Annotated in this window: 134 protein-coding genes (2 of these 134 running past the window's edge); 87 read left to right on the top strand and 47 right to left on the bottom strand. The window is 60.4% G+C overall.

All coding sequences use genetic code 11. From position 1 onward, the window contains the following. The 10 genes from U1E20_RS08950 to U1E20_RS08905 form a co-directional block, all read left to right on the top strand. Window positions 1-1,267 carry the 3' portion of a sigma-54-dependent transcriptional regulator gene (locus tag U1E20_RS08950; RefSeq protein ID WP_409980246.1) on the top strand. 176 nt of this gene lie to the left of the window's left edge, so the window shows 1,267 of its 1,443 coding nt (coding positions 177-1,443); its start codon lies off the left edge, out of view; its stop codon occupies window positions 1,265-1,267. Beyond that, complete coding sequence (locus U1E20_RS08945; protein ID WP_409980245.1) at window positions 1,254-2,636, top strand: sensor histidine kinase; 1,383 nt, start codon at window positions 1,254-1,256, stop codon at window positions 2,634-2,636. Before U1E20_RS08950 ends, U1E20_RS08945 begins: the two co-directional genes overlap by 14 nt. Beyond that, window positions 2,633-3,640, top strand: a complete 1,008-nt coding sequence (locus tag U1E20_RS08940) for a HupU protein (protein WP_409980244.1) — start codon at window positions 2,633-2,635, stop codon at window positions 3,638-3,640. The genes U1E20_RS08945 and U1E20_RS08940 overlap by 4 nt, the downstream gene beginning before the upstream one ends. Beyond that, window positions 3,637-5,088 carry a nickel-dependent hydrogenase large subunit gene (locus tag U1E20_RS08935; RefSeq protein ID WP_409980243.1) on the top strand — a complete coding sequence of 484 codons (1,452 nt, stop codon included), beginning with the start codon at window positions 3,637-3,639 and terminating at the stop codon, window positions 5,086-5,088. The genes U1E20_RS08940 and U1E20_RS08935 overlap by 4 nt, the downstream gene beginning before the upstream one ends. Before the next feature lie 215 nt (window positions 5,089-5,303). After that, on the top strand, window positions 5,304-6,383 hold the full coding sequence (locus U1E20_RS08930) for a hydrogenase small subunit (RefSeq protein WP_409980242.1): 1,080 nt from the start codon (window positions 5,304-5,306) through the stop codon (window positions 6,381-6,383). A 42-nt stretch (window positions 6,384-6,425) separates the two neighbouring features. Then, on the top strand, window positions 6,426-8,282 hold the full coding sequence (locus tag U1E20_RS08925) for a nickel-dependent hydrogenase large subunit (protein WP_409980241.1): 1,857 nt from the start codon (window positions 6,426-6,428) through the stop codon (window positions 8,280-8,282). Between the two features lie 11 nt (window positions 8,283-8,293). Beyond that, a complete protein-coding gene (gene cybH / locus U1E20_RS08920) occupies window positions 8,294-9,013 on the top strand; it encodes a Ni/Fe-hydrogenase, b-type cytochrome subunit (RefSeq protein WP_409980240.1) in 720 nt (239 codons plus the stop codon). A gap of 3 nt (window positions 9,014-9,016) precedes the next feature. Continuing rightward, a complete protein-coding gene (locus U1E20_RS08915; protein ID WP_409980239.1) occupies window positions 9,017-9,607 on the top strand; it encodes a HyaD/HybD family hydrogenase maturation endopeptidase in 591 nt (196 codons plus the stop codon). A 1-nt stretch (window position 9,608) separates the two neighbouring features. After that, entirely contained in the window at window positions 9,609-9,836 is a 228-nt protein-coding gene (locus U1E20_RS08910; protein ID WP_409980238.1) for a hypothetical protein, read from the top strand. A 22-nt stretch (window positions 9,837-9,858) separates the two neighbouring features. Next, complete coding sequence (locus tag U1E20_RS08905; RefSeq protein ID WP_409980237.1) at window positions 9,859-10,185, top strand: HypC/HybG/HupF family hydrogenase formation chaperone; 327 nt, start codon at window positions 9,859-9,861, stop codon at window positions 10,183-10,185. A gap of 237 nt (window positions 10,186-10,422) precedes the next feature. Here U1E20_RS08905 and U1E20_RS08900 read toward each other — a convergent pair whose 3' ends face one another. Genes U1E20_RS08900 through U1E20_RS08890 form a run of 3 tightly spaced genes read right to left on the bottom strand, consistent with a single transcriptional unit; the run spans window position 10,423 to window position 11,310 of the window. Further along, the gene (locus U1E20_RS08900) at window positions 10,423-10,722 is read right to left on the bottom strand and encodes a DUF6156 family protein (RefSeq protein ID WP_409980236.1); all 300 of its coding nucleotides are present in this window, start codon (window positions 10,720-10,722) and stop codon (window positions 10,423-10,425) included. Window positions 10,723-10,779: 57 nt separating this feature from the next. Next, window positions 10,780-11,088 carry a hypothetical protein gene (locus U1E20_RS08895; RefSeq protein WP_409980235.1) on the bottom strand — a complete coding sequence of 103 codons (309 nt, stop codon included), beginning with the start codon at window positions 11,086-11,088 and terminating at the stop codon, window positions 10,780-10,782. 21 nt (window positions 11,089-11,109) lie between these two features. Further along, window positions 11,110-11,310 carry a hypothetical protein gene (locus U1E20_RS08890; protein ID WP_409980234.1) on the bottom strand — a complete coding sequence of 67 codons (201 nt, stop codon included), beginning with the start codon at window positions 11,308-11,310 and terminating at the stop codon, window positions 11,110-11,112. Between the two features lie 24 nt (window positions 11,311-11,334). On the opposite strand from U1E20_RS08890, the gene U1E20_RS08885 reads away from it, so the two are divergent. The 18 genes from U1E20_RS08885 to fdxB all read left to right on the top strand — a co-directional run bounded on the left by U1E20_RS08885 (window position 11,335) and on the right by fdxB (window position 28,326). Beyond that, window positions 11,335-12,156 carry an aldo/keto reductase family protein gene (locus U1E20_RS08885; protein WP_409980233.1) on the top strand — a complete coding sequence of 274 codons (822 nt, stop codon included), beginning with the start codon at window positions 11,335-11,337 and terminating at the stop codon, window positions 12,154-12,156. An 84-nt stretch (window positions 12,157-12,240) separates the two neighbouring features. Next, window positions 12,241-12,720: a hypothetical protein gene (locus U1E20_RS08880; RefSeq protein ID WP_409980232.1), complete on the top strand. Its 480-nt coding sequence runs from the start codon at window positions 12,241-12,243 to the stop codon at window positions 12,718-12,720. Window positions 12,721-12,953: 233 nt separating this feature from the next. Next, window positions 12,954-14,759: a nif-specific transcriptional activator NifA gene (nifA, locus tag U1E20_RS08875; protein ID WP_409980231.1), complete on the top strand. Its 1,806-nt coding sequence runs from the start codon at window positions 12,954-12,956 to the stop codon at window positions 14,757-14,759. A 194-nt stretch (window positions 14,760-14,953) separates the two neighbouring features. After that, the gene (locus U1E20_RS08870; protein WP_409980230.1) at window positions 14,954-15,151 is read left to right on the top strand and encodes a 4Fe-4S binding protein; all 198 of its coding nucleotides are present in this window, start codon (window positions 14,954-14,956) and stop codon (window positions 15,149-15,151) included. 690 nt (window positions 15,152-15,841) lie between these two features. Then, window positions 15,842-17,341 carry a nitrogenase cofactor biosynthesis protein NifB gene (gene nifB, locus U1E20_RS08865; RefSeq protein WP_409980229.1) on the top strand — a complete coding sequence of 500 codons (1,500 nt, stop codon included), beginning with the start codon at window positions 15,842-15,844 and terminating at the stop codon, window positions 17,339-17,341. A gap of 62 nt (window positions 17,342-17,403) precedes the next feature. After that, window positions 17,404-17,628 carry a 4Fe-4S binding protein gene (locus U1E20_RS08860; protein ID WP_409980228.1) on the top strand — a complete coding sequence of 75 codons (225 nt, stop codon included), beginning with the start codon at window positions 17,404-17,406 and terminating at the stop codon, window positions 17,626-17,628. Between the two features lie 10 nt (window positions 17,629-17,638). Then, the gene (locus U1E20_RS08855) at window positions 17,639-17,980 is read left to right on the top strand and encodes a HesB/IscA family protein (RefSeq protein WP_409980227.1); all 342 of its coding nucleotides are present in this window, start codon (window positions 17,639-17,641) and stop codon (window positions 17,978-17,980) included. Between the two features lie 20 nt (window positions 17,981-18,000). Next, window positions 18,001-18,531, top strand: a complete 531-nt coding sequence (locus U1E20_RS08850; protein ID WP_409980226.1) for a hypothetical protein — start codon at window positions 18,001-18,003, stop codon at window positions 18,529-18,531. Next, window positions 18,521-19,276: a 4Fe4S-binding leucine-rich repeat protein gene (locus U1E20_RS08845; RefSeq protein WP_409980225.1), complete on the top strand. Its 756-nt coding sequence runs from the start codon at window positions 18,521-18,523 to the stop codon at window positions 19,274-19,276. The genes U1E20_RS08850 and U1E20_RS08845 overlap by 11 nt, the downstream gene beginning before the upstream one ends. Before the next feature lie 413 nt (window positions 19,277-19,689). Next, window positions 19,690-20,574 carry a nitrogenase iron protein gene (gene nifH / locus U1E20_RS08840; RefSeq protein ID WP_409980163.1) on the top strand — a complete coding sequence of 295 codons (885 nt, stop codon included), beginning with the start codon at window positions 19,690-19,692 and terminating at the stop codon, window positions 20,572-20,574. Window positions 20,575-20,634: 60 nt separating this feature from the next. Continuing rightward, entirely contained in the window at window positions 20,635-22,137 is a 1,503-nt protein-coding gene (gene nifD / locus U1E20_RS08835) for a nitrogenase molybdenum-iron protein alpha chain (protein WP_409980224.1), read from the top strand. Between the two features lie 78 nt (window positions 22,138-22,215). Continuing rightward, the gene (gene nifK / locus U1E20_RS08830; protein WP_409980223.1) at window positions 22,216-23,775 is read left to right on the top strand and encodes a nitrogenase molybdenum-iron protein subunit beta; all 1,560 of its coding nucleotides are present in this window, start codon (window positions 22,216-22,218) and stop codon (window positions 23,773-23,775) included. An 87-nt stretch (window positions 23,776-23,862) separates the two neighbouring features. Further along, window positions 23,863-25,533 carry a nitrogenase iron-molybdenum cofactor biosynthesis protein NifE gene (gene nifE, locus U1E20_RS08825; protein WP_409980222.1) on the top strand — a complete coding sequence of 557 codons (1,671 nt, stop codon included), beginning with the start codon at window positions 23,863-23,865 and terminating at the stop codon, window positions 25,531-25,533. Between the two features lie 3 nt (window positions 25,534-25,536). Continuing rightward, complete coding sequence (gene nifN, locus U1E20_RS08820) at window positions 25,537-26,910, top strand: nitrogenase iron-molybdenum cofactor biosynthesis protein NifN (protein ID WP_409980221.1); 1,374 nt, start codon at window positions 25,537-25,539, stop codon at window positions 26,908-26,910. 18 nt (window positions 26,911-26,928) lie between these two features. Then, a complete protein-coding gene (gene nifX, locus U1E20_RS08815) occupies window positions 26,929-27,324 on the top strand; it encodes a nitrogen fixation protein NifX (protein WP_409980220.1) in 396 nt (131 codons plus the stop codon). A 9-nt stretch (window positions 27,325-27,333) separates the two neighbouring features. Then, window positions 27,334-27,804, top strand: coding sequence for a NifX-associated nitrogen fixation protein (locus tag U1E20_RS08810; RefSeq protein ID WP_409980219.1), 471 nt, complete (start codon window positions 27,334-27,336; stop codon window positions 27,802-27,804). Window positions 27,805-27,813: 9 nt separating this feature from the next. Beyond that, window positions 27,814-28,014: a CCE_0567 family metalloprotein gene (locus U1E20_RS08805; RefSeq protein ID WP_409980218.1), complete on the top strand. Its 201-nt coding sequence runs from the start codon at window positions 27,814-27,816 to the stop codon at window positions 28,012-28,014. An 18-nt stretch (window positions 28,015-28,032) separates the two neighbouring features. Then, entirely contained in the window at window positions 28,033-28,326 is a 294-nt protein-coding gene (gene fdxB / locus U1E20_RS08800) for a ferredoxin III, nif-specific (RefSeq protein WP_409980217.1), read from the top strand. Window positions 28,327-28,357: 31 nt separating this feature from the next. Here the strand turns inward: fdxB and U1E20_RS08795 are convergent, their stop codons facing one another. The 4 genes from U1E20_RS08795 to U1E20_RS08780 form a co-directional block, all read right to left on the bottom strand. Then, on the bottom strand, window positions 28,358-28,672 hold the full coding sequence (locus U1E20_RS08795) for a hypothetical protein (protein ID WP_409980216.1): 315 nt from the start codon (window positions 28,670-28,672) through the stop codon (window positions 28,358-28,360). Beyond that, on the bottom strand, window positions 28,669-28,938 hold the full coding sequence (locus tag U1E20_RS08790; protein ID WP_409980215.1) for a hypothetical protein: 270 nt from the start codon (window positions 28,936-28,938) through the stop codon (window positions 28,669-28,671). The genes U1E20_RS08795 and U1E20_RS08790 overlap by 4 nt, the downstream gene beginning before the upstream one ends. Before the next feature lie 16 nt (window positions 28,939-28,954). Further along, on the bottom strand, window positions 28,955-29,812 hold the full coding sequence (locus tag U1E20_RS08785; RefSeq protein WP_409980214.1) for a sulfurtransferase: 858 nt from the start codon (window positions 29,810-29,812) through the stop codon (window positions 28,955-28,957). 75 nt (window positions 29,813-29,887) lie between these two features. Continuing rightward, window positions 29,888-30,343, bottom strand: a complete 456-nt coding sequence (locus U1E20_RS08780) for a hypothetical protein (protein ID WP_409980213.1) — start codon at window positions 30,341-30,343, stop codon at window positions 29,888-29,890. Between the two features lie 136 nt (window positions 30,344-30,479). Here U1E20_RS08780 and U1E20_RS08775 point away from each other — a divergent pair, with 136 nt between their 5' ends. Next, window positions 30,480-32,096 (top strand): flavin monoamine oxidase family protein, encoded by a 1,617-nt coding sequence (locus U1E20_RS08775; protein ID WP_409980212.1) that lies wholly within the window; start codon window positions 30,480-30,482, stop codon window positions 32,094-32,096. Continuing rightward, the gene (locus U1E20_RS08770) at window positions 32,089-32,535 is read left to right on the top strand and encodes a Rieske (2Fe-2S) protein (RefSeq protein WP_409980211.1); all 447 of its coding nucleotides are present in this window, start codon (window positions 32,089-32,091) and stop codon (window positions 32,533-32,535) included. Before U1E20_RS08775 ends, U1E20_RS08770 begins: the two co-directional genes overlap by 8 nt. 109 nt (window positions 32,536-32,644) lie before the next feature. Here the strand turns inward: U1E20_RS08770 and U1E20_RS08765 are convergent, their stop codons facing one another. Next, entirely contained in the window at window positions 32,645-33,235 is a 591-nt protein-coding gene (locus U1E20_RS08765; RefSeq protein ID WP_409980210.1) for a hypothetical protein, read from the bottom strand. Window positions 33,236-33,483: 248 nt separating this feature from the next. Between U1E20_RS08765 and U1E20_RS08760 the strand changes: the two genes are divergently transcribed. From U1E20_RS08760 to U1E20_RS08700, 13 genes are all read left to right on the top strand, one after another. Beyond that, the gene (locus U1E20_RS08760; protein WP_409980209.1) at window positions 33,484-33,804 is read left to right on the top strand and encodes an iron-sulfur cluster assembly accessory protein; all 321 of its coding nucleotides are present in this window, start codon (window positions 33,484-33,486) and stop codon (window positions 33,802-33,804) included. A 54-nt stretch (window positions 33,805-33,858) separates the two neighbouring features. Continuing rightward, window positions 33,859-34,140, top strand: a complete 282-nt coding sequence (locus U1E20_RS08755) for a NifU family protein (protein WP_409980208.1) — start codon at window positions 33,859-33,861, stop codon at window positions 34,138-34,140. 11 nt (window positions 34,141-34,151) lie between these two features. Further along, window positions 34,152-35,333 (top strand): cysteine desulfurase NifS, encoded by a 1,182-nt coding sequence (gene nifS, locus U1E20_RS08750; protein WP_409980207.1) that lies wholly within the window; start codon window positions 34,152-34,154, stop codon window positions 35,331-35,333. Between the two features lie 40 nt (window positions 35,334-35,373). After that, window positions 35,374-35,589 (top strand): putative nitrogen fixation protein NifT, encoded by a 216-nt coding sequence (gene nifT, locus U1E20_RS08745; RefSeq protein ID WP_138168697.1) that lies wholly within the window; start codon window positions 35,374-35,376, stop codon window positions 35,587-35,589. A gap of 4 nt (window positions 35,590-35,593) precedes the next feature. Beyond that, a complete protein-coding gene (locus U1E20_RS08740) occupies window positions 35,594-36,457 on the top strand; it encodes an SIR2 family NAD-dependent protein deacylase (protein WP_409980206.1) in 864 nt (287 codons plus the stop codon). A gap of 380 nt (window positions 36,458-36,837) precedes the next feature. Continuing rightward, window positions 36,838-38,400 carry a nitrogenase cofactor biosynthesis protein NifB gene (gene nifB / locus U1E20_RS08735; RefSeq protein WP_409980205.1) on the top strand — a complete coding sequence of 521 codons (1,563 nt, stop codon included), beginning with the start codon at window positions 36,838-36,840 and terminating at the stop codon, window positions 38,398-38,400. Window positions 38,401-38,463: 63 nt separating this feature from the next. After that, entirely contained in the window at window positions 38,464-38,784 is a 321-nt protein-coding gene (locus U1E20_RS08730; protein WP_409980204.1) for a nitrogen fixation protein NifZ, read from the top strand. Beyond that, window positions 38,781-39,020, top strand: a complete 240-nt coding sequence (locus U1E20_RS08725; RefSeq protein WP_409980203.1) for a nitrogen fixation protein NifZ — start codon at window positions 38,781-38,783, stop codon at window positions 39,018-39,020. Before U1E20_RS08730 ends, U1E20_RS08725 begins: the two co-directional genes overlap by 4 nt. Window positions 39,021-39,035: 15 nt before the next feature. Then, entirely contained in the window at window positions 39,036-39,395 is a 360-nt protein-coding gene (locus tag U1E20_RS08720; RefSeq protein WP_409980202.1) for a hypothetical protein, read from the top strand. Between the two features lie 23 nt (window positions 39,396-39,418). Then, a complete protein-coding gene (locus U1E20_RS08715) occupies window positions 39,419-39,682 on the top strand; it encodes a DUF6129 family protein (RefSeq protein ID WP_409980201.1) in 264 nt (87 codons plus the stop codon). Then, window positions 39,679-40,875: a DegT/DnrJ/EryC1/StrS family aminotransferase gene (locus U1E20_RS08710; RefSeq protein WP_409980200.1), complete on the top strand. Its 1,197-nt coding sequence runs from the start codon at window positions 39,679-39,681 to the stop codon at window positions 40,873-40,875. The genes U1E20_RS08715 and U1E20_RS08710 overlap by 4 nt, the downstream gene beginning before the upstream one ends. A gap of 31 nt (window positions 40,876-40,906) precedes the next feature. Further along, complete coding sequence (locus tag U1E20_RS08705) at window positions 40,907-41,218, top strand: ferredoxin (RefSeq protein WP_409980199.1); 312 nt, start codon at window positions 40,907-40,909, stop codon at window positions 41,216-41,218. A 14-nt stretch (window positions 41,219-41,232) separates the two neighbouring features. After that, window positions 41,233-41,454 (top strand): hypothetical protein, encoded by a 222-nt coding sequence (locus tag U1E20_RS08700; protein WP_409980198.1) that lies wholly within the window; start codon window positions 41,233-41,235, stop codon window positions 41,452-41,454. 52 nt (window positions 41,455-41,506) lie between these two features. Here U1E20_RS08700 and U1E20_RS08695 read toward each other — a convergent pair whose 3' ends face one another. Next, complete coding sequence (locus tag U1E20_RS08695) at window positions 41,507-41,791, bottom strand: aldehyde dehydrogenase (RefSeq protein ID WP_409980197.1); 285 nt, start codon at window positions 41,789-41,791, stop codon at window positions 41,507-41,509. A gap of 215 nt (window positions 41,792-42,006) precedes the next feature. Between U1E20_RS08695 and U1E20_RS08690 the strand changes: the two genes are divergently transcribed. Beyond that, window positions 42,007-42,450 carry a Rieske (2Fe-2S) protein gene (locus tag U1E20_RS08690; protein ID WP_409980196.1) on the top strand — a complete coding sequence of 148 codons (444 nt, stop codon included), beginning with the start codon at window positions 42,007-42,009 and terminating at the stop codon, window positions 42,448-42,450. 44 nt (window positions 42,451-42,494) lie between these two features. Then, window positions 42,495-42,662 (top strand): hypothetical protein, encoded by a 168-nt coding sequence (locus tag U1E20_RS08685; protein ID WP_409980195.1) that lies wholly within the window; start codon window positions 42,495-42,497, stop codon window positions 42,660-42,662. A 49-nt stretch (window positions 42,663-42,711) separates the two neighbouring features. Here U1E20_RS08685 and U1E20_RS08680 read toward each other — a convergent pair whose 3' ends face one another. After that, window positions 42,712-42,972 (bottom strand): hypothetical protein, encoded by a 261-nt coding sequence (locus U1E20_RS08680; RefSeq protein ID WP_409980194.1) that lies wholly within the window; start codon window positions 42,970-42,972, stop codon window positions 42,712-42,714. A gap of 32 nt (window positions 42,973-43,004) precedes the next feature. Then, window positions 43,005-43,247: a hypothetical protein gene (locus tag U1E20_RS08675; protein ID WP_409980193.1), complete on the bottom strand. Its 243-nt coding sequence runs from the start codon at window positions 43,245-43,247 to the stop codon at window positions 43,005-43,007. A 200-nt stretch (window positions 43,248-43,447) separates the two neighbouring features. Here U1E20_RS08675 and U1E20_RS08670 point away from each other — a divergent pair, with 200 nt between their 5' ends. Continuing rightward, the gene (locus U1E20_RS08670; RefSeq protein ID WP_409980192.1) at window positions 43,448-43,891 is read left to right on the top strand and encodes a hypothetical protein; all 444 of its coding nucleotides are present in this window, start codon (window positions 43,448-43,450) and stop codon (window positions 43,889-43,891) included. A 60-nt stretch (window positions 43,892-43,951) separates the two neighbouring features. Here U1E20_RS08670 and U1E20_RS08665 read toward each other — a convergent pair whose 3' ends face one another. Next, window positions 43,952-44,275: a hypothetical protein gene (locus tag U1E20_RS08665; protein WP_409980191.1), complete on the bottom strand. Its 324-nt coding sequence runs from the start codon at window positions 44,273-44,275 to the stop codon at window positions 43,952-43,954. Window positions 44,276-44,439: 164 nt separating this feature from the next. On the opposite strand from U1E20_RS08665, the gene U1E20_RS08660 reads away from it, so the two are divergent. The 6 genes from U1E20_RS08660 to U1E20_RS08635 all read left to right on the top strand — a co-directional run bounded on the left by U1E20_RS08660 (window position 44,440) and on the right by U1E20_RS08635 (window position 50,795). After that, on the top strand, window positions 44,440-44,862 hold the full coding sequence (locus U1E20_RS08660) for a Rieske (2Fe-2S) protein (RefSeq protein ID WP_409980190.1): 423 nt from the start codon (window positions 44,440-44,442) through the stop codon (window positions 44,860-44,862). Between the two features lie 105 nt (window positions 44,863-44,967). After that, on the top strand, window positions 44,968-45,720 hold the full coding sequence (locus tag U1E20_RS08655; protein ID WP_409980189.1) for a hypothetical protein: 753 nt from the start codon (window positions 44,968-44,970) through the stop codon (window positions 45,718-45,720). Window positions 45,721-46,039: 319 nt separating this feature from the next. Further along, window positions 46,040-47,509, top strand: a complete 1,470-nt coding sequence (gene sufB / locus U1E20_RS08650) for a Fe-S cluster assembly protein SufB (protein WP_409980188.1) — start codon at window positions 46,040-46,042, stop codon at window positions 47,507-47,509. Window positions 47,510-47,514: 5 nt separating this feature from the next. Continuing rightward, window positions 47,515-48,267 carry a Fe-S cluster assembly ATPase SufC gene (gene sufC / locus U1E20_RS08645; RefSeq protein WP_409980374.1) on the top strand — a complete coding sequence of 251 codons (753 nt, stop codon included), beginning with the start codon at window positions 47,515-47,517 and terminating at the stop codon, window positions 48,265-48,267. 3 nt (window positions 48,268-48,270) lie between these two features. Next, a complete protein-coding gene (gene sufD, locus U1E20_RS08640) occupies window positions 48,271-49,557 on the top strand; it encodes a Fe-S cluster assembly protein SufD (RefSeq protein ID WP_409980187.1) in 1,287 nt (428 codons plus the stop codon). Beyond that, the gene (locus U1E20_RS08635) at window positions 49,557-50,795 is read left to right on the top strand and encodes a cysteine desulfurase (protein WP_409980186.1); all 1,239 of its coding nucleotides are present in this window, start codon (window positions 49,557-49,559) and stop codon (window positions 50,793-50,795) included. Before sufD ends, U1E20_RS08635 begins: the two co-directional genes overlap by 1 nt. Window positions 50,796-50,835: 40 nt before the next feature. Here the strand turns inward: U1E20_RS08635 and U1E20_RS08630 are convergent, their stop codons facing one another. After that, window positions 50,836-51,456 (bottom strand): hypothetical protein, encoded by a 621-nt coding sequence (locus tag U1E20_RS08630; protein WP_409980185.1) that lies wholly within the window; start codon window positions 51,454-51,456, stop codon window positions 50,836-50,838. Window positions 51,457-51,611: 155 nt separating this feature from the next. Between U1E20_RS08630 and U1E20_RS08625 the strand changes: the two genes are divergently transcribed. From U1E20_RS08625 to U1E20_RS08615, 3 genes are all read left to right on the top strand, one after another. Beyond that, window positions 51,612-52,082 carry a J domain-containing protein gene (locus U1E20_RS08625; RefSeq protein ID WP_409980184.1) on the top strand — a complete coding sequence of 157 codons (471 nt, stop codon included), beginning with the start codon at window positions 51,612-51,614 and terminating at the stop codon, window positions 52,080-52,082. A gap of 108 nt (window positions 52,083-52,190) precedes the next feature. Further along, a complete protein-coding gene (locus tag U1E20_RS08620) occupies window positions 52,191-53,156 on the top strand; it encodes a PDR/VanB family oxidoreductase (RefSeq protein WP_409980183.1) in 966 nt (321 codons plus the stop codon). 10 nt (window positions 53,157-53,166) lie between these two features. Then, window positions 53,167-53,385 carry a hypothetical protein gene (locus U1E20_RS08615; RefSeq protein WP_409980182.1) on the top strand — a complete coding sequence of 73 codons (219 nt, stop codon included), beginning with the start codon at window positions 53,167-53,169 and terminating at the stop codon, window positions 53,383-53,385. Window positions 53,386-53,516: 131 nt separating this feature from the next. Here U1E20_RS08615 and U1E20_RS08610 read toward each other — a convergent pair whose 3' ends face one another. After that, complete coding sequence (locus U1E20_RS08610) at window positions 53,517-53,795, bottom strand: hypothetical protein (protein WP_409980181.1); 279 nt, start codon at window positions 53,793-53,795, stop codon at window positions 53,517-53,519. A gap of 189 nt (window positions 53,796-53,984) precedes the next feature. Between U1E20_RS08610 and U1E20_RS08605 the strand changes: the two genes are divergently transcribed. Then, a complete protein-coding gene (locus tag U1E20_RS08605) occupies window positions 53,985-55,643 on the top strand; it encodes a SagB/ThcOx family dehydrogenase (protein WP_409980180.1) in 1,659 nt (552 codons plus the stop codon). Between the two features lie 60 nt (window positions 55,644-55,703). Here the strand turns inward: U1E20_RS08605 and U1E20_RS08600 are convergent, their stop codons facing one another. From U1E20_RS08600 to U1E20_RS08590, 3 genes are read right to left on the bottom strand one after another with little or no spacing between them, the layout of a single operon-like run. Then, window positions 55,704-56,156 (bottom strand): hypothetical protein, encoded by a 453-nt coding sequence (locus U1E20_RS08600; protein WP_409980179.1) that lies wholly within the window; start codon window positions 56,154-56,156, stop codon window positions 55,704-55,706. After that, window positions 56,156-56,371, bottom strand: coding sequence for a type II toxin-antitoxin system HicB family antitoxin (locus tag U1E20_RS08595; protein ID WP_409980178.1), 216 nt, complete (start codon window positions 56,369-56,371; stop codon window positions 56,156-56,158). Before U1E20_RS08595 ends, U1E20_RS08600 begins: the two co-directional genes overlap by 1 nt. Further along, window positions 56,368-56,610 (bottom strand): hypothetical protein, encoded by a 243-nt coding sequence (locus U1E20_RS08590; RefSeq protein WP_409980177.1) that lies wholly within the window; start codon window positions 56,608-56,610, stop codon window positions 56,368-56,370. The genes U1E20_RS08595 and U1E20_RS08590 overlap by 4 nt, the downstream gene beginning before the upstream one ends. A gap of 21 nt (window positions 56,611-56,631) precedes the next feature. On the opposite strand from U1E20_RS08590, the gene U1E20_RS08585 reads away from it, so the two are divergent. The 4 genes from U1E20_RS08585 (at window position 56,632) to U1E20_RS08570 (ending at window position 58,823) form a co-directional block, all read left to right on the top strand. Beyond that, window positions 56,632-57,045, top strand: a complete 414-nt coding sequence (locus tag U1E20_RS08585) for a Rieske 2Fe-2S domain-containing protein (protein WP_409980176.1) — start codon at window positions 56,632-56,634, stop codon at window positions 57,043-57,045. 107 nt (window positions 57,046-57,152) lie between these two features. Next, window positions 57,153-57,467: a hypothetical protein gene (locus tag U1E20_RS08580; protein ID WP_409980175.1), complete on the top strand. Its 315-nt coding sequence runs from the start codon at window positions 57,153-57,155 to the stop codon at window positions 57,465-57,467. Between the two features lie 42 nt (window positions 57,468-57,509). Further along, entirely contained in the window at window positions 57,510-58,376 is an 867-nt protein-coding gene (locus tag U1E20_RS08575; RefSeq protein WP_409980174.1) for a xanthine dehydrogenase, read from the top strand. Window positions 58,377-58,409: 33 nt separating this feature from the next. Further along, the gene (locus tag U1E20_RS08570; RefSeq protein ID WP_409980173.1) at window positions 58,410-58,823 is read left to right on the top strand and encodes a group II truncated hemoglobin; all 414 of its coding nucleotides are present in this window, start codon (window positions 58,410-58,412) and stop codon (window positions 58,821-58,823) included. 73 nt (window positions 58,824-58,896) lie between these two features. Here U1E20_RS08570 and U1E20_RS08565 read toward each other — a convergent pair whose 3' ends face one another. The 11 genes from U1E20_RS08565 to nifH (U1E20_RS08515) all read right to left on the bottom strand — a co-directional run bounded on the left by U1E20_RS08565 (window position 58,897) and on the right by nifH (U1E20_RS08515) (window position 67,707). After that, a complete protein-coding gene (locus U1E20_RS08565; protein ID WP_409980172.1) occupies window positions 58,897-59,514 on the bottom strand; it encodes a glutathione S-transferase family protein in 618 nt (205 codons plus the stop codon). 11 nt (window positions 59,515-59,525) lie between these two features. Next, entirely contained in the window at window positions 59,526-59,819 is a 294-nt protein-coding gene (locus U1E20_RS08560; RefSeq protein WP_409980171.1) for a ferredoxin family protein, read from the bottom strand. Between the two features lie 31 nt (window positions 59,820-59,850). Then, the gene (locus tag U1E20_RS08555; RefSeq protein ID WP_409980170.1) at window positions 59,851-61,158 is read right to left on the bottom strand and encodes an FAD-dependent oxidoreductase; all 1,308 of its coding nucleotides are present in this window, start codon (window positions 61,156-61,158) and stop codon (window positions 59,851-59,853) included. Window positions 61,159-61,169: 11 nt separating this feature from the next. Continuing rightward, the gene (locus U1E20_RS08550) at window positions 61,170-62,273 is read right to left on the bottom strand and encodes an electron transfer flavoprotein subunit alpha/FixB family protein (RefSeq protein ID WP_409980169.1); all 1,104 of its coding nucleotides are present in this window, start codon (window positions 62,271-62,273) and stop codon (window positions 61,170-61,172) included. A gap of 21 nt (window positions 62,274-62,294) precedes the next feature. Next, window positions 62,295-63,137, bottom strand: a complete 843-nt coding sequence (locus U1E20_RS08545; RefSeq protein ID WP_409980168.1) for an electron transfer flavoprotein subunit beta/FixA family protein — start codon at window positions 63,135-63,137, stop codon at window positions 62,295-62,297. A gap of 24 nt (window positions 63,138-63,161) precedes the next feature. After that, window positions 63,162-63,491, bottom strand: coding sequence for a nitrogenase stabilizing/protective protein NifW (gene nifW, locus U1E20_RS08540; RefSeq protein ID WP_409980167.1), 330 nt, complete (start codon window positions 63,489-63,491; stop codon window positions 63,162-63,164). A gap of 12 nt (window positions 63,492-63,503) precedes the next feature. Then, window positions 63,504-64,292 (bottom strand): serine O-acetyltransferase, encoded by a 789-nt coding sequence (cysE, locus tag U1E20_RS08535; protein WP_409980166.1) that lies wholly within the window; start codon window positions 64,290-64,292, stop codon window positions 63,504-63,506. An 8-nt stretch (window positions 64,293-64,300) separates the two neighbouring features. Beyond that, the gene (nifV, locus tag U1E20_RS08530) at window positions 64,301-65,470 is read right to left on the bottom strand and encodes a homocitrate synthase (protein WP_409980373.1); all 1,170 of its coding nucleotides are present in this window, start codon (window positions 65,468-65,470) and stop codon (window positions 64,301-64,303) included. 115 nt (window positions 65,471-65,585) lie between these two features. Then, entirely contained in the window at window positions 65,586-65,906 is a 321-nt protein-coding gene (locus tag U1E20_RS08525; protein WP_409980165.1) for a HesB/IscA family protein, read from the bottom strand. A gap of 169 nt (window positions 65,907-66,075) precedes the next feature. Further along, window positions 66,076-66,756 (bottom strand): nitrogen fixation protein NifQ, encoded by a 681-nt coding sequence (locus U1E20_RS08520; RefSeq protein ID WP_409980164.1) that lies wholly within the window; start codon window positions 66,754-66,756, stop codon window positions 66,076-66,078. A 66-nt stretch (window positions 66,757-66,822) separates the two neighbouring features. Continuing rightward, complete coding sequence (nifH, locus tag U1E20_RS08515; RefSeq protein ID WP_409980163.1) at window positions 66,823-67,707, bottom strand: nitrogenase iron protein; 885 nt, start codon at window positions 67,705-67,707, stop codon at window positions 66,823-66,825. 406 nt (window positions 67,708-68,113) lie between these two features. On the opposite strand from nifH (U1E20_RS08515), the gene U1E20_RS08510 reads away from it, so the two are divergent. From U1E20_RS08510 to U1E20_RS08500, 3 genes are read left to right on the top strand one after another with little or no spacing between them, the layout of a single operon-like run. Beyond that, window positions 68,114-68,545 carry a response regulator gene (locus tag U1E20_RS08510; RefSeq protein ID WP_409980162.1) on the top strand — a complete coding sequence of 144 codons (432 nt, stop codon included), beginning with the start codon at window positions 68,114-68,116 and terminating at the stop codon, window positions 68,543-68,545. A gap of 30 nt (window positions 68,546-68,575) precedes the next feature. Continuing rightward, window positions 68,576-68,980, top strand: coding sequence for an ankyrin repeat domain-containing protein (locus tag U1E20_RS08505; protein ID WP_409980161.1), 405 nt, complete (start codon window positions 68,576-68,578; stop codon window positions 68,978-68,980). A gap of 17 nt (window positions 68,981-68,997) precedes the next feature. Then, a complete protein-coding gene (locus U1E20_RS08500; protein ID WP_409980160.1) occupies window positions 68,998-69,435 on the top strand; it encodes a SufE family protein in 438 nt (145 codons plus the stop codon). A 20-nt stretch (window positions 69,436-69,455) separates the two neighbouring features. Here the strand turns inward: U1E20_RS08500 and U1E20_RS08495 are convergent, their stop codons facing one another. Further along, entirely contained in the window at window positions 69,456-69,806 is a 351-nt protein-coding gene (locus tag U1E20_RS08495; protein WP_409980159.1) for a (2Fe-2S) ferredoxin domain-containing protein, read from the bottom strand. Between the two features lie 247 nt (window positions 69,807-70,053). Here U1E20_RS08495 and U1E20_RS08490 point away from each other — a divergent pair, with 247 nt between their 5' ends. The 3 genes from U1E20_RS08490 to U1E20_RS08480 all read left to right on the top strand — a co-directional run bounded on the left by U1E20_RS08490 (window position 70,054) and on the right by U1E20_RS08480 (window position 72,198). Beyond that, entirely contained in the window at window positions 70,054-70,434 is a 381-nt protein-coding gene (locus U1E20_RS08490) for an SUF system Fe-S cluster assembly protein (RefSeq protein WP_409980158.1), read from the top strand. Window positions 70,435-70,561: 127 nt separating this feature from the next. Then, the gene (locus U1E20_RS08485; RefSeq protein ID WP_409980157.1) at window positions 70,562-71,314 is read left to right on the top strand and encodes a dienelactone hydrolase family protein; all 753 of its coding nucleotides are present in this window, start codon (window positions 70,562-70,564) and stop codon (window positions 71,312-71,314) included. Between the two features lie 53 nt (window positions 71,315-71,367). Continuing rightward, window positions 71,368-72,198 carry a YgfZ/GcvT domain-containing protein gene (locus U1E20_RS08480; RefSeq protein ID WP_409980156.1) on the top strand — a complete coding sequence of 277 codons (831 nt, stop codon included), beginning with the start codon at window positions 71,368-71,370 and terminating at the stop codon, window positions 72,196-72,198. A 93-nt stretch (window positions 72,199-72,291) separates the two neighbouring features. Here the strand turns inward: U1E20_RS08480 and grxD are convergent, their stop codons facing one another. Together grxD and U1E20_RS08470 are read right to left on the bottom strand one after the other, a co-directional pair. Beyond that, window positions 72,292-72,633, bottom strand: coding sequence for a Grx4 family monothiol glutaredoxin (gene grxD, locus U1E20_RS08475; RefSeq protein WP_409980155.1), 342 nt, complete (start codon window positions 72,631-72,633; stop codon window positions 72,292-72,294). Between the two features lie 34 nt (window positions 72,634-72,667). Further along, entirely contained in the window at window positions 72,668-72,898 is a 231-nt protein-coding gene (locus tag U1E20_RS08470) for a BolA family protein (RefSeq protein WP_409980154.1), read from the bottom strand. A 216-nt stretch (window positions 72,899-73,114) separates the two neighbouring features. Here U1E20_RS08470 and U1E20_RS08465 point away from each other — a divergent pair, with 216 nt between their 5' ends. After that, window positions 73,115-73,423 (top strand): hypothetical protein, encoded by a 309-nt coding sequence (locus U1E20_RS08465; RefSeq protein ID WP_409980153.1) that lies wholly within the window; start codon window positions 73,115-73,117, stop codon window positions 73,421-73,423. 300 nt (window positions 73,424-73,723) lie between these two features. Here U1E20_RS08465 and U1E20_RS08460 read toward each other — a convergent pair whose 3' ends face one another. The 4 genes from U1E20_RS08460 to U1E20_RS08445 form a co-directional block, all read right to left on the bottom strand. Beyond that, a complete protein-coding gene (locus tag U1E20_RS08460) occupies window positions 73,724-75,340 on the bottom strand; it encodes an efflux transporter outer membrane subunit (protein ID WP_409980152.1) in 1,617 nt (538 codons plus the stop codon). A 128-nt stretch (window positions 75,341-75,468) separates the two neighbouring features. Continuing rightward, a complete protein-coding gene (locus U1E20_RS08455) occupies window positions 75,469-76,677 on the bottom strand; it encodes an efflux RND transporter periplasmic adaptor subunit (RefSeq protein WP_409980151.1) in 1,209 nt (402 codons plus the stop codon). Then, on the bottom strand, window positions 76,677-80,006 hold the full coding sequence (locus U1E20_RS08450; RefSeq protein WP_409980150.1) for an efflux RND transporter permease subunit: 3,330 nt from the start codon (window positions 80,004-80,006) through the stop codon (window positions 76,677-76,679). The genes U1E20_RS08455 and U1E20_RS08450 overlap by 1 nt, the downstream gene beginning before the upstream one ends. 515 nt (window positions 80,007-80,521) lie before the next feature. Further along, entirely contained in the window at window positions 80,522-80,710 is a 189-nt protein-coding gene (locus U1E20_RS08445; RefSeq protein WP_409980149.1) for a hypothetical protein, read from the bottom strand. 422 nt (window positions 80,711-81,132) lie between these two features. Here U1E20_RS08445 and U1E20_RS08440 point away from each other — a divergent pair, with 422 nt between their 5' ends. The 4 genes from U1E20_RS08440 (at window position 81,133) to U1E20_RS08425 (ending at window position 84,308) form a co-directional block, all read left to right on the top strand. Beyond that, window positions 81,133-82,152: a hypothetical protein gene (locus U1E20_RS08440; RefSeq protein WP_409980148.1), complete on the top strand. Its 1,020-nt coding sequence runs from the start codon at window positions 81,133-81,135 to the stop codon at window positions 82,150-82,152. A gap of 204 nt (window positions 82,153-82,356) precedes the next feature. Beyond that, entirely contained in the window at window positions 82,357-83,106 is a 750-nt protein-coding gene (locus U1E20_RS08435) for a L,D-transpeptidase (RefSeq protein WP_409980147.1), read from the top strand. Window positions 83,107-83,515: 409 nt separating this feature from the next. Beyond that, on the top strand, window positions 83,516-83,785 hold the full coding sequence (locus tag U1E20_RS08430; protein WP_409980146.1) for an usg protein: 270 nt from the start codon (window positions 83,516-83,518) through the stop codon (window positions 83,783-83,785). A 67-nt stretch (window positions 83,786-83,852) separates the two neighbouring features. Continuing rightward, on the top strand, window positions 83,853-84,308 hold the full coding sequence (locus U1E20_RS08425; protein WP_409980145.1) for a hypothetical protein: 456 nt from the start codon (window positions 83,853-83,855) through the stop codon (window positions 84,306-84,308). 79 nt (window positions 84,309-84,387) lie between these two features. On the opposite strand, the gene U1E20_RS08420 is transcribed toward U1E20_RS08425, so the two are convergent. The 4 genes from U1E20_RS08420 to U1E20_RS08405 all read right to left on the bottom strand — a co-directional run bounded on the left by U1E20_RS08420 (window position 84,388) and on the right by U1E20_RS08405 (window position 86,501). Beyond that, entirely contained in the window at window positions 84,388-84,864 is a 477-nt protein-coding gene (locus U1E20_RS08420) for a ferritin-like domain-containing protein (protein ID WP_409980144.1), read from the bottom strand. A 192-nt stretch (window positions 84,865-85,056) separates the two neighbouring features. After that, the gene (locus tag U1E20_RS08415) at window positions 85,057-85,485 is read right to left on the bottom strand and encodes a group III truncated hemoglobin (protein ID WP_409980143.1); all 429 of its coding nucleotides are present in this window, start codon (window positions 85,483-85,485) and stop codon (window positions 85,057-85,059) included. Between the two features lie 150 nt (window positions 85,486-85,635). Beyond that, complete coding sequence (locus tag U1E20_RS08410) at window positions 85,636-86,073, bottom strand: response regulator (RefSeq protein WP_409980142.1); 438 nt, start codon at window positions 86,071-86,073, stop codon at window positions 85,636-85,638. Further along, window positions 86,070-86,501 (bottom strand): hypothetical protein, encoded by a 432-nt coding sequence (locus U1E20_RS08405; protein WP_409980141.1) that lies wholly within the window; start codon window positions 86,499-86,501, stop codon window positions 86,070-86,072. Before U1E20_RS08405 ends, U1E20_RS08410 begins: the two co-directional genes overlap by 4 nt. 26 nt (window positions 86,502-86,527) lie before the next feature. Here U1E20_RS08405 and U1E20_RS08400 point away from each other — a divergent pair, with 26 nt between their 5' ends. The 7 genes from U1E20_RS08400 (at window position 86,528) to U1E20_RS08370 (ending at window position 92,940) form a co-directional block, all read left to right on the top strand. After that, window positions 86,528-89,089, top strand: a complete 2,562-nt coding sequence (locus U1E20_RS08400) for a TonB-dependent receptor (RefSeq protein ID WP_409980140.1) — start codon at window positions 86,528-86,530, stop codon at window positions 89,087-89,089. Window positions 89,090-89,100: 11 nt separating this feature from the next. After that, on the top strand, window positions 89,101-89,784 hold the full coding sequence (locus U1E20_RS08395; RefSeq protein ID WP_409980139.1) for a Fe2+-dependent dioxygenase: 684 nt from the start codon (window positions 89,101-89,103) through the stop codon (window positions 89,782-89,784). A gap of 5 nt (window positions 89,785-89,789) precedes the next feature. Continuing rightward, entirely contained in the window at window positions 89,790-90,473 is a 684-nt protein-coding gene (locus U1E20_RS08390) for a Fe2+-dependent dioxygenase (protein ID WP_409980138.1), read from the top strand. Then, the gene (gene exbB / locus U1E20_RS08385) at window positions 90,470-91,285 is read left to right on the top strand and encodes a tonB-system energizer ExbB (RefSeq protein ID WP_409980137.1); all 816 of its coding nucleotides are present in this window, start codon (window positions 90,470-90,472) and stop codon (window positions 91,283-91,285) included. Before U1E20_RS08390 ends, exbB begins: the two co-directional genes overlap by 4 nt. Before the next feature lie 3 nt (window positions 91,286-91,288). Continuing rightward, the gene (exbD, locus tag U1E20_RS08380) at window positions 91,289-91,714 is read left to right on the top strand and encodes a TonB system transport protein ExbD (protein WP_409980136.1); all 426 of its coding nucleotides are present in this window, start codon (window positions 91,289-91,291) and stop codon (window positions 91,712-91,714) included. Beyond that, window positions 91,711-92,499 (top strand): energy transducer TonB, encoded by a 789-nt coding sequence (locus U1E20_RS08375; protein WP_409980135.1) that lies wholly within the window; start codon window positions 91,711-91,713, stop codon window positions 92,497-92,499. Before exbD ends, U1E20_RS08375 begins: the two co-directional genes overlap by 4 nt. A 219-nt stretch (window positions 92,500-92,718) precedes the next feature. After that, window positions 92,719-92,940, top strand: coding sequence for a NepR family anti-sigma factor (locus U1E20_RS08370; RefSeq protein ID WP_409980134.1), 222 nt, complete (start codon window positions 92,719-92,721; stop codon window positions 92,938-92,940). On the opposite strand, the gene U1E20_RS08365 is transcribed toward U1E20_RS08370, so the two are convergent. From U1E20_RS08365 to U1E20_RS08345, 5 genes are all read right to left on the bottom strand, one after another. Beyond that, window positions 92,937-93,128, bottom strand: a complete 192-nt coding sequence (locus tag U1E20_RS08365; protein ID WP_409980133.1) for a hypothetical protein — start codon at window positions 93,126-93,128, stop codon at window positions 92,937-92,939. The genes U1E20_RS08370 and U1E20_RS08365 overlap by 4 nt on opposite strands. 449 nt (window positions 93,129-93,577) lie before the next feature. Beyond that, complete coding sequence (locus U1E20_RS08360; RefSeq protein WP_409980132.1) at window positions 93,578-93,775, bottom strand: CsbD family protein; 198 nt, start codon at window positions 93,773-93,775, stop codon at window positions 93,578-93,580. Between the two features lie 307 nt (window positions 93,776-94,082). Beyond that, window positions 94,083-95,318, bottom strand: a complete 1,236-nt coding sequence (locus U1E20_RS08355) for an MFS transporter (RefSeq protein ID WP_409980131.1) — start codon at window positions 95,316-95,318, stop codon at window positions 94,083-94,085. A 154-nt stretch (window positions 95,319-95,472) separates the two neighbouring features. Continuing rightward, window positions 95,473-95,775, bottom strand: coding sequence for a hypothetical protein (locus U1E20_RS08350; protein WP_409980130.1), 303 nt, complete (start codon window positions 95,773-95,775; stop codon window positions 95,473-95,475). A gap of 202 nt (window positions 95,776-95,977) precedes the next feature. After that, complete coding sequence (locus U1E20_RS08345; protein ID WP_409980129.1) at window positions 95,978-97,117, bottom strand: hypothetical protein; 1,140 nt, start codon at window positions 97,115-97,117, stop codon at window positions 95,978-95,980. 198 nt (window positions 97,118-97,315) lie between these two features. On the opposite strand from U1E20_RS08345, the gene U1E20_RS08340 reads away from it, so the two are divergent. Then, window positions 97,316-97,444 carry a hypothetical protein gene (locus U1E20_RS08340; RefSeq protein WP_409980128.1) on the top strand — a complete coding sequence of 43 codons (129 nt, stop codon included), beginning with the start codon at window positions 97,316-97,318 and terminating at the stop codon, window positions 97,442-97,444. A gap of 133 nt (window positions 97,445-97,577) precedes the next feature. On the opposite strand, the gene U1E20_RS08335 is transcribed toward U1E20_RS08340, so the two are convergent. Then, the gene (locus U1E20_RS08335) at window positions 97,578-97,835 is read right to left on the bottom strand and encodes a GCG_CRPN prefix-to-repeats domain-containing protein (protein WP_409980127.1); all 258 of its coding nucleotides are present in this window, start codon (window positions 97,833-97,835) and stop codon (window positions 97,578-97,580) included. Between the two features lie 212 nt (window positions 97,836-98,047). Here U1E20_RS08335 and U1E20_RS08330 point away from each other — a divergent pair, with 212 nt between their 5' ends. Together U1E20_RS08330 and U1E20_RS08325 are read left to right on the top strand one after the other, a co-directional pair. After that, window positions 98,048-99,586: a YifB family Mg chelatase-like AAA ATPase gene (locus U1E20_RS08330; protein ID WP_409980126.1), complete on the top strand. Its 1,539-nt coding sequence runs from the start codon at window positions 98,048-98,050 to the stop codon at window positions 99,584-99,586. 10 nt (window positions 99,587-99,596) lie between these two features. After that, on the top strand, window positions 99,597-101,291 hold the full coding sequence (locus U1E20_RS08325; protein ID WP_409980125.1) for an ATP-binding protein: 1,695 nt from the start codon (window positions 99,597-99,599) through the stop codon (window positions 101,289-101,291). Window positions 101,292-101,306: 15 nt separating this feature from the next. Here the strand turns inward: U1E20_RS08325 and U1E20_RS08320 are convergent, their stop codons facing one another. Next, window positions 101,307-102,185, bottom strand: coding sequence for a pirin family protein (locus U1E20_RS08320; RefSeq protein ID WP_409980124.1), 879 nt, complete (start codon window positions 102,183-102,185; stop codon window positions 101,307-101,309). 156 nt (window positions 102,186-102,341) lie between these two features. On the opposite strand from U1E20_RS08320, the gene U1E20_RS08315 reads away from it, so the two are divergent. Further along, window positions 102,342-102,668, top strand: coding sequence for a DMT family transporter (locus tag U1E20_RS08315; protein ID WP_409980123.1), 327 nt, complete (start codon window positions 102,342-102,344; stop codon window positions 102,666-102,668). Between the two features lie 164 nt (window positions 102,669-102,832). On the opposite strand, the gene U1E20_RS08310 is transcribed toward U1E20_RS08315, so the two are convergent. Further along, window positions 102,833-103,945, bottom strand: coding sequence for an amidinotransferase (locus tag U1E20_RS08310; RefSeq protein WP_409980122.1), 1,113 nt, complete (start codon window positions 103,943-103,945; stop codon window positions 102,833-102,835). Between the two features lie 360 nt (window positions 103,946-104,305). Here U1E20_RS08310 and rpmI point away from each other — a divergent pair, with 360 nt between their 5' ends. From rpmI to lpdA, 5 genes are all read left to right on the top strand, one after another. Beyond that, a complete protein-coding gene (rpmI, locus tag U1E20_RS08305) occupies window positions 104,306-104,506 on the top strand; it encodes a 50S ribosomal protein L35 (RefSeq protein WP_018264712.1) in 201 nt (66 codons plus the stop codon). Between the two features lie 37 nt (window positions 104,507-104,543). After that, window positions 104,544-104,909, top strand: a complete 366-nt coding sequence (gene rplT, locus U1E20_RS08300) for a 50S ribosomal protein L20 (RefSeq protein WP_409980121.1) — start codon at window positions 104,544-104,546, stop codon at window positions 104,907-104,909. A 110-nt stretch (window positions 104,910-105,019) separates the two neighbouring features. Then, window positions 105,020-105,661 carry an alpha/beta hydrolase gene (locus U1E20_RS08295; RefSeq protein ID WP_409980120.1) on the top strand — a complete coding sequence of 214 codons (642 nt, stop codon included), beginning with the start codon at window positions 105,020-105,022 and terminating at the stop codon, window positions 105,659-105,661. A 54-nt stretch (window positions 105,662-105,715) separates the two neighbouring features. Then, window positions 105,716-105,952, top strand: coding sequence for a hypothetical protein (locus U1E20_RS08290; protein ID WP_409980119.1), 237 nt, complete (start codon window positions 105,716-105,718; stop codon window positions 105,950-105,952). Continuing rightward, window positions 105,949-106,301, top strand: the 5' portion of a protein-coding gene (gene lpdA, locus U1E20_RS08285; protein ID WP_409980118.1) for a dihydrolipoyl dehydrogenase. The gene runs 1,087 nt beyond the window's last position; the window shows 353 of its 1,440 coding nt (coding positions 1-353); it begins with the start codon at window positions 105,949-105,951; its stop codon lies off the right edge, out of view. Before U1E20_RS08290 ends, lpdA begins: the two co-directional genes overlap by 4 nt.

The following is a 106,301-nucleotide window of genomic DNA, read 5'->3' as shown; positions in this document are numbered from 1 at the left end:
CGAAAGCGGCGTCGACTTCCTCAAGCGCGCGCGCATTTCCTGGCCTGATCCGATTCGCATCATCATCTCCGGCTATACCGAGTCTGAAGACATCATCGCCGGCGTCAATGAAGCGGGCATCTATCAATATATCACCAAGCCGTGGGAGCCGGAGAAGCTGATCGCCAGCGTGCGCGACGCGGCGCAGCTCTATCGCTATCAAAAGGAGGTCGGCGCAGGTCTCGACACCAAACCCGCAGCAAAAGTGCTCAACGAGCAGATCGCGACGCGCCGCCGCAAAGAGCAGCGGCTCTTTGAATTTGGCCGCATCATTCACCACCCGGAAAGTCCCGTTGCGCCGGTCGTCGCACTGGCGCGCAAGGCGGTCGAATATGACATTTCGGTGCTGATCACCGGCGCGTCCGGAACCGGCAAAGAGCTTCTGGCGCGCGCGATCCACTATGGCTCCGACCGCGCCGACAAGCCTTTCGTCGTGCAGAATTGCGGCGCGCTGCCGGACGAGCTGCTGGAGAGCGAACTCTTCGGCTGCAAGAAGGGCGCTTATACCGGCGCCTATCAGGATCGCGTCGGCCTCTTCGAACTCGCCGACGGCGGCTCGATTTTTCTCGACGAAATTGGCGAAACCTCGGCCGCTTTTCAGGTGCGCCTCCTGCGGGTGCTGCAAGACGGTGAGATACGCCCGCTCGGCGCGCAGCGACAGCGCAAAGTCAATGTGCGTCTGATCGCGGCGACCAACCGAAGTCTTGAAGACGAGGTTGCAGCGGGACGGTTCCGGCGCGATCTCTATTATCGCGTCGCCGCCTTTCCGATTCATCTGCCGCCGCTCTGCGAACGTCCGCAGGACATCGAGCTGATCGCCATGCGCATTCTCGCTGACGTTAACCGCAGCTTCAAACGTGGGGTGAAAGGCTTCGCGCCTGAGACGTTGGCGCGGCTTGCAAGCTATGACTGGCCGGGAAATGTGCGCGAATTGCACAATGAAATTCAGCGTATGATGACGCTCTCCGAAAATGACAGGTTGCTGCCGGCAAGCTTGTTGTCGCCGCGCATTCTCGCTCCGCGACCGGCCAATGGTTACGCTAGCGCGGCCCGTATGCTCAAGACCCGCGTCGAGGCGCTCGAACGCGAAATGATCGAGGACGCGCTGCGACGTTTCGATGGCAATATCAGCCGCGCGTCGGAGGAGCTTGGCCTGTCCCGCGTCGGATTGCGCAACAAGATCGAACGCTATGGCGTCGAGCGGGATCTGCGCGATGACGACGAGTAAAATTTCTCGTCCCAGCAATATGATCGATCTCCTCTCGGAGAGCGCCGGTCTGCCCGACGACGCGCACACGGAGAATATGTGGCTCGAGGTCATTCACAAGGTCGACGAAGTTTATTCCGATCTTATTCGCTATGAGTCGGACCTCGAAATCAAGAACGCCGAGCTTGAGGAAGCGCAGCAGTTCATTTCGAGCGTTATCGCTTCGGTTTCCGATATCCTTGTCGTATGCGACGAGAAGGGCCGCATCCTTCAGGTCAATCCCGCCTTTCAGCGCATCACCGGATTGGGCGAAGACAATCTGCTCGGCGCGAGTCTGGCGGATTTCCTGATCGAGGAGGACCGCGCGAGCGCGTTGCAGAAGATCGCGGAAGGCGTCGCCGGCACGGTCACCGAATGCGAGTTGCGTTTTCTCGCGGCGGATCGCGCCTCCGATCTCATGGCGATCAATTGTTCGGCGCGTTTCGATCATACGGGGCGGCGGGTCGGCGCCGTGCTTACCGGCCGTCCAATCGGCGAGTTGAAACGCGCTTATGAGGCGCTGCACCGCGCCCATCTCGAACTGCAGCAGGCGCAGCGCAAGCTCGTCGAGCAGGAAAAGATGGCGAGCCTCGGGCGTCTCGTCGCCGGCGTCGCGCATGAGCTCAACAATCCCATCAGCTTCATTTACGGCAATATCCACACGCTCGACAAATATCGCGGGGCGCTTACCGAATTTCTCGCAAAGTCCAATGCGCGCGGGCGGGAAGACGAGTTGAGGCGCCGCTACAAAATCGACGCCATTCTTGCCGATTTGCCGTCGCTCATCGAAGGCATGATGGACGGCGCCGTTCGCATCAGCGATATTGTACGGAATTTGCGGCGGCTTTCCTTCAGCCGGCCGGCGGAAACGCAGCGCGTCGATCTTGAGCGCATCGCGCGCACCGCCGCGAATTGGGCGACGCGCAGCAAGAAGACGCGGGCGGAAATCTGCTTCGATTGCGATGCGGGCGTCGTCGTCGAGGCGCATGAGGGGCAGATTCACCAAGTGCTCGTCAATCTCATCGACAACGCCTTCGATGCGACGAAGGACGTCGCGACGCCGCGCATCCGCGTCGCGATCCGCAAAACGCGCGCGCGCGCGGAAATCGTCGTGGAGGACAATGGGCGCGGCTTGTCGGATGTCGTGCTCGACAAAGTGTTCGAGCCTTTTTTCACCACAAAGGTGGTTGGGGAGGGGACGGGCCTTGGCCTTTGGATCAGCTATTCGATCGTCAAGGAACATGGCGGCTCCATCGTCGCGGCCAATCGGCCGGACGGCGGCGCGATTTTCACGGTGCAGCTGCCAATGAACGGCGCGCCGCCGCAGCTAAGGGCGGACGAAGGCGGATGAGCGCGGGCGCCTTCAACATATTGTGGCTTCAGGCCGGAAGTTGCGGCGGCTGCACCATGTCCATGCTCGAACATAGTTCGGGCGGCTTGTTTCACGAACTTGGAACGCTCGGCGTCAACCTCCTCTGGCATCCAAGCGTGAGCGAAGAGACCGGAACGGAAGCGCGCATCGTTCTGGAGCGCGTCGAAAAGGGCGAAACGCCGCTCCACGCGCTTTGCATCGAAGGCGCGATTCTTTGCGGACCGGACGGCACGGGTTTCTTCAATCGTCTCGCTGGCACGGAGCGCGCCATGCTCGACTGGGCGCGTTCTCTCGCCGCCAAGGCGGATTATTGCGTCGCCATCGGCTCCTGCGCGACCTTTGGCGGCATTCCTGCCGCTGATCCCGATCCTACGGACGCCGTGGGGCTGCAATATCGCAAACAGGCGCCGGGCGGCGCGCTTGGCGCCGATTATCGCTCGCGGCGCGGCCTGCCCGTGATTAATGTCGCCGGCTGCGCGCCGCATCCTGGCTGGATCATGGAGACGCTCGCGGCGCTGGCGCTGGGCGTCCTGACGGCGGACGATCTCGATGCGTTGGGGCGACCCAAATTCTATGTCGATCATCTCGCGCATCACGGCTGCAGCCGCAATGAGTTCTATGAATTCAAGGCGAGCGCGGAGACTTTGTCGCAGCGCGGCTGCCTGATGGAGCATCTCGGCTGCAAGGCGACGCAGGCGGCTGGCGATTGCAATCAGCGCGGTTGGAACGGCGCCGGCTCTTGCACCAAAGGCGGTTTCGCCTGCATCGCCTGCACCTCGCCCGGCTTCGAGGATATTCGCGACTATCACCGCACGCCGAAAATTGGCGGCGTGCCGATCGGCCTGCCGCTCGACATGCCGAAAGCGTGGTTCATGGCGCTCGCCGCTTTGTCGAAATCGGCGACCCCGCAGCGCGTGCGAAAGAACGCCACCGCCGATCATGTCGTCGTCCCGCCGCGCGGCGCGAGAAAGCCGAAGGAATGACCCGTCTTCTTGTCGGCCCGTTCAATCGCGTCGAGGGCGATCTCGAAGTCGCGCTCGACATCGCGGACGACGCCGTCGCTTCGGCGCGCGTGACGACGCCACTCTATCGGGGGTTCGAACAAATCCTCGTCGGCCGTCCGATGGCGGATGCGCTCGCCATCGCGCCTCGAATCTGCGGCATTTGCTCGGTCTCGCAATCCATGGCGGCGGCGGCGGCGTTGCGCGCGCTCTATGGCGTCGCCCCCGCGCCGAATGGGGTCGGCGCGGCCAATCTCGCGCATGCCGCCGAGAATATGGCCGACCATCTGACGCATTTTTATATTTTCTTCATGCCGGATTTCGCGCGCGCCCAATATGCGGGGCGAAGTTGGCACGAGGCGGCGAAGCGCCGCTTTAAGGCGATCGAGGGCGGAGCGGCGAATGAGGTTCTTCAGGCGCGCCGGCGGCTTCTCGAAATCATGGGGATACTCGCCGGCAAATGGCCGCACAGCCTCGCTTTCCAGCCGGGCGGAACGACAAGCGCCATCGGCCTCGGACAGAAGGCGCAACTCGTCGCGATCGCGCGCGACTTTCGCCGATTCCTAGAGTCGACGGTCTTCGCCGCGCCGCTTGAGCGCGCCCTCGGCCTCAAGACGCCCGACGAATTGGAGCGCTTTTGCGAAGGGGAGGGCGCCGAGGGCGATTTCGCCGCCTTTTGCCGCATCGCGCGCGCGCTCGATCTCGAACATCTCGGCCGCGCCGCCAATCCTTTGCTGAGCTATGGCGCCTATCACGGCGCCGCGGGCGCATTATTGAACGCGGGCCTGTTCGATCCTGTCGCGGGCGCGCTGTCGCCGCTCGACGCCGCCGCGATCCGCGAGGATGTCTCGCACGCCTATATGCGCGATGGACCGGGAGAACCGTCGCTCGCGCGCAGCGAGCCCTATCTCGCCAGGCCCGGAGCTTACTCCTTCGCGAAGGCGCCGCGCCTCCATGGGCGCCCGGCGGAGGTCGGCGCGCTCGCGCGGCTCGCCGTCCATGGCCATCCGCTGGCGCGCGCTCTTCTTAAGCGTTCGCGCGGCTCTAATGTTTTTGCGCGCGTCGTCGCGCGTCTCATCGAACTTGCGATGGTGGCGCAGGCGGCGGAAGGCTGGGCGAAGGCGCTGGCGTTGAACGAGCCTTTCTGCGTTGCGACGCCGCATGATGGGGAGGGCGAAGGCGTCGGCCTGGTCGAAGCCGCTCGCGGTTCGCTCGGCCATTGGCTTGGCGCACAGAAGGGAAAGATCCGCGCCTATCAGATCATTGCGCCGACGACATGGAATTTCTCGCCGCGCGACGCTACCGGCGCGGCCGGTCCTGTCGAACAGGCGCTTGTCGGCGCGCCGCTCGAAGGCCATGGCGCACGCGCCGCTTCGGTGCAGCATGTGATCCGCTCCTTCGATCCCTGCATGGTCTGCACGGCGCATTGACGAGGCTGGCAAGCGCCTTTCCGCCGACTGAAAATCGACTAGCCGCCATCGCGCGAAACTTCCCGTCGGGGCGTCGGTCGATCGCGCTTAGCACCTTGGAATTAAATCAATTTCAATTAGCAGCGACGCTTGGCCCGGACCTTGCTCAACCTTTGAAAACAACGCGCGACGCAAGATCGCGACGAAGGGACGAAACGCTGTCAGGAGGAGCGGGAATGGCCGTAATCGAGACTTTTTACGACGTCATCCGCCGCCAGGGGGTGACGCGCAGAAGCTTCACGAAATTTTGCAGCCTGACCGCCGCCAGTCTTGGAATGGGTCCGATCGGCGCCGCGAAGATCGCTAACGCGCTCGAAACCAAGGAGCGCACACCGGTCATCTGGATGCATGGGCTCGAATGCACCTGCTGTTCGGAGAGCTTCATCCGCTCGGCGCATCCGCTGGTGAAAGACGTCGTCCTGTCGATGATCTCGCTTGATTACGACGATACGATCATGGCCGCCGCCGGCCATCAGGCCGAAGCGATTCTCGAAGAGACGAAGCAGAAATATAAGGGCAAATATATCCTCGCCGTCGAAGGCAATCCGCCGCTCAACGAAGGCGGCATGTTCTGCATCGACGGCGGCAAGCCTTTCGTCGAAAAACTGAAATGGATGGCGGATGACGCCATGGCGGTCATCGCCTGGGGCGCCTGCGCCTCATGGGGATGCGTGCAGGCGGCGAAGCCCAATCCCACACAGGCGACGCCGATCGACAAGGTCATCCATGACAAGCCGATCATCAAAGTGCCGGGATGTCCGCCGATCGCCGAAGTCATGACCGGCGTCGTCACCTATATTACGACCTTCGGCAGACTGCCCGAACTCGACCGGCAAGGCCGGCCGAGCATGTTCTACTCGCAACGCATCCACGACAAATGCTACCGCCGTCCGCATTTCGACGCCGGCCAGTTCGTCGAGCAATGGGACGACGAAAGCGCGCGCAAGGGCTACTGCCTCTACAAAATGGGCTGCAAGGGGCCGACGACCTATAACGCCTGTTCGACGGTGCGCTGGAACAACGGCGTGTCCTTCCCCATCCAGTCGGGCCATGGCTGCATCGGCTGTTCGGAAGAAGGGTTCTGGGACAAGGGCCCCTTCTATGAGCGTCTGACTAATATCCATCAGTTCGGCGTCGAGAAGAACGCGGACGAAATTGGCCTCGCTGCGGCGGGCGTCGTCGGCGTCGCCGTCGTCGCGCATGCCGCGGCGACCGCCGTCAAGCGCGTCGTCTCGAAGAACAACGATCACCAATAATGATCATTCGGCCTGACGCCGCTCTCCTCCAGGACAACAGCCATGACGCAGCAGCGCATTTCACAAGTTCACGCGGCGACCGCCGCTCCAGCCGCCGCGGCGGCCTCGGCCGGCGTCGCCACGCCCAACGGCTTCACGCTCGACAATAGCGGCAAACGCGTCGTCGTCGATCCGGTCACGCGCATCGAAGGCCATCTGCGCGTCGAGGTGAATGTCGACTCCAACAATGTCATCCGCAACGCCGTCTCGACCGGAACGATGTGGCGGGGGATCGAAGTCATCCTCAAGAACCGCGACCCGCGCGACGCCTGGGCTTTCACTGAACGGATTTGTGGCGTCTGCACCGGCACCCATGCGCTCACCTCGGTGCGCGCCGTCGAAGACGCGCTCGGCATCACCATTCCCGAGAACGCCAATTCGATCCGCAATCTCATGCAGCTCGCGCTGCAGGTGCATGATCACATCGTGCATTTCTATCATCTTCATGCGCTCGACTGGGTCGATGTGGTTTCGGCGCTGAGCGCCGATCCCAAGGCGACCTCCGCATTGGCGCAGTCGATTTCGAGCTGGCCGCTGTCCTCCCCCGGCTATTACAAGGACTTGCAAACGCGCTTAAAAAAGTTTGTCGAGTCCGGCCAGCTCGGTCCCTTCAAGAACGGCTATTGGGGCAGCAAGGCCTATCGGCTGCCGCCCGAAGCCAATCTGATGGCGGTCGCGCATTATCTCGAGGCGCTCGACTTCCAAAAGGAGATCGTGAAAATCCACACGATTTTCGGCGGCAAGAATCCGCACCCCAATTGGCTCGTCGGTGGCGTTCCCTGCGCAATCAATATCGACGGGACCGGCGCGGTCGGCGCGATCAATATGGAGCGCCTGAATCTCGTCGACGGCATCATCGACCAACTGATCGAATTCAACGACAAGGTCTATATCCCCGACATCATGGCCATCGGTTCCTTCTATAAGGACTGGCTCCATGGCGGCGGATTGTCCGGCAAATCGGTGCTTGCTTATGGCGATGTGCCGGAGCGCGCCAATGACTATACGGACAAGAATCTGCTGTTGCCGCGCGGCGCGATCATCAATGGCAAGCTCGACGAGATTCATCCCGTCGATCATCGCGATCCGGAGGAGATTCAGGAGTTCGTGACGCACTCCTGGTATAAATACGGCGACGAAACCAAGGGGCTGCATCCCTGGGACGGCGTCACCGAGCCGCATTACGAACTCGGACCCAACGCTAAGGGCACGAAGACCAATATCATCGAGCTCGACGAGAGCGGCAAATACTCCTGGATCAAGGCGCCGCGCTGGCGCGGCCACGCGATGGAAGTCGGCCCGCTGGCGCGCTGGGTGATCGGCTATGCGCAAGGCAAGCCGGAGTTCAAGGAGCCGGTCGAGAAAGTGCTGCACGATCTCGACCTGCCGACCGCCGCGCTGTTCTCGACGCTTGGCCGCACCGCGGCGCGCGCGCTCGAAGGGCAGTGGGCCGGCTATCAGATGCGGCGCTTCTTCGACAAGCTGATCGCCAATATCAAGGCCGGCGATCTTGCGACCGCCAATGTCGAGAAATGGGAGCCCAAAAGCTGGCCCAAGGAGACGAAGGGCGTCGGCTTCACCGAGGCGCCGCGCGGCGCGCTGGCGCATTGGATCAAGATCAAGGACGGCAAGATCGACAATTACCAATGCGTCGTGCCGACGACATGGAACGGCTCGCCGCGCGATCCAGCGGGCAACATCGGCGCCTTCGAGGCGTCGCTGATGAATACGCCGATGGTCGATCCCTCGCAGCCCGTCGAAATCCTGCGCACGATCCACTCCTTCGACCCCTGTCTGGCCTGTTCGACGCATGTGATGAGCGAGGACGGGCAAGAGATGGCGACGGTGAAGGTGCGCTAAAGGAGAGGCTGATGACCGACATTTCGCGAATCGACGTCGCCGACTCTCACGGCGAAAGGGCCATCGCGCGGCCGACCGTCTATGTCTATGAGGCGCCGGTGCGGCTCTGGCATTGGGTCAACGCCCTCGCCATCCTCGTCCTGATCGTCACCGGCTATCTGATCGGCTCTCCACCGCCCACTGTCGCCGGCGAGGCGTCGCAGCATTTCGTGATGGGCTATATTCGCTTTGCCCATTTCACCGCCGGCCAGATTTTGGCCGTCGGCTTCTTGTTGCGCGGCTATTGGGTTTTCGTCGGTAACGAACATTCGCGGCAAATCTATTACGTGCCGATCTGGCGCGCCTCCTATTGGAAGGAGCTGGCGCATGAAATCCGCTGGTATGCCTTTCTGGAGAAGGCGCCGATGAAATATGTCGGCCATAATCCTTTGGCGCAGACGGCGATGTTCGTCATGTATACGCTGACGGCGGCCTTCATGATCGTCACCGGCTTCGCGCTCTATTCGGAAGGCGAAGGCGCCGACAGCTGGGAGGCGAAGCTCTTCGGCTGGGTCTTCTATATCTGGCCGAACAGCCAGGAGGTGCATACCTGGCATCATCTCGGCATGTATGTGATCGTCACGTTCATCATCATCCATATCTATGCGGCCGTGCGCGAAGACATCATGTCGCGCCAGAGCATCATCTCCTCGATGATCTCGGGCGAGCGTCATTTCAAGGATGGAGCCTGATCCGTGGCCCGGCGCGTTCTCGTCCTCGGCATCGGCAACATCCTCTGGGGAGATGAAGGCTTCGGCGTGCGCGCGGTGGAGGCGTTTCACCGTCGCTACGCTCTCCCGGATCACGTCACCGTGCTCGATGGCGGAACCCAGGGGCTTTATCTCGTGCAATTTGTGCGCGAGGCGGACGACCTTCTGGTTTTCGACGCCATCGATTACGGCCTTCCGCCTGGAACGCTGAAAATCGTGTGCGACGGCGAGGTGCCGAAATTCACCGGCTCGAAAAAGATGAGCCTGCATCAGACCGGCTTTCAGGAGGTGCTGAGCGCCGCTGATCTCCTTGGCGATTATCCTTCGCGCCTCGCGCTTGTCGGTTGTCAGCCGCTCGATCTTGAAAACTGGGGCGGTCCGCTCACTGATCCGGTGCGTGACGCGATCGATGTCGCCGTCGAGACGGCTCGCGATCTCCTCATGAGTTGGGGAGTCGACTGCGTCCCGCGCGCCGAGCCGCTGTCGCCGGAACAGGCGCTGCTTGGCCATGACATCGATCATCCAAATTACGAAGGCCATAAAGGCGCGGCCGCCGCCGGCGAATGGAGGAATTGAAATGATCTTCTTGCGAATGATCGTCGTCGCGGCGGCGCTCGCGCCTGTCGCGGCGAAGGCGCATCCGGGCGCGCATCCGTATGGGCTTGCTGAAAGCCTCGCGCATATCGCCACCCAGTCGGATCATCTTCTCGCGCTGGCGGTCGCCTTCGGCTGGATTTCCATCGTCGCGATCAGCGCCATCGGCGTCGCCTATGCGAGCCGCGAGGTTTTGCGCGCGGACGACTGAAGCATCGGACGGACGGATTCCCATGTGCCTTGGCGTTCCGATGCGCGTGATCGAGGGCGACGACATGTCGGCGGTTTGTGAAGGCGCCGGCCGCGCCGAACGCGTCTCCATGCTGCTGATCGGCGCGCAGCCTATGGGCGCGCATGTGCTCGTGCATCTCGGCACGGCGATGCGCGTGCTCGAAGAAGAGGAAGCCGGTTTGATCTCCGCCGCGCTCGCCGGTCTCGACGCAGCGCTCGCCGGCCAGGCCTTTGAATCGCATTTTGCCGATCTCGTCGCCCGCGAACCGCAATTGCCCGCCCATCTGAGGCGTGACGAAGAAGTCGGGCGCGATATTCCTGAGCGATAAGTTCAATCGCCCCGAACTGAGCGGCTGCGATTAATGCGCAAGGCGCATGCGAAGCGACGCGATCGGCAAATCATAAGGATTCCGGTTTATCCGTTCGCTGGGGCCGTGTCATTCCCGGCAGGCCGAAGGCCTGACCGGGAATCCAGAGCCAATCCAAGAACGCTGGGCTTGCTCTGGATTCCCGATCGCGCTTCGCGCGTCGGGAATGACATCCGAGCAGATCAAACGGATGTCGTATTATTCGGACAGCAACTGGCCCTCGGCGTCGAAGCGCATTTCGGTTTCGTCGCCGCCCATTTCGATCAGCGCGCGGCTGAGCGCGCCATTGGCGTGATATTCATAGTCGTGCCGCAGCTCGACTTCGCCATAAACGATCTTCTCGCAGCGCAGCAGCCTTTCTTCGGCGTCATAGCTTGCGCGAATATAAGTGTTGCGATGGCCGAGCGCCCCGGCCTCGATCGGCGAGACGAGTTTCAGCGGCAGTTTGACCCCGGAATAAGAGAGAAAATAGCGATAGTTTGAAGCGTCGTCGGTCATGGCGTTCCCCGTTTCCCATTCATCGCCATACCGCGTCGGTTCGAGAAGCTTTCTCCATTACGGCGTTTCCCGGTCCTTTAGAATTCGAGCCGCGGCTTCGGCGATGAGTTTTGTTATTTCGATAGCGGCTTCCCGGTCCTTTACATGAAACAGTTCGTCATACAGCAGGCGATCGTCGAGCCAATCACGAAATTCCTTTTCGCTCTCCGCCGTGAATGTCCCATCCTCGACCACAAATCCGCTCAACGGACCTTCGACCACATAATCAGAGGCGTAAGGAGAGGATTTCGCGCATTGCGCCCAGACACGGCCGTCCAGATCGACAAAAGCCAGCACCCCATGTTCGCGTTCGTCGAGTTTCATCATCGCCTCCTGCGCCGAGAAGCGTCAAAGGATTGACTGATCGAAGAACTGGAACGATCGTTGTCCCGCCCCCGAGAATTCGGTACGGTCATTGCTGGCCGCCCTTCTCGACGCGGAGGTAATGTCGTCCGCGCCCGCCAATGAGACAATCGAAAAGTTGTCCCCACCCTTGCCGACGCGATGGTCGCGCTGAACCCGAAACAGGAAACAACTGACGAGCGCCATATCGTCTCCGCCTTTGGGGTGGCGATGCCTCGTCTCCTCTATGGCTCCGCCTGGAAGAAGGAGCGCACCGCGGCGCTGGTGGAATTGGCGCTGCGTTCGGGGTTTCGGGGCGTCGACACCGCCTGTCAGCCGCGGCATTACCATGAGCCGGGCGTGGGCGAGGCGCTCGCCGCGGTTTTCAGCAGCGGGCTGGCGGCGCGTTCGGAGATTTATCTTCAAACGAAATTTACGCCCTTCGCCGGGCAGGATCCAAACAATGTTCCCTATGACCCCCACGCAAGCCTGACGCAGCAGGTTCGGCAGTCATTCGTGGCGTCGCTCGTCAATCTTCGCGTCGCTCTGGTCGACGGGCTTGTGCTTCATTCCCCCTATCCGGACGACAGGGATACGCTCGAAGTTTGGCGGGCGATGGAGAGCCTCTATGACCAGGGCTTGGTCCGACAATTGGGGGTGAGCAATTGCTATGAGCTGACGCGGCTCGACGCCCTGTGCCAAAAGGCCCGGATCAGGCCCGCGACGATTCAGAACCGCTTTCACGCAAAATCGCATTACGACCAGGAGATTCGGGCCTTCTGCGACCAAAGCGGGATCGTCTATCAAAGCTTCTGGACCCTCACCGCCAATGTCGAAATCCTTAAGTCGCCCGAGGTAGCCGATCTCGCCGCAAAGCATGAGCGAAGCGCGGCCCAGATATTTTTCCGCTATCTGACGCAGCGCGACATCGTGTGTCTGACCGGCACGTCCTCGAAGACCCATATGGCGGAGGATTTATCGATCTTCGAATTTCGTTTGAGCGCGGCGGAATGCGAGATTTTGGACGCCCTCCTTCTCCGATCCGCCCCATAGGTTCGGCGCACGGCGTCGAACCGTGGTTCAAGAAACTTGCGCACAGCCGGCATTTGTTGGCCCGGGAGTTGCTTGGCGCGGCGAATGGACATAGCCCTCGCTGACGGTGAACGGATAAATTTCGGCGCGGTGGCGCCGGAGATCGATGATCTTTTGCAGCAGGGGGTCGCGGCCTATCGGCGCGACCGGGCGGCCGCCGACCGGCTTTTCAGGCAGGCGCTGTCCATCAATCCCGGCGAATTGGCGCCCTATTACTGCCTGTACAAAATCCACACCTATATGGGCAGTCTCGATTTCGCGGCGGATATCGCAACGGAAGGCCTTAAGGAAGCCGTGAAACAGGCGGGATGGCCCGATGACATCCGCGAATGGCCGGAAGCGACGCACGCCCAGGATGGGCCGGGGCGCTTTGCGCTGTATACGCTGAAAGCGCTCAGCTTCATCGAATTGCGGCGAGGAAATCAGGAGGCCGCGCGGGAATATCTCGATCTTCTGTCGAAGAAGGACCCCTATGGCAGCGTCGGATGGAAGGTCGTCGAGGAGCTTGCTGACCGAACTGCTTGAGCGCGAGCTGCGCCTCGCCGCCCGCGACTCGCGGGGCTCTTCGCGACATTTGCCGAGTCGTCTCGAATTCGCTGGCGCCCGATTGTGCACTGCATTTAAGCACATCGGACTGTGATTTGTATGGAATTTGAACAAGACAGCAGGGAAAACTGGAGTCAGAATAATTCCATGCTTCGCATATGCGAAAAGCGGCCTAGGTTTGGCGCGGCATGGCTGTTCTCTGGAGAACGGCCGTGAAAGAACACAGCGCTCCCGAAGGCAGAACAGGCGCTTCGTCATCGAGCCCGACGCAACGCGCGACGGCTTTGCGCACGCCCTCTCCCGACGTGGCACTGTTTGGCATCTACGAAATCTCCAAAATTTTAACGGCGCCGGCGCGCCTCGAATATGCGCTGACAAATGTCGTGAGCGTGCTCAGTTCATTTATGGACATGCGGCTCGGCATGATTGTCGTGCTCGACCAGAAAGGCGATCCGGAGATCGTCGCGACCTCCGGCTGGGCCGACCCCGGCGGACGGCCGGCGATCGATATATTGCCGCGCAAAATCATCGATCGACTGGTCGCGACCGCCGTGCCGATCGTGATCCAGGATGTAAGCAGCGAACCCTTGTTCGCCGACTCTGTCGATATCGTCACGCAGCGCCTCGGCGACAAAGTTTCTTTCGTCGGGGTGGCGATCAAGGCCGATGGCGGCGTGATCGGAACTCTCTCGATCAACAGGCTCTGCGAGCGGCCTCCTGGTCATAGTTTCGATGGCGATCTTCGTTTCCTCACGATGATCGCCAATCTCATCGGACAGACCGTCAAATTGCACCGCATGTTGTCGGCGGACCGACAGCGCCTGTTGAACGAACAGGCAAGCCTGGAAAAGGCGTTGACGTCGCGGTCGCGAAAGAAATCGCGCGCCCCTTCGCCCGAAATCGCCGGAATCGTGGGCGAGAGCCCGGCGATCGTCGATGTATTGGAAACGATCGCGGTTGTCGCCAAGTCGAACACGACGGTCTTGTTGCGCGGCGAGAGCGGAACCGGCAAGGAATTGTTTGCCCGCGCCGTGCACGATCTTTCGCCGCGCAGGACCATGGCTTTCGTCAAGCTGAATTGCGCCGCCTTGCCCGAGAGCGTTCTCGAATCCGAATTGTTCGGACATGAGCGCGGCGCCTTTACTGGCGCGGTCGCGCAGCGGGCGGGCCGGTTCGAAATGGCGAATGGCGGCACCTTGCTGCTCGACGAAATCGGCGAGATTTCCACCGCCTTTCAGGCGAAGCTGCTGCGCGTGCTGCAGGAAGGCGAATTCGAGCGCGTGGGCGGCACGCGCACGCTGAAGGTGGATGTGCGCTTGATTTTCGCGACGAACAAGAATTTGGAGGAAGCCGTCGCGAAAGGCGAGTTTCGCGCCGATCTCTATTACCGCATCAATGTGGTTCCGGTATTTTTGCCGCCGCTCCGCGAACGTCCGGGAGACGTCGCGCTGCTCGCTCAAAAATTCCTCGATCGTTTCAACGCGGAAAACGAGCGCAGCCATGTCTTTTCCGAGACCGCCATCGAAACGCTGCAGCGCTGTTATTTCCCCGGCAATGTGAGGGAGCTCGAGAATTGCGTGCGTCGAACCGCGACTTTGGCGCATGACGAAAGCGTCATCGGCGAGGACTTTGCCTGCGCTTCTGGAAAATGTCTTTCCGCCCTGTTGTGGACGGGGAGCGGCAGCGGCGCCTATCGCGGCGCCCAGAATCCGCAGGGTCATCATTCTACGGCGACGCCGCCGGCAAAGGCCGCTGACCGAGAGATTAATATTGCCCTTCCGGGCGGACAGACGTCCATGCCCAAGCACGACGAATTTGCCTCGGCGTCCGAAAAAGACGAATTCAACGACGGTCCCGGCTATCCGCCGGTGCGACGGATGATCGACAGAGACAAGCTCATCGAAGGGATGGAGAAAGCCGCTTGGGTTCAGGCGAAGGCGGCGCGCCTGCTCGGCTTGTCGCTGCGTCAAGTCAATTACGCGCTCAAGAAATATAATATAGAAGTCAAGCGGTTTTGACTTAAAGCGCATCGATCGGTTTGAGCGGGGCGCGCTTCGCGTCGGTGATTCTTGTCTGTCGAACAATACACATTTGTCTAAAACATTACGATTAAGGCGCGATTTGTCGCCGCTCCTTGCGCTTTATGCGCTCTCAGGTCTGGCATGCGAATTGAAGGCAAGGCCCTGGCATAGAACGAGCGAGGAGTCGCGCCATGGCCTATAAGATTGTCGCGTCGCAATGCACCGTGTGCGGCGCCTGCGAGTTCGAATGTCCGAACGCCGCGATTCGGTTAAAGAACGACATGTATATTATCGATCCCAAGAAATGCACTGAATGCGAGGGACACTTCGACACGCCGCGCTGCGCGGAAGTTTGTCCGGTCGAAAACACCTGTGTGCCCGCGGGCTGATCGTTGGATTAGGAATGGCGCGCTGTGACGCTGGCCGCGGATTGACTTCGCGAGCCGACGCCCTTTCGTTAGCGACAATCGGGTCGACGCCGAGAAATAATTGACGATGCGATTTGCCAGTTGGCGCGTCGCATGGGTCCGCTTCTTCTATCCGCCAACCCATCGGGCGGGCAACGAGCCAAGCGTTACGTTTCTCGCTCTATCGCGCCATGATCGAACCATCGACCCATGTCGAGAAGGACGCCACTCTTAAGCTGTGTGCTTATGGCTCGGCCCTGCGACGAATCGAACCAGAATCGACAATGAGGAGAGGCGATGGCCGACGCTCCCTCGACCATTCCCAATGCGCGCATTGATCTGCGGATCGTCGGTCAATACGAGAGTCTTTAGGGAGCGGACGAAGAGGGGATCGATGTCGCGTTTATAACAGATACAAACTGACGTAGCTTGTATGTTTATGTACGGACATCGGGCGGATTAAAATAACTTATTGAATTTAAATTACTTAATAAGAGTGCGCCGCTGGCACGCTAGTTGCGATCCCAACCGTAGAGCTTTTTTCAAAGCGCTCCCTGCGCTCGAAATGCAGCGCAAGGTCCAGCGGCCAGAGGGGATCGTCACATGGAATCGCTAGGGACTGAAATCGACGTCGCGTCTGGGGAAGCATCATCTCCGGGGCTTGAGGGGATTATGCAGCAGATTGCGGAGCATAAGGGGTGCGGGACGTCGGGGGGGAGCGGCAAGGCGAGCTGCGGCTCCGGCGCCGGCGAGGGGGATCTTCCGACCGAGATCTGGGAGAAGGTGAAGAACCATCCCTGCTACAGCGAGGAGGCGCATCACCATTACGCGCGCATGCATGTGGCGGTGGCCCCGGCGTGCAACATCCAGTGCAACTACTGCAACCGCAAATATGATTGCGCCAATGAGTCGCGTCCCGGCGTGGTGTCGGAGAAGCTCTCGCCCGAGCAGGCGGCCAAGAAGGTTCTGGCGGTGGCCTCGACGATTCCGCAGATGACGGTGCTGGGAATCGCCGGTCCTGGCGATCCTCTGGCCAATCCGGAGAAGACCTTCAAGACCTTCGATCTGATTTCGCGGACGGCGCCCGACATCAAGCTGTGCCTGTCGACGAATGGGCTGGCGCTGCCGGACCATGTCGACACGATCGCGGGGTTCAACGTCGATCACGTGACGATCACGATCAATATGATCGATCCCGAGATCGGCGCGCGGATTTACCCTTGGGTGTTCTGGAAGCATAAGCGCTACACCGGGGTCGAGGCGGCGAAGCTTCTGACCGACCGCCAGCTTCAGGGGCTTGAGATGCTCACTGAGCGCGGGATTCTGTGCAAGGTGAATTCGGTGATGATCCCGGGGATCAACGACCGCCATCTGATCGAGGTGAACAAGGCGGTGAAGTCGCGCGGGGCGTTCCTGCACAATATCATGCCGCTGATTTCGTCGCCTGAGCATGGAACGGTGTTTGGCCTGACCGGCCAGCGCGGCCCGTCGGCGCAGGAATTGAAGGCGCTGCAGGACAGCTGCGAAGGCGAGATGAACATGATGCGGCACTGCCGTCAGTGCCGTGCGGACGCGGTCGGTCTTCTGGGCGAGGACCGCAGCGCGGAGTTCACGACGGACAAGATCATGGCGATGGAGGTCGACTATGATCTTGAGGGCCGCAAGGCCTATCAGGAGAAGGTTGAAGAGGAGCGTGTCGCGAAGGTGGCGGCGAAGCAGGAGGAGCTTGCGACGCTTGCCGGGGCGAGCAGCGACATCCAGCTTCTGATCGCGGTGGCGACGAAAGGGTCTGGCCTGATCAACGAACATTTTGGCCATGCGAAGGAGTTCCAGGTTTACGAACTCACGACCAAGGGCGCGAAATTCGTCGGTCATCGTCGGGTCGATCTTTACTGCCAGGGCGGCTATGGCGACGAGGACAGTCTGGAGACGGTGATCCGCGCGATCAACGACTGCCATGCGGTGTTTGTGGCGAAGATCGGCGGCTGCCCGAAGAACGATCTGTTGAAGGCGGGGATCGAGCCTGTCGATCAATATGCGCATGAGTTCATCGAGAAGTCGGCGATCGCCTGGTTCAAGGCCTATCTCGACAAGGTCAATTCCGGCGAGATCGAACATGTCCAGCGCGGCGACGCCGAAATCCGTCAAGGCGCGCTCATCAATGCCGCGTAACGGTGAAATGTAGAAAGACTTGCGGGGCGTCAAGCCCCGCAATGTCTTAAGGAGAAGACGCAATGACTTTGAAAATCATCGCTTCGCAGTGCACGAGCTGCTCGGCATGCGAGCCGGAATGCCCCAATGTCGCAATTTCGGAAAAGAACGGAACTTTCGTGATCGATCCGAAAAAGTGCACAGAGTGCATCGGTCATTTCGACGCGCCGCAATGCGCCGCCGTCTGCCCGGTCGATAATACTTGCGTGATCGACAATTCCTACCCGCGATATCAGCCGCCTGCGTAAGGAGGATTTGATGAAATTTACGATGACTCCCGCCGCGCATAAGTTTGTTCGGCGCATGATCCAATTCAGCGCGAATCCTGCTGGAGGATTCCGTTTGTTCGTGTCGCCTGGCGGATGTTCCGGCATGTCGGCGGAATTCGACGTCGAGGCGACGCCGCGCGACGGGGACCAGGAATTTATCGTCGACGGGCTGAAGTTCTACCTTCCGGCGCAAAGCCGCCTGCTGCTCGAAGGCGTCACCATCGATTTCGCCGACTCGCCAACCGGCGGCGGGCTGAAATTCCATGATCCGAAGAGCGCTGGCGGCTCATGCTCGAGCAGCGCTACGACCTTCGTGGAGCACGCGCACTGAGCTGAAGGCAGACTCGGACAATGCATTTCGAGGATGTCGATACGAGCCTCGGCGATCAGAATTATCTCGCCGAGGCGATTCTAGGCGGCGGCTTGCCAGAAGAAGCGGAAATATGCCTCTGGCGCGCCGCCGAAGCCTATGCCGACTCGGCGACGGCCGAGGAATATTTGCGGCAGGCGGAGAGCCACGCCCCCGATCACGCCGCCGTGCTGATCGGTTTTTACCGCTTCTATTTCTACAAGGGGCGTTTGCGGGAAGCGTTGGGCATTGCCGAACGCTGCCTTGTAAAAGCCGCGCGCGAAAACAACTTTTCCATCGAATGGCGACTGGTCACCAAAGACGACGCGATCTTTGACAGTTATGACGCGGTGCTCCCGCGTTTCTATCTATTCACCCTGAAAGGTTACGCCTATTTGAAAATGCGGCTGGGCGAGATCGAAGAGAGCCGTGAAGCGGTGATGAAGCTTCAGGAACTCGATCCATCCGATAAGATTGGCGCTAAGGTGTTGCTTGGCGTTCTCGACAGGATTGGCGTTTCCGATGACGACTGACATTGACGAGGCGCGAGACTATTTGGGACGCGACGTCGATTGCGGCGCCTGTCCTCATCAGGAATTGTTGCCTTCGGGTCGCTGCGAATTGCGCAAAGCCTGCGTGCAGGATCGCTACGCACGACGCATCGATCGATTTTTTGAATGGAATCCCGAGCTCGCCGAGGAGCATCTCGCACATCCTCATTTCGAGGTGCGGGCGATCGCCGCGAAGTTCGTCAACACATTCCTGCTTCCGGCGATGCTGAACGATCCCGATGAGACCGTTCGATGGGAAGCGGTGCGCCGCTTACCGCATCGATACCGATTGGAGCTGCGCAAGGACCCTCATCGTGAAGTCCGCATCCGCATCGCGACGCTTCTCGATGGCGCCGATCTGTTGCCGATGATGGAGGATGAGGATTATTACGTCCGCATCGTCGTCGCGCGTCGGCTTGATCCGCCGCTGCTCGTGTTGATGATTGACGATACGGAAATTCAGGTGCGACGAATTGTTGCGCAACGCGTCGACGAGCGGTGGCTGGGCCGAATGGCGCTTGATCCGTCGGCCGACGTTCGGCTCGAAGTCGCGCAGCGCATGACAATGGAACAATTGTCACTTCTACGCGAGGATCCGGATTGGCGGGTGCGCCATTGCCTGGCGTCGCGGCTGTCGGCGGAGGAAGTCGCGCCGCTGCTCAATGATTCCGATCCGATCGTCGCCGAGACGGCGCGACGCCGCGTCAACGGCGAATTCAATTCCTGATCGGCGTGAAAGAGCCCGTCGTCGCGCGACGGTCGACCTCAATTCTTATTCGTCCTGAGACGGACCATAGACCGGCGAACGGCGAACGCAAATCCTGGTCGGCGCGAGACGTCGAGCCTCCTTCGGTCCATGGGCTTCGACGGTATGTAAAATCCTCCCAGCAATGTTGCGCTCATTCCTCATGTCAACTTTCACACATCGAAACATTCGGGCCAGCGAATTTGGAACTAATTGAAATTACGTAATAAAAACTTTTCAAGCTGCTGGCATGCGCCTTGCGAGATGGCCATCGCAACTCGATCGGACCCTAAACCTCGCTAGTGCGCGAGAGAAGGAATGCTCCCGGTCAGGCGCAGATTCAGGGCCGGAAGTCGACGGTGAGGGACGACGGCAGCGCACAGCAGGAGACGAAGATGTCACTACGGCAGATCGCGTTTTACGGGAAGGGGGGCATCGGCAAGTCGACGACGTCCCAGAATACATTGGCCGCGCTTGCGGAGATGGGTCACCGCATTTTGATTGTCGGCTGCGACCCGAAGGCGGATTCGACGCGCCTTATTCTTCACGCCAAGGCGCAGGACACCATCCTGAGCCTGGCGGCGAACGCCGGCAGCGTCGAGGACCTCGAGATCGAGGACGTGATGAAGGTCGGCTATCGCGACATTCGTTGCGTTGAGTCTGGCGGTCCGGAGCCGGGCGTCGGCTGCGCCGGCCGCGGCGTCATCACCTCGATCAACTTCCTTGAGGAGAACGGCGCATACGAGGACATCGACTATGTGTCCTACGACGTGCTGGGCGACGTTGTCTGCGGCGGCTTTGCGATGCCGATCCGCGAGAACAAGGCGCAGGAGATTTACATCGTCATGTCCGGCGAGATGATGGCGATGTATGCCGCCAACAACATCTCGAAGGGCATTCTGAAATACGCCAATTCCGGCGGCGTGCGCCTGGGCGGCCTGGTCTGCAACGAGCGCCAGACCGACAAGGAGCTTGAGCTTGCCGAAGCTCTGGCGAAGAAGCTTGGCACGCAGCTGATTTATTTCGTGCCGCGCGACAATATCGTTCAGCACGCCGAGCTGCGCCGCATGACGGTTCTGGAATATGCGCCGGAATCGGCTCAAGCGACCCACTACCGCAATCTGGCGACGAAGGTCCATGGCAATCAGGGCAAGGGCATCATCCCGACCCCGATCACCATGGACGAACTCGAAGACATGCTCATGGAGCACGGCATCATGAAGCAGGTCGACGAGAGCCAGATCGGCAAATCCGCCGCTGAACTCGCGGCCATCGCTTAAGGCAATTGGTCAGGGGGCGGATCGAAGGTCCGCTCTCTCCTTCAATGATCGGAGAGGAAGATGAGCTTATCACCTGCTCAGAGCGTCGCGGAAATCAAGAGCCGCAACAAGGCGCTCATCGAAGAAGTTTTGAAAGTCTATCCCGAGAAGACTGCGAAGCGCCGCGCCAAGCACCTCAATGTGCATGAGCAGGGCAAGCAGGATTGCGGCGTCAAGTCCAACATCAAATCGATCCCGGGCGTCATGACCATCCGCGGCTGCGCCTACGCCGGTTCGAAGGGCGTGGTGTGGGGTCCGATCAAGGACATGATCCACATCAGCCACGGCCCGGTCGGCTGCGGTCAGTATTCCTGGGCGGCGCGCCGCAATTACTATATCGGCACGACCGGCATCGACACTTTCGTCACGATGCAATTCACCTCGGACTTCCAGGAGAAGGACATCGTCTTCGGCGGCGACAAGAAGCTCGCCAAGATCATGGACGAAATCCAGGAGCTGTTCCCGCTCAACAACGGCATCACCGTTCAGTCTGAATGCCCGATCGGCCTCATCGGCGACGACATCGAGGCGGTGTCGAAGCAGAAGTCGAAGGAATATGAAGGCAAGACGATCGTGCCGGTGCGCTGCGAAGGCTTCCGCGGCGTTTCGCAGTCGCTTGGCCACCACATCGCCAATGACGCGATCCGCGACTGGGTCTTCGACAAGATGGACCCGAACGCCGCGCCGCGTTTCGAGCCGACGCCCTACGACGTCGCGATCATCGGCGACTACAACATCGGCGGCGACGCCTGGTCCTCGCGCATTCTGCTCGAGGAGATGGGCCTTCGCGTGATTGCGCAGTGGTCGGGCGACGGTTCGCTGGCGGAACTCGAGGCGACGCCGAAGGCGAAGCTGAACGTGCTGCACTGCTACCGTTCGATGAACTACATTTCCCGCCACATGGAAGAAAAGTACGGGATTCCGTGGTGCGAATACAACTTCTTCGGACCGAGCAAGATCGCCGAGTCGCTGCGCAAGATCGCGGGCTATTTCGACGACAAGATCAAGGAAGGCGCCGAGCGGGTCATCGCCAAATATCAGCCTCTGATGGATGCGGTGATCGCGAAGTATCGTCCGCGTCTTGAAGGCAAGACGGTCATGCTGTTCGTCGGCGGCCTGCGCCCGCGTCACGTGATCGGCGCCTATGAAGATCTCGGCATGGAAGTCGTCGGCACCGGCTATGAGTTTGGCCACAACGACGACTATCAGCGCACCGCCCAGCATTACGTCAAGGACGGCACGCTGATCTACGACGACGTGACCGGTTATGAGTTCGAGCGCTTCGTCGAGAAAATCCAGCCGGACCTCGTCGGCTCGGGCATCAAGGAGAAATACGTCTTCCAGAAGATGGGCGTGCCGTTCCGCCAGATGCATAGCTGGGACTATTCGGGCCCCTATCATGGCTATGACGGATTCGCGATCTTTGCCCGCGACATGGACATGGCGATCAACGCGCCGGTCTGGAAGATGGCGAAGGCGCCCTGGAAGGTCCAGCCCGCGCCGCTGCTGCAAGCCGCCGAATGATTGAACGGGGTCCGGCGCAAACACGCGCTGTTGAGCGCCGGACCCTTTCCTCACTCTTATGAAGTTTAGGACTTAGCCATGCCCCAGAATGCCGAAAATGTGCTAGACCACTTCGACCTCTTCAGGGGGCCGGAATACCAGCAGATGCTGGCCAACAAGAAGAAGATGTTCGAGAATCCGCGCGATCCCGCGGAAGTCGAGCGTGTTCGTGAATGGGCGAAAACGCCCGAATATCGCGAAAAGAATTTCGCCCGCGAAGCTTTGACCGTCAATCCGGCCAAGGCCTGCCAGCCGCTCGGCGCGGTTTTCGCCGCGGTCGGCTTCGAAGGAACGATCCCCTTCGTGCATGGTTCGCAGGGCTGCGTCGCCTATTATCGCAGCCATCTTTCGCGTCACTTCAAGGAGCCGAGTTCCTGCGTCTCTTCGTCGATGACCGAGGACGCGGCCGTGTTCGGCGGCCTCAACAACATGATCGACGGGCTTGCGAACACCTACAATATGTATAAGCCCAAGATGATCGCGGTCTCCACGACCTGCATGGCGGAAGTGATCGGCGACGATCTTAACGCCTTCATCAAGACATCGAAGGAGAAGGGCTCGGTTCCGGCGGAATATGACGTCCCCTTCGCGCACACGCCGGCCTTCGTGGGCAGCCATGTCACCGGATACGACAATGCTTTGAAGGGCATTATCGAGCATTTCTGGGACGGCAAGGCGGGCACCGCGCCCAAACTTGAGCGCGAGGTGAACGACTCGATCAACTTCATCGGCGGCTTCGACGGTTACACGGTCGGAAACATTCGCGAGATCAAGCGCATTTTCGGTCTGATGGGCGTCGAGGCGACCATCCTGGCCGACAACAGCGAAGTGTTCGACACGCCGACCGACGGCGAGTTCCGCATGTATGATGGCGGCACCACGCTCGAAGAAACGGCGAAGGCGCTGAACGCCAAGGCGACGGTCTCGATGCAGGAATATTGCACCGAGAAGACGCTGCCCCTGATCAAGGAGCATGGCCATGAAGTCGCGGCCTTCAACCATCCGATCGGCGTGACCGCGACGGACAAGTTCCTTCAGGAAATTTCGCGCCTCACCGGCAAGGCGATTCCGGTGGAGCTTGAGAAGGAGCGCGGCCGGCTCGTCGACGCGATCGCGGATTCGAGCGCCCATATTCACGGTAAGAAATTCGCGATCTACGGCGATCCGGATCTCTGCCTTGGCCTCGCGGGCTTCCTGCTGGAGCTCGGCGCCGAGCCGACGCATGTTCTTGCGACGAATGGCGGCAAGGCCTGGGCGGCAAAAGTCCAGGAACTGTTCGACAGCTCGCCGTTCGGCAAGAACTGCCACGTCTATCCGGGTCGCGATCTGTGGCACATGCGTTCGCTGCTGTTCACGGAGCCGGTCGACTTCCTGATCGGCAACACCTACGGCAAATATCTCGAGCGCGATACCGGAACGCCGCTCATCCGCATCGGCTTCCCGGTCTTCGATCGCCATCACCATCACCGTTATCCGGTGTGGGGTTATCAGGGCGGTCTGAACACCCTGGTGTGGATCCTCGATCGGATTTTCGAGGAGATCGATCGCAACACCAATGTTCCGGCGAAGAGCGACTATAGCTTCGACATTATTCGCTGATCGCTGTCTCGCTCCCGCGCTCAGGCGCGGGAGCGGCCCAACTCTTGCTCAATAGATCCGTTACTAACGCGACTGAGGAGAGGCTAGATGAGTTCGCTTTCGGCAACCATCCAGGATGTCTTTAACGAACCTGGTTGCGGTAAGAACGCCAACAAGTCGGAAGCGGAACGTAAGAAGGGCTGCACAAAGCAGTTGCAACCTGGCGGCGCGGCGGGCGGATGCGCCTTCGACGGCGCGAAGATCGCGCTGCAGCCGCTCACCGACGTGGCGCATCTCGTCCACGGCCCCATCGCCTGCGAAGGAAACTCCTGGGACAATCGCGGCGCCAAGTCGTCTGGTTCCAATCTCTGGCGCACGGGTTTCACGACCGACATTAACGAGACCGACGTCGTCTTCGGCGGCGAGAAGCGGCTGTTCAAGTCGATCAGGGAAATCATCGAAAAATATGATCCGCCGGCGGTGTTCGTCTATCAGACCTGCGTGCCGGCGATGATCGGCGACGATATTGACGCGGTGTGCAAGGCGGCGCGCGAGAAATTCAACAAGCCGGTGATTCCGATCAATTCGCCTGGTTTCGTCGGGCCGAAGAATCTCGGCAACAAGCTCGCCGGCGAGGCGTTGCTGCAGCATGTGATCGGCACGGAAGAGCCGGATTATACGACGCCCTATGACCTCAACATCATCGGCGAATATAATCTTTCCGGCGAATTGTGGCAGGTAAAGCCGCTTCTCGACGAGATCGGCATTCGTATTCTCTCCTGCATTTCCGGCGACGGAAAATATCGCGAGGTCGCTTATTCGCATCGCGCCAAGGCCGCGATGATGGTGTGCTCCAAGGCGATGATCAATGTCGCGCGCAAGATGGAGGAGCGCTACGGCATCCCCTTCTTCGAAGGCTCCTTCTACGGCATCGAAGACACAAGCGATTCATTGCGCGAGATCGCGCGGCTGCTGATCGAGCGCGGCGCGCCGGCCGAATTGATGGGCCGCACCGAGGCGGTGATCGCGCGCGAGGAAGCGCGGGCCTGGGCGGCGATCGCGAAATACAAGCCGCGCTTTGAAGGCAAGAAGGTTCTGCTGATCACCGGCGGCGTCAAGTCGTGGTCGGTGGTGGCGGCGCTGCAGGAAGCAGGGCTGGAGCTTGTTGGCACGTCGGTGAAAAAATCCACCAAGGAAGACAAGGAGCGCATCAAGGAATTGATGGGTCAAGATGCGCATATGATCGAGGATATGACGCCGCGCGAAATGTATAAGATGCTGAAGGATGCGCGCGCCGACATCATGCTGTCCGGCGGCCGCTCGCAGTTCATCGCGCTTAAGGCCTCCATGCCCTGGCTCGACATCAATCAGGAACGTCACCATGCCTATATGGGCTATGTCGGCATGGTGAAGCTGGTCGAAGAGATCGACAAGGCGCTTTACAATCCCGTCTGGGCGCAGGTGCGCAGGCCGGCGCCTTGGGAAAACCCCGAGGACAATTGGCAGACCAGGGCGATCGCGGAAGCGGAAGCGGAAGCCGCGGCGCTCGCCGCCGACCCGGTCAAGGCCGAGGAAACGCGTCGCGCGAAGAAAATCTGTAACTGCAAGAGCGTCGCGCTCGGCGTGATCGAGGACGCGATCCTTGCTCACGGCCTGACGACCGTCGAAGGCGTCCGCGAACACACCAACGCTTCCGGCGGCTGCGGCGCCTGCGCGGTCCGCATCGACGAAATTCTCGAACAGATGGCGCCTGTCGCGCCGGCGATCGCGGCGGAGTAATCCATGGCGACCGTGACTGTTGGCAAGAAGGCCTGTTCGGTCAATCCGCTGAAGATGAGTCAGCCGATCGGCGGCGCGCTGGCGTTCATGGGGTTGCGCGGGGCGATGCCGCTGCTGCACGGCTCGCAAGGATGCACCTCCTTCGGGCTGGTCCTCTTCACCCGGCATTTTAAAGAAGCCATACCGATGCAGACGACCGCGATGAGCGAAGTCGCGACGGTTCTCGGCGGCTATGAAAATGTCGAGCAAGCGGTGCTGAATATATATAAGCGCGCCAAGCCAGAAATCATCGGCATTTGTTCGACCGGCGTGACCGAGACGAAGGGCGACGACGTCGACGGCTATATCCGTCAGATTCGCGCCAAACACGCCGATGTCGCGAATCTTCCGATGGTTTACGTGTCGACGCCGGACTTCAAGGACGCCTTCCAGGACGGTTGGGGAAAAACCGTCGCCAAGATCATCGAGGTTTTGGTTGATGCGCCGAAGAACGCTTCGCGGCGCGACCAGACGCGCGTCAATGTTCTTCCAGGCTGCCATCTTACGCCCGGCGATCTCGAAGAGCTGCGAACGATCATCGAGGATTTCGGGCTTGCGCCGACCTTTTTGCCGGATTTGTCCGGCTCGCTCGATGGCCACATTCCTGATGATTTCACGCCGACCACGATCGGCGGCGTGGGCGTCGAGGAAGTCGCGGCGATGGGGGAGGCGGGATGGACGATCGCGATCGGCGCCCAGATGAAACTCGCCGCCGAGGCGATGAAAGAAAAGACCGGCATTCCCTATCGGCTGTTCGAACGTCTCTGCGGGCTTGAATCGAATGACGCCTTCATTGCCTTTCTGAGCGAGATAAGCGGCAGACCGGCGCCGATGAAATATCGTCGCCAGCGGGGCCAACTCGTCGACGCGATGCTCGACGGACATTTCCACATTGGCGGGCGCAAGGTCGCAATCGGCGCCGAACCTGATCTTCTCTATGACGTCGGCGGATTGCTGACTGAAATGGGCGCACAGATACATGTGGCGGTGACGACGACCCAGTCGCCGATCCTGGAGCGCGTCGCGACCGACGATGTGCTCATTGGGGACCTGGAAGATCTGGAAAATCTCGCCCGCGAACGCGGCTGCGATTTGCTCGTCACTCATTCGCATGGCCGGCAAGGCGCCGCGAGGCTGAAAATTCCCTTTTTCCGGATCGGCATTCCAATGTTCGATCGTCTCGGCGGCGGACATCAGCTCACCGTTGGATATCGGGGCGGACGCGACCTCATTTTCGATATCAGCAATCTTCTGATGGCCGACCACGAAGATAACCACGAGCCAACGCCAGAGAGCTGGCGCGATGGCGTCGAGTCGCTGCATGCGGCTACACATTGACAGAGAATTGGAGGCGTCATGAAAGTCGCATTCGCCACCCAGGACCTGAAGCGCGTCGACGCTCATTTCGGCTGGGCGAAGAATATCGCGATTTATGAGATCGGTCCCGAAGGACATGAATTCCTAGAGGCGATTCAGTTCGAAGGCGATCTCAAGGAGGATGGCAACGAGGATAAGCTCGCGCCGAAGATCGAAGCGATCAAGGACTGCGCCATACTCTACGTGGCGGCGATCGGCGGGTCCGGCGCGGCGCGCGTTGTCGCCAACAATATTCATCCGATGAAAGTCAACCAGCCGGAGGCGATCGACGATCTCCTTGCGAAGCTGGAGGAAGTGTTGCGTGGCGTGCCGCCGCCATGGCTGCGAAAGGCCCTGGCGAAAGGCAAGGAACGCGTGCTGGATTTCGAGGACTAAGGAGTAGACATGTCGACGGCTGTCGCGGAACTGGACAAAAACTCTGTCGCGGAGCTTCCTTTCATCAAGGAGCTTATCAAGGTTTGGCGCGCGCAGGACACGCATGGCGCGTGGGAAGGGAAAGGCGATCTTGAGCTTCTCGCGCCCTATATCGTCGACAAGGAGGCGCGCCGCGCCCTGCCGATTATCGGCGATCCCGATCCCGAGACGATCTGGCGGCTGGAGCTGTTCTTCAACGCCATCTGTCTGATGATCGAGCGCACGACCGGCGTGATGATTTCGCCGATGCTCAAGATGAGTCACGAGGGTTTTGGCCGCATGGTGCTCATCGGCGGCAGACTCATCGTCGTGAACAAACAATTGCGCGATGTTCACCGCTTCGGCTTCGACAGTTTCGAGAAGCTTGCCTCCGAAGGCGACAAATATGTTCAGTCGGGGGTGGAGATGATCGAAAAATTTCCCGCCGTTGCGAACTACTGAGGCGAACGCATGAGCGAGATCGACGACCTGAAGGCCGAAATCAAGAAACTGTCCGCCAAAGCGATGCAGGCAAAAATGGACTTGCACGACCTGTCAGAGGAGCTGCCAATCAATTGGAACTCCATCATGGGCGTGGCACAAAAAGCGCATGACGCCTTTGCAGAACTCGAACAAAAACGGGCCAACCTGAAAGCGTTGGAGACCGTTTAACCAGGAAAGTCGATATCCATGTCACAGGCGACACGCGACGGGCGGGATTGGTGTCCCGAATATCTTCTGGCGATCGATCCGCAGAAATGCATCGGCTGCGGGCGATGCTTCAAAGTGTGCGGACGCGACGTCATGACGCTGAAAGGCCTCAATGAGGACGGCGAGCTCGTGGCGCTCGACGATGACGAGGATGATGAAGTCGAAAAGAAGATCATGGTGATGAACGATATCGGCGCTTGCATCGGCTGCGGCGCCTGCGCACGCGTGTGTCCGACCAATTGTCAGACTCACGGCGAAGCTGCGTTATCCTGAACTACGAAGGCTGCGCGCAATGCGCGCAGCGTCATTCGATCCCCTGCTCGCGAGCCTTCCACATCGCGGCGATCCGGAAACGCTCGGCAATCGCGACAGGATCGGCAAGCATTTTCGACTCAGCCTCTTTAAGCGCCTTGAAGGCGATGTCGGCCTCCGCGCGGTTGAGCGCGACGCGGCCGGCGACATAGACTGCGTCAGGCATAATGTTAAGGATCTTCCATTTCAGCGGATGTTGGGTCACCTCGGTGAGGTCGACCGCCTCGAGTTTCCCGTCGAGATAGAGCGCGAAGCCTATCACTTCGAGCTTTCGACCGTCCTCGGTTGTTTTCACCAGAGTCGTCATGGTTCACCTTCCTGTTTGGCGAGCCAGCCATAGCCGCCATGATCCCATAGTTGAGCGAGAATCTTGTCCGCGTCCCAATCCGGGTTGCCGTTCTTCAGCGCCTGATAGTCGGCTTGAAAGCGAAGCGCGTCATCATTCTCGATCAACGCGCATGAAGCTTCCGATTTGTTACGCAGACGAAATACGCTCTGTTGGGCGTTTGAGCAAAAGAGCGCATATTCGGCGCCGTCTTCGAGCACGGCATAGTCTTGGTCGACCTCGTCCATCGCGTGGGCTCCGTTCTCACGCAGCGGCGGCCGGCGCATCTTCCGCGCGTTCCCATTCGGCCCAGGCGCCGTCATAGACAGCGACATCGTCGCGACCGAGCACGTAGAGCGCGAGCGCGTTCATGCAGGAAAAAATGCCGGATGCGCAAGTCGTGACGATCGGCTTGGTGAGATCGACTCCCGCCGCCTCGAACCGGGCCTTGAGCGCCGCTTGGTCGAGCATCACTCCAGTCTGGCCATTGACCAAATCGGCCCATGGCACGTTGATCGCGCCCGGGATATGGCCGAGTCTCTTGAAGGGAAACACGTCCGGCTGGCTGCCGTCGAATTTGCCTGGCCCGCGCGCGTCGACCAATTGTTCCGCGCCCGACGCCACATTGGCCGTCATTTGCGCATAGTCGCGAACGAGTTCTGGCCGGAACCCGGCGGTGAAGCTCTTTGGCTCGGGTCGCACGGGCGACATTTCGGTCGGGCGTTTTTCCGCGACCCATTTGCCGAAGCCGCCGTCAAGCATCGCGACATTGTCATAGCCGAACACGCGGAACATCCACCAGACCCGCGCCGCCGCGGAGCCACCGAAAAGCCTGTCGTAGACGACGACGCGATCGCCGTCGGCGACGCCAAGCAGGCCCACCTTTTTTGCAAAATCCGCCGTGGATGGCAGCATATGCGGCAAATCCGAATTCGGGTCCGCGATATGATCGATGTCGAAATGTACGGAGCCGGGAAGATGCCGGCCCCGATATTGGTTGCGCCCGTCGAGATTGGTGCTGGGATGATGCCAGGTGCAGTCGAGAATTCGAATGTCGGCTTCACTCAGGCGATCCGCCAGCCATTCGGCGCTCACAAGCGCGCCCGGGAGTTGTTCAGCCATGGATGTGCGACTCCATTTTCAGGAGGCCGTCAACGCCGCGCTGTCACGCCGGACGACCATTCATTGTCACGAGCTTTACGGACCGACAGGCAGCGGATAGCCCGGCCGAGGATGCGTGCCGTAATAGTCGGGACGCTCTGGCCAATCGCCCTGTTTGAAGGTGAACTTCACGAAGCGAACCGGCGCGCCGTTGGAGCAGGAAACTTCGGCGAATTTGATTTCCCGATCGCCTGGGCCAACCGAAAAATCGGCGACCGTCGTGCCGTCCGCCTTTTTGGCGCGAGCAAAGCCGGGCGTGCCGACGCTCCCGGCCGCGACCGGATTGGCGACGAAATTCGGCGATTCATTTTCGCCGTCGGCCGGACCGAAAGCCGGCGCCGCAAAAGTGAAGGTCGCAAGCAGGCCGCTGCGGTCCACGGGAATGTCCGCAGTCAAGGGCCGAGCCACCGAATAGATCGATAGCGTGCCGCCATTCAAATGCTCCTTGATTTCCTCAATCGAGCAATTGGCGAATTCAGATGCAAGATTCATCTAGGTCTCCTTGTAGGTCATCTTGCGCGTGTCATCGCGCACAATGGATCAAGATTCATGCCATCGAGTCCGCGCTGGATCGACGCATGGCTTGCACGCAATTTGCTTTCGATTCCTCAAGCAGGAGCGCGAATGCATGCTTGACGTAGCGATCGTCGGCGCGGGGGTGAGTGGCCTCGCGTTGGCAAGGAGATTGCGGCAGCGTGGACTGAACTTCGAAATATTCGAGGCGCGGGACCGTATCGGCGGCCGGATATTCACTGTCCCAGCACGCGGCGCAGGACTCGATCTTGGCGCCGGCTGGTATTGGCCTGAAACCCAGCCTCTGGTCGCCGCGCTGGTCGCGGAATTGGGACTGTCAAATTACGCCCAATATGACGAAGGCGGCGTGCTGCATTTGCGCGAGGCGGACAAAAAGGCCGAGCGCATCGACGACAAGCGCCTTTACGATGGCGCGCGGCGACTTCACGGCGGCATGACGACGCTCGTCGACGCGATCGCAAGGAGCTTGCCGACCGAGGCGATCAAACTCAATCACCGTTTGACGCATATCAGCGATCGCGGAGATCATGTCGCGCTGACATTCACGACGGGCGAAGATTCAGTGGATGTATTCGCCAGACAGGCAGTCTTGTCGCTTCCTCCACGTCTGCTGCGCGAGACCGTGGATTTCGCGCCGCCTCTCGACGAGGCGACCGACCGCGCCATGCTCGGCGCGGAAACATGGATGGCGGCGCAAGCAAAGGTCGCGATCGAGGTCGCCGCGCCGTTTTGGCGCGAGAGGGGCCTTTCCGGTTCGGCCTACGCCACGCATGAACAAGCTATTCTCGGCGAAGTCTTCGACGCCTGCGACATGTCGAAGCAGCTCTTTGCGCTCGGAGGATTTTTGGCGCTCGATGCTGGTCTGCGCGAAACCTTCAGCGTCGGATTGCCGCTTTTGATCGCGAGTCAGCTCGGCTCGATCTTTGGCGCCGACGTCGAGTGTCTCGCGACGCATTATGTGGATTGGGCGCAGGAGCCTTTGACCTGCAGCGCCGCCGATCGCGCCGGCGAGCCGTCCGATCAAACCGGCGACGTCGCCAATCCGCTGCTGCGCCGCGCTCTCTGGGACAAGAAGCTCTATTTCGGCGGGTCGGAGACGGCCGTGCGCAACTCCGGCTATATTGAAGGCGCCCTCGACTCGGCGCGCCGCGTCGCCCGCGCGCTCGCCGCTCTTGCGGAGAAGCAGGGCCTCGTGGCGGGAGCGGACAGCGAAGCCATCGCGCATCTAGGGCTCAATGAAGCCAGCCTGATCCAATTTCGCGGCTGGGTCGACGGCAGGTCGGACGCCATCTTCGAAGACTATCGTCGCCGACTGACGAAGGGGCTGGCGTCGCGGGAGCGCGACAGCTTGACGCAAATCGCGTTGCTCGGCGCGATCGAAGATGTCTTTCAGCAGGCGCTCGCGGTTCTCGATTCGCTTCCCTTCGATCTCGCGACGACGAAAGTCGAGCTTGGCCGCGTTGAGCTGGTGCCGCGGATTCAACAGCCTTTCGGAGATTTGATGCAGACGATCATGGACGATGTCGTCGCCTATAATCAAACCTCCTGCGCCCTATCGAATTTTCCCAGCGAACATCGTCTTTCGGGAGAGTATAAGTCGGCGATCCTGCAGGATATCGCCGGCGCCTGGCGAGAGTTCTCGCTCACGGCCAATCGACGGCTTCTCGAAAGGAAGAATTCGGCATGCGTAGGAGCTCCCGCCAATGACTGAGACTGCGACGTCACAGGCGGACGCGCCTGAATCCGAATTGATCGCCTATGTCGTTTGCGGTCTCAATGAAATCCCCAGTCGGAGAGCCCGCGGGTTTCAACTCGTCATTGTCGATGAGAAAGGCGAAGAGAAGCCGCTGCCGATCATCGTCGTGCGATGGGGCAAGCAGGTGTTCGGCTATCTCAACATTTGCCCGCACGACCACGTCAATCTGGATTGGGAGCGCAATCAGTTCCTCGACTCCAATGGTTTGCGGCTCATGTGCGGCAAGCATGGCTCGACCTTTGAGATCGGGACCGGCGCTTGCGTCGATGGACCCTGTCTGGGGGATGGACTGACGCCGGTCGCGCTCCGGGTGATCGACGACGAAATTTGCATACTGGGCGTCACCCTCGCGGAACAACCCGAAGATGACGAGGAGCCGCCGCCCGAAGGATAGGCTCCGAAGCGCTTAGAGATCGCCGGCTAAACGCAAGAGAAGCGAAGGCGCCGATCGCTTGACCAGCGCTTTTTTGGCGGCCGGCCGGCGATTGGCGCTTTACAGAACTCTACACCGGCCGATTTTCATTGCGGTTCTTCACCGGCTCCATCCGCTCCACGCCTTGCTGATAGGCGATGATTTCGAAGGCGTCATTGAATTTTAGCGCCGCGTCGAGCAGGTAGTCGGTCTTGCCGGCCGTGTCGAGCTTCTTGATGTCGTTCTTGTCGACGCTGCAGAGGTCCATCATTTCCTTCCATACCGTGGATTCATCGCAGGGAAGGACATTGAAGACGATCTCGCCGATCTGCACGCGGAACTTCGACAAGAGATCGATGTTGTTGCAGAACATGAAATAGACGCCATCGGGCGAGAGAAGGTCGCCGAGCACTTCGACGACGGTTTCCAGATAGGCGAAATTATGGAGATAGCCCGCGAGGATCGGGATCGTGGGTTCGTTTTCCTGCGCGAAGGTCAACACCTGCTCCATGCAGAAATCCGGGGGGCGTTTCTCGTCTGCGACCTGCGCCTGGTATTTGAGCGCAATGTCCCCACGAAACCCGAATCGTCCAGGCTTGGTCATGGGGCCTTTCAGAACTGCGTTGAGCAGGCGGCCTTCACGCTCCAGACGAGCGAGGGCTGTCTTCTCAATCTGTGTCATCGACTAATCTCCGCTTGGCATTTGGATCGCACCCACCCGAACGGCTTCGGCGTATCAACCCGGCCGGCATGCAAAAAACCCGCCGCCCTCCATGCCAAGTTCCGCCATTGCACATGCGACAGATGTTAGGAATCTGACAATTTTTCCGCTCCGTCATCGCGAATTTTTCGCGCTGCTCCGCGGGTTCTTGATCGGCATATGTCTTGCTTTATCCGGTTTGAAACGCATGTCGGCATTGGAAACGCGTCATGATACATTTGACTAGCAGCGCCCTGGATGCCGTGCAGACCGCAATTTCGGGCTCGACCAATCCCGTCAACGGATTGAGGATCAAGGTCGAGGCCGGCGGCTGCGCCGGATTCCAATATAAGATGGGCCTCGTGCCCGAGGGCGAGCCTGACGACACCGTCATCGAACGAGACGGCGTGAAACTTTACATCGACAACAGCAGCCATGAGCTGCTCTCCGGGACGACGATCGACTATGTCGTCGCCGTGCAGGGCTCCGGTTTCACGTTTGACAATCCCAACGCACAGTCAAGTTGCTCGTGCGGCAAGTCATTCGGATGAAGCAGAGGCGGCGGACCGGCTCGACGCAGGTCTGCAAGGAATGAGGACGATCAGATGTTGCAGGAAGTGGATGCGGCGCCAACGAAGCTGATGACCAACAAGGAAGAAGTCATACGCTTGGTGATCGACGAGATACGGCCGAATCTGCGTCGTGACGGCGGCGATTGCGAACTGATCGAAATCTGCGGCAACAAGGTCATGGTGCGTCTGACCGGGGCCTGCATGTTCTGCAAGCTGAGCAGCGCGACGCTCGAGGGCATTCAGGCGAAAATCGTCGAACGGCTTGGCGAATTCGTGCGGCTTGTCCCGGTCGCTGGCGCCCCCGCACGGAATTGAGCGGGGCGGGAGTGACTCGCGTCTATCTCGACAACAATGCGACGACCCGCGTCGATTCGCGAGTCGTCGAAAAGATGCTGCCCTATTTTGCTGATGCGTTCGGCAACGCCTCCTCGACGCATCTTTTCGGCGAGGAAGTGTCGACTGCCGTCAGGGAGGCGCGTCGCAGCGTGCAGGCGCTCGTCGGCGCCGCGCATGATCACGAGATCGTCTTCACCTCGGGCGGCACGGAGTCGGACAATGCGGCGATCCTCGCCGGACTGGCCGCGACGGAGGGGCGCGACGAAATCGTCACCTCCGCCGTCGAGCATCCCGCGATCCTGTCGCTGATCGAGCATTTGCGTGACAAGCAGGGCGTCAAAGTTCACGTCATCGGCGTCGATGAGCATGGGCGTCTCGATATTGACGCCTATCGCGCGGCGCTCGGCCCGAAGACGGCGATCGTCTCGATGATGTGGGCCAATAATGAGACGGGCACCCTTTTTCCTGTTGCGAGTCTCGCCGAGATCGCGCATGAGGCCGGCGCGCTGTTTCACACCGATGCGGTGCAGGCAGTGGGGAAGACCCCGATCGACGTGAAGTCGACAAAGATCGATTTCCTGTCGCTTTCCGCGCATAAGTTGCACGGCCCGAAAGGCGTCGGCGCGCTCTATGTCCGCAAGGGAACAAAATTCAGCCCGCTGATCCGCGGCGGTCACCAAGAGCGAACCCGGCGCGGCGGCACGGAAAACACGCCGGGCATTGTCGGACTGGGCATGGCCGCCGAGATCGCCCGCGTCGGCCTCGACGAAGAGGCGGTGCAGATCGGCGCGTTACGAGACCGTCTTGAATCCAGGATATTGAAGGAGATCGGACATTGCCGCGTCTCTGGCGATCTCGAGAGCCGTCTTCCCAACACCGCCAATATCGCTTTCTTCGACATTGAAGGAGAGGCGGTGCTGACTAATCTCAATCGCGCCGGCATCGCCGCTTCCACCGGCTCAGCCTGCACGGCGGGATCGAACGAGCCCTCGCATGTGCTGAAGGCGATGAATGTTCCCGCGCAGGCGCTGCAGGGCGCGGTTCGCTTTTCATTGTCTCGCGACAACAGCGAGGCCGATGTCGATCGCGTCATGGAGGTTCTGCCTGGCGTTGTCGCTAAACTGCGCGAAATGGCGCAGACCGTCACTGAAACCCAGCCCGCCCTCACCTGACGCGGCGAGCCTGATGTTCCTCGGTTAAGGAGCCCAATACATGAAGATTATGATCCGCCGGTCTCCAGAAGCCGGGCTCTCCATCTACGTCCCCAAAAAGGATCTCGAGGAGCCGATCGTCGAGAGCGAACATGAGGGGCTGTGGGGCGGATGGATCCGCATCGCGAATGGTTGGGTGCTCGATCTTCCGGAAATGGCCGCCGAGACGACGCTGCCGATCACGATCAATGCGCGCAAGCGCGGAGAAGAGGAGTAAAGTGATGAATGCTCCTTTCGCAGGTCACATGATCATCGAGGGCGCCGAGGCCGAGAGCAAGCTGGCGGCGCTCGCGCCCGAACTTCGGAACGGCGCGATCGTGCCCTATCTCGGCCCTGAATTGGCCGAGCTCGCGGGAGCCGCCGCGCCGACGACGCCGGAGGCGCTCGCTCAGTTCTTCTCGACCAAGGTCGCGTTGCCCAAGCGCGCGAAGGGCAACGCCTGGGCGAGCGCCCAGCACATCGAGAGCATGAAGCACCGCAGCACGGTGACGGCGTTGATGAACGAGGCCTTCGCGCCGAAGGTTGAACCAACCCCGTTGCATCGCAGCCTCGCGGCGCTCAAACTGCCGATGATCGTCGACAGCTGGTATGATTCAGCCATGCGCGACGCGCTCGCCGGCAGGGACGATTGGGGCGAGGCGCAAGGCATTACCCGCGCCGGCATTGGCGAAGACCGCTGGTATCGCTTTTATGACGCGAGCGGCGCCGAGGTCGCCAAGACCGAGGCCGAAGCCTGGACGACATTGCTCTACAAGCCTCACGGCGGGGTCGCTCCGGCAAAGAATTATCTGATTTCGGACGCCGATTATGTCGAGGTCCTGACGGAAATCGACATCCAGACGCCAATCCCCGACATCGTGAAAAACCGCCGGACCGAGCGGAGTTTTCTCTTTATCGGCTGCCGCTTCCACGACCAGATGCTGCGGACCTATGCGCGTCAGATCACCAAGCGCTCGACGACGACCCATTTCGCGATCGTCACGGCTGAGCGTCTGACAAAAAATGAGCTGAAATTCCTGACTGTTCAGGGAATCATTCCGCTCGCCATTCCGCTCAGCCGAGCAAGCGAAATTCTGATCGGCTGACTCCGGCGGATTATCGACGAGGCGGCCCTCTCGCCACGAGGGGGCCGCTTCTTTTTTATTTTCATGAAACTCCTCTGGCGCGGCCAGACCGCGCTTCAACGTTAACATCAGGCACATGTTTTCGAAGTTCATGTGCGGGTATGTGACATCGCGGGGTCCGTCGGGTTTACATAAACAGGAAGCGACATTCGTCCGGCCGAGGAGGGAAAAATCCATCAGGCCATAGACATATGAAATTGCTGAAGCGCCAATTCATTGGAACGTGTCCAATCGTGGCATGTATGTTGCCATGAATTTCCCAAAGAACGGATCATGTCGCCGCCGACGGCGGCGGTTCGCCCGCAAAATATGAGGGCGAAGCCAAATCAAGGAATTCAGCCATGGATACGCAGGAGCTTGGCGTCGCGTCTGGGGAAGCATCATCTCCGGGGCTTGAGGGGATTATGCAGCAGATTGCGGAGCATAAGGGGTGCGGGACGTCGGGGGGGAGCGGCAAGGCGAGCTGCGGCTCCGGCGCCGGCGAGGGGGATCTTCCGACCGAGATCTGGGAGAAGGTGAAGAACCATCCCTGCTACAGCGAGGAGGCGCATCACCATTACGCGCGCATGCATGTGGCGGTGGCCCCGGCGTGCAACATCCAGTGCAACTACTGCAACCGCAAATATGATTGCGCCAATGAGTCGCGTCCCGGCGTGGTGTCGGAGAAGCTCTCGCCCGAGCAGGCGGCCAAGAAGGTTCTGGCGGTGGCCTCGACGATTCCGCAGATGACGGTGCTGGGAATCGCCGGTCCTGGCGATCCTCTGGCCAATCCGGAGAAGACCTTCAAGACCTTCGATCTGATTTCGCGGACGGCGCCCGACATCAAGCTGTGCCTGTCGACGAATGGGCTGGCGCTGCCGGACCATGTCGACACGATCGCGGGGTTCAACGTCGATCACGTGACGATCACGATCAATATGATCGATCCCGAGATCGGCGCGCGGATTTACCCTTGGGTGTTCTGGAAGCATAAGCGCTACACCGGGGTCGAGGCGGCGAAGCTTCTGACCGACCGCCAGCTTCAGGGGCTTGAGATGCTCACTGAGCGCGGGATTCTGTGCAAGGTGAATTCGGTGATGATCCCGGGGATCAACGACCGCCATCTGATCGAGGTGAACAAGGCGGTGAAGTCGCGCGGGGCGTTCCTGCACAATATCATGCCGCTGATTTCGTCGCCTGAGCATGGAACGGTGTTTGGCCTGACCGGCCAGCGCGGCCCGTCGGCGCAGGAATTGAAGGCGCTGCAGGACAGCTGCGAAGGCGAGATGAACATGATGCGGCACTGCCGTCAGTGCCGTGCGGACGCGGTCGGTCTTCTGGGCGAGGACCGCAGCGCGGAGTTCACGACGGACAAGATCATGGCGATGGAGGTCGACTATGATCTTGAGGGCCGCAAGGCCTATCAGGAGAAGGTTGAAGAGGAGCGTGTCGCGAAGGTGGCGGCGAAGCAGGAGGAGCTTGCGACGCTTGCCGGGGCGAGCAGCGACATCCAGCTTCTGATCGCGGTGGCGACGAAAGGGTCTGGCCTGATCAACGAACATTTTGGCCATGCGAAGGAGTTCCAGGTTTACGAACTCACGACCAAGGGCGCGAAATTCGTCGGTCATCGTCGGGTCGATCTTTACTGCCAGGGCGGCTATGGCGACGAGGACAGTCTGGAGACGGTGATCCGCGCGATCAACGACTGCCATGCGGTGTTTGTGGCGAAGATCGGCGGCTGCCCGAAGAACGATCTGTTGAAGGCGGGGATCGAGCCTGTCGATCAATATGCGCATGAGTTCATCGAGAAGTCGGCGATCGCCTGGTTCAAGGCCTATCTCGACAAGGTCAATTCCGGCGAGATCGAACATGTCCAGCGCGGCGACGCCGAAATCCGTCAAGGCGCGCTCATCAATGCCGCGTAACGGTGAAATGTAGAAAGACTTGCGGGGCGTCAAGCCCCGCAATGTCTTAAGGAGAAGCAAGCGATGAGCAATATCGTACGCGACAGTGAAGTGTGCGAATTGACCGAACCGGCTTACTACTCTTTCGGCGACAAGGTGAAAGCGAAGCGAACGATCCGCAATGACGGCACCTACGCCGGCAAGGAGATCGGCGACATTCTCGCGAAGAAAGGCGAGATTGGCTATGTCGTGAGCATCGGCACCTTTCTCCAGCAATTTTACATCTATGGCGTCGAGTTCGCTGAGAGCGGCAACCGCGTCGGCATGAAGCGTAAGGAGCTTGAGCCGGCGGTTCCGCGCGACGAGGAGGAAGAATTGCCGCTTCCAGGAGCCGCGGTGCGATGATCGACCCGAGACTTCCCAAATATCAGTGGGGTCAGCGCGTCAAGACGCTTAACGACCTCGTCAATGACGGCGGCTATCCCGACAGGGAGCCGGAAGCGTTGCTTGTTCCAAGCGGCGGACTGGGCGAAATCGTTCAGGTTGGCAGTCACACGGACACAAACACGCCGATCTATCTTGTCGAGTTTGGAGAAGGTTTGGTGGTCGGTTGCTTGGAGGAAGAGATCGAACCGGTTTAAGTTGAGATGAGCGCGATGCGTAAGCCAGTGGTGACGCAAGCGGATATCGTGAGTCCTTCGCAGCCCAACGAATTCGATCTCAGGCGAATCGAGCGGGCGCTCGCGAAGCGACGCCGATATCGATATGTCACGCCGATTTTGTTGAAGACCGCCAACGGTTACAGAATCCAGAGCCCCTGCTGCTCGCGCAATATCGATCCGGACGGCGGCGTCGTCGACATCGCGCTGCTTCTTTTTGATGATCAAAATAGAGGCTGGCGCCTTCTTCGCAAGGATCATGCGGCCGGAGTCTGGGAGTTCGATCGCAGCTTCGAGCGTCTGACGGAGTTGCTCGACTATCTGAACGAGGACGCCGAGCGGCGGTTTTGGCAGTAGCGTCGGCGGGGAAGGGATCAGGCATGGGCACGAATACTGAAGAACTGGCGCAGATTGGCGCGATCCTCGCGACCGCCGGCGCGCCGGATATCACGGCGCTGCGCAAGCAGTTCCCCCATCTTTCCTTCTCCAAATGCGATGCGTCGGACGTAATTGAAACGCCTTTTTCGAGCTATCCGGGTTGCGACCTGCACCTCTTAAACGGCAAGGATCACTGCGTCCAGATCACCAACGAACCGGCGGAGGCGACGGGGATCATTCTTGCCTTCCGGAGGGCCGCATCGTGACCTCGACGTTGGAATTTGAGGCGGAAGAAGAAGGCGGCGCGGGAGCTAGGGAATTCCTACCGCTTTCCGATCCCGACGTGACGCTTGACGATATCGCGGCGGTCGAAGCCGTGTTGCGATCGAGCCGTCTGTCGAGCGGCCCGCGCGTCGAGGAGTTCGAAGCCGCTTTCGCCGCCTATGTCGGACGAAAATTCGCCGTCGCGACATCCAGCGGCGCGACGGGTTTGCTTCTGGCGCTGCTCGCGCATGGCGTCGGTCCGGGGGACGAAGTCATCGCGCCGTCCTATACCTTCCGTGAAGCGCTCCATGCGATCGCGCTGATTGGCGCGCGTCCCGTCTTCGTTGATATCGACTATTGGTCCGGAACAATTGCGCCGGCCAAGGTCGAAGCCGCGTTAACGGACAAGACTCGAGCGATTGTCGCGTGCAACACCAACGGCCATCCCGCGCCATGGGACGAGTTGCGCGAGATTGTCGCCAAGCGGAGTCGAATTACGCTTCTCGAAGATTCAACGGAGGCGATCGGCTCCAAATATAAGGGCCGCATCGTCGGCTCCTTCGGCGACGCCTCGGTGTTCGATTTCTCGCAGCCGGGTCCGCTCGTCTGCGGCCAAGGGGGCATGGTCGTCACCGACGACATAAATGTCGCCGTCGCCTTGAGAAGATTTCGCGCTCATAAAATGAACGAGCGTTCTTCGGTCGTTGTCGGGTCCAGCGCGCCCTATCAAGTCGAGATGTGCGACATCACCGCGGCGCTCGGTCTCTCGCAACTCAAGCGCATCGAGGAGATTCTCGAAAAGCGCAAGCTCATCGAGCATTACTACTTCAAACACATCAAGTCCTTCGAGGGAATCAAGGATCCCTTTATCAGTCCGGATGTCACGGAGATTCACTGGTTCCTCTACGTCGTCCATCTCGGCACCAGATTCAGTCGGTCGTCGAGAGATTCGATCGTCGAGGATCTCGGCGTGGAGAATATCGAAGCGGCGGCTTATAGCGCGCCGCTTCATACGCAGCGGCGATATCTGGACATAGGCTATCGTCGCGGCGATTTCTTCGTCACGGAAAAAGTCGCGGACCGTTCCGTTGCGTTGCCCTTCCATGCCCATCTCACCGAGAGCCACATCGCCTTTATCGTGGAGACGATGAAAGACGCCTCCGTCAACGTAGGCGCCGGAGCGGCGATTTATTGATCTGAACTAACAGGGAGTAAGGAAAACTACCATGGCAACTATCACGATCATGCCGTCGGGCAAGACAGTCGAGGCCAGCGAGGGTACGACCCTGCTAACGGCGATCCGGTCAGCGGATGAAAAGCTTTTGCCGGACTTCGACGCGGCCAAGAGCGACCTGAGCCCATGGCATATCTTCGTGCATGAAGGGCGCAAGGGGCTCTCCAAAACATCCCGCGAAGAGAACGAGAAGCTCGATGCGATCGTCGGCGTCGGCTCCAAGTCCCGCCTTGCATGCTTCGCCACCGTCCTCGGCACGGAGAACATCAAGGTCGAGCTGCTTGGCTTCGGCTCTGGCCTGTAAAAACGGAGAAGAAGATGACCGACATCGCGATAATCCATGTCCGTTTCGCGTCCGACGGCACCGTGGCCGAAATAAGCGAAAGACCGGCGCCTCTGTCGGCTCAGCAGTGGTTCGACCAATTGAGCTACGCGGCCCCGACGGCTTATCAAGCCTTGGCCGGGGGACGAGGCATTTTCCGCCTTGAAAAATCGCAGCTCGAGTCCATTCGTGCGAAGGCGCTCGAACAGGCGGCTTGATTAAGCACCGATTTGTAGAGGCCCCGCCGCCGTCAAGCGGCGGGCGGGGCGCTCACTCGACGAATTTCGCCCTGAACAAGGCGAGCTGTTCGGGACGATTCAAGCCTTTCTCGACTGGCCATTTATTTTCATAGAAAAAGGCGTTCACGGCGCGCGTGACGTCCTTCCCGCGAATGAACCAGCGCTCGGCGCCGTCCGGAAGCACGATTGCCGGACCGTCGTCTCGATGCACGGCGGCGGCGTCAGTCCAGATCTTCGTGCCAGAAAACAGATAGCACCCTGCAAGTCGAGAGAGTTCATCCCGATTGGCTTCTTCTACGATAGTCATCGTGCTCATCCGCTAATCTCCCCTTCGCCCGTCGCATGCGCCATGCCATTTTTCCTCTGCGCAACCGATGGACGCAAGCCGCCTCGGCAAGATTCCTGCATCAATATGCGGCGCGACGGCGCCGATGACATTTGCATTACGCGGCCTGTGATGAATTGTGACGTCATCTTGCGTCAGGTCCGACGCGGCTGACTGTCTGGAGGCGCAATGGGAGCTTGCGGTCAATGAGCGAGGGAATGCAGCTTTTCGTCATATGCGCGACAAGCGATATTCCGCCCGGCGAGGCGAAGGCGTTTAGCCTGTCGCGCGTCACCGCGGATGGAGCTCGGCCCTATTCGATTTTTGTGGTGCACACGAAAAGCGACCAATATCTCGGCTATCTGAACGCCTGCCCCCATGCGGGCGCTTGGCTGAATATTGGCGAAGGCAGGTTCTTCAGCGACGATCACTCGCATTTGCGCTGCGGCCGTCACAAGGCGGAATTCGATATCGAGTCGGGCGTTTGCGTGAAAGGTTCATGCAAAGATCAGGCGCTAGAACCCATTCCGATCGTTGTCATGGAAAATGATATTTGTCTGTGCGGCGTGGAGCTGAGCGAAGCAGAGCCGCAATTCCACGACGATGACGAATTCGAAGACACGATGGAAATCATGATCCATCCCGGCTGATTGGTCCCGGCGATACGAAAAACCAATTGTCGGAAAGGGCCGAGATGACCGTTGGAGAATTAGTGAAGAAGCTTGCCGAACTGCCGCCCGAGGCGGTTGTGCTGATGGAGAGCGATGGCGGACTCTCCCTGGTGAGCGCCGTCGAATTTCTACATGGACAAGGCCCAGGAGCGCCGCCGGAAGTCATCCTCACACCCAGCATGGATGAGTGAACGCCGGCGCGGCGCGCGGGCGAGAGTTCCGCTCGAGACCCGTCGGGATTCAGCCGCCTGCGAACTCGCCCATAAGCGGAACCCCGAAAAAGCCTTCCTCCTCGCCGCCCCAGGCCTTGTGTAGCGCCAAGGCCTGCCGCCAATATGAGACTTCAATTTCGCTCGCCGGGCGATGCGTAACTTTTCCCTCCGGCGTCTGCGCCAGCAGAAAACTCTTCCCATTTCGTAGAAAGCGGTTGAGGTCCTTGGTGTCGTTCGGGCGCACGACGCAACGCGGGCGGTCATCGATGAGAATGGTCGTGGGCAGCATGACGAAGGACTCTCCCTTCCTGTCTGTTCGCTCTAGAAGCCGTCCGCCTTTCGGCCCCAAGGATGAGAGCCTGGCACGAGCGACGCTTTGATCCCAGCCTTGGCGACATCGTCAGGGGTTTTGTAAAAGGTGGCTTCATGCGCCAGAGCGCCGCTCTTTGTCATGATCGCGACATAACGCGCGGGCCTGTCGACATCGCAGTAATAACCGCCGCCCGGATCGTCGGTGCGGCGCAGATTTCCGTCCCAGTCAACGAAATAGCCTTCATCCGGCATGTTTACCTCGATGCGTTGTTACGCAGGCTTCATCGCAAATCCCTTGCCATATGTCGCAGTCTGTCGGAGCGCCTTAAGCCAATATGCGCCAGGGTATGTAAATTGCTTTGATCCGCCGGAGTAGCCTTTGTGGCGATCGCAATGACAGGGGAGCGCGGCACGTGTCGGATTTGGCCTGCAGAGAGGCGTCGCTCAGCGACATGAAGAGCATTTGGGATCTTGTTCGCGGAGTCGCTGACGACATTCCCCTGTCGGTCGCGAGCGACGCGGATCAGGAGCGCGCGCTCTCCAATCTGATGGAATGCTGTTCAGACAATTGTTCCGCGGTCGTCTACAACACCGAAAAGGAAATTGTCGGCGCGCTTTTGGCCGAGCGCGATCTTTTGGATTTGGCGCTTGCCAACAAGGAAACGATCAATGTCCGCCTCACGGCGGCGGCGACTGGACATCGCGACGCCGCATTCACCTTGTTGTTCGGCGCGCTGATCTCGCGCGGGGCGCCAATTTACATCAGCCTGCCGACAGGCGAGGGCCAAGCGCTCGCGCCGATTCTGGGTAGCGTGGGCTTTTCGTCGCTGCCGGGCGATGGAACGGCCGAACTCTATAAATGGGAGCCGCCGGTCGAGGCCAAGGCGGCGGCCTAAGTCAAAGGAAGTCGCCTCGCTCTGCGGATTGTAAAAGCAATCGGCAAGAACGCGAGGCGACTAGATGATGTCGTCGAGCGCGCCGTATTTTGCGTAGCCGGCTTCGAGAATCGCGATGCATTTTTTCAAACGATCATATTCCGCCGCATCGATGACCATGCTGCGCTTTTCGACAGCGTCTTCGGTCGGTTGAGTTTTGCTTGCGGCGATCGCGTCGTGAAGCACTTCGCTGAGGCGAAAGATGCGCTCGCTCGCCCGTTCGAGATAAGGCAAGGGATTGGCGCGAATATTCGCCTCATGCAATGCGTCAAGCTCCAGCAGGCGCGCAAAACGCCGCTCGGTCAGGCGATCTGTGAGTCCGAAGTCGTGCTCAATAACGGTCATGGCTTGGCTCTTTCGGTCGATGAGGGTGCAAAAGCAACCAGTTTGCTGACAGCTTTTTGCAAAAAGCATGAAAGACGCGCGTTCGGCTCGGATGGCTCGGCGCTTGCAGGCGCCAATATAGCGCGCGCCGCGCCATCGCGCGACGCCATCCAGGAAACCGGGCCATGAGCGAACTTTATGTAATTTGCCAGAACGGGGAAATTGACGATGGTCAAGCCCGCGGTTTCTCTCTGATGCGGATCGAATCCACCGGCGAGCCGAAACCCTGGAATATTCTGATCACGCGCAAGGGAAACAATTTCTTCGGCTTTGAAAATTCCTGTCCGCATATGAACGAGCGGCTTGACGCCACTCCCGGAGAATTCCTTGACGAGGAGGGCAATTTCCTCACTTGCGGACAGCATGGCGCGCAGTTCGATCTCGACACTGGCGAATGTTTCATCGGTCCCTGCCAGGGTAAGAGACTGCCGCCGATCACGGTCATCGTGGACGATGGCGATGTGTGCATCACCGGCGTCGAACTTGCCGAAGACGACGGGATGGACGATTCGGAAGGCGCTCCTGAAGTCATGATCACCTCTGATTGATTCGCGCCGCCAAGAAAGCGGCGCGAAGAAAACGCCGCCAAGAAAACGCCGCCAAGAAAACAACGTCCGGCGCCGCGCGCCGCTTAATCGCAATGAGGTGACTTGATGACCGATATGGCCGAGCTGCAAGCCCGCAAAAAGCCGCTAAATCTGGCCATTGTTCATGTTGATCCCGATGAATTTGTCGCGCATTTCGGCAGGTGGCTGGAAATTACCGCTTTCATCACCGCCCTGCGCGCCGGCGAGACCGCGGCGCCGCCTGATGGCGTGACGCCGAAGCTTGAAGCCGCTCAACTTGGCGGCGACGTGGTGAAAGGCGTCGGCAATGACGCGATCTGCGCCTTCTGCATGACGTCGGCGTTAAAGGGGGACGGCGCGGCGGTCGACAAGGTCGAGGCGGCGCTGACGACCTCCTATGGCAAAGACTTTCCCGGCGCCAATGCGCTTTGGTATTTTCGCGCGACAATTGACGCCCCTGTGAGCCTCGATGATTTTGTTGGACAGGCCGGCAAGAAAATGTTGGCGCAGGACCTTCCGCCGCCGCCTCTGCGCGCGCGGGAAAACTGGAACGCCGGCCTGCGCTTTTTTGAAAGGGCGCGTAAGTCGAATTTCGTTCACGAGATCATGTATCCGCTCGCCAAATGGCATCGTCAGCGATGGAATGAGACGGCGGAGAAAGGCGTTTCTTTCCTTGCCCATATCGAAGACAATTTGCCTGTCTTGCGCGAAGCGCTCGAAGATACGCGCAATGATGAAGCGTTCATCGCCAATTTGCTTCTTAAAGCCGCGCCGGCGATCGACACTGAGCTCGCCGACGATATGCAGGGCTATCTGCGGTCGCTGGCGCGAAGAGTATAAAAGTGAGTGACGGGCGTCCGTTTTTGCCCGATCGCGCTGGCGAACAGCGCTTGATGAGCGCCTACTGTCGCCGGACTCCGACTTCGTCGGGAGAATTCATAACAATTGTTGTGCGTGGCGACGCATTTGTCAAAAAGTTCGCCCAAATCCGCCGGCAAATTGGATGCGCCGGATTTGCGCTCACGTCATCCCAACGCCTTATCGGCGCCGTTCTTGCAAACCTTCTTATCGACTATGATCCAAGGAGCCGGAGCCATTTCCGAATGGACGGTTTGATGGCCGAAAAGGCCTTGCGCCCGTTGTGACGAGGAGAAGATGAATGGCGGCTCTCAAGGAGACCGTTTCGACCGTTGAGTCGATTGACGTCGACGCTTACAAATACGGCTTCTCGACTGACATCGAGTCAGAAAAGGCCCCAAAGGGACTGAATGAGGACATTGTCCGCTTCATCTCGGCGAAAAAGAACGAGCCGGCCTGGCTGACCCAGTGGCGGCTCGACGCCTATAAGCGCTGGCTCACCATGTCCGAGCCGAATTGGGCGCGGGTGCACTATCCGTCCGTCGACTATCAGGATTTGTATTACTATGCCGCGCCGAAATCGACGTCGGGGCCGAAGTCGCTCGACGAGGTCGATCCGGAACTGCTGCGCACTTATGAGAAGCTCGGCATTCCGCTGCGCGAGCAGGAAATTCTCGCCGGCGTCGAGACCCGCAAAGTGGCGGTCGACGCGGTGTTCGACTCAGTCTCGGTGGCGACGACCTTCAAGGAAGAGCTGGCGCGCGCCGGCGTGATCTTCTGCCCGATTTCGGAAGCCGTGCAGACTCATCCGGAGCTGGTGCAAAAATATCTCGGCTCGGTCGTGCCGGTGACCGACAATTTCTACGCGACGCTGAACAGCGCGGTCTTTTCCGACGGCTCCTTCGTCTATATTCCAAAGGGCGTGCGCTGCCCGATGGAGCTGTCGACTTACTTTCGCATCAATGAGCAGAAGACCGGGCAGTTCGAGCGCACGCTGATCATCGCCGATGAAGGCGCTTACGTCTCCTATCTCGAAGGCTGCACCGCGCCCAAGCGCGATGAAAACCAGCTTCACGCCGCCGTGGTCGAACTCGTCGCGCTCGACGACGCCGAGATCAAATATTCGACGGTGCAGAACTGGTATCCGGGCGACAGCGAGGGCAGGGGCGGCATCTATAATTTCGTGACGAAGCGCGGCGATTGCCGCGGCCGCAATTCGCACATCTCCTGGACTCAGGTCGAGACCGGTTCGGCGATCACCTGGAAATATCCGTCCTGCATTCTGCGCGGCGACGGTTCGCAGGGCGAATTTTATTCGATCGCGGTGTCGAACGGCTATCAGCAGGTCGACAGCGGCACCAAGATGCTGCATCTCGGCAAGAACACCAGAAGCCGCATCATCTCGAAGGGGATTTCGGCGGGGCGGTCGCAGAACACTTATCGCGGCCAGGTGTCGGCGCATCGCAAGGCGGAAGGCGCGCGCAATTTCACCCAATGCGACAGTCTGCTGATCGGTCATGACTGCGGCGCGCATACGGTTCCCTATATCGAATCGAAAAATCCGAGCGCGCAGTTCGAACATGAGGCGACGACGAGCAAGATTTCCGAGGACCAGCTGTTCTATGCGATGCAGCGGGGACTGTCGGAAGAGGAAGCGACGGCGCTGATCGTCAATGGCTTCGTGCGCGACGTGCTGCAGCAGCTGCCGATGGAATTCGCGGTCGAGGCGCAAAAGCTAATCTCGATTTCGCTCGAAGGGAGCGTGGGGTGATGACGATGCTCGAAATAAAAAACCTCCATGTTTCTGTCGGCGACCGCGAGATTCTCAAGGGCCTGACGCTCACCGTAAGGCCTGGCGAGGTGGCGGCCATCATGGGGCCGAACGGCACCGGCAAGTCGACGCTGTCCTATGTGATCTCGGGCCGCGAGGGCTATGAGATCACCGAAGGAGAAGTGCTGCTCAACGGCGAGAATATTCTTGCTCTCGAGCCGCATGAGCGCGCGGCGAAGGGCGTTTTTCTCGCCTTCCAATATCCGGTCGAAATCCCCGGCGTCGCCACGATGACCTTTCTCAAGGCCGCGATGAATGCGCAGAGGCGCGCCCGCGGCGAGGAGGAGCTGGCGACGCCCGACTTCATGAAGCGCGTCAAGGACGCCGCGGCGCAGCTCGGCGTTTCGCAGGAAATGCTGAAGCGGCCGTTGAACTCCGGCTTCTCGGGCGGCGAGAAGAAGCGCATGGACATTCTGCAGATGGCGCTGTTGGAGCCCAGGCTCGGCATCCTCGACGAAACCGACTCAGGCCTCGACATCGACGCGCTTCGCGTTGTGTCCGAGGGCGTCAATTCGCTGCGCGCGGCGGATCGGGGCTTCCTTGTCATTACCCATTACCAGCGGCTCCTCGACTACATCAAACCCGACACGGTGCATGTGATGGCGAAAGGGGTTATCCAGCGCTCGGGCGGACCCGAATTGGCGCTGGAGCTGGAGAAACACGGCTATCAGGACTATCTCTCCGAAGAGGCGGCTTGAGCGATGGTGCAGCTCGCAACGGCGGTCGCCGACGCCTTCGCCCCGATGTATGACGAAATGAAACTGCAGGGCGCGGTGGGCCTGCGGACGGCGGCATGGGAGACCTTCGCGACGAAAGGCCTGCCGAATCGGCGCGTCGAAAGCTGGCATTATACGGACCTCAAAGCGGCGCTCGCGCGGCCGGCGCCGCTCGCGATCGCGCGCGGCGGCGTCGAGGTCGCCCGCGCGCATGATTCAATCCGACTCGTTGTGCTCGACGGCGCCTTCCGTCCCGAGCTTTCCGATCTCGCCGCGCTTCCTCGCGGCGTGACGGTTCAGCCGTTGCGCGAAGCCTTGGCGCAGGGAACGCCAGGCGTCATGGCGCTTCTCGCCAGCGACGATGTGCGGACGGACGATGCGCTCATCTCGCTCAATACGGCGCTAATGCAGGACGGAGTAATTTTGCGCATTGGCGACGGCGTGACCATCGAGCGTCCAATCGAAATCGCCGGCATCCTGTCCTCGGAGGATGCCCGGTCGAGCTTCACGCGCTCGCTCGTTGTCCTGGGCAAGGGGGCGCGCGCGACGATCATCGAGACCGCCGGCGTTCTCACCGACGTCCCGGCGCAGGATAATCAGGCGCTGATCGTCCGGCTCGCGTCGGGCGCGTCGCTTGATCTTTTCACCCATGCGACGGGCCAAAGCGAGACGCAGACGCGGGTGATGAGCCTCGTCGCGCATCTCGACGAAGGCGCCGCCTTTTCCGCCTTTTCGCTCATTGAAGGCGCCGGGCTGCTGCGTCGGCAGATATTCGCCCGCGTCGACGGCGAACATGCGAGACTCGCCTTGCAGGGGGCGACCATGGCGCGCGGGCGGGACCATGTCGACGTGACGCTCGTCGTCGATCACGCCAAGCCAAACGGCCAAAGCCGCGAGCGCTTCCGCAACATTCTGGATGGGAACAGCGCCGGCGTCTTTCAGGGCAAGATCATCGTTCGTCCCGGCGCTCAGAAAACCGACGGCGTCATGCAGTCGAAAGCCGTGCTGCTTTCAGACGGCGCGACGATGAACAACAAGCCGGAGCTCGAAATCTTCGCCGACGACGTGCAATGCGGCCATGGCGCGACCTGCGGCCGTCTCGACAAGGATCAGCTCTTCTATCTCATGGCGCGCGGCCTTCCGCGCGGCGAAGCGGAGGCCTTGCTGATCGAGGGCTTCGCCAATGAGGCGTTTGAAGGTCTAGGGAACGAGCCGCTGCGCGGCTTTATCTCCGCGCGTATCTCGCAATGGATGTCGGGGAGGGCCGCGTGATGAACGCGCCGGTTCGTTTGCCGTACGATATCGCCAAAATCCGGGCCGACTTCCCGATCCTTGGCGAAATGCCTTATGGCAAACCCTTGGCGTATCTCGATAACGCCGCCTCCGCGCAGAAGCCGCGCGCGGTGATCGATCGCCTGACGCATTTCTATGAGCACGAATACGCCAATGTGCATCGCGGCCTGCATTATCTCGCCAATGCGGCGACGGAGGCCTATGAAGGCGCGCGCGAAGCGGTGCGCCGGTTTCTGAACGCCGAGAGCGGCGACGAAATCATCTTCACCCGCGGCGCCAGCGAAGCGTTGAATCTGGTCGCGGCGTCCTACGGGCTCGCGCATATCGGCGAAGGCGACGAGATCATTCTGTCGCTGATGGAGCATCACTCCAATATCGTGCCCTGGCATTTTCTGCGCGAACGCAAGGGCGCGACGATCAAATGGATCGAGCCGGACGAAAATGGCGTCATCGATCTCGACGCGTGCGAGAAGCTGTTCACGCCGCGAACCAAAATCGTCGCGCTGACGCATATGTCGAATGTGCTCGGCGCGCCGACGCCGATCGGCGAGATCGCGCGCATCGCCCATGCGCATGGGGTTCCGCTCTGCGTCGACGGATCGCAAGGCGCCGTTCATCTCGATGTCGACGTGCAGGCGCTCGATTGCGATTTTTACATTGTCACCGGCCATAAGCTCTATGGCCCGACAGGGATCGGCGCGCTTTACGGAAAGCGGAAATGGCTCGAGACCCTGCCGCCCTATGCCGGCGGCGGCGAGATGATCGAGACCGTGACGAGCGAAACCGTCACCTATAATTCGCCGCCGCAGCGCTTCGAGGCCGGCACGCCGCCGATCGGGCAGGCGGTCGGGCTCGGCGCAGCGCTGGACTATATCGACAGTGTCGGCCGTAACGCGATCCGCGCCTATGAGGCCGAACTCACCGCCTACGCCATGGAGCGGCTCACGGCGATCGACGGTCTGCGCATTTTCGGAAAGGCGCCGGAGAAAGGCCCGATCCTTTCCTTCGATATGAAGGCCGCGCACGCCCATGATATCGCCACGGTGATCGACCGGAGCGGCGTCGCGGTGCGCGCTGGAACCCATTGCGCCATGCCGCTCCTCACCCATATGGGCGTGACCTCGACATGCCGCGCCTCTTTCGCCATGTATAATACGCGCGAAGAGATCGACCGCCTCGCGGAAGCGCTCATCAAAGCCCAAAAGCTGTTCGTGTGAGGAGAGACGCGCCTGCGCGCGTCCTTTGATCGCCGCCGCTTCAATCGATGATTTGGGTTTGTATGGTCAGAATGTCATAGGGAGGCGCGCTCGGACCGTTGGCGTAGCCTAGCGCCTGCTCCCGATCGCCGGCGATTCGGCGAGCGCTCAATTTGGTAACGTCGCCGCCATAGACATGGACGCTAATCGACATCTGATCAGCCAAGGCGTTGGAAATTTCCGTTGAGCCGCCAATGCGCGAGGCGCTCGCGCCAACTTCGGCGGCGCGCAGCGCACGTGGTTCATCGGCGCTGCGCGCGGCGGAAGAAACATGAAGTTGGCGCGAGACGCTTCCCCGTAAGACGCCGGCAATCTCCCAAAGACTTGGCTGATCGACCAGCAGACCGGAACCTGGCGGCAAGACCGTGCTGACCACCGAAAAGCGCTCTAGCCCGTCTCGATAGAGTTGATATTGAACGCCGCCGGCGGGGTCCGGCGTGGCAAAAACTTCTGGCAGCCAATCGTCCCTTGCGACAAGGCGCGCCATGAGATCGCGGCCGATCACGAGAATTTCCCTCTCGCTGTCCGCCAGTTCGACCATCGACTGAATGTCCCAGATGAAGCGCTTGAGGGCGGGCGGGACAGGCCCCGGCGTCTGGGCGTCGGCCATTTGCACGGTCATGTTCATGCGCGGCACTTATGCAATTGGTTTGCCGAGCGATCGGCTGGCTGTCGGTTCCCAGACTTTGGCTGCGAACATGCATGGAGGCGTCGGCGCGCGGTCTCGTGTGACTTCTTCGCGCCACAAGAGATTTGCCGACCTGGGGAAGGGACCAAATGGCTCTCGGCGAGGAATGGGTCATCTGGAATGGCTCAATGGGAATTCTCGATACGGCGGCGATTGGCCGGATCGAGAATGTCGAAGGCCGCCGGGACGCCTTCCTCGCGCCGCCCTACGCGATCGTTGGTCCCTTCTGTCTCGACGCGCTTGAAGCGGAAGGACGCATTGCGTTTGGCGAATGTCTGATCATGTCGCGCCAAAGATGGCAGGAAGATCAGGTCGAGCTGCGTTTAGCGGCGCGAGAGAAGCGACGCGCCCTGCTGCTCAGGATGACCAGCGACGATGGTCTTGAACATCGCGAGACGCTGGACTTGCCGCTGGATGGCGCGCTCGAGCCTTTGCAGATCAACGCCGCCTTTCGCAAAATGGCGAAGACGGCGCATCCCGACGCCGGCGGCAGCGACGCGCAATATCGCCGCATCGCTGAAGCGCGCGACGCCCTGCTGGAACTGTTCGGAAGCGCCTGATCAAGGGAAATCGGCCGTGTGAGCCGGTCTCATCTCGTCAGCGCCTCTCTCCCGGTCTGTAAATTGCATTGCTCATATACCGTTCGTTGAACAGCCTGGAGGACGGATATGCAGGAAGAGGCCTCGCGCTCGGTTCTGGTGACGAAGAAGGTCGTTGAAGCCCATAATATCATGTCCTTCGAGCTGGTTGACGCCGAGGGCGGCGAACTGCCGCCGTTTTCGCCCGGCGCGCATGTCGACGTGACAATCCCGGGCGGTTTCGTGCGCCAATATTCGCTGTGCAACAGCGCTTCCGAGCGTAACCGCTATGTGATCGGAGTTTGGAAGGACGCCAACAGCCGAGGCGGCTCCGTTGCATTGCATAACGCTGTTAATGTCGGCGACACATTGACGGTTAGCCTGCCCCGCAACCGCTTCCGCGTGCCAAAGAATTCGGCGCGCGCCATTCTGCTGGCCAGGGGCATCGGCGTGACGCCGATCCTCAGCATCGCCGACCATCTCAGCGCGCGCGGCACGCCATTCGAGCTGCATTATGTTTACGCGCTCATGTCTCCTAATGCGTTCGACCCGCTGATCGCCGCCTCTAATTTCGTCGCCGACACAAACTACTATTACGAGGCGAGCGCGCAGAATCAGTTGCTCGACGCGGCCGCTGTGCTGTCGGATCGTCCAGACGACACGCAGCTGTTTATCAGCGGCGCCGATTGGTGGATGGACCCGATCGTCAATCTGGCCAAGCAAAAGGGATGGAGCGAGGAGCGCATCCATATCGAGCGCTTCACGGCCAAACTGGCGGCGCCGGTGCTCGACACGGTTTTCGAGGTGAAAATCGCGAGCACGGGGGCGGTGTACAAAATCCCCGGCGACAAGACCGTTTCGGCCTTTCTGGAAGAAAGCGGCGTCAAAATCCCCACATCATGCGAACAAGGCGTGTGCGGCACATGCAAGGTTAAAGTGCTCGAAGGCGAAATCGACCATCGGGATAAGCGTCTGACGCCCGAGCAGCGCGCCGAAGGCTATTTCCTCGCTTGCGTCTCGCGTGGAAAATCCAGCCAGATCGTCCTGGATTTGTGAGGATGAACCGATGATTGAAGTCAAGCTCACAACCCAAGAGCAATTATGGCGCGCCGCCTGGATCATCGCCGAGCAGTATGGCGACGAAGCAGTCGACTTCGCCGACCAGATGGTGGAGAGCTTCGAAATCGGCGGCAAGCTCAGCCAGCGCGACATTTGGCTCTCGATCAAGAACAAGATCAGCGTCCTCACGGGCGAGGGCGCTGGAGGTCCCGCTTTCTGGCAGTGACGATATCGTCGCGCGCGCCGGATTCATGACCGCGCGGCCGCCGTCAAGCTGGCCACAATGATGCTGCGCCTATGCACATGTTGGCCGAAGCTAGGCGAAGAGCGCGGCCAGCCCGCGGTTCGCCAAACGCTTCAATCCTTCGACGGCGACGAAGCCTCTTGCGTTAGACGCCCAGCGAGATCAACCACCGCGCTCCAGTCGAACCGCGCTTTCTCGCCAGAGTCCGACGTAAGGACAATGCCTTCTCTCTCGACAGCCGCGTCAAAATCCTGATCGCTGGCGATCGGGCTCATATAGATTCGCTTTTCGACGCTTGCTCCCGCGACCGTCGCCGCGAGCGCGCGTCCGAGGACCAGCGACTCCTCGCGCGTCAGTCTGCGCAACGGTTGATTGTCGACAGCCAATGTCACTAAACCGCCGAAGGCCCTGTGGGCCACCATGGATACAGTGAAGCGGCAAACCGCTTGCCTTCCTTCGCCGCCTCCATCCATCGCCTTAGTGTCCAATGTCCCCACGTCAAAACGTTCCCACGTCAAAATCAGCGCAGCAAGATGGGCGCCTTTTTTGAATGGACGGGGCCTACGATTCTGGAGAAGGCAATGGCTCAAAGCGAACTCGATGGCGAAGTCACGGCGCCGCTCAGTCTTATCGAACCGGATCCGACTGAAACGACGCCGCAAGACATTCGTGGATACCATCGACGCACCAAGCATGCGCCGACCCGCTACGCGCTTGGCCCCGCCTTTCTCGATTGGACGTCGCAGCCTTGCCCTTTTCGGCGCTTCGAGGGCGCGCGGCGCATCGATTTGCCGCTGCTGGACGCCGAGCCAACACCGCTTTTTCCCGGACCGGCGCCCACGCCGGCAAGTCTCGACTGCGCCGCGCTCGGGCTCTTTTTCGAACTCGCCTTTGGGCTCAGCGCGTGGAAAAGCTTCGAAGGCTCGACATGGGCGCTGCGCAACAATCCCTCGTCGGGAAATTTACATCCGACCGAGGCCTATGCGGTGATCGACGCGCTCGATGGTCTCGCCGCGACGGCGGGGCTGTATCACTACGCGCCGGAAGCGCATGCGCTCGAAGAGCGCGCCCATTACGGCGAGCCGCGAATTCTTCCGCAGGGCGGCTTCCTTCTGGCGCTCACCTCGATCCCTTGGCGGGAAGCATGGAAATATGGCGAGCGCGCCTATCGCTATTGTCAGCTCGACGCAGGACACGCCATCGGCGCCGCCGCGCAGGCCGCCGCGGCGCTTGGCTGGAGCGCGAGGCTTCTCGCCACGCCATCGGATGAAGAGATTGCGCGACTGGTCGGTCTCGATCGCGCCGACTCAGCGCACCGGCGCGAAGGCGAACATCCAGACCTGCTGATCTGGATCGCATGCGAGGGCGGCGAAGCGCCGCAGACTCTTGATAGAATCCATGCCGCGCCCCGCGAATGGCGTGGCGCGGCCAATCGCTTGAGCGAAGATCACGACGGATGGCCGGTCATCGATCTCGCGCTGCGCCAATGCCTAAAAGGCGTAACGTCGACGCTTCCAGAACGCGCGAACTTCACTGTCGAGGCGATGTTCGCATCGCCGCCGATTGGGAATGTGGTGCGTCGACGGCGAAGCGCCCAACGGATGGATGGGATTGCAACGCTTCCGCGCGAAATATTTCGCGACATGCTGCTCGCGACTCTTCCTGGCGCGGAACCTCTCGTCGCCGCTTCGCCCTGGCCGCCGGCAATTGCGCTTTTGCTTTTCGTGCACAGGGTCGACGACGTGGAGCCGGGACTTTACCTGCTCGAGCGCGATGAGAATCTTGGTCGTCGGCTGCGCGCCGCGATTTTTCCTGATGCGACGACCGCCGTCGATCTTGGCGGCGTGACGCTCCATCGGCTCCGCGCCGGCTCCGTCGAGAAGGAAGCGACCAAGTTCTCCTGCTTACAGCCCATTGCCGGCAAGGGCTGTTTCGCCGTCGCGATGATCGCCGATTTCGATCGCGCTTTGACGGGGGAGGGCGATTTCGCCTATCGCCGCCTCCATTGGGAAGCCGGGCTGATCGGGCAGGCGCTCTATCTCTGGGCGACCGCTGCGGGTTTCGAAGGAACCGGAATCGGGTGCTTCTTCGATGATGAAGTCCACGCGCTGCTTGGCCTGCCCCCACACCAATATGATTTCCAGGACATCTATCATTTCACGGTTGGCCGCGCCGTCGAAGACCCACGGCTGCTGACGCTTCCCGCCTATTCGGACGAAAGGCGCGGGAAACGTTTATAGCGATCGAGAAGTCTCGGGTCGGAGCGCATTAGTCGTCGTCGCGGCGACGCCCGATGAATGCTAATCGTCCCATTCGCCCGCCAAGCGCTTGCTCCATCTTTCGCCGAAGGCGTCGGCGTGCTCTTGGGAGGAGAACGTCACCTCCGCCAGCCATTCCGTCGTCCACACGTCGCCGGGCCAATTACGTTCGGCGGCGCGCCAATTAGCCAGCGGCCATTGCGGATTGCGACACGGCCGATGCTGATCGAGCATCGACGGACGGCCGAATCTCTCGGTCAGCCAGCTCACGATCTCCGGACGAAACGCGAGGCCGAAATGAAGCCCGTGACGGCTCGAGCGCTCCGGCGTACGGAATATTCGCTGCTCAATGCTTGCGAAGGATGGGGGCGCGCTTTCATGATGATAACAACGTAAGACCAGCAGGCGAAAACCCTTCGCGATCCATTCCGCCGGCGCCGGATTGACGCATCCCGGCTCGTCGAGAGGCGCCGCGAGCGCAGACGGCGGCCGCATCACATTGCGGGCGCTGGATTCGGCGCCGGACGATCGATCGCCTTCATCGCGTCGAGACAGGCGGCGAGCGCCGCTTGAGCGTCAGCCTGCGCGTCCTCGCTCGTGTCGCCGACGCCGAGACAGCCGGGGACATCCGGAAACTTTACGACGTAGTAGCCGCCTTTCTCCGCGGACAGCTTTTCGATCACGCTTGCATAAGTCGCCGCGGCGGTCATGACTCGAGTTCCTCCATGCTGTCGATCATCTGGAGAAAAGCCTCGACATGAACGGCTCTCGGCTTGGCCTTCAATGGAATTGCGACGCAATGCAACGTCGACGGGTGCGTGAAGACGACATGCGTTCCTGTCGCCTTCCTGAACTTCATCGCATATTGCGAAGCGGTGATCTCGAAATCTGCAGCCGTCCAATCGCCGTCGGGATTTGTGCGGAAAGCGGCGAGGCGCTTGTTATGCATGATCTTTGATCTCCGACAGATTTGACGGCGCCGATCTTGCGACAAACTTCTTGGAACGCATGCAAGTTCGCAGCCAGGGACGGATGTTCGAAGAGACGGCGCATGTTTGAGCGGGTATGCAAAGAGGAAACGATGGCCGAAGGCGATATGCGTATCGTCGTGGCTAACGCGCAGCTTGTCGTCTTGGCTTGGCCTGAAAATGGTGTGATCAAGGCCTTTCAGGGCGTTTGCCCTCATGCCAACACGCCGCTCACGGACGCGGAATTCGACGGCGTCGAGCTCGTCTGTCCAATTCACCGCTGGTCATGGAACATGCAAACCGGCGAGCCTTCGCATCCGCATGCGACGCCGCTCGCCGAATATCCTGTGAAGATCGATGCAGGCGTTATCTATGTCGACGCCGAGGGCGTCACGCCAATCTTCGCGGCGCCGTGACTGTTCGCGATCAGCTTGTAACGTTCGCAGAATCCCGCTGTCGAAATTGCAACTGGCCCTCAATTTGCTGAAAGGTTTTCAGCACATGACAAAGGGCACGGAGCGGCATGTCAATTGACTTGAATTCAGAATGGACCGACGCCGATCTGGCGCGCCTTCTTTCCGCGGTGGAGGATGATCGCGACTGGCGATTGGAGGTGAGCCCTGCGGGCGTCGCGGGGCTCGCGGACAAGACGGCCAATCCGACCGGCGCCGACTATGACGAAACTCTGCACTGCTATTTCGAGACCTGGATGCAGGGGACCGATTTCGTTGGTCCTTCCGCAGCCTCCGACAAGACTTTTGTCGCCAAAATCGCGAAGGCGTTGCGAGAAAACTATCCAAATCGGAAGGCCGACAAATTCGTCTATGTCGACCTCTAGGCGGCCCGTATATTGCTAGCGCAGTCCCTGACCGGAGGGGCGATGTCGGGGTCTTTCATTGTTCAATTCCTAACGGATCGAACTGCTCCCTTCGTGCTGATCCTCGGCACGAATGAAATCGCTTCCGCCATCGCCGTGCGTTTAAAGCGCGAGGGATATCGGGTCGTCATGAGCCACGATCCCTATCCGCCGGTTATTCGGCGCGGCATGGCGTTTTATGATGCGCTGTTCGAGGATCAGGTCGAAATCGACGGAATGCGCGGCCGCCGGGCCGGCACGGTCCTGGAAATTGCGGAAGCGCTTGCCGACAAAAGCGTCATTCCTGTCACCGCATTGCAGTTTTCGGATCTGCTCCCGCTGCGCGTGCCGGACATTTTGATCGATGCGCGCATCCAAAAACACCGGGTCACGCCGATTCTGCGCAAGATCGTCGGCCTGTCGATCGGGCTCGGGCCAAATTTCGTGGCGGGCGTCAATTGCGACATCGCGATCGAAACCCATCCCGACCACGCCGGCGAGCTGCTTGAAGCGGGAGCGACGCAGCCGGCCGACGGCGTGCCGCGCTTTCTCGGCGGGATCGGACGAAAGCGCTTTATCTATTCGGCGTGCTCGGGCGTGTGGCGGACGCCTGTCGACATCGGATCGCGGATATTCAAGGGCTATGTCATTGGCCGTTTGGACGGGCTGCCGGTCGCCGCGCCGATGGACGGAAGGGTGCGGGGGCTGGCGCGCGACGGCCTCTCGATCCCGAGCGGCGTGAAGCTCGTCGAAATTGATCCGCGCGGAAGCGCCGCCAGATGGACCGGAACGGATGACGTCGGACGAACAATCGCCGAGGCGACCTTGCGGGCGATCTACATCCGTATTGTTTCCCTTCAACCGGCCCCGGTGACCATGACGGCGCACTGACGGCCAAAGGATCCGAGGATCGAAAACGACGCCATGCTCGACACCCCTACGACATTTTATGAGCGGATCGGAGGCTTTGAGACGGTCGATCGGCTGGTCGAGGCATTCTACCGAAATATGGACAATTTTCCGCAGGCGCGCGAAATACGCGCGATGCACGCCGAGGATTTGACGGCGACGCGGGCGGTTCTGAAAACCTATCTCGCCGAATGGCTGGGCGGCCCTAAGAATTATTCGGCGAAAAAGGGGCATCCCCGGCTTCGCATGCGTCATGCTCATCTGCGCATCGGACCGGCCGAACGGGACGCCTGGCTGCTCTGCATGAATGCGGCGCTGGAAGAGGCGATCGCCGACGCGGACGCGCGCGGGCGCATTGGCGAGGATTTGGCGAAACTTGCCGACTGGATGAGAAACGATCCGCAAAACCCGCACGATCAGAGACATTAGCCGACGGCGCCGGCGCGGCCTTGAGAGAGGCGCCCTCTCTCATGTCGGCGCTCTTCGCGCGCCTCCTTCGCGGTTATACGCGGTAGCCTTCCTCGGCGAGAACCTGCCGGACGCTGGGTCTCGTTTTCATTCGGGCGTAATGGGCGCGGCAATTTTCGGGCAGCTGCATGTCGGTCTTGTCGGCCCAGAACTCAACATAGAAAAGCGCCGCGTCAGCGATCGAAAAATCGCCGGCGATATAGTCCTTGCCAATAAGATGACGATCCGCCGTCGCGAGCGCGTTCATCACAATTTCGCGCCCCTCTGACTTGATCGCCTCGATGTCCAGCGAGGTCTCCGCGTAGCGTTCTGGCGTAAAGATGCGCCTGAACCCGTCACCGTGAATCCGGCCGACGCAGAAATTCATCCATTTCAACGCTTCGTCGCGCGCGGCGTCGTCTTGCGGCAGGAGCCGGCGCTTCGGATAGTTTTCGGCGAGCCAGCGCGCGATCGATACGAAATCGGTAAGCGCGACGCCATCATCAAGCAGCAGCGTCGGGATCGTCCCGTGGGGATTGATCGCCAAGTAGTCGGACTTGAGGTGATCGCCCTTCACCAGGTTGACGATGTAGGCCTCGAAGATCAGCCCAATCTCCTCGAGCAGGATATGTATGCCTGTCGAGCAGGAACCGGGCGTCATGTAGAACTTCAAGGCGGCGCCTTTCACCCGAATTTGAACAACACGCCATATCCGCCGCGCGGATAGTTCCACTCGATGTCGCCGCTGGGTTCAGCGATGACTCGGCAGGTGCCGCATTCGACGCAGCCGTCGGTGGTAATTTCGACCTGTCCCGTCGAATTCAACTCATAGCAATGAGCCGGGCAGAGTTTCAGCAGGCTGAGCAGCTGCGCCGAGGGCGTAGCGTGCGGCCGCACCTTGATATGGGCCCGGCCCGCGTCGACGAGATAACGATTGAGATAGAGCTTGTCCTCTACTCTTTTCGCCGCCTGAGCCATTTTCGTCTCCTTTCGCTATGTTGCAGCGATCTCACCGCCATGCGCGCGCGAAGTTGAATGCGTCGCCGATGATTCCTTTGATCGACCTTGCGGCCAGGAAGGAGCGCAGCGTGGCTTTCTCCTTCTCGGCTTTGGTTACGCCGTCGACGCGCACGAACTCCTTCATCGCCTTGGACACAAGCTGCGGATAGGTCAGGAAGAAGTTCTGCGCGCGAATGTGCAACAGTTCCGGCATGTTGCGGTATTTCTTGAGATCCTTCATCACGAAGGAGTCTTCAAGCATCTTGCGATAGAGCGCGAGATTTTCCTTCGTCATCGGATCGCGCCGCGATTTGATCTGGAAAATCGTTTCCGCGGCCAGCCGGCCGGAGGTCATTGCGAGATTGGAGCCTTCGCGATGCACCGCGTTGTTGAGCTGGGCCGCGTCTCCGACCACCACCCATCCATCGCCAAAGAGCTGCGGGATCGCCTTGTAACCGCCCTCCGGAATGAGATGCGCGGCATATTCCTTCACCTCCGATCCTTCGATCAGACCCTTCACGGAAGGATGCGACTTGAACTTTTCAAGCAGACCGTAAGGCGTCTGACCGGTCCGCTCGAAGTCCGAGACGAGACAGCCAATGCCGAGCGAGATCGACTCCTTGTTTGTGTAGATGAAGCCCATCCCGGTCATGCCTTCGGAAATCGTGCCGACCGCCTCGATCACGGCGCCTTCGTCGCCCTTGAGATTGAAGCGCGCCTCCAGCGTTTCCTGGGGAAGGAAATGCATTTCCTTCACGGCGAGCGCGACCTTGCTCGGGTCGGGCCGGTCTCTCAGTCCGGCGCGCGTGCCGAGCAAGCCGTTGACGCCCTCCGCCAGCACCACGACATCGGCGCCGACCTTACCGTTCTTGCGATCCGTTCGGACGCCGATGACCTTGCCATGCGCGTCCTGGAGCAGTTCCGTCACCGTCGTTTCACACAGCACGACGGCGCCCGCCTCCTGGACCTTTTTCGAGAACCATTTGTCGAATTGCGCACGGATGATCGTGTAACGGTTCGGCTTCTCCTCATTAAAATCGTCGGAGCGATAGTGCAGCCCGGTGTGGGAATTGTCGTCCATCATCCAGAACCGCTGCTCGATCAGATGACGTTCGAGCGGCGCGTCCTCGCGAAAATCCGGAACAAGCTTTTCCAGCATGTCGGCGTAGAGAATGGCGCCCTGCACGTTCTTCGAGCCGGAATATTCGCCGCGCTCCAGCTGAAGCACTTTGAGACCGCGCTGCGCCAGGGTCAGCGCCGCTGCGTTTCCAGCCATTCCCGCGCCGACCACGATCGCGTCAAATCTTTCTTCGATCATGATGTGCTCCGTCAGCTTGCCAGGCGGTCGCGCTGATGCGGCGACAGTCGCTTGGAGAATGCTTCAGTGAGGGCAGGCAAAAGACGTACCGCGTCGCTCACCACGCCAAGATGCGCGAAATCGAAGATCGGCGCATTCTTGTCGGTGTTGATCGCGAGAATGTAATCCGCGCCTTCCACGCCGACGCGATGCTGGATCGCGCCGGAAATCCCTGCGGCGATATAAAGCTTTGGGCGGATTGTCTTTCCGGTCTGGCCGATCTGGCGATCGGAACTCACCCAGCCCTTTTGAACCACGGGACGCGAGCAGCCATATTCGGCGCCGATGACGCTCGCCAATTGGCGCACAAGTTGGAAGTTTTCCGGCGAACCCAAGCCCAGCCCGCCCGCGACGACCACATCCGCGAAAGCGAGGTTGGATTTCGACGATTCGCGATCCGGCAAAAAGGCGAGCACTTTTGTAACAATGTCGTCTTCGACAAGGCCGAGCGGATGTTCGATCACGCGGCCGATGAGCTTTTCGACGCGCTCCGGCATCGGCATGACTCGCGGCCGCACCGTCGCCATCTGCGGCCGATAGTTCAGCGTGAAAATCGTGCACAGCAGCGATCCGCCAAATGTAGGCCGGGTCGCTGCAAGCGATCCTTCAGCGTCGACGTCGAGCTCGGTGCAATCCGCCGTCAGACCGGTCAGAAGAGTCGTCGCCACCGAGCCGGCGAGGTCGCGCCCAAGCGTCGTCGCGCCGAGCAGGAGAATTTCAGGCTTGTAGACATTGACGAGATCCGTCAGCGCCTTCGTGTAGCTTTCGTTACGATAGTCTTTCAGCAGATCGTCCGCGACCAGATAGGCCAGGTCCGCTCCATAGCAGAAGGCTTCGTGAAGAACGCCCTGGGTTTGTTCGTTCTTCGCGCCGACGACGACCGCCGCCAGATCGACGCCGAGCTTGTCGGCGAGCACGCGTCCAGCGCCCATCAGCTCCCAGGAGACGGGATGCGCCTGGCCGCGTTCCTGTTCGACGAAAACCCACACATGTTTGTAACTTTTGAGATGTTCCGGCAGCTCTTTTTTCGTCGACGCGCGGCCGGCGGCTGCAGGGGCTTTGGGTGCGTTGCTCATTTCGTCCTCCGCCTGCGATCGTCAATAACCGCGCGCGAGCTTTTCGAGCTCGCTTTCCAAATTCGTCTGTCGCTGGAACAGCGCCTCGACCAGCGCTTCTCCCGGCTTGTCGCCCAATTCGATAAATTCGGCCTTTGTCGCGCGCGGCTGCGGCGCGAAGACTTTCTTGACGATCGTCGGCGATCCGCGCAGGCCGCATTTGGTGATGTCCTCGACGCCTGCGTCCTGGGCGCTCCATCGAACGAGCTTGGCGCGCGCCGCCTTGAGCGCGTCGGTCAGAGAGCCGACGCGAATTTCATTCACGCCTTCGAGGATGGTGATCAGACAGGGCAAACGGCTTTGCAGCTGTTGCACGCCGCCTTCCGCGCGCCGCTCGACTTCGATCAGCCGTTTCTCGACGTCGACGGAATTGATCTTCGAGACATAAGTCAGCTGAATGTATCCCAGCCGCTTCGCGACGCCCGGTCCGACTTGAGCGGTATCGCCGTCAATCGTCTGTTTCCCGGTAAAGACGATGTCGGGGGCGCCGAACTCGGCGCCGATCTTCTTCAGCGCCGTCGCCAGCGCATAGGTCGTCGCGAGCGTGTCGGCGCCGGCGAAGAAACGATCGGTGAGCAGCACGGCCCGGTCGACGCCGAAGGAGAGCGCCTTGCGCAGACTGTCCTCCGCCGAGGGAGGGCCCATCGTCAGAACGGTGACCTCGCCGCCAAACTGATCGCGCAGCCGAAGCGCTTCCTCGATCGCGAAAAGATCATAAGGGTTGATGATGGTCGGCACGCCCTGGCGCATGATCGTGTTCGTCACGGGATGCACGCGAATCTGCGCCGAGTCGGGAACCTGCTTCATGCATACGACGATGTGCATCGCTCTATTCCTTGCTTGCGCCGCTCACTTCGAGCCGCCGAGCTGCACAAGCGCCGGCGTCGCCGCCGGCTTCACGGCGTCCTTGTGCACCTTGAACAGGCGCTCCTCGATCGGCGAGGATTTGGTGAAGTCGAGATAGGCCTGTTCGAGAAAGGTCTTGCAGCGCAGCGCCGCCTCTTCATCGGTGAAGCTGGTGAAATCCTCCTTGAAGAGATATTCGCCCATGCGCCGCAAAATATGGAGCCGCGAGACATTCACCAATTTGGGATCGTAATCGACCCCCAGCAGAGTGAAGAAATCCTCAGCGCAAGAGGTGTTTTGAAGCTGTTCGATGATGCCTGGAACGGAGGCCATGCCATTTCTCCTTCAGATAATCCGCGGGGGTTCGGCGGCGCCCGAACGTTCGCCGTGCGCCGCTGAGGTCTGAGCGGCGCCCTTCACCTTCAACTGCAGATTGGCGAGGCGCGCCTCGAGGAATTCGACGCGGTCGACGAGCGCCGCGAAGGCTTCGCCAACCGGGTCGGGGATCAGATGGTGGTTGAGATTGATGCGGCCGCCGAATGTGTGCCGCACCACGTCTCGATGCACGGTCTTCGCCGGGATGCCGACAACCGTCGAATCGCGCGATACGGTCTCGATCACCACGGAATTCGCGCCGATCCGCGCATTTCCGCCAACCGTGATCGGCCCAAGAATTTTCGCGCCGGCGCCGACGATCACGCCATCCTCCAGCGTCGGGTGACGTCGGCCCGGAGACCAAGAAACGCCGCCGAGCGTGACGCCGTGATACATCGTCACATCGTCGCCGACGATGGCCGTCTCGCCGATAACCACTCCGGCGCCATGGTCGATGAAAAAGCGCCTGCCGATCGTCGCGCCCGGATGAATGTCGATATTGGTCAAGAACCGGCAAAACCATGACACCAGTCGCGCCGGAAACCGATGATCATGCAGCCAGAGCCAGTTCGCGACTCGATGCCAAATGATCGCATGTATCCCTGGGTAGGTCAGCAGCGTTTCGAGTTTGCCTCTGGCCGCGGGGTCGCGCGTCTTGACGCATGCGACATCTTCGCAGATCAGCCGCCAGACATTCGGCGGCTTCGCAACGCTGGTGACGACCCGATCATGGGAGCCTGCGTGTATGGCTTCGGACATCTTGCGCCTCACGACATCCTCAGTTCAGACTGCCGTCTCACGTCCTGCCATATGTCCTTTAGGACATCGTTGCTGACGGGTCCCTTGCGGTCGAGCGCATGCGCGCGCACGCGCGCGACAATTCGCCCGATCTCTCCGGCGTTGAAGGGCAGGCGCATGACGTCGAGCATGGAGGCGACCGCCGCCGAACCGGAATGCTTGCCGATCACGATGCTATGCGCACGGCCTAGCAAGCCCGGATCAAGCGATTCGTAAGTTCGACGGTCTTTGATCAGCCCATCGACATGGATGCCCGACTCATGGGTAAAGGCGTGGTCGCCGACGATCGATTTGTTGACCGGAATTGGCCGGCCGGCCGCGGTCGCCACGAGCTCGGCGACGCGCTGCAGCTCGGTCAGCACGACGCCGGTCTCAATGCCATAGAGCTGCGCCGCCGCGACGGCGACTTCCTCGAGCGGCGCATTGCCGGCGCGCTCGCCGAGACCAATGACGGTGACCGAGGCGTGCGTCGCGCCCGCCCTCACTCCGGCAAGCGTATTTGCAGTGGCGAGGCCGAGATCGTCATGACAATGGATTTCGATTTCCATGTCGGTCTCGCGCCGTAGACCCGAGATAAGTTCGAAGGTGGAGAAAGGATCAAGCACGCTCAAAGTGTCGGCGACCCGAAAGCGCTTGGCGCCGGCCGCGCGGGCGACGCTCATGAGTTCGATCAGAAAATTCGGATCGGCTCTCGAAGAGTCCTCGCCGCCTACGGCGACGTCGAGTCCGCGGCTTCGCGCATAATCGACGACGCGCGCCGTAAGTTCTTTCGCGCTGTTTCGACCGCCGCGCAATTTCGCCGCGATTTGCCGATCCGACGCGGGAACCGATAGATTGACCATCGAAACGCCGGAAGCAATCGCGGCGTCGACGTCTTCCTGTCGCATCCTGCACCATGCGATGGCGCGCAGCGGCAGTTGCGCTTCGACAATCGAACGAATGGCGGCGATCTCATCCGCGCCCATGGCGGGCGTGCCCGCCTCGAGCTCAGTCACGCCGGCCTGCGCCAGCGCTCTTGCGATATCAACCTTTTCCTGGCTCGTGAAGGCGACGCCGGGAGCCTGTTCGCCGTCGCGCAACGTCGTGTCGTTCAGTACGACCTTTGTTGTGCGGGCCGTCAAATTGAGTGACGCCGCCATTGTCGAAAAGCGAGAAGACATGGACATGGTGTCGTTCAGCCGTGAAAGGCCTGCCCCCTGCGTAGCGCGCATTTGCGGTGCGCATTGTTCGAATCCGTTCTCATGCCGAAGCCGGTCAGGCGAACGACTTCTGGCAACCGCAGGTCGATGAGGCGTTGGGATTTTCAAAGGTGAACCCTTCACCTTCAAGGCCGCGCCGATAACCGAGCGTCATCCCTTGCAGTCGCGGGATCGACCCCGGATCAATCAGCACGCGGGCGCCATCGGCTTCAACGACGATGTCGTCAGCGCGCTGCTCCGTGTCGAGATCAACAACATATTGGTAGCCGGCGCATCCGCCTTCTTTCACCAAAATTCGCAGCCCGCCTTCAAGCTGCCCGGCCTTCACCATCGCATCCTTGACGGCGGCGACGGCGGCTTCAGAGAGGACGATCATCGTGGAGCCTCAACGATCAGCGTTTTCCATCCGATCGAAGCAAGCCACATGCCACTGGCGCTTGCGCGCAAATCCCGCACTGCAGCAGGCGCGCGACAAATGGAGGATGAGTTTTGTTCGAAAGTTTACAGAAATGAGCCTCGACGGGGCGACTCATTCATGCCCCGGACTAGCTCGCCTGCTTATGCTCCGAACTGAGGCGGCTCGTTCCCTCTTCCGCCCCGAAGCAGCCGTGATAATCGGCGCAATTCGAGCAAACCGGCGTGGCGCACATCACGAAGCCGTCATTTTCGCACATCAAGCGGTAGATGAAGCGCTTCCAACGCATGTTTTTGTCGTTGCGCGCGGCAAGCGAAGAAAAACGCCTTTCCATCAGACGCGTCAGTTCAGACCTGTTTCGTAAACCAAGGTCTTCCCAAAGATGGTTCGGCTCAAGCGCCCTTCGGGCGATCATCGCGGCGAGCCATTCTCCTTCCGCGTCCCGCGGCGACAGATGCTCGATAAGAATGTCCCGGACGAGTTCGGATTCATCGAGATCGGCGGCGCTGGCGGCAGGCCCGTCGTTCCATGAAAGAGCGGGGCGATCGCCAAAATATTCAGAGATCAGCGCTTCGAGATTTTCTCGGCTTAGCCCCAAACGTTCAGTGAGGGCGCCCGCCTCGGATGCGGCGACGGAGATAATGCAGGCGAATATGTGTCGATCAAAATCTGAGTCGGCGTCGATGCATGCCGCGAGCGGCGCAAGCCCCGTCAAACGACGATAGACATCGGCCGGATCTTCCGGCTTATGCTCGGCAAGATCAAGCGACGTCTCGGCGACTCCAATTTCCGGGATCACGCGTATGTTCACGGCACGATCCAAAGTGCGGACGCGCCGGCCTTCCTCAACAGGAGGCCGGCGCGCAGCTTATGTCGATTAAGCGATGGCCGCGAGTTCAGCGGCGGATTTGCCGATCTGGCTCTCGTCGACCTGCTTCATGATGCCGTGCTCCATGAGCATGTCTTCGAGTTCGTCCATGGTGATCGGGGTCGGGATGATGCCCTTGCCCTGATTGCCATGGACCTTCGTCGCCAGATTGCGGTAGTGGGTCGCTTGAGCCGATTCCGGCGCATATTCCAGAACCGTCATGCGGCGCAGCTCGGCGTGCTGAACGATATTGTCGCGCGGCACGAAATAAATCAGCTGCGTGCCAAGCTTCTTCGCCAGAGCTTCGGCAAGCTCAAGCTCCTTGTCGGTCTGGCGCTCGTTGCAGACCAGGCCGCCCAGGCGCACGCCGCCGGAATTGGCGTATTTCAGAATGCCCTTCGAGATGTTGTTGGCGGCATACATCGCCATCATCTCGCCGGACATGACGATGTAAATCTCCTGCGCCTTGTTCTCGCGGATCGGCATCGCAAAGCCGCCGCAGACAACGTCGCCCAGCACGTCGTAGGACACATAGTCGATGTCCTCGTATGCGCCGTTCTCCTCAAGGAAGTTGATCGAGGTGATGACGCCGCGGCCGGCGCAGCCGACGCCCGGCTCCGGACCGCCAGACTCAACGCAACGAATGTCGCGATAGCCGACCTTCATCACGTCCTCGATCTCGAGGTCCTCGACGCTGCCGGCGTTCGCCGCCAGGCTCAGGATGGTGTCCTGCGCCTTGGCGTGAAGAATAAGGCGCGTCGAATCCGCCTTCGGGTCGCAGCCGACAATCAAAATGCGGTGACCCATCTCCGCAAGCGCGGCCAATGTATTCTGGGACGTCGTCGACTTGCCGATGCCCCCCTTCCCGTAAAACGCGATCTGCCGTAGTGACATCTTCGTCTCCTGCTGTGTAGTTCCAACTCGCGCCCATTCTGGTGGCGCGCCGTTCCGTGAATGTTAGGAAACTCGTCGCGGGTTACGGGAAGGAACACATCGCTCGGCGTGGCGTAGGCGTGCGTTCAGCCCTCACTCGCACGAGCCTCGAAGCAACCGCTGTGCCAGGAGCGACAATGACTCACTTATCATTGAATCAATGTGATTAAATCGGTCTCTCGGGCAGCCTTCGGCGCATGGCGTTGCGTCTCGATGCGCCCTGATTGGGGATGCGTTCAGACAATTGTTGCGTAACTTACGACAATGTTTTTCGAACTCTGGAATGTTTCGCGATCCGCTCGGCGGCCGCATGGAACGGCGATTGCTTGTCAACTTGCGCATAAATGCATCCCCAGGAGAGCGCCACATGCAAATTGGTGTCGAGACGTCAAAGGCTGTCGATCAGCGCCGCGTTTTCGTTGTGGATGAAGACGAGATCACCCGCGCCGCGTTGCAGTTCATGCTTCATGACGAGATCGAAACGCATGAGCTCGCACAAATAGAGGAAGCCTATGAGAAGGGCGCTGATTGGCTAAAGCCCGACGTCATTCTGCTTGGCGCGAGTTTCCTCAAGAGCAGAGGTTTGGAATTGCTCCGAGAAATCGCGGAGCATTTCTCGGATGTGCGGATTCTTGTCGTCTGCGAGCAGGCGGACGAAAAGCTCGCGGTGGAAGGGATGAAGGCCGGCGCGCATGGCGCGCTGGTCAAGCCGCTCAAGATCGAGGCCGTCCGCCAAAAGGTCGACACGGTGCTCGGCCGCGGCGGCGCGAAGCCGCTGTTCCAGCTGGGCGCGCTTTAAACGATTTGTCGCGGGCGAGGGGAGCGCAGGATGACGCCATTGCTTACCGCGAGCGCGATGGGCCAATGCGACGAATTGCGGGCGCTGATCGCGCAAGGCGCCGATCTGCACGCAGTAAACGCCGATGGCAATAATGCGCTCTGGCTTGCGGCGGCCAGCGGGAGTCTCGAGACGATGCAGGCGCTGATCGACGCAGGGATCGCGGTCAATCGCCGCAATCCCGACGGCGCGACGGCGTTGATCTATGCGGCTTCGGCCGGCAAGGCGGATGCGGTGGCGCTGCTGTTGCGGTCGGGCGCCGATCGGTCGCTGGAAACGGTGGACGGGTTCACCGCGCGCGATCTCGCCGCGAATATCGAATGTCTAACCCTGCTGCGCGAGGCGCGCCACCCTCCACGCCCGGATGTGGCCGGCGCGGCGCCTCCGATCGTCTAAGCACGGCGGAAGAGAAGATGAAGATCGACGACATCATCGAAAATTTTGCGCTCCTCGATGATTGGGAGGACCGCTACCGCTATGTGATTGAGCTGGGGCGCGGCTTGCCGCCGCTCGACGAGTCGCTCAAGACCGATGACACCAAAGTCACCGGCTGCGCGAGCCAAGTCTGGCTTTCAATGACAACCGAATATGGCGGCGCGGCGGAGCCGACGCTGACCATTCTCGGCGACAGCGACGCGCATATCGTGCGCGGGCTGGTGGCGATCCTGATCGCCCTCTGCTCGGGGAGAAGCGCGACGGGCATATTGGAAACGGATCCCTTGGCGCTATTCGAACGTTTGGGTCTGAAGGAGCATCTGACGCCGCAACGATCGAACGGGTTTCGTTCAATGGTCGCGAGGATCCGCGCTGAGGCGCACGTCGCCAGGGAGGCGACGCGCGCGCTTTCGTAAGGGTCGGATGGGTTGCGCCGTCAGCGCGTCAGGATCATGACCAGACGGTCGACGCGGCGGCCTTCCTTAAGATGCGAGGTGAAGATTTCATCGACATCCTCTGGCGTGGTGGGCCTGTACCAGATGCCCTCCGGATAGACGACCATTAATGGTCCCGCGGAACAAAACCCCATGCAGCCGGCTGCGGTGAATCCGATTTCGCCGCCGCCCTCGGCTTCGACGCGCTTGCCTAGACGATCCCACAGCGGCTGAGCGCCATTCGCGCCGCAGCTGCCGCGCGGATGGTTCGGCGGTCTTTGCGTGAAACAGGCGAAGACGTGACGTTTGTAAAGTTGAGGAATCTCGAATTCATCATCCGCTTCTTCCGACATTGCACATTCACCTCTTGACGACGCGCCTCACGCTCTGACGCGCAAATTTCCCGACAAATTTTTCGAGGCGGTCCAATGAATCGAAGCAAGTTCCAGTCCAAGGCTTCGCAATTGGCGCGCGCTTTGCTTGAACGAGGAGAAATGAAGCGCCGGCACATTGGCGCGATGGCAATCCATGCGGGCGCACGGTTCATCCTTTTAAACGTCCAGAACCGTCCATGCGCACGCCAAGAGACGGAAGAGAACAGTGGACACACAGATCGTGCCGCGCCCTGCCGTTGAGACCGCCGGCGGCGACGCGGGTTCAAGGCGCCGGCCAGAGGCGAAAGAGCTGTATGAAGCGGTCGTCGCCGCCCTGCGCACAGTGTTCGATCCGGAGATACCGGTGAACATTTATGATCTAGGTCTCGTGTATAGAGTCGACATTGTCGATCGGCGCCATGTCGATGTCGACATGACATTGACCGCGCCGGGGTGTCCGGTCGCCGGCGAGATGATGAACATGGCGAAACGGGCCATCGACGGGGTCGAGGGCGTCGAGAGCGCCAAAGTCAATCTCGTTTTCGATCCCCCGTGGAATCAGGACATGATGTCTGAAGAAGCCAAATTGGAGCTTGGCTTTCTTTAAAGATCGCGGCGGCGACCTTGACGATTGTCAAAGGCATGGAATTCGCAAGGCCGCGTCATAAAGCGACGACTGCTGACCTGCTCTTTCACGGAAAGCATCGCCATTGTGAAGATGCGAGGCTGTCATCATGATTGAACTTACCTCTCAAGACGGACACTCCTTCCCAGCCTATCGGGCCGATCCGGCCGAGACGCCGAAAGGCGCGGTCGTCGTCCTCCAGGATTATCTTGGAATCAGCGACCACATCCGTAAGCAGGCGGACGACTTCGCCGCGAAGGGTTATGTCGCGATTGCGCCATCGCTGTTTCAGCGCGCGCAAAAGGCCGAGGCCGCGAGCGCCGCCGAAGGCGCCGAAATCGCAAAATCGGTCCCGATCGAAGCGGCCTTGCTGGATGTCCAGGCGGCGGTGGACTCGGTCAAGGGCTCCGGCAAAGTCGCCCTCGTCGGATATAGCTGGGGCGGATATGTCGCTTATGTTTCCGCGAACAGGCTGCAGGATGTCGCCTGCGCCATCGGCTATTATGCCGCCGGCCTGACGGAGGAACATTCGGAGAAGCGCAAGATTCCGACGCTGCTGCATTTTCCCGAAGAAGACCCCTCGACGCCTTTGGAGGGAATGATGCAGTTTCGAGCGACGCGGCCGGATGTCAGCGCCTTTTCCTATCCCAAGGTGAAGGATGGCTTCAATTTTACCACCGCCGAGAATTTCGACGCGGAAGCCGCCGAACGCGCCAGCGAACGCACATTCTTCTGGATTTCGCAGTTCGTCGAAGGTCAACCACCGGTCACGCTGAAGAACGCCGGCGCTTACGCACAGGCCAAGACCGATAAGAAAAAGAAAAAGAAGGAAGACGACGACATGGGTCCGCCCATGGAATGAAGTCTTGCGACGCCGGCGGCGTCGCGCCGCGCTATCCAAACTAAAGAAGGCAGATGGCGGACGCTATTCTTCTTTCAGATCGCGGGTTGATCGAGATTACGGGCGCGGAAGCGACCGAGTTCCTGCATAATCTCGTCACCAATGACATTCGCTCTCTTGCCGGGAGGGAGACGCGCTTTGCCGCGCTCTTAACCCCTCAGGGCAAGATTATCTGCGACTTCTTCGTCTATCGGGAGCAGGGCGCCGAAGGCGATCGCCTGCTGCTCGATTGTCCGCTTGCGCTGACGGCCGAACTGCTTCGTCGATTCGAGCGCTATCGGCTGCGTTCAAAGGTCGCCTTCGCCGATTTGAGCGCCGCGCACGAAATTGTCGCTTATCTCGATGGCGCGGCCCCTGAGGAAAGCGTCGTCGCGGCGGCTCCGGACCCGCGTTCGCCCAAATTGGGGTGGCGCGCGATTATGCGCAAAGGGACTTCGGCCGCTCGCGGCGACCGCGATATCTATGAGGCGATGAGAATCGCCGCCGGCGTTCCCGATGGTCTTGTCGACTTCGATTATGGCGGGGTTTTCCCCCATGAAGCGAATATGGACCGTCTATCCGGGCTGGACTTCAAGAAGGGCTGCTATGTCGGCCAGGAGGTCGTATCGCGCATGCAGCACCGCACGACGGTGAGAAAACGGGTCTCGCGATTCACCTCGAGAAGCGCTGCGCCGGCTCAAGGGTCGCAGGTCTTCATCGGCGGCGTGGATATCGGCGTGACGGGTTCTCATGCCGGCGCCGACGGACTGGCGTTTATCCGCATCGACCGACTCTGCGAATTGCTCGACGCCGGCCATACGGCGGAGGCGGCTGGAGTAGCGCTCGACTTCGACTCACAGTCCTGAATTTACAATGCCTGAATTTCGAATGCCTGAATTTTGAATGGAGCGGCCCGTCATGGCGCGCCCGGCGGGGCGCGCCGCGTCGGTCTCGCCCGATTACGCTTTGGCGCTTTGCTTATGAGGGATGTTCTCCTTGTCGAGGAGCGCCCCCAATTCTCCGGTCGAAAACATCTCGCGGGTAATGTCGCATCCACCGACAAATTCGCCTTTGACGTATAGTTGCGGAATTGTCGGCCAATTCGAAAAGGCCTTGATGCCTTCGCGAATTTCCCCATCCGCGAGAACATTCACCGCATTGTAAGATGCGCCGATCTGATTGAGAATCTGAACGACTTGCATCGAGAAGCCGCATTGGGGCGCCTGGGGCGTTCCTTTCATAAACAATACGATATCTGCGCTCGCGACCACTTCTTTGATCCGGTTGATGGTGTCGGACATCTTCTGCTCCAGCATGAATTCCGTTTTGTGTCGACTAAGGCGCTTGCGTGGTCAGCGCCAACGCATGCAGTTCGCCGCCAAGCTTGCCAGCCAGCGCCGCATTGACCAATTGGTGCTGGCGCACCCGGCTCAGCCCCTTGAACGCCGACGAGGTGACGGTCGCGGACCAATGATCATTGTCATCGGCGAGCGCGGTCAGTTCCACCACGGCGTCCGGCAGCGCCGCTTTGATCAGGCTTTCGATATTCTCCGCAGACATCGGCATGGTCATTCCTTCCGGCTCAATTGTTCGAAACTTGACAAGATTTGCCAATTCGAACCGCGCTCGGTCCGGTTAGGAAGCAATAAGGGCGCCTGATTGTTCCAACGCATTTTTTTTGCATAAGTGCGACGCTTGGCGCTATTGACCAAGTATTGGCGAACGATAGGGTCGCGCCGTTCGCTGAATGGCCAAACAACATCAAGAAGCGAGGGTTAGGAAATGATCCGTGAATTTTTGTACAAGGGAGAAACGTTCAGAGTGAACGCCCATGGCGCCGCAGGTCATGAAGAGGTGTTTATCATCCATCTCGTCGACGGCGAGGAAATGGGCGAAATATCCATCGATCGCATGACCGAGGAAAACGACACGAGCGCTCCCATCGACGCGATTTGCATCATGCTGTGCGACAAGCTCATCGCCGAGCAGGATATCCAATGCGCTGATACGTCCGCACCGTTCGAATGGGTTGAGGGCAAGCGTCTGCGCGATGTGCTTCCGAGCAATGATGACGCCGCCGCCGCAAATTGATTGAGCGGATCGAAATTCGGTTGCTTGCTTGGACATTCTGACTGTTTGGCAGGGGGCGATGGTCGGCGCGAGTCGCGCTCCCTGCGAGCTTCTTTTCGGCGGGCTTTGTCCTCGGCTCTGATTGAATTCGAATAGCGACGCCGCGAGCGACCGCGCTACGCATCCCCAAATTGCGCAGGGACGGGCCGGTTCGGCTGTTGAGAATAGCGCCGGATCATTGAAAAGAGGCGCTGACCGCCGTCATTCGGCGCGCGCATGAGCGCGAGGCCAAGGATTCCGTCAAGCCCAGGGCGCGAAATGTTACGACGTCCCGTCGCGCACAATTGGCGACCGCTGAAAGGCGGGAGACTGAGTGAGGTTATTGTCTTCAGGATAGTTTTCTGGGGGAACGGCGATCCCGCCCGCGGGCAGGGGCGTGGAGAGATATTGATATTGGAGCGGGCCGAAAGGTTCGATTTCGACGTCCGCCGGCAATTCCCCGCGATTCCATCCTCCGCCCAGAGCGCGAACGAGTTCGACAGACGACGTAATCAGGCGCGTCTTCACTTTAATGGCGTCGATACGCGCGGTGAGCGTCGCCACTTGCGCGTAGATGAGTTCAAGGCTGGTGCCCAGCCCGCCGCGATAGAGATCCATCGTGAGACTTTGAGTCAGGAGATTTGCGGCGACGGTTTCGTCGAGCTTCTTTGCAGCAGCGCTCAGGCGCCTGGTCAAACTCAGGCCGTTCTCGACTTCTCTGAAGGCGTTCAGCACTGTCGAGCGGTATTTGTCCTCTCGCTCTCGATAGACCGACCAAGACTGCTGCAATTGCGCGCGGCGTAGGCCTCCTTCGAAAACAGGGAGAGAGATCATCGATCCATAGGACCAGAAGCTGTTGGTCAGCTTGAGGAGGTTCATCGCGTGATCCTCAAAGCCTCCGTCGAGCCGGAATTCGACCTTGGGGAAAAACGCGGCGCGGGCGATGCCTATTTCTCGGTTCGCCTGCGCCATTTCACGCTCCGCCGCGGCGATGTCGGGACGTCGCTCGAGCAGCGTCGACGGAATCTTCTGCGGGATTCTCAAGGGCGTGATCTTAAAGGAGCCGGCGGCGCCCACTTTGAAACTTGCCGGCGCCGTGTTGACCAGAATGGCGAGCGCATGCTCGACGACTTCGCGCTCGCCTTGTATTTCGAGGAGCTTCGCTTCGGTGCCGGTCAGAAGCGCCTTGGCGCGCGCCACATCGAGCTCCGAGGCGATCTTGCCCTCGAACTGCTCGTTCACGATCGTGAGCGACTTCCTGTAATAGTCGATGGACTGCTTATAGGTCGCGACCTGGGCGTCGTAGCCGCGCAGTGTAAAATAGTCAGACGCGATCTCCGCCTGGAGGCTCAAACGCGCCAGCGCAAATTCAGCGGCGCGCCGCTCGGCGCGATAGGTCTGGGCGCGAGTTTCGTTGCGAATGGCATACCAAAAATCCGGCTCCCAGGAGGCGATTCCGACATCCGAAACCGAGACGTCATGAATCGGCGAGTCGGGCGCGCGAAACAGCGCGTTTTCGGATTGCTTGTTGTCGGAGCCGCCAAATCCGAGACCTAGTCGAGGAAAAAGCCGCGACTGCGCTTTCATCATGATGTCGCGCGCCTGCACGAAGCGTTCGGCCGCCGCCTGCAAGTCGGGATTGGCGGCCATCGCCTGCATTTCCAGCCTGTCGAGGACAGGCTCGCGAAAAAGCCTCCACCAGTCCGTGCGTATTTCCGCATCCGAGGGGCGGGCCTCGACGAAGGGGCTGGAGCCATGCCAGGACGCAGGCACGATGAGTTCCGGCGGTTCGTACGCCGGGGCGAGGTCGACGCCGGGCAGGGCGTTACAGCCGGACAGGATCGAAGCGGAAACAAGCGAAATACAGCGCCCGAATTTTTTTCTCGATCTACGACGCATCTAATCCCTCGTTTGAGGCGCTCGTCTCTCCAAACCAACGACCAGGGCCAAGGGCCCTAAAATCTTGGTCTATCTCTCTCTTACGCGAGCATGCGCCCTTCGGCGATTCGCGCTCTTCGCCAAGGGCCTCAGTTGAGTTCCTCCGGATTGATCTCATAGCCATTCGCCGGTTGAACGATCCGCACCTTGTCGCCCTCGAGCAATGCGGCGCTCGGATTGCTAATCAGCCGATCAGTTTTTGAAAGCCCTCCCGAAATCTCAATTCTGCCGTCGAGCACCCTGACGATTTTTATCGGTTTAAAGTGAACGCGATCATCTTCTCCAACAATCGCGACTTGCGCGCCATGCTCTTGAAAAACGAGCGCGCTCGAAGGAATCGTCAGATTTTTGGCGTCCAGTGGAACGGTAAGAGTAACTGATGCGTAGGACCCTGGCCAGAGCGACTTGTCTTCATTGTCGATGGTGAATTCCGTAACCGCCGTGCGCGTATTGGGATCGAAACCGCCGGCGACCGTGAGAAATTCGGCCTTGAAATGGCGATTGGCGAATTGCGGAACGGTGACGTTCGCGGTCAGGCCGGGCTTTAATAGTTGGCCGAACGCTTCCGGAACCGAGATGAAGAGACGCATCTTGTGGATGTCCGCGACCGAAAACAGATTGGTCACGGCGCTGCGGTCGCTAATATTGCCTTCCTTGTTGATATAGTCGCCGACATTGATATTGCGCGAGGTGACGACCCCGTCGTAAGGCGCGACGATGGTTTTGAATTGCAGCTGGGCGACAAAATTATTGACGTTATGTTCGGCGGCCTCGAGATCGGCCTTCGCCTTTTTCTCATTCGCTTCCTGGACGGAGATCGACTGTTCGGAAACTGCATGCGACTTTCGCAACGCGACCCAGCGCTGCGCCGAAACAACGGCGAGATTATATTGAGCGCGCTGCGCTTCCAATGAAGCCTTCGCTTGAGAATATTGCGCGTCGAGCGTCGGCGTATTGATTTCGGCGAGGATGTCGCCCTTCTTCACCTTCGCCCCGTAATCCTTATACCACATTTTCACATAGCCTGAGACCTGCGCGTAGATCGGCGCCTGGAACCAAGCTTCGATGTTTCCCGGAAGAACGATTGTCTCGGTCGGCGATCCAGGCTTCGGGTTCACCACCGCGACCGTGGGCACCGCATTTTCCAGCGTTTCCTGCTGCAGCAGAGTCGACGCGTGATGACGCGCATAGAATTCATAGGCGATGAACAGCGCGAAAGCTGACAGCGCGGCCCAAACCGCCGGTCTTCCTCGCACGTTCGTCTTCACATTTGCGATACGCAGAAGATCCGCTTTCATCAGAGGCTCTCGGTCTTGTTCGAGTGACGATGGTACACCATCGCGTAAACGCAGGGGACGAAGAAGAGAGTCGCGAAGGTCGCGACAGTGAGGCCGCCAATCACCGCGCGGCCAAGCGGCGCGTTTTGTGAGTTGGCCATCGACATCGGCAACATGCCGATAATCATCGCTGACGCCGTCATGATAACCGGACGAATGCGGGCGTAGCCCGCTTCCAATGCAGCGGTCAGGGCGTCGCCATGCAATTCAAGCCGCTCACGCGCGTAGGACACCACAAGAATCGAATTCGCCGTCGCCGTTCCCATGCACATGATTGCTCCCGTCAGCGCCGGCACCGAAATATTCGTGTGGGTCAAGAACAGCGACCACGCAATTCCGGCGAGCGCGCCGGGCAAAGCGGTGATGATGATGAAAGGGTCGAGCCAGGACTGGAAATTGACGACGATCAGCAGATAGATCAGCACGATCGACGCGAGCAGGCCGCCGACGAGCTCCAAATAGGCGGCGTGCATCGTTTCCGCCTGTCCGCGAATCTCAAGAGCGGCGCCGCGCGGCAGTTCCTTCTCCATTTCGTCCGAGACTTTCTTCACGTCGGCGAGCACGCCGCCAAGGTCGCGGGTTTCAGCGGACACGTAAATATTGAAGAGCGGCATGATATTGGCGTGAGAGACGACGCCCGGCGTTCCCTTGACTGACAAGGACGCGGCGCTGCCAAGGAGTTGCAACGTCGCTCCCGAGGGATCGAGATCTCCTTTGTCGACAGGAATCGTCATCAAATTCTGGACCTTCGTCATCTCATATTGCGGCGTATAGACATTGATCTGATAGGAGTTACCGCTTTTCTGATCCAACCAGAACACTTGGTCGACCTGTTGGCTGCCCGAGAGAGTCATCAGCAGATTGTCGGCAATGTCCTTTTCGGTGAGCTGAATGCCGAGCCCGAGGCTTCTGTTGCCCTCCACGAGAAGGGTCGGCGTTCGCATGGTTTGCTGGATCACGACGTCGACAGCGCCATTGATCTTGGTGATCTTGCTTGCGAGTTTTCGCGCAAACTCATAGCTCTCCATGGCCTCGCCGCCATTGATCTGCACATCGATCGGCGAAGGCGAGCCGAAATTGAGAATTTTTGCGGTCAGATCGGCGGGCTGGAACGTAAATTCCGTCCCAGGATAGCGTTCCTTCAGACCTTTGCGAAGAATGCGTCGGAAATCCCATACCGGCGACACTTCATCCTTTAACGCAATGGTCATGTCGCAATCCTGCGGCCCGATCGTCGGCGTCGGGATAAACGCCAGATTATGCGGGCCGACCGGAAGGCCGCAGTTGCTGACGATGCCTTCGACCTGATCGGGCAGGAGCCGTTTGATGTCCTCCGAGATCAAAGACGCGATGCGTCCCGTCACCTCGATGCGCGTTCCAAGCGGCAGGCGCACATGCATCTGCAGCGTGCCGGATTTGATCTCTGGAAAAAACTCCTGGCCATTGGTGAAGAACAATCCAGCCGACGCCACCGCGGCGGCGAGGAATATGGCGACGAACCGACGGCGATTTTGCAGCGTGCTGCGGAGTCGCTCGGAGTAGCGCTCGCGCATCCTTTGGAATCCGCGTTCGAAGCCTTCCTGAATTCGCCCCAAGAATCCTTTGTGCTCATGCAACCGCTGATCCACCTCAGGGAGAGGAACCGCAAAGTGAGACAAGCCCCCATCCCCCGCTAGAGCGCTCAGTTCCGCGTCCCTATTGGCGAGAGCTTCGATTTCCGCCGCGGTCGGAAACTTTCTCTGGCCGGCCAGCGCCAAGACGAGATCATCCTTGTCTTCGCGGCCGGCATCGGCGGAATGCGGCGCGCCATGGTCGACAAGAAGATATTTCGCCATTGTCGGCACCAATGTGCGCGACAGAATGAAGGAGGCGATCATCGCGAACATCACCGCCTCGGCCATGGGCGTGAAGAGCCAGCCGGAGACGCCAGTCAGTTCGAACAGGGGAAACCAGACGATGATGATACAGGCCGTCGACACAAAGGTCGGGATGACGATCTGATTGGCCGCGTCGATGATCGCCGTTTCGAGCGGCTTCCCCATCTCGATATGGGTGTCGATATTCTCGATCATCACCGTGGCGTCGTCGACCAATATGCCGACGGCGAGCGCCAATCCGCCGAGTGTCATGACATTGATCGTCTGACCCATCCAATGCAGGCCGATGATGGCGCTCAAAATCGACAGCGGAATCGACGTCGCGATGATCACCGTGGCGCGCCAGGATCCAAGAAACAACAGGACGACAAGGCCGGTCAGCGCGGAGGCGAGCGCCATTTCGCGCAACACGTCCTTGATCGAATCCTTGACGAAAACCGAAGCGTCGTTCAGCAGTTCGACTTTGACGCCAGGGGGCGCGATTTCCTCGATGCGCGGGATCGCTTTTCTGATCCCTTCCACGACATCAAGCGTCGACGCCTCGCCGCTCTTCATGACGACAATCAACACGGATTGTTTGCCGTCGACTAGAACCGCGTTGATCTGCGGCGGCCCGCCGAGGCGCACGTCGGCGACATCGCGCATGTAGACAGTGGCGTTTCCGACACGCTTGATCGGGATGTTGTTGAAATCTTCCACCTGCATCGGCGTCGCATTGGTCTGCACCAGCCAATCCGTCGCGTGCAGCTTCATGTCGCCCGCCGGCAGCACGATGCTCTGATTGCCGAGCGCATTATGAACGTCGGTCGCGGTCAAATGCCGCGCCAGGAGCTTTTGCTGATCAAGAGACACCAGCAGCTGCTTGTCCTGGCCGCCATAGGGATGCGGCAGAATCGCCCCCGGGATCATGACCAGAAACGGCCTGATTTTGTTTTTTGCCAGATTGTAGAGATCGGCCGGGGTAAGATTCTCGGCGGTGACCTTCACCATCGCGACCGGCACCGACGACGCTTCCAATCTCATCACCATCGGCGGCGAAATGTCCGGCGGCAGCGCCTTTGTCACCGTCTGGGAAATTGAGTCGATATCGGCCTCCGCGGCGGCGAGGTCGATGCCCGGTTGGAGAAAAATCTTGGTGATGCTGCTGCCGTAATAGGACTGGCTTTCGAGGTGTTCGATGCCTTCCACATTCGACGTCAAAGCGCGTTCATAATAGTAAGTGATGCGACCTGACACTTCCTTCGGGAGGAGTCCTGCATAGGACCAAACAACGGCCACGACCGGAATTTTGATATTTGGAAAGACGTCTGTCGGCGTTTTAAATATCGCCATTATCCCGAACAGAACGATGCAGATCGAAAGAACCACGAACGTATAGGGACGTCTCAGAGCGATAACGACAACACCATTCACTGCGCAACTCCGTCGAGCGTCGAACCGGCATAGATATTGAGCAGGGCTATAACCCGAATATCGTGAAACGATGTTTCTGGAATTTGTATGCTCGGAAGTTTTTTCATGTCATCGGTAGCCTGCCAAATCCTGGAGAGAACCGTCCGACAAGCCAAATTCTCGTTCCATCCGCTGGCGCGTCGAGTTCTACCGCGTCGCTATCGCCCTCGATGGGGCCGAAACGGTCCAGTTGCTTGACGAAATATATGTCGTGCCGGAGAGATCGGGTAGTCGCGTTTGATGCGCCAATGCGATCCGGCCGCGGCGGATTGGCGCATCGAAGGGCGGGGCTCGTGAGAATCTGGGCGCGGATTGTCGCGTGGCCGGGCTCGCCGCTCGCGTAGGGGCTTGCGGCCGCGTCCGCTCAAGCATCCGAGCGGCGGCGGCTGCGCGCCTCTATGCTTGGCATGGTGGGAAAGGGCGGCCGAATTCCTTCGACGAAGATTGCAGCTTCGAATGATCGGCGCTTAACTCGGCTAAACCGGAGACTGCTTGCATTCCGCTGAAATTTTCACGTTCGCGCCATATCGCGTCGTGACCGGCGTTTTTTCCGCGAGCGCCATTTGCTTGGTCATTTTGCATGCGTCCATATCGGCCGCATCAAGCGTTTCCGTGTCGATGACCTGACCGCCCAGCAGATATGCAATGACCAACACCGTCTTCATGGATCGGCCTCCGTCCCAGCTAATTACCGATTGCTCATTTCCTCATAGGATAGTGGCTGCGCTGCAGCGCAGTATGACTGTATCTTTTCTGATTTGTTGATTTCAGAAACCAAGGGCCCGCGCCGCAGCCACATATGTGGCGCGATGCAAAAAATGGGTTCGGGCCGCAACTTACTTTGTGGCTGCAAGACAAGCCGATGCCGCGCGGCGGCGTGCTCCGGCGAGAGCTGGACGCCGGCCGATCGGCGAGTGCGCGTGGTGGCCTCAAAGTCACAGCCTCAGAGAAAAGAAATCGGCCATTGACTTGGCGAGTTGCGACTCGCGGCGATAAGTGATCATAAGACTTGATATTTTAGGACGCGTTGTCCCGCGTTTGCAGTTCTTTTGCAGTACCGACCATGTTTGAACGTTACAAAAAACTGATGAGACCCATCTCTGTTCTGGTCGCCATGAGCATCGCTGCGTCTGGCGTTGCGTGCTGCCTTCCCATCGAGGCGCAAGGCCTGCTCGGCCATCCCAACAAAAAGGCATTGTTTTACGCTGTCGTTCGCGGCGTTCAGTGCGAGATACGAAAAGCCGTCTACGAACAGGTAAATGATTCAAAATTTGGCGATCGCTTGGACTGGCTCAGGCATTGGTCCTCGCTCATGCATTTCAAATTCACTTTTGACACGATGGGCTCTTTCAATCCGGGCGTCACCTTTCACACGCCAAATCTTCCCCTCGCACATGTCTGGCATGCGCCCGACATCTTCGAGGATCAGACGATGACATTGCCGAGGAACGCGCCGCAGGGCTATGACTTCAGTCTCGGCGCGGGGGTGTCGGCTGATGCGGTCCGGGTGGAGGACGTAGAATTCTTCTATCCGTTCAATAAGGATTATTGGGCCAGAGCCGAGCGAGATCCGCCAGGAGAAGGCTGCTACCACATTGGCGGCTTCACGATCGGCGGCGATCTGAAGCTGCGGGATTGGCTCGACGACGTGCTGGAGCCGATAAAGCGCTGCGCTTTCATTGGCGTCCCGGCGCGGCAGTCGCCCGTCGTTCCGATTCTCGGTTACGACATCGGCGCGGAAAGTGAAGAATCTGAATGTCCCAAACGGTACATAAGGGATTTGGGATATTCCAAGGATAATCCGATAAAGACCTTTTCGCATGATGTGTCTTTCATCATCGAATTCTCGGCGAATGCGACGCCAGCATGGAACCTTGTCCGCATATCGAGTTCAACGGCGCCGTTGTTTGCCGCCAGGCGCAAAGACGCCTTCGAGTTGAGCATCACGCTCGGCTCGCCCGATACGGAAACTATGATCGCGAGAAAAGAGCAGGGCGACTGGGTGCATTACTTGCCCGTCGGGTCGGTTCGACCGTCGCAATCAATGATCAATCGCGACCTCTCGATGCAGATCGGTTCCGCGGTGAGGGACGCTTTGCGTCAATGATCGCCCGAGAAGGCGAGAGTCGGCTGGCGGCGGGCCTGGCTTTTCCCGCGAATAGCTGTGAAGCTTCAGGCGTTGATTGAGGGTTAGCTCAGCCGCTCTGCGCTGAAGCCATTTCACGATAGCCGCGTTTACTGCGGGGACGAATTGGTTCCTGGCCCGGATTTAGCTATAGTCGCCATATCCGGTCGAGGACGGTCGCCGCCTATGTCTCTCATTATCCGTCATGTTTTGGGTGCATTTGCTATTGCGTCGGCGAGCGCGTGCCTTGCCGGATGCGCCACCACGCAAACGTCTCCGACGTTCGACGCCGCCGCCGTCGCGCCTCCGCCTCCCGCTGATGCTGTCGAGCAGGTGGGACCAGTGGACGCAATCGCCGTCCAGGGCGGCGATTTTTACGCCCAGATGAAAGACGCGGGCTTTAATGTTCCCGCGCTCAAACCGGGCCAGGTCGACGCCGCCTTCCTTCGCAAGAGCGTCGCCTATTCGACCAAGGAAGCTCCCGGAACAATCGTCGTCGATCCGGCCAAGCATTATCTTTATTATGTCGAGGCGGGCGGTCGCGCCACGCGTTATGGCATCGGAGTCGGGCGCGAGGGATTCGCCTGGACGGGCGAAGCGACGATCAGGAGCAAGCAGGAATGGCCTGACTGGTATCCGCCTAAGGAAATGGTCGAGCGCAGACCGGACCTCAAGCACCAGCTGGTCGAGCTGCAAAGCGGGCTCGGGATGCATGGCGGTCCTGGCAATCCGCTCGGCGCTCGCGCGATGTATCTCTGGCAAGGCGATAAGGACACGCTCTTTCGAATCCACGGCACCAATGAGCCGTGGACGATCGGAAAAAGCCAGTCGTCGGGCTGTATCCGCATGATCAATCAGGACGCGATGGATCTTTATCAGAAGGCGGCTGTCGGAACCCGTGTTGTGGTTCTCCCCGCCAATGTCGCGCGCCGGTGAGCTTGTAGCAAGGTGCGCAGCGCATTGTTGCAGGCGGGCGCAAGGGCGCGTGGCGTCTGCAATGCGTCTGTCTCATGCGGCGTTCGGAAAGAAATTTCGCGTCGATCGTGAAGTCTTTATGGGCGTCGCTCGCGGCGGGCGGATCATTGTGTCGTCGTCCCCGTGCGACGATAGGCGAAGGATCTGGCGAAGTCCGTTTGACGTCAGGCCTGCGATCCGAATTCGGGCGGCTTCGAGCCGTATTGAACGGCGCCGGCGGCGAGCGCGCAGCACGGGGCCCGCAAGAATTTGGCGCTCGGACTCATCTGCTGCTAGCACATTGTTTTTGAATGGCTCTGTCGTTCAGAGCGCTTGCCCTCGGAAAATTTGCTCCTAATCTGGAGAGAATTGCACCGCCGAGGAGTAGGCAATGGCGTCCAGCGGCTTCCGTCTGCAGCTCGAAGGCTACGGCCTGACGACGGCGAATATCCTCTATCGTCTGCCCGATTATCCAAAGATCATCCAATCCTATGTCTGGCAGGAATATGATCTCCACCCGGACTTTCCCGAGCTGCGCAAATTTCTCAAATTCTGGATGCGCAGCCTCGATGGACCGCTCCATTCGGTCATCGTCGCGCATTCAAACCTCATCCAACCTGCTGAGATGAAGCTCCTCGACGGCGAGTTCAAAGTGCATTGACCTCGACCGCCTTGCGAAACGAGCTGCGGCGAGACAAAATCGCCGCGGATTCAAAGCGAGGCATGCCGTGACCGACGAGCGGGACGCAAAATCTTGGATGGGGGCCTTCGAGGCGGCCGTCGTGATCGCCGTCGTGGCGGCGGCTTTCCTTCTGGCGCGGCACACCCGCGAGGTTCTTTCCCTCGATGAGGAGCCCGAACCTCTCTCGCTGACCTTGGAGCGTGAGGCGGCCGAGGTGAACGCGACCCTTCCCGAAATGGTCAGCGAGGGCGTTCGTCTGGACAACACTACGGCAGGTCCGGGCAACGCCTTCAATTACAATTATACGATCGTCGATGACGAAGCGGCCCGGACTCTGGTCGCCAGCCCGGAGAAGCTCGCTCAATTGAAAGCGCAGCTGCAGGAGCGCGTCTGTTTGACGATGCCGGAGCGCCGCGCGAGCGGCGCGATCATCAGATATTCTCTCAAGGACAATGAGGGCAAGACGATCGCCGACGTTTCGATCGACGCGGGGGCCTGCTGAGAACGGGCGGCGCGTCTCGCGGCGGACAAACGCTCATCGCGATTTTTGTCACGGTCCCGAAGTCGCGGGCAGCGACCAGCTATTCAGCCGGCGCTTTCAAACCCTTGTGGTGCGCCGCGATCCATCTTTGCAGTTCGGCGACATGGGCCCGCTCTTCCTGCACAAATTCCTTGGCGAGGGTTTTGATCTCGGGATCCTGCGTCGTCTCGAACACTTGCTTGTAATATTCCAAGCCGGCGCGCTCGGCGTCGAGCGCGATTTCCAGCGCCTGTCCGCGACCCAGGAACGGGTCGGCGGCCCAGATCGCCGCGGTTTCAGGGCTTTCAATATCGGGCCAGACAAAATCCGTGGGCGCCTTTACAGGCATTTTTCGAAATCCGGCCCGCGCGCGGGCGTCATCGAGATGCAGACGCGAATAGTCCGCCAATTGCCGAAAAAGCTTGCCGACTTCCCGGTTGCCAGAGGATTCCATCGCATCGGCAAGCTGTCCGAACCGCTCCGCGGCGTCCTGCTCCAATCTGATGGCGTAGGCGAGAAACTCCTCGACCGACTCCATATTCGCGTCTCCCAGCCCGGCTTTGTCTCCCGCGTCTCTGGCGATAATCCGCCAAGGCTCACGCGGCGCTCGCATTTCTTCATAGCCGCGCCGGCCGACTTCGCCAACCCGTTGGGCGCCAATGCTGGCAACAGGGCGGGCCGCCGGCATCGATCAGCGGCTATGAACCGCTATCTTGCGGCGGAAGCTGCGCTACTGGGCGGGAACGCGCGAAGGCTTGCCGTCGGCGTCGACGAAGGGAAATAGCCCTGCCTGAAAACATTGGGTCATATGCGCGGCTTTCGCGATCGCCTGCTCGGCCTGCGTTTTCGGCAGCGCTTCATTGGCGCTTTCCGTGAAGAGTTCGAGCCAGCGGGCAAAATGCTCGGGCTCGATCGGCAAATTGATATGAACGGCGAAGGGCAGGCCCTGGTAGCGCTCCGTGCCGAGCAAGGATTTGGACCAGAAATTCGCGACAATTCCCATATGATGATCCAGATCGTCTATCGCTGAAAAGACCGGCCCCAGCAGGGTGTCCTTGACGCCCTTGGCATAGAAGCGGCGCACGCAATCGTCGATCGCGACCTCCACTCTCGCGCGTTCGGCGCTGTCCTCTATCGGCGGGAAAGCGGCGGGCTCCATCTGTTCCTCCTGCGGCGAATGTTGTGCGCTCAGAAATGGCGGCGGATCAGGCTGCATTTAAGGCGAGGTTGCCTGACACACGCTCTACACTTTGGGATCAATCGATCAATTTGCCTTTGGATGAAGCAGACCAAAAGCAGGCAAGCCGATTTAACCCATGTTCGCAACCTTCAGTGAAGCGTCGGCCGCCTTTTTCTTGGCGCCTAGCAGAGCCTCGACTTTGTCGCGAACGAGTTCCGCTCGCGGCGGCTTCGCCAGGAAATCATGCGCGCCGGCGGCGATGCATATCTGGCCGAAGCCGCTCGAAACCTGATCGACGACGATGAGAATCTTCGCTTCGGGGGCGCGCGCCAGAAACTCCTGGATCAGATCCGGGCCATTGACGCGTATGACTCCCTCGGCAAGGACCAGCAGGTCCGGCTTTATCTGCTTGGCTACGGTCAGCGCGCTGGTCGCGCTGACCATTTCATGCGCCTCATATCCATCGCGGAGCATGAATTGAATCGCTGCGCGAAGATTCTCATTATCGTCGACAACGAAGACGCGCCGGCTTCCGATGACTCTCGCCCTCTCTATGCCGATCTTCATGACAGCTCAGCTTGAGGATTGACCAACTCAGTTACAAAGCAAGGCACATGCCAAATTGGCGAGGTTTCGGCCGGCATTGGCGGCCGGCGTGCGGCGAACGCCTGTCGATCGCTCCTGCGCCGCATCGCGTGATCTTGCGGAACGTTTGTGGCGAGCGTCGCGCGCATCGCGTTGTGTTTCAGGTTCGGTGAGGCTTTTGCGCGTCTAACAGCGCTGAAATTGTCTACGTGAAGCAAGCGCCATACTTTGGAATTAAAACGTTTCCAAACTATCTGTGGCAATAAGGCAACAATTGTCAAAAAAAAATTACTGTATGAGTCTGAATCTATACAGTTTAAAATGCTTCCATTGAGGTGTTTCTTTGATTGACCGGGTGGACCGCCAAATTTAGCTTCAGTCAAAATTCGCGGCAGCGCGAAGAGTGACAACGCACAACTCCCCCTGGCGGTTCCCGATGAGCGACGTTAAATCTCCAATTTCTCTAAGAATGCTGACTCAGTCGCTTCCGCGTAGCCGTAGCGCCGATTTTGGAGCGGTAAAGGCGCTGGGCGTCGCCGCTGCGCTCGCGTCGAGCGTGAGCGCTTCGGCGTTGGCCCAATCCGCTTCGACCACGCTGCCGCCGGTGAAAATCGATGCGCCTCACGAAAAGCCGCGCGTGATGGCGCCGGCGAAACCCAAGCCCATCGCCGCCGCTCAATCGCATGCCGCGCGTCACGCGACCGCCAATTCCCAGGCCGCGGGTCAGCGCCAAGGCGCGCCGGGCGCATCGGGCGGGGGCGGCCAGGGGGCGGGCGTCGGCGGCCTGCCGATCCTCGCCACGGCGCCGAACGCCAATCCTTACGCCGATCCGGCCGCGCCCTATAAGGTCGATCGCCTGTCCTCGACGAAATTCACCGAGCCCGTGCTCAACACGCCGCGCACGATCACCGTGCTGACCAAGGAAGTGCTCGACGATAAGAACGCCTTCTCTTTGCGGGAAATCGGCCGCAGCACGGCGGGCGTGACGCTCGGCACGGGCGAAGGCGGCAACGCCTTTGGCGACCGTTTCTTCATTCGCGGCTTCGACGTCCGCAACGATATTTTCGTCGATGGCATTCGCGATCCGGGCGTCAGCATTCGCGAAAACTTCTATACCGAGCAGGTCGAGATTCTGCGTGGTCCGGGTTCGACATTCGCCGGACGCGGCACCGCCGGCGGCGCGATCAACATTGTGACGAAACAAGCTGGCGATCGCGATTTCACCGACCTTAAGGCGATCGGCGGTTTCTCCGACCACATGAAGCGCGTGACGCTCGACGTCAACAAGGCGATCAGCCCGATCCTCGCAGTGCGCGTCAACGCTCTTTATCAAGGCTCGAATGTCGCAGGACGCAGCTACGTCACCGATGATCGCAATGGCGTGTCAAGCTCGGTCGTCTTCAAGCCAGTCGAAAACTTGAAGCTGACAGCCGAATATACGCATGTCTATCTAAATGGCCTGCCGGATTTTGGCGTGCCTTACAATCGCATCTGGAACCGTCCGTTCACGGAGGGTTTGGTGCCGCGTTACACATGGTATGGGTTCCTCGACCGCGACAAACAATCGGCGTTGCAGAATTTTGGCACCTATACGGCCGAATATCGCTATAACGAAAATTTGACGCTCAACAGCCGCCTGCGGCAGGGACGCTCGATGCTCGATTATATCGGCACGCTCCCTGAGAGTCCGAGCCTGTTCTTCCCGGGCGTTTTTAACGCCACATTGAACCTCAATCCTCAAAGCCGCCATCAGTCGACGGCTGTTTTCGACGAGCAGACCGAAGCAACGATCAAGTTCGAAACCGGGCCGGTCAAGCACGCCCTCGTCGCCGGCGTCGAATTCGCGCGGGAAGGCGTCACGCGCTACACTTACACGGGGTTGCAATCGGAAGTCTTCAGCGCGAACCCCAACAGCAATAGGATTGTCGGAAATCTATTTCTTCCGCCGACCTATCTGGCCTTCCCGGGTCAGCGCTATCTCTCAAACGATCCGGTGCGGATAGCAGTTGATACGAAGTCTGGTTATCTGATCGAAACGGCGAATTATCAGGATGTCGTATTGGTCAATGGCGGCGTGCGCGCCGACGATTACAATATCACTAGCCGCAGCGAGACGGGTTACACGGTCTCGGGCGGCGTTCTCCAGCCGACTTTTGCTCGAAGCCACTCGACGATGGTGAACTACAACGCCGGAGTCGTCTTCAAACCGCTGCCGAACGTCAGCGCCTATGCCGCTTACGCCACCTCGTCGACGCCTGTCGGCGCCGAGCTTGACGGCAGCGCGGCGAATTACGGCGGCTTGAATTCGGCGGCGCAGATTTTTCCGCCTCAAATGAACTATGCGGGAGAGGTTGGCCTGAAATGGGAGCTGTTCGACCGGCATCTGCTCGCCACGGCCGCTTTCTTCCGGACCGACGTGACCGGCGCAAGAGAAGTGAATTCCGGCGTGACCACCGGCAACGCATCCTATTTCGTCGATGGCATCGACCTCGAAGCGGCCGGCAATATCACCGACAAATGGATGATCCTTGGCGGCATCGTGCTGATGGAATCGCAAGTGACGAGTTCCTATGTGCGAACGAACATCGGCCTGCCACTCGCCAATATCGCGCATCAGTCCTTCAGCCTGCTCTCGAAGTATAAGGCTGGCGAACTGCTTGGGCTTGCGCCGGACATGCTCGAAATCGGCGGCCAGTCGATCTATCGCTCGAAAGTCTACGGCGGCAGCAACCTCGTCGCCAATGGGTCTCCGTCGTTCAGTGCCTATGGCTGGCCGACAGCCGCTAACACCATCTTGAACGTTCCGACGGAGCTGCCTTCTTACTGGCGTTTCGATGTTTTTGCGGAGAGCAAGATTGGCGAGAACATCACCATGAAATTCTCCGTCAACAATCTCTTTAACCGGACTTTTTACGACGCCTTCTATCAGTCCTCGGCGCCCTTCGCGCAAATGGCGCCCGGCCGCTCCGTCTATCTCGAAACGCGCGTCCTGTTCTAGGAGCCGCATCAATGCTTGCTCACATCAGGGGCGCGCTCGAGAGAAAGGAAATCGACGTTCTGCGCCAGGCGATGGCGCAGGCGCCCTGGGAAGACGGCACCTCGACCGCCGGCGCGAACGCCGGCGATCTGAAGCGCAATCAGCAGCTCGCGCCTGATTCCGAGCTTTCGCGGGCGCTCGGCAAGCGGCTGCTGTCGTCGCTGCTTGCCAATCCCGCCTTCATTTCCGCGGCAGTTCCGCTGCACATCTATCCGCCGCTGTTCAATCGCTATGGCGTCGGCGACCATTTCGATCCGCATGTCGACAATTCGATACGCGGCGACGCGATGACCGGCGTACGCATTCGCGTCGATCTCGCGGCGACCTTGCTGCTCTCCGAACCCGATGAATATGAAGGCGGCGAACTGATCGTCGAAGACATCTACGGCTCAAGGCGGTTCAAGCCGCCGGCGGGCGATCTGATCCTCTATTCGGCCGGCAGCCTGCATATGGTGACGCCCGTGACGAGCGGCCAACGTCTCGCCTCGTTCATGTGGCTGCAAAGCATGATCCGCGCCGATGAGGCGCGCAGCTTCATTTGCGATCTCGATGAGTCGATTCAGGAGCTCGCGCCGCGCGTCGGGGCGGATGATCCGGATCTGCGCAGGCTTGTGACCGTCTACCACAATCTAATCCGCTATTGGGGAGAAGCGTAACGCTGATGCTTGTTTGCATTCCGGAAGTTCTTTCCAAACAGCAGGTCGCCTTTTTTCGCGCGGCGATGGACAACGCGCCGTGGGAAGACGGCCGCGCGACCGCCGGCTCTCAATCTTCCTTGGTGAAGAACAATCTTCAATTGCCGCAGAGCGGCGAAGTCGCGCGCGAACTTGGCGAGCATGTGCTCGAGGCGCTTGCGCAGTCGCCGATGTTCGTCTCGGCGGCGCTGCCCCACAGGATTTTCCCGCCGCTCTTCAATCGTTATGGCGTCGGTCATGATTTTGGATTGCACGTCGATAACGCGATCCGCGGCATTCCCGGAACGCCTATTCGCATTCGCACCGACCTATCATGCACGCTGTTCCTCTCGGAAGCGGAAGAATATGACGGCGGCGAACTCGTGATCGAGGATCGGGTCGGACAGCAGGAAGTGAAGCTTCCCGCCGGCGATCTGGTGCTTTATCCGTCGACGAGCCTTCATCTCGTCCGGGGCGTGACGCGCGGCGAGCGCGTCGCGTCGTTTTTTTGGCTGCAGAGCATGATTCGAGACAATGTGGCGCGCGCTTTGCTCTTCGATCTTGACCAAGCCATTCAGTCGCTGACCACGCGGCTCGGCGCCGGCGATCCCGCCTGCGTCAAACTCTCCGGCGTCTATCACAATCTCATCCGCACATGGGCCGAAGCATGAAAAGAGTTCTGCAATTCATCACGATCACAATCACCGCGCTTCTCCTTGCGCAAAGCGGGGCGGTCGCGCAGGCGTCGCATGCGGCGCTTGACGCAGCGATCGCCGCCAACAAGCCCCACGATCTTTCCGTTTGGACGATGTTCGTCAACGCCGACATCGTCGTGAAGTTCGTGATGATCGGTCTGTTGCTGGCCTCCGTTGCGACATGGACGATCCTCATCGCCAAATCGATCGAATTGAAGCGCGCGCGGGAGCGCGTGCTGACGGCGATCAACCGCCTGACCGACGCGCGCGGACTCGCCGAGGCGCGGTTGGCGCTTGGCGGCGGCGACCGTCTCACGCAATCGCTGCTCGCCGAAGCGACGCGCGAAATGAAACTGTCATCCGATATTCTCTCATTGCCCGGCGTCAAGGAGCGCATCGCGGGCTGCTATGGAGAAATCGAGCGTGCCCAGGCGCTCGCCATCAAACGCGGCACCGGACTGCTGGCTTCGGTCGGTTCGACCGCGCCCTTCATCGGTCTCTTCGGCACGGTCTGGGGCATCATGAACAGTTTCATCGGCATTTCCAAAGCCCAGACGACCAATCTCGCGGTCGTCGCGCCGGGCATCGCCGAAGCGCTTCTGGCCACGGCGATCGGTCTCTTCGCCGCCATCCCGGCGGTGCTGATCTACAATCATCTGGCGCGGCAGGCCTCCGCCTATCTCGAACTCGTCTCGAATCTCTCCGGCGAACTGCTCCGCATCGTTTCGCGCGATCTTGATCGCGCCGGACATGCCGCCGCCTCGAGCAAGATTCACGCGGCGGAGTAGCGCATGGCCGTTCATCTCAAAAGCGATCTTGAAGAAACCCACGAGATCAACGTCACGCCGTTCATTGACGTGATACTCGTGCTGCTCATCATCTTCATGGTGGCGGCGCCGCTCGCCACGGTCGATCTTCCCGTCGATCTGCCGGCCTCCAACGCCGCGCCCCACGAAAAGCCGGACAAGCCGGTCTATGTGACGATCCAGAGCGATCTCGCGCTGGCGCTGGGCGAGACGCCGGTCAAGCGAAAGGATCTGGTGTCGGCGCTCGATACGCATCTTCACGACAAGTCAAAACGCATCTTTTTGCGCGCGGACGCCAGCGTGCCATATGGCGAGATGATGGCGGTGCTGGAGAGTCTGCGCGCCGGCGGCTATTTGCGGGTCGCTCTCGTCGCGCTCGATGCCGGCGGCAGGGAGCCCAGCGCGCAATGAGCGCCGCCGCCGCACTCCAAAATCCGCAGTCGAACGGCAGGCTGTGGAGCGTCGCCGTCACTTTCGCCGTGCTTCTGCATGTCGGAGGAGCCGTCGCCGCATTCCTAAACTTGCAGGGCGACGACGAGGAAGCGTCCGGCGCGCCGGCGATCGAGATATCGCTCGAGCCGGCTGCGGCGCGCGATGTCGAAGCCGCCGATCTGCCGCCCGGACCGGTCGCTGACGAAGCGGCCGCCGCGGCGCCCTCCGCCGCCGCCTCCGAAGCGAAGGAGGCGAAGGAAGAGCAGATCGCGCGAACCGAAGCCGAAGAGGCTGAACTCACGCACAACACCACGCCGGATAAGCCGGTCGAAGAGGAAAAGAAGATTCAGGCGCAGCCGGTGGTTTCAGCTGAATCGGCGCCCTCCGAAGCCACGGCGCCGCCCAAGTCAGACGTCGAACAGGTTTCCGACAGGCCGACGTCGCCGATGCAGGGCGCGGATGTCAGAGCGAACGCCATCAAGCTCACCTGGCAAAAGGCTCTGCTCTCGCATCTCAACCGCCACAAGCGTTATCCGGCTGGAGGCGGCCGTCGCTCCGCTGAAGCAAGCGTCTCCTTCACGCTCGACCGGCATGGCCATGTCGTCAGCTGCAACATCAAGCGTTCGGCTGGACATCCGGCGTTTGACGACGCCGCGCTCGCGATGATGAAGCGCGCCGATCCGGTGCCGCCGCCGCCGCCGGTGATCGCCGACGAAGGGCTGACATTCGAAGTGCCAGTGCAGTTTCGGGTCGGTGGAAAATAACGCTCGCATCGCACGGTCCTCTCGCGACGCGAGCATCTCGCTTGAATGTTGGCGACCAATGCCGCGGACGGTCGATCGAACATGCGGCGTTCGGGAGAAGCGTGCGAGTTCTCCACAGAGCTTTTTGCCGCCAAGCTTTTCTGTTTGTTAAAAAATTTGGAGCATTGTCGGAACTGAATTTTACACCGCCGATCCAACAAGCCATGGGGAGGGCCGCACATGTCGCCGCATGAAAACTGCGCGATCCGCAACCAGCCGGCAACGAGAGGAAATCGAGTGCAGCGCGAGGGGCTCGACTTGGAGCGAACTACCATGCGGCTTGGCGATCAGCTGCGACGGCAATTCTCCGACGTTGCTTCGGAACCGCTGCCCGCTGACATGCTCGCGCTACTGGAGCAGCTGAACACAGCGGTGAACAAGCAAGGGCAGCGCTCGACTTAACCCGTCTTTTTCGGGCGATCGTCAAAGTCCAATTTTAACAGCAGGTCTTTAAGGTCCTCTGGGACCGGCTTCATGATCAAATCGAGATAGAGCAAAGACAAGCGCTTTCCGAGCGCCGCGCTCAGCGAACGTCGAAGCAACGTTTTCTTGGCTTGTATCGAGTCGCGTTTCAAAGAAGCGATTGTCATGGCGAGCGTGCTTCCTGCTTAAAGAGCGACCGCCAAGCTGAAAGCTCATCGCGCGCCGCCTTGCTGGAGAAGGCGCGTTCCGCCTCTTGTTCGGCAAATCGGCACGACCCGCCGCCTCGACCCAATCGCGACCTGCCGCGCTTCGAGCGATATTCGATGATAAATGGGCGAATGACTTTCTTCATTGATGCCCCTTCCCTTGCGAAGGCGTAATGATGAAGGATTGGGCGGCGCCGACGGCTCCACTCTCATCGAGGGCGGAAAGAGGGCGCTGATGGAGTTATCAATAGGAAACGCCGGCGAGCGCTTCCCGCCGGCGTATGCGTTGAAGCACGCGAACTAAATCACGTTACGCTTGGGCGAAATCGCTCAAACGCGGATGACGCGATCAATTCGAAAAGTTACGCGCGCGCTTTGCGAAATCTGGATTCCTCCTTTCGCCGCGCGCTTTAGTGCCGCGACATCCAGTCGTCGATCTGTTCCTTGGCCTTGTCCTTGGCCAAGCCATAACGTTCCTGGATCATGCCTTCGAGCTGGTCGCGGTTGCCGTTGATCCGCGCAATGTCGTCGTCGGTGAGCTTGCCCCACTGCTCCTTGACATTGCCTTTGAACTTCTTCCAATTGCCTTCGATCGTGTCCCAGTTCATGGATTCCTCCTTCTCAGGAGACGGCCGCAATTCGCGGCGGACGCCTTGGAAAGCGAGACCGGGTCTGGCTTTCACGAGCGAATAACCATTCGCTCGGGCAGATGTTCCATCTAGCTTTTCGCTTTCGCTCATATTCAAGATATCGCGCTGGCGCTGACGCTCTGACACAGTCTGCTAGACAAGCATGAGCGCGATTGGAAATTGCAGGGCGCTGCGCAGCATTGCGCGCGAAGCGAAACCATTAAAGGAGCGCCGCTCGGCGCGTTTCATCGCTTTCTCGGGGCGGACGAATGGCGCCGATGCCGCGCTATCGAGCTTGCGGCCCGATCCGACCTGCAACGCGCGCGAAAATATAGCTCGCAATCAGTCCTAGCATTGCGAACCAAGCGACGATCTGGAACACATAACCGTGACCTGTCGCTCCGGGCCATTCGTCGAGCAGATAGCCCATCAGCGGTCCCATGAATATATCCGGCGCATATCCGACGACTGACGCCAAGCCAACCGCGCTCCCTGTGTGCTCCAGAGGAATCTTGCCATCTTGCATGATCGCGAAATACAGCCCGCGCAGCCCGAATATGCCGATGCCGCTGACGACGATCGTCAAGACCAACGCCCATGCCATGCCGTCGCCAAGCGCCTCGGCGGCGAGCGTGAAACTCCCTGCCGCAAGCAATGTGAAACAGGCGATGGTCATGATGGGCGCGCCAATCCGTTCGGCAAGATAGCAGACGCCAATGGCGGCAAACGGCCGAATCCAGAGCGATGCGACGCCGATGCGCGCGGCGTCGACCTCATTCAGTCCGATGACTTGGTTCGCATAAAGCGAAAAGTCATCGATGGCTTTGAAGCTGACGTAGGCGCATAGAATAATCGCCGCCTGCAGCCAAACTGATGGCATGGCGAACACCTGCGCCGCTCCGCTGATCGACATCGCTTCCTCTCGTCGCGCCTTGCGCGCCGGCAGCGCCAGAAAGATCAGCAAGGCGGCGCCGCCGGTCGTCGCGGTGAGAAGCAGAATTATGAGCCGCAGCGACTCCATGCGCTGCGCGAGGCTGGCTGACTCGCTCTCTTCGGGCAACAGCGCAGCGAACAACACAACCATGATCGACGCCAAGACGGCAGACAGCGCGCCCCTGCCGCCTTCGAGCAGTCCAAACGCGCGACTTTGAGAAAAGTTGAGTCCCCATTCGCGCGTGGCGCGAATCAACGGCGCCCAGAACAAAGCGATCGTGGAGATCGCCCAATAGCCATATAACAGGGCGAGCGTCGATGGAGACGGAAGCGTCATCATGACGAGACCGCCGGCGGCGGTGAAGGCCAATGCGACCGTCAACATTGCGCGTGCGGGGAAGCGATCAGCAAGCAGGCCGCCAAAAAAATACGCGGCCACCGCGACGACGCCATAAACCGAATAGGCGGCGCCGAGCTGAAGATTGGTGATCTCAAAGACGTCAAGGAGCGTGGGACGGAAGACGCGCGCCAAGACGAACGGCAGCAGAAAAGCCGACTCTCCGGCGATGATCAGCGCCGCGATCGCCAATCCGTGTCGTCGCGCCTGTTCGCGCCTGAAGTGAGCTCTAGTCCCGGGCGATCGATCGAGCGCGCCATGGACAGATTTTTCAGGTGAGACGCGCTCGGATTGTGACGCCTCGCGCGTGTTCAAGGCGGCGTGTCTTGATCGCATCACGATCAATCTAAAGGACTGAGCGGCGCTGATCCACCCGCTTTCGACGGAACATTGTTTGAACAAGTTGTGGCGTCCACGATTTCGCGCGGCGCGGAGAACGAATTGCTGCAGCGCTGGCGCCAACGATGCGCCGTTGGGCATTGATTTTTCCCTCGCGATGGTCGCTTTTCAGCCGCGCGCGGCTTTTCATCGTCGCGTAGCGATCTACATTTACTCGTTGGCTTGGGCCAAGCGCTGGGATCGCATCGAGGCTTTCCTCGACTGAGTTTGTGAACTGCCGAGACGCGATATTGGCGCGATCATAGAACATCGACCGATCCAGCAAAGAGGGAGAATGGAATGCGCGCTTTACTGACGACAACCGCGGCGGCTGGGCTCTTCGCTCTGTTTCTCGGCGCGTCGCCTGCGACAGCTGCGCCGGCGAGCGGTCCGGCGATTCGCGACGTGACGGCGTCTTCTCCGATCGTTCAGGAGGCGGGCTGCCGTATGTGGCGACGCTGCTGGCACGGTTATTACAGCGGCCGTCGCTGCCGCGTGTGGCGTCGGTGCTGGTAGTGAACGTTTCTAATCGCGCGCCGTAAACGAATCGCGCGCTTCTGTCGGATGGGACGGCCTACAGCGCCGCCCCGTCCGTCGTCATTGCTCGCCAGGCATTTATAGTAGTTCGCCGCGCGCGCGCTGCGGCTTGCGCATCTATGCACGGCATAGAGTTCAGTTGGCGTGCGATAGCGGATGTAAGGATGGATGAGGTAGCGACCGCTGCCGTCGAGGAAATTGCCGAAGCGATCGATCTCGCCGCGAACAGTGGGATCAAAGTCGACGATCGCGCCGCGCAGGGTTTCGGCTTCGATGAAATTTTCCGGCAATTGATCGAACGGTCCGTCGAAATAGGTGTTGAGACGCGAATCGCCCTCCCGCACGCCAATAAGGATGCGCCGATCAAGCCGGCGATCGCGATAAAACGCAAAGCCGGTTCGTCGGCCGATGAAGAGACGATCGGCTCGTTTTGAGCCGACCAGTTCATCGGCGCCCGCCGAGTTCTCGTCAAGAATGAAGAAGAAAAGCTTCAATCTCGAATTGTAGACGAGAAAAAAACGCAGCCCCGATTCATCGATGATCGGACCGAGGAATGCCTCATGCGGACCGATGGCGTTCGGCGGCGGTCGCACGCCAGACAAATCTTCGAGAGCGAATATCACGCTCTTTGGGCCTTGCGTGACGCGATAGGTCAGCGGCGCCAATCGCGCCACCGCGACGCCCTGCGATGAATCAAGAATGGCGTGAACGGCCTTGCCTTGGCCTGTTCCCGCGCTCGTCTCCTGATAATATTCGAAGCGCAGCTTGCCGCTGTCGCGCTCCGCCGCCGCCAGGCGGATATTGCCCAGATAGCGCGTCCCACTCAGAATGAAGCTGAAATAGTAGTAATTCTCTGTCGGATAGACCCGCACTCGGGCCGGCAGCGCGCCGAGCACGAAGGCGAATACCGCGAGAGGATCGTCAATCGCGAGCGTCGTGTGTCGCGTGGCGTCCTCGATCATCGTCTCATTGGCGTAGAGCCGCGGCAATTGCGCGTTCTGCGCCGAAGCCGGCGCGATCGCCGTTGATGCGACCAGCGACAGAAGTCTCACGATCGACCGTATGCGATACGCCATCAGCGCCGGTCCTCAGGCTGCGCGCAAGCGTCACATCCGCGCGTCGTCGGCAGGCGGTCTCGAGCGCCTCCCGACGTCGTCGCCGAGTTTTGCAAATCGCGTCTCGATTGAACCCCGGCGGACGCACTTGTGCGTCGGCGCACAGCCTCAACGCGCGTCTTCCCCTTAAGTTTCGACCATCGCGGAGAGGAGAAGCCCATGAAACCGGTGATCGCGACAGGAATTTTCGGAATCGTCGCCATTGCATTGGCCACCGAAACGCTCAACATCGCCATGGCGTTTGGCGAATTCAGCCATGTCGCGGCGTTGAATGCTGGGATCTTCTAAGAGCCGCGCCTGCGGCGCTGCGATGCGCCTTGGCCGCCGCGGATTAGAGTAAAGCCGCCACGCCCCTCCCCGACGGCGTTTGGCAGGCGACACGCCGGGACGTTTTCCGCGTCCCGGCGTTTTCTATTGGATTTCAGTTCGGCCAGCAGCGGCGGCCGTAAGGGCCGAGATGGAAGCCGGGCGGGCAGGGCCGGCCGTAGCGATAGCCGCCCCATTGTCCGCCCCAGCGGCAGCCGCCATAGGGGCCGCGATGTCCGTAGGGGCCGCATCCGCCATAAACCTGAACGATCGGCGCGCCTGCCGTCTCAGAGGGCGCGACCGGCATGGCCGCATCGGCGGGCGCGGCCAAAGCGGTGGCGAATATAAGCGCGAGACCCGTTCGCAATCCCATCTCCAATCTCCTTCTCTACCCGGACTGACGCCGGGCGGCGTTTTGCTTCGCCGGCGCCCGTCGAATATCTGCGCCCGACCGTACCCTGGCAATCGCCATTTACGATCTATGTTATCCGGCGCTTCAATGTTCACATATTGTTCTTGCCTGGCGACAGGGCGTCGGCTAAGCTGACAAGGCAGTTTCGGCGAAGGATTATTTGGGGGCGAGGGATGGCGGTCAGGGTGGCGACGGTCGCTTTCGAAGGCGTCGAGGCCCGTCCCGTCGACGTTCAAGTGCAAATTTCGAGCGGCGCGGTGGTTTTCAACGTCGTCGGCCTTGGCGACAAGGCTGTCGCCGAATCGCGCGAACGGGTGCGCGCCGCCTTGATCGCCTCGGGTCTGGCGCTGCCGGCCAAGCGCATCACGGTCAATCTCGCCCCCGCCGACATGCCGAAAGAGGGAAGCCATTACGATCTGCCGATCGCGCTTGGCGTGATGGCGGCAATTGGCGCCATTCCCTCGGACGCGCTCGAAGGTTTCGTCGTGCTTGGCGAACTCGCGCTCGACGGGATGCTCACGCCCACGGCCGGCGTGCTGCCGGCGGCGGTCGCCGCCAATGCGCGGGGACTGGGGCTGATCTGTCCCAGCGAATGCGGCCCTGAAGCCGCCTGGGCGTCGAACGACATGGAGGTGATCGCGCCGCGCTCGCTCATCCAGCTCGTCAACCATGTCAAAGGCGCGCAGGTGCTGGCGCGGCCGCAGCCCGCCGTCCGCAAGCTCGCCGTCGATCAGCCCGATCTTTGCGACATCAAAGGGCAGGAGAGCGCCAAGCGGGCGCTGGAAATCGCCGCCGCCGGCGGCCATAATCTCCTCATGAGCGGCCCGCCGGGCGCTGGAAAATCGATGCTCGCCGCGCGGCTGCCGTCGATCCTCCCGCCGTTGACGCCGCGCGAATTGCTCGAAGTCTCGATGATTCATTCGGTGGCGGGGCAGATCGCCGGGGGCGAATTGACCGACCGGCGGCCCTTTCGCGCCCCGCATCATTCCGCCTCCATGCCGGCGCTGGTCGGCGGGGGAACGCATGCGCGGCCGGGCGAAATTTCGCTCGCCCATCATGGCGTACTGTTTCTCGACGAACTGCCGGAGTTTCAGCCCCAGGTCCTCGATAGCCTGCGCCAGCCGCTCGAGACTGGCGAGGTGGCGGTGTCGCGGGCCAACCATCGCGCCGTATATCCGGCGCGCTTCCAGCTAGTCGCGGCGATGAATCCCTGCCGTTGCGGCCATGCGAGCGACCCCGGCTTCGCCTGCAAGCGCCAGCCCAATGAGCGTTGCGTCGCCCAATATCAGGCGCGGCTGTCAGGGCCGCTGCTCGACCGTTTCGACGTGCAGATCGAAGTCCCAGCGGTGACCGCCGCCGATCTCGTGCTGCCGCCCCCGAGCGAAGGCTCGCGTCAGGTTGCGGCGCGCGTCGCGCGGGCCCGCGAGCTTCAGCGCGCCCGCTATGACGGTCTCTCCCTGCCGGGCGTCGCCGCCAACGCCGCCGCGCCGGCGGGGGTGATCGAGCGCGTGGCGAGCCTCGACGCGTCCGGCACGGCGCTCATTCGTGACGCTTCCGAGCGCTTCGGCCTTACGGCGCGCGGCTTTCACAGGGTTCTGAAGCTGGCGCGCACGATCGCCGATCTCGACGGCGCGCAATCGGTCGGCAGACCCCATCTCGCCGAGGCGCTTTCCTATCGCGCGGGGCTTGCATTGGGGCGGCTTGCGGCCTGAAGATGGGCGCATGTCCTTAACCCATATCGGGATTTTGGTCGCCACGCTGCTCGTCATCGCGCTGCCGAGTTGCGTGGTTGCGTACAAGCGTCGTCGCGTACAGGTCGAAGCCGAGCTCGAGTCGCTGCGCGATGAAATCTGGGAATTGCGCGCCGCCGCCGCCGCCCGCGACCGCGCCGAGGCCGCAAGCCTGGCGAAGTCTCGCTTTCTCGCCGCGGTCAGTCACGAGTTCCGCACGCCGCTGAACGGCGTCATGGGACTGGCGCAGCTGCTCGCCATGACCAGGCTGACCGACGAACAGGCGAGCTATGTCGAAGCGATCGGCGATTCGAGTCGGTCGCTCTCGCAGCTCATCGACGACATTCTCGATTTTTCCAAGATCGAGGCCGGCAAGTTCGAACTGCGCCGCGAGACCTTTACGCTCGCTCCTTTCGTCGAAAGCATCGTCGAACTGATGGCGCCGCGCGCCATGGCGAAAGGGCTTGAGCTCGCCAGCCTGATCTCGCCCGACGCGCCCCGCGAGATCGTGAGCGATCCGGCCCGATTAAGGCAGGTGCTGCTCAACCTCGTCGGCAACGCCGTGAAGTTCACCGAACGCGGCGGCGTCGGCTTGCGCGTCATGCGCGACGGCGCGCGGCTGCGCTTCGCGGTATGCGACACCGGACCCGGCGTGCCGGACGAGGCGCGCGAAGCGATTTTCGAAGAATTTGAACAGGCTGATCCTTCCGAGAACCACCCCCGCGCGGGTGCGGGTCTCGGCCTCGCCATCTCCCGCCGTCTGGTGGCGCGAATGGGCGGCGCGCTGGCGCTCGTCGACTCATCCGACAAGGGTTCGGTTTTCGCCTTCACGCTCCCCGCGCAGCCGATCGCCGAAGACGTTCCTTTGACCCCGCTTGCCGGACTTGAGGCGCTGATCGTCGCGCAAAGCGTCTTTGAAGCGCCCTATCTCGCGGAGAGTCTGCGTTATGCCGGCGCTAAGGCGGAAATCGTCGCGGCGGCGGACGCGGCGGACGCGTTGCACGAACGTCGGGAGCGACCTTTCGACGTCGTCATCGTCGACTGCGCGCTCGGGCCGCATATGAACGCCGAACTGGCGAAAGCCGCGCGCTCGGCGCAGGCGCGACGGCTGTTCCTGCTGTTCTCGCCGCTCGAGCGGCGCGCCTTCGGCCAGGAGGCTTTATCCGATTTCGACGGCTGGCTGGTGAAGCCGGTGCGCATCGCCTCGCTCATCGCCCGCCTCTCGCAGCAAAGCGCCAAGGCGCCGGCGAATGAGGAATCCGTTCAGTCGCAAGCGCTCGCGGGGGTGAACGCGCTCGTCGCCGAAGACAATGAGATCAACGCCCTCATTCTGATGCGCCACCTCGCCAAGCTTGGCGCCAAGGTGACCAGGGCTGAAAACGGCGCGCTCGCGCTCGCGCGCGCCCGCGAAGCGATCGAGGGCGCCGGCGCGCCCTATGACGTGATCGTCATGGATCTCTTCATGCCAGATTTCGACGGGCGCGAGGCCAGTCTGCGCATTCGCGAGGCTGAAGCGCGCGCGGGCGCGCCGCGCACGCCGATTCTGGTGCTGACCGCCAGCGCCCGTGAGGAAGACGAGCGCGCCGCCCGCGCCGCCGGAGTGGACGCCTTTCTCACCAAGCCGGTGGAATTTTCTTCCCTCGCGGCGACGATCCAGGAATTGAGATTGGCGTCGCGCCGAACATAAGGACGCGGCGCGCCGTCACGCGTCTGGCCGCGCGATCGCGCCAAATCCTCCTGACTGGTAATCGATGAACGCCTGTCGCAATTCTTCCTGCGTGTTCATCACGAAGGGTCCTTGCTGCGCCACTGGCTCATCGATCGGTTCGCCGCTCATGATGATGATCTTCGCGTCATTATTCGCTTCAAAAGCGATGTCGCCCCCTGTTTCGTCGAACACGACGACGTCCATCGCGCGGGCGATCTTCTCGCCATTGACCTCGACCGTCCCTTCGAGAACCGCGGCAAGCGCCGTGTGGCCTTCCGGCAGCGCGAAGCGGACGCTTTTTCCCGCATCGATGCGCATGTCCCAAAGATCGATCGGCGTCGCCGTTTGCGCCGGCCCGCGATGGCCGTCGAATTCGCCGGCGATGACGCGAACGAGTCCAGCGTCGTCGGGCAAATCGATGCGCGGAATATCCTTGTCCAGCAGGGTTTGGTAGCGCGGCGGACTCATCTTGTCGCGCCCCGGCAGATTGACCCAAAGCTGCACGAGTTCGAAGCGTCCGCCCGACCTGGCGAAGCTTTCGGAATGATATTCCTCGTGAACGACGCCGGATGCGGCGCGCATCCATTGCACGTCGCCGGGGCCGATCAGCCCGCCGGCGCCTGTCGAGTCGCGATGCGCGAGTTCGCCGTCGAGGACGATCGTCACCGTCTCAAAGCCGCGATGCGGGTGCGCGCCGACCCCGCGGCGCTTGGCGGTCGGCGGAAAGTCGAACGGTCCGGCATAGTCGAACAGCAGAAAGGGACTCACCCGAGCGCCATGTTCGTGATGCGAGAACAGCGAATGGACGGGAAAGCCGTCGCCGACCCAATGCATGGGTTCGGGGGCGGGATAAACGCCGATGATTTTTCGCATGACAAAGGCTCCTTGCGGCCTATGTGGGCGGCGAAAAGCGAAATGCAAATTGCCTTCCGGCGCGGGACGCGGTCCTTGACGCCGGAGGCCACAAAACCGACAAGTCCGAGCAACGGCGAATCATAGTGACGATAACGGCAGTTCAAGGACGGTTAAATGGACTGGATCATCCTCTTTATCGGCAGCTTCTGCGAGGTCGGCTGGCTTATCGGCATGAAATACGCGGAAGGATTCACGCGGCTTTGGCCGTCGGTCGTCATGGTGTTTTTCATGGCGGCGAGCGTCGGGTGCCTGGGACTTGCGGTAAGGACGATTCCCGCCGGCACGGCCTATGCCGCATGGACCGGCACGAGCATCGCCGCGGCGACTCTTGTCGGCGTCTATCTTTTCAATGAACCGACGACGATGCTTCGATTGGGATCGATCGCGCTCATCGTTCTCGGCATCGTCGGCCTGCGGCTCGGGGGCGTCGATATGAAATAGGAGGCGCTCCGACGTTGCCTTCAAAGGAGCGTCGGCGCCGCGAATTATATGCGCCAACCATGCGAGCCGGGAGGCTCGCGGTCCAGGATGCGCCGCCCTTGGAACGCGAGCCTCCAGGCTCGCCATAGCTCCAGCGACTGATTCAGCTATTTCACGGCGTCGCTTTAGAAATAGCTCTCGAGCGTTCCGCGCCGGCGCACATCGAGCGTCGCGCAATGGAAGGCGCCGCCGAACGCCGCATAATGCAGGAAAGGACAGGGGATCGGTTCGTAGCCCCACTGCTCCATCTGCCGCATCATATTGGTGTGATGCGGATCGACGATGACGCGCTTCTCGTCGATCATCAGAATATTCATGCTGAGCCATTTGCCGCACATCGAGGTGATCGCCAGGATGCGATCATTGATCGGATCGGGCTCCGGCGCGACGAGAATGTCCCATTGCTTCAAAATATCGGGCAGTTCGTCGGGATTGATATATTCCGGATTGATCAGCAGCCGGCCCGGCCCGAGCGGCAGGATGGTCGTATCGATATGCATCGGATTGGGGCAGCGGCTCTTGATCTCATGGATGCGATAGCCCTCGCCGAGATGGCGGCGCAGCCAGTCGATTCCCATGGCGTTCGTCACATTGGAGCGCGTGACGAAAATGTCCCGGCCGCAGCGAAAGAAGTCGGCGGCGTCGAACACCGGCTCGAACTCGGTGAGAATGTAGCGGATGTCCTCGCCCTTCTCCGGCAATTTGAAATTAGGGTCGAAGAGTTCGTCGGTGAGCTGCGGCTTTGGCGCCGACGTCCAACGCGCGCCACGACGAAAATAATCCTTCAGGATTTCGCGATAGCTATGCGTCTCGAAATAGCGGCAGGGCCAGGCCATTGGCGTTTCGAGAATCTCGTCGCCGAACACCAGCATCGAGTCGCGCGGACAGGAATTGCAGAAGCCGCGCGACGACCAGTGCGGCGTCGAGAATTTCGCCTTGTGATTGACCACGTCAGGCCGCGTCACGGTGACGCCGAGCGATTCAAGCAAGGCGATAAAGCCGTCGAGTTCCTGCTGCGCCGGCTCGATCATGAATTTCGGAAAGCGAAATCCGGCGGCGAGCGACTGGGCGCGCGCGGCCATGCCGGGAATATTGCAGGTGACGACCGGATGATCTGAAGGAATGGTCGAGCCTTCGAGGCGCCCGACGATGATTTCCTCCAACGGATCCCATTCATTATGAGAATTGACCGGACATTCCGCAGCAATCGCGGACCCCATCGAAGCATGGATATTCATAATGTCGCCCCAGAATCGTTTTCCGCCAGAGACTTGTAGCGCTTTTGAACTGTTCTTCAAGTCGTGGGAAAAAGTGTCCGATTTCTTAGGTTTAACAATGCGCCGGGCGAAATCTCACGCGCTTTGTTCGAGATTGACGCTCGCTTGGCGGGCGGACCATGTCGACAAGAACGGGCGCAGTCCATTCCAAACTTCCGCTTGCGACGACTTGCCTTTTCCCCCGCATTGCGACATAAGGCCCGCTTCATAGAACCGACCGGCCAGTAAGGGCTGCCGTGGCGGTTCTTTCGCTCGCGCGAAGCGGCGCTGGCCAATCAGGCCGGCGCTTAAAAACAACGGGCGCAGGCCCAGGAGAGCAAAATGCCCAAGCTGAAGACGAAATCGGGGGCCAAGAAGCGCTTCAAGATCACCGGCACAGGCAAGGTGGTCTACGCCCAGAAGGGCAAGCGCCACGGCATGATCAAGCGGACGAACAAGCAGATCAGAAATCTGCGCGGGACGAGCGTGCTGTTCAAAACGGACGGCGACAACGTCAAGAAATACTTCCTGCCGAACGGCTGATCCGCCTCAAAAACGCTTTCCCGAAAGGAGATTCGTCATGGCTCGCGTCAAGCGCGGCGTCACCGCCCACGCCAAACACAAGAAGACATTCAAGGCCGCCAAGGGTTTCTATGGCCGCCGCAAGAACACGATCCGCGCCGCCAAGGCCGCCGTCGACCGCTCGATGCAATATGCGACGCGCGACCGCAAGGCCAAGAAGCGCACCTTCCGCGCGCTGTGGATTCAGCGGCTCAACGCCGCCGTGCGCGAACACGGCCTGACCTATTCGCGCTTCATCGACGGGCTCGCCAAGGCCGGCGTGACGGTGGACCGCAAGGTCCTGTCGGAACTCGCCATCCATCAGCCCGAGGCCTTCGCGGCGATCGTGGCGCAGGCGAAGTCGGCGCTGCCGCAGGCGGCCTGAAGACCGCGGCATTGATGTGAATGTAAAGCGCCCGCAGCCTGCGGGCGCTTTTCCTTTTCCGTCGCGGTCGCGGTCGCGGACGGCGCCGGCTTCGGCTATCGTCCCGCCAGATGCGACGATTCCTGCGATATGCAACCGGCTGGCGTGCGCTCGTCGCGACGCTTGTCATTCTTGCCGCCGCCGCCGCCCTCGATCCCGGCGCCGCGCTCAATCTCATGGCGCGTGCGCAATCCTTTCGCCTGCTCGGCGATGTCGCCTATGGCGACGGACCAAGGGCGAAGCTCGACGTCTATCTTCCCGAACATATCGACGCGCCTGCGCCGCTCGTCGTCTTCTTTTACGGGGGACGATGGTCGTCGGGCGAAAGGGCGGATTATCGCTTCGTCGGCGCGGCGCTCGCCGCGCGCGGCGCGATCGCCGTCATTCCCGACTACAGCCTCTATCCGCAATCGAGCTTTCCGGTCTTTCTGGAGGATGCGTCGCGGGCGCTGCGCTGGGCGATCGACAACGCCGAAAGGCTTGGCGCCGATCGCGCGCGCATTTTTGTGATGGGCCATTCGGCGGGAGGACACATCGCCGCGATGCTCGCCTTCGACAAGCGCTGGCTCGCGGCGGTCGGCCTTTCGCCATCGCGAGATCTCGCCGGCTTCGTCGGACTCGCCGGGGCCTATGATTTCGCCATCGACAGCGACGTGTTGCGCGGCGTCTTCGGCCCGCCAGCCAACGCCGCCGCCGCCCAGCCCTTGCGGTAAGTCGCCCGCGACGCCCCGCCGGCGCTGCTCATTGCCGGCGAAGCCGATCGCACGGTGCGGCCGCGAAACACCCGAGCGCTCGCCGCCGCGATCGACGCGGCCGGCGGCGAGGCGCGGGCGATATATGATCCCGGCGTCGCGCATCGCGAGATCATCGGCGCCTTTTCGCCGCTCTTGCATTTTCTCGCGCCGGTCGCCGACGATGTCATGGCGTTTGTCGGCGCGAAACGCGCGAGGGCGCAGGAAACAAAGGAGCGGCGCGTCGGCGACCGCGATGAGGACCGGCAATGAGCGACTCATATGATCTCATCGTCATCGGCGGCGGACCCGGCGGCTATGTCGCCGCGATCCGCGCCGCGCAATTGGGGCTGAAGACGGCGGTCGCAGAGCGCGAGCATCTCGGCGGCATCTGCCTCAACTGGGGTTGCATCCCGACCAAGGCGCTGCTGCGCTCGGCCGAAGTCTATCGCCTCGCCAAGGAGGGCGAACGCTTCGTCGTTTCGCAAGGCGCGTTGAGCGCCGACGCGTCGCGCATCGTCGCCCATTCGCGCGAAGCGGCGGCGCGGCTCAATGGCGGCGTCGCCTTTCTGCTCAAGAAGAACAAGATCGACGTGATCTGGGGCGAGGCGACCATCGCGGC

The sequence above is a fragment of the Methylocystis sp. genome, from assembly GCF_046349115.1.
Lineage (GTDB): Bacteria > Pseudomonadota > Alphaproteobacteria > Rhizobiales > Beijerinckiaceae > Methylocystis.
This window is presented reverse-complemented; position numbering and strand designations above follow the sequence as displayed.

What these genes read in the sequence shown, in the direction of transcription:
- U1E20_RS08615 (WP_409980182.1), top strand. Translation starts at nt 53,167, where the DNA reads ATGATTGAAGTCAAGCTCACAACCCAAGAGCAATTATGGCGCGCCGCC.
- U1E20_RS08560 (WP_409980171.1), bottom strand. Translation starts at nt 59,819, where the DNA reads ATGGCTCAGGCGGCGAAAAGAGTAGAGGACAAGCTCTATCTCAATCGT.
- U1E20_RS08675 (WP_409980193.1), bottom strand. Translation starts at nt 43,247, where the DNA reads ATGCCGGATGAAGGCTATTTCGTTGACTGGGACGGAAATCTGCGCCGC.
- U1E20_RS08295 (WP_409980120.1), top strand. Translation starts at nt 105,020, where the DNA reads ATGCGACGATTCCTGCGATATGCAACCGGCTGGCGTGCGCTCGTCGCG.
- U1E20_RS08350 (WP_409980130.1), bottom strand. Translation starts at nt 95,775, where the DNA reads ATGTTCTATGATCGCGCCAATATCGCGTCTCGGCAGTTCACAAACTCA.
- U1E20_RS08925 (WP_409980241.1), top strand. Translation starts at nt 6,426, where the DNA reads ATGACGCAGCAGCGCATTTCACAAGTTCACGCGGCGACCGCCGCTCCA.
- U1E20_RS08740 (WP_409980206.1), top strand. Translation starts at nt 35,594, where the DNA reads ATGAATGCTCCTTTCGCAGGTCACATGATCATCGAGGGCGCCGAGGCC.
- U1E20_RS08375 (WP_409980135.1), top strand. Translation starts at nt 91,711, where the DNA reads ATGAGCGCCGCCGCCGCACTCCAAAATCCGCAGTCGAACGGCAGGCTG.
- U1E20_RS08680 (WP_409980194.1), bottom strand. Translation starts at nt 42,972, where the DNA reads ATGCTGCCCACGACCATTCTCATCGATGACCGCCCGCGTTGCGTCGTG.
- U1E20_RS08315 (WP_409980123.1), top strand. Translation starts at nt 102,342, where the DNA reads ATGGACTGGATCATCCTCTTTATCGGCAGCTTCTGCGAGGTCGGCTGG.
- U1E20_RS08755 (WP_409980208.1), top strand. Translation starts at nt 33,859, where the DNA reads ATGTTGCAGGAAGTGGATGCGGCGCCAACGAAGCTGATGACCAACAAG.
- U1E20_RS08790 (WP_409980215.1), bottom strand. Translation starts at nt 28,938, where the DNA reads ATGGACGAGGTCGACCAAGACTATGCCGTGCTCGAAGACGGCGCCGAA.
- nifB (WP_409980205.1), top strand. Translation starts at nt 36,838, where the DNA reads ATGGATACGCAGGAGCTTGGCGTCGCGTCTGGGGAAGCATCATCTCCG.
- U1E20_RS08410 (WP_409980142.1), bottom strand. Translation starts at nt 86,073, where the DNA reads ATGAAGATCGGCATAGAGAGGGCGAGAGTCATCGGAAGCCGGCGCGTC.
- rpmI (WP_018264712.1), top strand. Translation starts at nt 104,306, where the DNA reads ATGCCCAAGCTGAAGACGAAATCGGGGGCCAAGAAGCGCTTCAAGATC.
- sufB (WP_409980188.1), top strand. Translation starts at nt 46,040, where the DNA reads ATGGCGGCTCTCAAGGAGACCGTTTCGACCGTTGAGTCGATTGACGTC.
- U1E20_RS08895 (WP_409980235.1), bottom strand. Translation starts at nt 11,088, where the DNA reads ATGATGAAACTCGACGAACGCGAACATGGGGTGCTGGCTTTTGTCGAT.
- U1E20_RS08900 (WP_409980236.1), bottom strand. Translation starts at nt 10,722, where the DNA reads ATGACCGACGACGCTTCAAACTATCGCTATTTTCTCTCTTATTCCGGG.
- U1E20_RS08855 (WP_409980227.1), top strand. Translation starts at nt 17,639, where the DNA reads ATGAAATTTACGATGACTCCCGCCGCGCATAAGTTTGTTCGGCGCATG.
- U1E20_RS08495 (WP_409980159.1), bottom strand. Translation starts at nt 69,806, where the DNA reads ATGTCGGAAGAAGCGGATGATGAATTCGAGATTCCTCAACTTTACAAA.
- U1E20_RS08395 (WP_409980139.1), top strand. Translation starts at nt 89,101, where the DNA reads ATGCTTGCTCACATCAGGGGCGCGCTCGAGAGAAAGGAAATCGACGTT.
- U1E20_RS08940 (WP_409980244.1), top strand. Translation starts at nt 2,633, where the DNA reads ATGAGCGCGGGCGCCTTCAACATATTGTGGCTTCAGGCCGGAAGTTGC.
- nifK (WP_409980223.1), top strand. Translation starts at nt 22,216, where the DNA reads ATGCCCCAGAATGCCGAAAATGTGCTAGACCACTTCGACCTCTTCAGG.
- U1E20_RS08415 (WP_409980143.1), bottom strand. Translation starts at nt 85,485, where the DNA reads ATGGAGCCCGCCGCTTTCCCGCCGATAGAGGACAGCGCCGAACGCGCG.
- U1E20_RS08670 (WP_409980192.1), top strand. Translation starts at nt 43,448, where the DNA reads ATGAAGAGCATTTGGGATCTTGTTCGCGGAGTCGCTGACGACATTCCC.
- U1E20_RS08435 (WP_409980147.1), top strand. Translation starts at nt 82,357, where the DNA reads ATGTCTCTCATTATCCGTCATGTTTTGGGTGCATTTGCTATTGCGTCG.
- U1E20_RS08335 (WP_409980127.1), bottom strand. Translation starts at nt 97,835, where the DNA reads ATGGGATTGCGAACGGGTCTCGCGCTTATATTCGCCACCGCTTTGGCC.
- U1E20_RS08570 (WP_409980173.1), top strand. Translation starts at nt 58,410, where the DNA reads ATGCTCGACACCCCTACGACATTTTATGAGCGGATCGGAGGCTTTGAG.
- U1E20_RS08510 (WP_409980162.1), top strand. Translation starts at nt 68,114, where the DNA reads ATGCAAATTGGTGTCGAGACGTCAAAGGCTGTCGATCAGCGCCGCGTT.
- U1E20_RS08480 (WP_409980156.1), top strand. Translation starts at nt 71,368, where the DNA reads ATGGCGGACGCTATTCTTCTTTCAGATCGCGGGTTGATCGAGATTACG.
- U1E20_RS08780 (WP_409980213.1), bottom strand. Translation starts at nt 30,343, where the DNA reads ATGAATCTTGCATCTGAATTCGCCAATTGCTCGATTGAGGAAATCAAG.
- U1E20_RS08630 (WP_409980185.1), bottom strand. Translation starts at nt 51,456, where the DNA reads ATGACCGTGCAAATGGCCGACGCCCAGACGCCGGGGCCTGTCCCGCCC.
- U1E20_RS08590 (WP_409980177.1), bottom strand. Translation starts at nt 56,610, where the DNA reads ATGCATAACAAGCGCCTCGCCGCTTTCCGCACAAATCCCGACGGCGAT.
- U1E20_RS08620 (WP_409980183.1), top strand. Translation starts at nt 52,191, where the DNA reads ATGCAGGAAGAGGCCTCGCGCTCGGTTCTGGTGACGAAGAAGGTCGTT.
- U1E20_RS08430 (WP_409980146.1), top strand. Translation starts at nt 83,516, where the DNA reads ATGGCGTCCAGCGGCTTCCGTCTGCAGCTCGAAGGCTACGGCCTGACG.
- nifD (WP_409980224.1), top strand. Translation starts at nt 20,635, where the DNA reads ATGAGCTTATCACCTGCTCAGAGCGTCGCGGAAATCAAGAGCCGCAAC.
- U1E20_RS08870 (WP_409980230.1), top strand. Translation starts at nt 14,954, where the DNA reads ATGGCCTATAAGATTGTCGCGTCGCAATGCACCGTGTGCGGCGCCTGC.
- U1E20_RS08655 (WP_409980189.1), top strand. Translation starts at nt 44,968, where the DNA reads ATGACCGATATGGCCGAGCTGCAAGCCCGCAAAAAGCCGCTAAATCTG.
- U1E20_RS08595 (WP_409980178.1), bottom strand. Translation starts at nt 56,371, where the DNA reads ATGACCGCCGCGGCGACTTATGCAAGCGTGATCGAAAAGCTGTCCGCG.
- U1E20_RS08440 (WP_409980148.1), top strand. Translation starts at nt 81,133, where the DNA reads ATGAGACCCATCTCTGTTCTGGTCGCCATGAGCATCGCTGCGTCTGGC.
- U1E20_RS08550 (WP_409980169.1), bottom strand. Translation starts at nt 62,273, where the DNA reads ATGAGCAACGCACCCAAAGCCCCTGCAGCCGCCGGCCGCGCGTCGACG.
- U1E20_RS08935 (WP_409980243.1), top strand. Translation starts at nt 3,637, where the DNA reads ATGACCCGTCTTCTTGTCGGCCCGTTCAATCGCGTCGAGGGCGATCTC.
- U1E20_RS08505 (WP_409980161.1), top strand. Translation starts at nt 68,576, where the DNA reads ATGACGCCATTGCTTACCGCGAGCGCGATGGGCCAATGCGACGAATTG.
- U1E20_RS08880 (WP_409980232.1), top strand. Translation starts at nt 12,241, where the DNA reads ATGGACATAGCCCTCGCTGACGGTGAACGGATAAATTTCGGCGCGGTG.
- U1E20_RS08760 (WP_409980209.1), top strand. Translation starts at nt 33,484, where the DNA reads ATGATACATTTGACTAGCAGCGCCCTGGATGCCGTGCAGACCGCAATT.
- U1E20_RS08765 (WP_409980210.1), bottom strand. Translation starts at nt 33,235, where the DNA reads ATGACACAGATTGAGAAGACAGCCCTCGCTCGTCTGGAGCGTGAAGGC.
- U1E20_RS08860 (WP_409980228.1), top strand. Translation starts at nt 17,404, where the DNA reads ATGACTTTGAAAATCATCGCTTCGCAGTGCACGAGCTGCTCGGCATGC.
- U1E20_RS08905 (WP_409980237.1), top strand. Translation starts at nt 9,859, where the DNA reads ATGTGCCTTGGCGTTCCGATGCGCGTGATCGAGGGCGACGACATGTCG.
- U1E20_RS08485 (WP_409980157.1), top strand. Translation starts at nt 70,562, where the DNA reads ATGATTGAACTTACCTCTCAAGACGGACACTCCTTCCCAGCCTATCGG.
- nifH (WP_409980163.1), bottom strand. Translation starts at nt 67,707, where the DNA reads ATGTCACTACGGCAGATCGCGTTTTACGGGAAGGGGGGCATCGGCAAG.
- U1E20_RS08605 (WP_409980180.1), top strand. Translation starts at nt 53,985, where the DNA reads ATGGCTCAAAGCGAACTCGATGGCGAAGTCACGGCGCCGCTCAGTCTT.
- U1E20_RS08785 (WP_409980214.1), bottom strand. Translation starts at nt 29,812, where the DNA reads ATGGCTGAACAACTCCCGGGCGCGCTTGTGAGCGCCGAATGGCTGGCG.
- U1E20_RS08365 (WP_409980133.1), bottom strand. Translation starts at nt 93,128, where the DNA reads ATGACAATCGCTTCTTTGAAACGCGACTCGATACAAGCCAAGAAAACG.
- U1E20_RS08725 (WP_409980203.1), top strand. Translation starts at nt 38,781, where the DNA reads ATGATCGACCCGAGACTTCCCAAATATCAGTGGGGTCAGCGCGTCAAG.
- U1E20_RS08730 (WP_409980204.1), top strand. Translation starts at nt 38,464, where the DNA reads ATGAGCAATATCGTACGCGACAGTGAAGTGTGCGAATTGACCGAACCG.
- U1E20_RS08930 (WP_409980242.1), top strand. Translation starts at nt 5,304, where the DNA reads ATGGCCGTAATCGAGACTTTTTACGACGTCATCCGCCGCCAGGGGGTG.
- U1E20_RS08690 (WP_409980196.1), top strand. Translation starts at nt 42,007, where the DNA reads ATGAGCGAGGGAATGCAGCTTTTCGTCATATGCGCGACAAGCGATATT.
- nifX (WP_409980220.1), top strand. Translation starts at nt 26,929, where the DNA reads ATGAAAGTCGCATTCGCCACCCAGGACCTGAAGCGCGTCGACGCTCAT.
- U1E20_RS08910 (WP_409980238.1), top strand. Translation starts at nt 9,609, where the DNA reads ATGATCTTCTTGCGAATGATCGTCGTCGCGGCGGCGCTCGCGCCTGTC.
- nifH (WP_409980163.1), top strand. Translation starts at nt 19,690, where the DNA reads ATGTCACTACGGCAGATCGCGTTTTACGGGAAGGGGGGCATCGGCAAG.
- U1E20_RS08845 (WP_409980225.1), top strand. Translation starts at nt 18,521, where the DNA reads ATGACGACTGACATTGACGAGGCGCGAGACTATTTGGGACGCGACGTC.
- U1E20_RS08580 (WP_409980175.1), top strand. Translation starts at nt 57,153, where the DNA reads ATGTCAATTGACTTGAATTCAGAATGGACCGACGCCGATCTGGCGCGC.
- U1E20_RS08660 (WP_409980190.1), top strand. Translation starts at nt 44,440, where the DNA reads ATGAGCGAACTTTATGTAATTTGCCAGAACGGGGAAATTGACGATGGT.
- nifN (WP_409980221.1), top strand. Translation starts at nt 25,537, where the DNA reads ATGGCGACCGTGACTGTTGGCAAGAAGGCCTGTTCGGTCAATCCGCTG.
- U1E20_RS08465 (WP_409980153.1), top strand. Translation starts at nt 73,115, where the DNA reads ATGATCCGTGAATTTTTGTACAAGGGAGAAACGTTCAGAGTGAACGCC.
- U1E20_RS08700 (WP_409980198.1), top strand. Translation starts at nt 41,233, where the DNA reads ATGACCGACATCGCGATAATCCATGTCCGTTTCGCGTCCGACGGCACC.
- U1E20_RS08575 (WP_409980174.1), top strand. Translation starts at nt 57,510, where the DNA reads ATGTCGGGGTCTTTCATTGTTCAATTCCTAACGGATCGAACTGCTCCC.
- U1E20_RS08600 (WP_409980179.1), bottom strand. Translation starts at nt 56,156, where the DNA reads ATGCGGCCGCCGTCTGCGCTCGCGGCGCCTCTCGACGAGCCGGGATGC.
- nifB (WP_409980229.1), top strand. Translation starts at nt 15,842, where the DNA reads ATGCAGCAGATTGCGGAGCATAAGGGGTGCGGGACGTCGGGGGGGAGC.
- sufD (WP_409980187.1), top strand. Translation starts at nt 48,271, where the DNA reads ATGGTGCAGCTCGCAACGGCGGTCGCCGACGCCTTCGCCCCGATGTAT.
- U1E20_RS08390 (WP_409980138.1), top strand. Translation starts at nt 89,790, where the DNA reads ATGCTTGTTTGCATTCCGGAAGTTCTTTCCAAACAGCAGGTCGCCTTT.
- fdxB (WP_409980217.1), top strand. Translation starts at nt 28,033, where the DNA reads ATGTCACAGGCGACACGCGACGGGCGGGATTGGTGTCCCGAATATCTT.
- U1E20_RS08635 (WP_409980186.1), top strand. Translation starts at nt 49,557, where the DNA reads ATGAACGCGCCGGTTCGTTTGCCGTACGATATCGCCAAAATCCGGGCC.
- U1E20_RS08370 (WP_409980134.1), top strand. Translation starts at nt 92,719, where the DNA reads ATGTCGCCGCATGAAAACTGCGCGATCCGCAACCAGCCGGCAACGAGA.
- U1E20_RS08470 (WP_409980154.1), bottom strand. Translation starts at nt 72,898, where the DNA reads ATGCCGATGTCTGCGGAGAATATCGAAAGCCTGATCAAAGCGGCGCTG.
- U1E20_RS08775 (WP_409980212.1), top strand. Translation starts at nt 30,480, where the DNA reads ATGCTTGACGTAGCGATCGTCGGCGCGGGGGTGAGTGGCCTCGCGTTG.
- sufC (WP_409980374.1), top strand. Translation starts at nt 47,515, where the DNA reads ATGCTCGAAATAAAAAACCTCCATGTTTCTGTCGGCGACCGCGAGATT.
- U1E20_RS08685 (WP_409980195.1), top strand. Translation starts at nt 42,495, where the DNA reads ATGACCGTTGGAGAATTAGTGAAGAAGCTTGCCGAACTGCCGCCCGAG.
- U1E20_RS08460 (WP_409980152.1), bottom strand. Translation starts at nt 75,340, where the DNA reads ATGCGTCGTAGATCGAGAAAAAAATTCGGGCGCTGTATTTCGCTTGTT.
- U1E20_RS08325 (WP_409980125.1), top strand. Translation starts at nt 99,597, where the DNA reads ATGTCCTTAACCCATATCGGGATTTTGGTCGCCACGCTGCTCGTCATC.
- U1E20_RS08715 (WP_409980201.1), top strand. Translation starts at nt 39,419, where the DNA reads ATGGGCACGAATACTGAAGAACTGGCGCAGATTGGCGCGATCCTCGCG.
- U1E20_RS08810 (WP_409980219.1), top strand. Translation starts at nt 27,334, where the DNA reads ATGTCGACGGCTGTCGCGGAACTGGACAAAAACTCTGTCGCGGAGCTT.
- U1E20_RS08420 (WP_409980144.1), bottom strand. Translation starts at nt 84,864, where the DNA reads ATGGAGTCGGTCGAGGAGTTTCTCGCCTACGCCATCAGATTGGAGCAG.
- exbB (WP_409980137.1), top strand. Translation starts at nt 90,470, where the DNA reads ATGAAAAGAGTTCTGCAATTCATCACGATCACAATCACCGCGCTTCTC.
- U1E20_RS08705 (WP_409980199.1), top strand. Translation starts at nt 40,907, where the DNA reads ATGGCAACTATCACGATCATGCCGTCGGGCAAGACAGTCGAGGCCAGC.
- cysE (WP_409980166.1), bottom strand. Translation starts at nt 64,292, where the DNA reads ATGTCCGAAGCCATACACGCAGGCTCCCATGATCGGGTCGTCACCAGC.
- nifE (WP_409980222.1), top strand. Translation starts at nt 23,863, where the DNA reads ATGAGTTCGCTTTCGGCAACCATCCAGGATGTCTTTAACGAACCTGGT.
- U1E20_RS08805 (WP_409980218.1), top strand. Translation starts at nt 27,814, where the DNA reads ATGAGCGAGATCGACGACCTGAAGGCCGAAATCAAGAAACTGTCCGCC.
- U1E20_RS08345 (WP_409980129.1), bottom strand. Translation starts at nt 97,117, where the DNA reads ATGGCGTATCGCATACGGTCGATCGTGAGACTTCTGTCGCTGGTCGCA.
- U1E20_RS08445 (WP_409980149.1), bottom strand. Translation starts at nt 80,710, where the DNA reads ATGAAGACGGTGTTGGTCATTGCATATCTGCTGGGCGGTCAGGTCATC.
- cybH (WP_409980240.1), top strand. Translation starts at nt 8,294, where the DNA reads ATGACCGACATTTCGCGAATCGACGTCGCCGACTCTCACGGCGAAAGG.
- U1E20_RS08555 (WP_409980170.1), bottom strand. Translation starts at nt 61,158, where the DNA reads ATGATCGAAGAAAGATTTGACGCGATCGTGGTCGGCGCGGGAATGGCT.
- U1E20_RS08320 (WP_409980124.1), bottom strand. Translation starts at nt 102,185, where the DNA reads ATGCGAAAAATCATCGGCGTTTATCCCGCCCCCGAACCCATGCATTGG.
- U1E20_RS08310 (WP_409980122.1), bottom strand. Translation starts at nt 103,945, where the DNA reads ATGAATATCCATGCTTCGATGGGGTCCGCGATTGCTGCGGAATGTCCG.
- U1E20_RS08850 (WP_409980226.1), top strand. Translation starts at nt 18,001, where the DNA reads ATGCATTTCGAGGATGTCGATACGAGCCTCGGCGATCAGAATTATCTC.
- nifV (WP_409980373.1), bottom strand. Translation starts at nt 65,470, where the DNA reads ATGGCGGCGTCACTCAATTTGACGGCCCGCACAACAAAGGTCGTACTG.
- U1E20_RS08885 (WP_409980233.1), top strand. Translation starts at nt 11,335, where the DNA reads ATGCCTCGTCTCCTCTATGGCTCCGCCTGGAAGAAGGAGCGCACCGCG.
- U1E20_RS08360 (WP_409980132.1), bottom strand. Translation starts at nt 93,775, where the DNA reads ATGAACTGGGACACGATCGAAGGCAATTGGAAGAAGTTCAAAGGCAAT.
- U1E20_RS08525 (WP_409980165.1), bottom strand. Translation starts at nt 65,906, where the DNA reads ATGATCGTCCTCTCTGAAGCCGCCGTCGCCGCCGTCAAGGATGCGATG.
- U1E20_RS08770 (WP_409980211.1), top strand. Translation starts at nt 32,089, where the DNA reads ATGACTGAGACTGCGACGTCACAGGCGGACGCGCCTGAATCCGAATTG.
- U1E20_RS08500 (WP_409980160.1), top strand. Translation starts at nt 68,998, where the DNA reads ATGAAGATCGACGACATCATCGAAAATTTTGCGCTCCTCGATGATTGG.
- U1E20_RS08720 (WP_409980202.1), top strand. Translation starts at nt 39,036, where the DNA reads ATGCGTAAGCCAGTGGTGACGCAAGCGGATATCGTGAGTCCTTCGCAG.
- U1E20_RS08455 (WP_409980151.1), bottom strand. Translation starts at nt 76,677, where the DNA reads ATGAAAGCGGATCTTCTGCGTATCGCAAATGTGAAGACGAACGTGCGA.
- exbD (WP_409980136.1), top strand. Translation starts at nt 91,289, where the DNA reads ATGGCCGTTCATCTCAAAAGCGATCTTGAAGAAACCCACGAGATCAAC.
- U1E20_RS08625 (WP_409980184.1), top strand. Translation starts at nt 51,612, where the DNA reads ATGGCTCTCGGCGAGGAATGGGTCATCTGGAATGGCTCAATGGGAATT.
- U1E20_RS08330 (WP_409980126.1), top strand. Translation starts at nt 98,048, where the DNA reads ATGGCGGTCAGGGTGGCGACGGTCGCTTTCGAAGGCGTCGAGGCCCGT.
- U1E20_RS08400 (WP_409980140.1), top strand. Translation starts at nt 86,528, where the DNA reads ATGAGCGACGTTAAATCTCCAATTTCTCTAAGAATGCTGACTCAGTCG.
- U1E20_RS08945 (WP_409980245.1), top strand. Translation starts at nt 1,254, where the DNA reads ATGACGACGAGTAAAATTTCTCGTCCCAGCAATATGATCGATCTCCTC.
- U1E20_RS08340 (WP_409980128.1), top strand. Translation starts at nt 97,316, where the DNA reads ATGAAACCGGTGATCGCGACAGGAATTTTCGGAATCGTCGCCATTGCA.
- grxD (WP_409980155.1), bottom strand. Translation starts at nt 72,633, where the DNA reads ATGTCCGACACCATCAACCGGATCAAAGAAGTGGTCGCGAGCGCAGAT.
- U1E20_RS08545 (WP_409980168.1), bottom strand. Translation starts at nt 63,137, where the DNA reads ATGCACATCGTCGTATGCATGAAGCAGGTTCCCGACTCGGCGCAGATT.
- nifT (WP_138168697.1), top strand. Translation starts at nt 35,374, where the DNA reads ATGAAGATTATGATCCGCCGGTCTCCAGAAGCCGGGCTCTCCATCTAC.
- nifW (WP_409980167.1), bottom strand. Translation starts at nt 63,491, where the DNA reads ATGGCCTCCGTTCCAGGCATCATCGAACAGCTTCAAAACACCTCTTGC.
- U1E20_RS08795 (WP_409980216.1), bottom strand. Translation starts at nt 28,672, where the DNA reads ATGACGACTCTGGTGAAAACAACCGAGGACGGTCGAAAGCTCGAAGTG.
- U1E20_RS08695 (WP_409980197.1), bottom strand. Translation starts at nt 41,791, where the DNA reads ATGAGCACGATGACTATCGTAGAAGAAGCCAATCGGGATGAACTCTCT.
- U1E20_RS08665 (WP_409980191.1), bottom strand. Translation starts at nt 44,275, where the DNA reads ATGACCGTTATTGAGCACGACTTCGGACTCACAGATCGCCTGACCGAG.
- U1E20_RS08890 (WP_409980234.1), bottom strand. Translation starts at nt 11,310, where the DNA reads ATGGCGCTCGTCAGTTGTTTCCTGTTTCGGGTTCAGCGCGACCATCGC.
- rplT (WP_409980121.1), top strand. Translation starts at nt 104,544, where the DNA reads ATGGCTCGCGTCAAGCGCGGCGTCACCGCCCACGCCAAACACAAGAAG.